Source organism: Streptomyces sp. NPDC058683, assembly GCF_042716195.1.
Classification (GTDB): domain Bacteria; phylum Actinomycetota; class Actinomycetes; order Streptomycetales; family Streptomycetaceae; genus Streptomyces.
This window is the reverse complement of sequence record NZ_JBHXSK010000012.1, coordinates 55,764-171,106: the sequence shown is the minus strand read 5'-3', so window position 1 is coordinate 171,106 and position 115,343 is coordinate 55,764. Positions and strand designations below refer to the sequence as shown.

Genomic DNA, 115,343 nt, shown 5'->3' with positions numbered 1-115,343 from the left:
AGGACCACCATCGCCGAGGCACGGGCCGCGGCGCTCACCGAGGTCGACTCCATGATCTTCGACCATGTGCCGCTGGGCCTGTCCCCCTCGGCGCTGCTGTCCGGCACCGCGGACATCGGGGAACTGCTGCCCGCCGAACCGGAGCCGCAGGAAGCCGTTCGGGACTTCCTGAAGCACGGCCTCTTCGAGAGCCGGAAGAACGACTCCTGACAGGTGACGGAACGTCATATCGCCTTCGTGCGGGCGGGTTCGCTGAGTGGAGAGTGATTCGGTATGGGTGAGCGATTCGGTGCGGACACCGACGAGATGGGCAAACAGCTGCCGTATTTCGACGGATTCACGAACGACCTGGACGAGGTCGCCGGGAATTTCGAGAACCTGTCGACGGATCCCGGGATCTGGGGTCTCGATGCCTTCGGAAACCAGTTCGCGGCACAGTTCCTTCCCGCCCTCCGCGGGATCACCGATGTCGTACGAGGGGCGCACGGCCTGAGTCTGGACCTCAGGGCCGGCACCGACGCCATGCACGTGAATCTCGGGAAGCTGGAGGACACCAACACCGAGGCGGCCGACGCACTGCGGCGTGCCAGCGGTACGACGGAGCACCGCCCGCCGTCGGGATCCGGGCCGCACGTATGAGTCTGATGATTCCGCCCGAGCTGGACTGGGTGGCCAAGCTCGCGGTGGGTCAGGACTTCCCGAAGGGGGACGAGGACCGGCTGCACGCGCTGGGCGACGCGGTGGACGCCGCCACGCAGCATCTGACGCGGCTGGTGGGCGTGGTGGACCCGGCGACGGCGGGCGTGCTCGCCGCGGTCGGCGGCCAACTGCACGACGAGTACGAGCAGTTCACGCAGCAGATGGCGACGGTGCTGCCGAACGTGGCGTCGTCGGCCCAGGGCCTGGGCGAACTGGCCCGTGAATCCGCCGTGCAGATGGAGTACGCGAAGTACTCGCTGCTGCTGCAGATCATCTGGCTGGCGTACGCGCTGACCGAGCTGTTCGCGTGGGGCCTGCCGGAGGCGGCGGCCGCGATCGTGAAGGGCGTGCAGGCGATCTGCCGGCAGATCCTGCTGGCCGCCTTGCGGAACGCGGCGATCGGTACCGCGTTCATGGTGGGCTCGGACGCGGCGGTGCAGGTCGTGCAGTTCCTGAAGGGCGACCGCACGCACTGGGATCTGCGCAGCACGCTCCAGGCGGCGGAGGGCGGGGCGATCGGGGGCGCGTTCGCCGGCGTCTTCAGCGAGGTCGGGCAACTGGTCGCGCCGAAGTTCGCGGCGTCGCTGGCGGGACAGCTGACCGTGGGCGCGGCGACCGGGGTGGCCACGACCCTGACGACGGACGCCATCAACGGGTTCGAGGGCAACGGCCTCGCCGCCGGGCTGGCCGCCCTCTCCGGAGCGGTGGGCGGGCTCTACGGGGGGCGCAAGGGCGAGAACGCGGGCGACCTGAAACTCCCGGGCCACTTCGACCTCCCCGATCTGTCGGGGACGGGCGACCTGGCCGGTCCGGGCGCGTTCGGCGACGGGGCGGGGGACGGCTTCGGGGTGCCGACTCCGGAGCAGGCCACCGACGGTGCCTGGCTGCGCGGGCAGTGGGAGACCGCCGGGACCGCCGAGCCCGTCGCCGCGTCCGGCAGTACCGGCGACACCCCGGGCACCGCCACGGCCGACACGGCCGGCCCGGCTCGCGTGGTCACCGAAACGCCCGCCGGGGCAGCGGCCTTCGCCGCGGGCGCCGGTGCCGGTGTGCCGGTGTCGGCCGGTACCTCCGCACTGAGCCGCGGGGCGGTGACGGAGCGGGTCGTCGCGCAGGCGCGGGAGCCTTTCGACACGCGCTTCACGACCTGGGCCCGTGCTCTCCCCGACGCCGGTGCGCGGGAGCACCTGCTGACCGAGCCGGGAGCCGCCGTACGCGTGCACCGGGCCGCATGGCAGGCATTGACCTCGGACGCGCGTACGGCGCTGGAGGGGGCGCCGCTCACCGTGCGCGAAGGGTCCGCCGGGCATGCCCTCACGCACACCGAGACCGCGTTCGGACTCGGTGATCCGGCGGTCGTGCACGGGCTGCTGGACCGCGCGGCGGCCGCCGACATGCGGCAGATCGCCGCCGTACGTGCCTTCGACGGCGCCGTACCCACCGCCGGACACGGCGCGGGAGCCGAAGGCGTCCTGTCGCCGGCCGGGCGGGAGGCCCTGCGGCAGGAGTGGTCGGCGCAGACGCGGGCCGACCACGACGACGTCTTCGGCCGCCTGAGCGTCGACGACCGCACCGCACCAGCGCCAGCATCGGCCGACGCGCTCCGGCCCACCGCGGACACGGTCCCCACCAGCAGCGGCACGACCGGCGGTACGACCGGCGCGGTCACCCATACGGAGACCGGGACCGCAACGGCCGGGGCGGTCCCGGGCGCCACGGCGGAACACCCGACCTCCGGCGCGCACTCCACCGTCGGTGGGCCGGAGCGCACGACTGCGGCGCCGGACCGGGTCGTGGACGAGGCGCGGCCTGTCACGGCCGTCACGGAAGCGGGGCCGGGCGCCGAGACGGGGACCGGCGCGCTCGAGACCGGCCTGCATGCGGCATCCGACCCGCACACGGCATCCGACCCGCATGTGGCATCGACCCCGAACACGGCATCGACCCAGAACCCGGCATCCACTCCGAATGCCGGATCCGGCCCGGTGGCTACGGAGCGTCGTCCCGAGGCCGTGTGGCAGGAGCGGATCGCGACGCGGGTGGCCGAGCTGCCGGCCCGGGTGGACGGCCAGCTCGGCCGTGAACAGGCCGCACGCGCCGCCGTGGCAGCGGTCCAGAATCCGACCGGGGGATCGTGGCACCAGATCCTGCCCACCCTCGGCTCCCACTTCACCGACACCTTCAGGCTGCGCGAACACCCTCTGGAGATCGGCCCGGTCAAGGAGGCCGCGGCCGCGGTGTCCCTGACCGGCGCCCAGCGGCATGCCGAGCGCCCGGACGCCCTCACCCCGTCACCTCCCGCGGGCGAGGCGAATCCCCGCGGAACGGACCTCCGCGAGGCGCAGTATCACGTGGCCAGGGCGGCCGCCCGCGACGCGGCGGTCGGTGACGCCGTCGCCGAAGCCCGGACCGTCACGAGGGAGACCGGCGGTCTTCCGGCCGACCTCGCCCAGCGCCACATCGACGCCCATCGCACGCGCGTGGCCGCCCTGTTCGACACCGCCGTCCCCGGCCGTTCCCCCGTCACGGACACCGCCGCGTCCCGCACCGCGACGAGCCCGGAACCGGGCAGGGCCGCCCCTACGGCGGGTGTCTCCCCGGGCGCCGGCGCGCTGGACGGAGCCACCGCTTCCTGGCACACCCGGCGCGCCGACCTGACCGCACGCCTCCAGGCGGATCTGCGCACCGCGCACAGCTCCCGCGACGAGACGACGGCCACCACCCCGCCCCCCGACCCGGGAGGCACTCCGCCCGTCCCGGGCAGGCCGATCACGGACGCGGTGGGTCCCGCGAACCGGCCGACCGGCGCCGTATCCGGCGAACTGCCCGGCTTCACCACCAGATTGACGCCCCAGGACCACGACCGGGCCACCGCCCACGCGGCCGCGGACGGGACCCCGGCGGTGCCGGCGGGCGACCCCGCCCGCACTGTGGCACGCGGCGCACAGTGGCGTGGATTCCTGGAGCGGCGTGACCGTGAGCTGAACATCCGGCTCGACCTGGAGGCCGGGTTCGAGCGGGTCTCGGGGGACCTGCCCGGCGAGGTGGGCCGGGCCGTCGAGCGTTTCACCGCCGAGGACCTCTTCGGTGGCCGCCATTTGGAGAGCGCGCGTCCGGAGACGTCCGGTACGGCGCGCACGGTGGTCGAGGAGTCCTACCGGGAGCAGGTGCACGACGCCTATCTGCTGCTCGCGGCGGAGGCGGACGGCGGTGTGGTGCCCGAGGCGCGGTGGCAGGCGGTGCATGACGCGCTGCGTGAGCAACTGCCGCTGCACGTCGAGCGGATCGCGACCCGGCAACGCGCCCTGGATCTGTTCGCGGGGGAGTTCGACGGGGCGCTGGCGGACTTCCGCCGGCTCGACGTGTTCGGCGGACGGTATCTCCCCGAGGGCGGAGAGGATGTGGCCGGTCTGCTGCACCGTCGCCCCGCCTCGCTCGCCGACCGGCTGCGGGACCCGGCACCGGACGACGTGCCCGCCACGCTGGCCGACGTCCGGTTGCGGGCCATGGTCGACCACGTCCGGGCCGTGGACGCCGTGTTCGCCGAACGGATCCGGCACGGGATCACCGAGACGGTGCGCACCGCGCTCGGCAGGACCGCGTCCGACGGGACCGCGTCCGGCAGGAGCGCGTCCGGCGGGACCGCGTCCGGCGGGACCGCGTCCGGCGGGACCGCGTCCGACGGGACCGCGTCCGGCGGGGAGCGGACGGGCCCGCAGACCGGCGGTGAGTCCGCCGCGGCTCGCGGCCGGGCGGCCGATCCGTTCGCCGCGGACAGTGTGCGGGAACTGCGCGCGGATCTGGACCGGCGGTTGCGGGAGCTGAGCGACCGGGAGCGGTCGGTCGGCCATGCCCTCCAGGTCATGGACCGCGAACTGGCCGCGCCGGAGGAGGACCTGCGGGGCGAGCACGCGCCGCAGGAGGCGCGGGACTGGGCCCGCCGGTCTTTCCGGGCGGACCTGCGGTCGGCGTTCGCGCGTCTCCATGCCGGGGCCGACGGGCAGGCGGGGGAGCGTGCAGCGGCCTGGGAGGCGCACGTCGAGCAGGCGACCACGAAGGAGGCCCTCGCGGCCCGGGTGGCGTACGCCGAGTACCGCCACCACCGGATGGCCGAAGCGGAGCGCGCCTTCGCGCAGGCGGACGCCGACTTCCGTCGTACCCATACCCTCACCCCCCTCGGCGAGTCCCAGCGCGAGCGGGTCCACGAGGAGTGGACGAAGGTCGCGGAACAGGCCGTCGAGGACCACTGGTTCGGCCACCTCGCCCACCCCGACTTCCGCAGCCCCGCCCCCGGCGAGGCCGCCCGGACCCCGAACCCCCGCCCCTTCGCCGACGCCCTGCCCAGGCTGCGGGCCACCCTCCCGGACAGGTTCACGCACGAGGCGGACCTGGAGCACGTCCTGTCCGAGGCGGGCCGGGACTTCCACACCCTCGTCGGCCACCCCGACAGCAGGTTCAGCCACCGGCACACGGTCCGGGACACCACCGTCGACGCGCTCGGCAAGAAGTTCCGCGAGAGGACCGTCACCGCGTACGACGAGGCCTGGTCGCCGGTCGCACACGACATCACCGCCTGGCTGGCCCACGAGGCCCGCCACGAGAACCTCTTCGCCGAGACCCTGACCGCCCACGCGACAGCCCCCCTCGCCCCCCGCGAACCGGACGCGCCGCCCACCCCGGCGCCCCGCCCGGCCGACCCCGCCCCGGACCCGGCGACCCCGGCCGACGGCCCCCGTGCCGATCACCCGGCGGACGACTCCGGGACCACCGCAGCCGACCGGGTTCAGGAGCGGCTGCCCGAACCGACCCGGTCCGCGGACTCCCCGGTGCGCGACGAGCAGCGGCACAGCACACCGGAGCGGACCCCCGATCCGGCCGCCGACGGGCAACTCCAGCAGCAGACGCTCGCGGAGCGCCCCGAGCGGACCGAACCCGCCGACGCACCACCCGTACAAGCATCCCCGGCGCTGCGGAGCGAGGTCCGTCCCAGCGAGCCCTTGCACTCCGGCCCCCGGTTCGACGCCAGGCGCGTCGAAGGCCGGGACGGTACCGAGCTGACCCGACTGACCGTCAAGGTCGCCTTCGCCGAGACCACGGCCGACACCGCTGCGGCCGGCGTCCTGGAGCGGACCCGCACGGGCGTGAGCCGCCTGTTCCACGGCCCGGGCCTGTACTCCCACGGGGGACGCCTGCGCATCACCGTGCAGCAGGTGCAGCCGGACCAGAGCCCGCACCTGACGGTCGGCCTGGCCGGCCACGACGACGGGGCCACGGACCTGTCCACGGACCGGGCCACGGACCTGTCTACGGACCTGTCCACGTGGCCGCAGAACGCCGAACCCGAGCACTACGCCCGTCTGATCGGCCTCCACACGGGCCTGCTGCACCCGTTCACGTCCGAGCCGGCGGACGCGTCGTCACTCAGTGGCCCGCCGGTGGTCCCGGTGGGCTGGCAGACGTTCGAGCGGCAGTCGCTCGCGCCGGTCACCGACCACCCCTTCCTGATCGACCACACCGTCACCCACGACGGCACTCCGGCCGTCCACGTGCACCTCAAGGTGGAAGTCCCGGACGTCACCCGGCAGCTCCCCCCGGCCCGCGACGCCCTCCTCGCCCGCGTCCGCGATTCCGTGACCGCCGGTATCGGCCCCCTGGTCGACACCCTGGCGGCAGGACATACGACCGGCCTCTCCGTGGACTTCGTACGCCCCGGCCGCGGCGCCCTGATCAAGCTCGCCGACGATCCGGCCACCGGTGGCCGGCACCTGCACGTGCCCGTGGAGGAACTGACCTCCCGGCTCGCCGCGGCCCTCGACGGCATCGGCGGCGACGGTTCCGACAGGCTCTCCGCGGCGGCCCGTGACGACGGCACGCTCCTCGACGAGGACACGACCGGCGAGACCGGCACCCTCGTCGGCACCGACCCGCACGCGGAGGGCAAGGGCCTGGAGAGGCCCTTCGCAGAAACCCCGAAGCCGGCTGCCGACATCACGGCCTGGCTGAGGGGTGTGACAGGCGCACACCGCGAGGCGACGGCGCTGTTCGACCCTGCCGGCGTCTCGGCCGACAAGTCCCTTGTGAAGATGTCGTCCGAGCCGCCTCAGGTCCGGCGCAGGGAGATGACGGACGAGGATTTCGAGCGGTACTTCGGATCGCGTCGTACGAGTCCTGGCGCGGTTCCCGGCGGAGCCCCAGGATTCCGGCTCTGGAAAAAGAAGAAGTCGTCCGCGACAGGGGCCGAAAACAATACCGGGCAGGCTTTCGCCGCGGCGCCGGGGCCCAGCCGGCTTCCGTACGGTGGCGCGCCCGGCCGGAACAGTTCAGGGCAGGCGAGTGCTGCTGCGCCGCCGGTTCCCGTGCAGGCGGCACCGGTGCATGTGCCGCCCGCCGTCGAGGGGTATGCGGGAGCTCTGGGTTTTGAAGCCGAGCTGCATGACTATCTGGTAAGTATTCCGCCGGGGGACAGCGAGGGAAATTACCCTGTTGCTGTTGAGTCGCCGAATCTGACGATCACCTTCGACTCCGCCAATGGCGTCGTCCTGGAGGTGGTGAGCAAGCCGGCGCGCGTGCTCGACGGGGGATCGTCCGACGGCCGTGCCGACAGGCGGCAGGTCATGGCGGAGTTCGCCGACGTCATGCGGCGGCTGGGCCAGGCGCGTTCCAACCAGCCGCTGGGAAGCATCTTTCCTGAGCGCGCCGGTTACAGCGTCGACCCTCTGGCCGCTGAATTCCCCGTTCGGCGCAGATCTGGGGGAGGGGGAGCGGAGCGTCTCTTCCTGCACTACACGGTCGGGGTGCCCATCGGCGGTCTCGCCGAGTTCATCAGGCACGCCGGCAGCCATGTCCGACAGGACTCCTTCGTCAACCAGGCGGCGCGGCGGCATGCCGACGACGCCCTGGAATTCGGGCGCCAGGGCGCCGAGCGGTTCCGGCAGTGGAGGGCGACGGCGTCGCACTTCGCCCGTTACGGCCACGGTGACGACGTACGGGAGATCGAAGGTTTCCTTGCGCTCACCTATACACAGGTGGCCGCCGTGGCCCAGTACGCTCTGACCCGGCAATCTCTTCTGAAGAACTTCAGTATCGTGTCGTCACGCGAATCACTCGCCGGGATGCGTGCGGAACTCAGCGAGCCGGTTCGGGGGTTCCTACAGGCGGATGCCGGTTATCTGCGTCAGTCCTTCCAGGCGACATTCAGCAGTCACGCTCGTGCCACCACCTCGTTCGAAGGTGGTCGTGTTCTCGACAGTCTCCTGCCCCTGCGCTGGGCCCGTGACACGGAGAGAGTCCATGCCCGGATCGGCGACTACCTCGACAACGCGTTGCTCGCCAACCCCGCGCGCACTCTGCGGCAGCGCGAGGTCATGGGGATCAGAAGCGACTTCACCGAACTCGACCACAACCGTCATGGCGGCGCTCCGCTGATCCAGCCGTCCGTGGCGCGGCTCGAACTGCGGTCCCACGGAGCACGGGACGCGACGACGGCGGACCTCACGGCCAACGTCGACGACCTCGCACGGACCTCGCTCCGCTTGTACAACGACGCTCGTGGACGTCGTGGACTGCCACCGGTCGGCCGCCCTGTCGCGGTCCCACCGGCATACGGAGCACAGACGGGTGCCATGACGCAGTCGGCCGTACCCCGGCCGCCGAGCAGATCAACCCGTCTCCGCGGGCCCTACGGCGGTGTGCTCGGAGCCTGGCCGCCGGCGCACTCAGCCGCCGTCGGTGACCGTCCGGTCGCGGGGCACACGTCCACCGCCGGTCCGTCGCGCGTGGGTCTCGACGGGCCGCGGCCGGGTATCCCGTCCACCCCGCGCGCCGCGCAGGAAGCCCACCTCACCGAAGTCGTAAGTGATCGGGGAGGGACGGGCGCGGACGACCTGACCGCCTATCTGACACCGGCCAGCGGGATCCTCCAACAACACGCGCCCTTCCCCCCGGTGATCGGCAACCTGCCCGGCGAGAAGGCCGCACGTGCGGAACACCGCGCGGCCGCCAAGCGCGTCGCCGAGGCCCTGCGCGACGGCGGACCCGAAGCGGCCGATCGAGTCGCCCGCGGCATTGCCGAGCAGCGCAAGGCAGCCGATCCCGGTGCGAAGACACCTCAGCGGGTGACCGGCGAGGTCCCGGGCGACGACGGCGCCAGGGCCGGTCTGTTCGCGGGTTCGCCCGCCTCACGGCGGAACGACGAGCGGCGGCCCGGGCCGTCCACACCGTACAGTTCCGCGGGCCAGCGATCGGCGACGCGCGGCGGCGCCCCCGGGCCGGTGGCCGGTCCCTCCCAGAGCCATGGCGGGGCGGCCGCGGTCTACCAGAGCGCCGAGGAGCTCACCGCCGATCTGCAACGGGCGCTGGTTCCCGTCACCGTGCCCCAGTTCCTGCCGCCCGGGCCCCTGGGCCCCGACCTGTTCGGTCTGCGGCGAGCGCCCGGCGTTCCGGCCGTGCTGCGCGACCAGGCGGGTGTCCCGTACGACTACTCGGGGCTGTCCGCCGACGCGAAGGTGGAGTTCCTGCGGCGCGTGGACATGGCCGCGCAGAGCTCGAACCAGGTCATGGACCCACGGGGATGGCAAGTACCGCAGCGCCGGTTCAGCCACTCCCGCGCGCTGTTCACCACGCAGTGGCACTCCGGTTCCGCGCGCCGACGCGTCGATCCGCTGCCGTTCACCACGCTGGAGATGCCCCGGCTGGTGCACGCCATCTGGCTGGGCGGTCCGCTCAACACAGCCGACGCCCCGCGGTTCTGGGAGCGGTACGGCAACGACGCGAGGCGTTTCGGCAACGAGGCGACCTTCGTGCTGTGGACCGACGTACCGCGTGCGGAGATCGGAAACGCCCTGGCGGGGCACCGGGGGCCCGCCGGCACCCGGGCCGCCAAGGTCTTCGACCTCGTCCAGTGGGCGGGACGCGCCGGCATTCGTCTCCTCAACGTCGACGAGGTGTTCAACGACAACCGTCCGATGCGGCTCAACGACGCGTTCCGCACCGAGCTGGCGAAGCGGACCGGGCCGGGCTGGGCCGCCGCGAGCGATCTGCTGCGGGTGGCGGTCGTCAAGGAGTTCGGCGGCCTCTACAGCGACGGCGACCATGTGATCGACAGCCTGGCCGACCTGCACGACATCGGCCAGGGGAATCGCCCCGACACCTACGCGGTCTACTCCCAGTTCGTTCCGCAGACCCAGAACTACGACATCGCGAACGGGGTCCTGCTCGCGCCGGCCGGCCATCCGGTCCTGACGATGCTGGAGGACACCCACCTGCGGAACTACGAGAAGACCCAGCGGCAGCTGTACCAGCCCTTCAGCAACGCCATTCAGGCCGGCCGGGTCGACATGAGCACACATCGCTATTCCGTCATGTTCCGGACGGGGCCCAACACCTTCACCGACCTGTTCGTCGATCTCGGCTATGTCAACACCGTCCGGGTTCCCTCCGTCCAGCACATCACGATGAGTTTCGAGGGCAGCTGGCGGGCGGCCGTGCCCCCCGTGAGCGTCGCCGAGAACTGGCCGAAGGACCGCACCCGGGCTCTTGCCAAGAGCCTCGTCCACACCGCGGTCCGGGGCCTGTACAACCGCGACGGCGACCTGCACCTCACCCAACTGGACAAGGCGATCCGGAAATCGGGGCACCCCGACCGGGATCTGCTGTGGCGGAGCGTCTTCCAGTTCCTGCAGTCCCGGAACGACCTGGCGAGCCGGGTCAGAACCGTGACCCCCACGTCCTGGGACGACAACACCAGTCGCTGGGAACCGGTGGTACTGCCCCCGGACATCGCCGCCACGATCCAGTACGCGCAGGCACCGCCGGACGTGTGGCTCGCCGAGTACTCCTACCGGGCGAGGCTGTGGCAGCCCGGCCTGGCCGGCGGTGCACCGGCCACCGGTCGTGGCCCGGACTTCGAGCAGGATCCCGCGTCGGCAGGCCCTTCCCCCCGCGCACAGAAGGCGCGCCAGGAAGAACCGGCGCACCAGGATCCGCCGGCCGAGGCAGGCCCCGAGACCCTCGGCGCCCTCGCGGAGGCCGACACGTCGCCGGACCTCGCGGACCGCTTCGACGCGCTCGTGGAGGCCCTGGTGAGGGAGCGTGGCAGTGCGATACGGGAGGCCGTGGCGGCGAACCGCCACGACCGGCGCGACGCACGGGTCCTGATCGGGAACGGCATCGAGACCGTGCTCGCGCGTCAGCGGCGGGCTCTGCGGCTGCTCACGGCGGCCGAGGAGCGGGAGCCCGGGGAGGCGCGTCACCGGGAGCTCCTCGACCGGCTGAACGCCCTCCACACGGCTTTCGAGACCAGCGTGACGGCACCGGCTGCCACGAGCTCTCGCGAGGACCCCGCCGGTGCGCAGACCACGGACGGCGACGTCATCGAGCAGACCGTCCGGCCCCCCTGGTACACCGCCCACGGCATGCTCGGAGTGCACACCCTCCGGGATGCCGTCGGCTGGTCACGCGACGAGGCGAACGGCCATGCCCGCGAGATCGCGGCGCGGCTCGCCGACCGGGAACTCGCCCGGGCCGTCGAACCGCACATCGCCGAACTGCTCACCGCGGAGGGGCCCGCCGCGTGGCACTCCCTGCTGGCCGGCGGACGGATGGTGCCGCTGGACGGGCGGGTGGTGTGGCTGCGGCCGGTGCTGCACAACTTCAGGGCGTCCGAGGCACCGGCGGCGGCCGACGCGGTCCGCGACTACGAGGTGCGGTACGCCGCCACCTCCGTCCAGAACGCCGAGACCCGCGCGACCACCCGGGCCGCGGACACGCTGCTGTTCGCCGCCCTGAACCTCAAGACGGCGGTGGCCTCGGCGTTCGTGGGGACGCCGGTGATCACCGGCCAGGCGGAACGGATCACGAACACCAAGGTCAAGCAGGACGTCGTCAGCGGGCGCAAGGTGTTCGTGGCGGACGTCAACGCGTTCGACGCGGATCTCCGGGTCGAGATCTTCGCCGACGGGCAGCGGAGCGACCCCGAGCACCCGTACTCCGTACCCCGGGCCATGACCGTGGAGTTCCCGGACGCCTACTCACAGCCCGACGAACCCGTGGTCGCGCCGGGCGGGGAACCCGTCGCGACCACGGCGGACGCGACGGCGACGACGAACGGCCCGCAGGCCGCCCGCGGCCCACGCCCCAGGCCGGCCGGCGAGGTGGTCAACGCCCTCGACACCGCGCCCGTCGTCGCCGCGCTGCAGCAGGCGCTGCGCGCGCAGGAGCTGAACCCCCGGGTCACCGCGGAGGTGGTCCGCGAGGCCACCAAGCTGCTGAACGAGTCCACACTGCTCGACCGCAGCCGGTGGTCGTTCACCAGCGGCGACCCGAGCAACCCCATCGTGAGGGGCCTGGACCTGCCCGGCCTGCACGGCTTCGACGGCCATTTCCGGCTCCGTACCGACATCGTCGGCCTCCAGCTGATCGGGTTCGCCCCGTCCAGGACCCGGCAGGACCTCGGAGTCGGCCTCTCCCGGCTCGACGGGCACGGCGGCAAGAGCGCGATCAGCTACAGCGTGCTCGCCAACGTCAGCGGACTGAACGTGCCGACCCTGTCCGAACGGGTCCGCGCCTTCGCGCCGCTGGCGGGACTCGGCCTCGGCACGGGCCGGAAGTGGAGCCATACGCTCACCTCGCAGCCCCTCTCCCACGCCATCCTCAACACCGACACGATGCAGGCCCGGTACCGGGCCCGGGTGCGGGTCAACGTCGAGTGGACGAGCCGCAGCCACCCGCGGCTGGGCACGGTCGACGCGCTCACCGACGCGGACATCAGCGTGCCCTGGCGCGACGGCGCGGGCGCCCGGGAGTTCGAGGAGCACGTCCTCGGCGGGGTGCACAGCCCCGCCGTACGGGACGCGGGACCCGTCGTGGAGCGCGGCCCGGTCGCCGCGCAGCCGCATGTGCGGGCGCTGCTGCGGGAGGCGGGGATCGCCCCCCGCCGCACCGAGGTCCGCCCCGCACGTCTGGACACCCCGGCCGAGGAACAGGTCCGCCGGGCCAGGGCCCTGCCGGCCGCCGAACCGCCCGCCCTGGCGCGGCGGCACGGCATCGGCTACGCCGTCGCCGCCGCCCTGCCCGGTGCCGCGCTGGTCGAGGAGCACTTCCGGTCGGCGCTGCGGGACCTGGCCGGCCGGGACCGCGGTGTCTCCTGGGCACTGGTCGACCGGCAGCTGTCGTCGTACTTCGGCCAGCCGGCGCTGGAGGGCGAACTGCACAATCTGCTGGCCGGGGTGGCGCACACGATCCACGCCGGCGACCGCCGGCTGAGGCTTTCCGTCCGGGCCCATCTGCTCGATCACCGGGGCACGGTGTCCTATCCGATGACCGTCAACAACCGGGCGGCCGTCGGCGAGACGCTGGCCGCGCACGTCGACACCACCCGCACCGTCTCCGGCGGCCTCGGTGCGGCCGTGCGGTTCAAGGTCAGCTCCGCGGCCCGGCTGCAACTCGGCGGCCTGCGCTTCCGGCTGCGTGCCGACACGGGCCGTGCCGAGGGTTTCACGGACGTCGCCAAGAGCTACCGGCGCATGGAGAACGTCAACGACGTCGACGAGCACCGCTACGACGTCGTCTACGAGTTGTCCCTCGTACCCGAGAACCGGCCGCGGGAGGCGTCGCGCTGGTGGATCGACGAGCCGGGGCTGCTGGCGCAGATCGTGGTGCCGCAGGAACACGCCCCGCGGGAGCATCCCGCCCCCGAGGACCTGCTGGACGCCGGGAAGGTCGCGTTCTCCAGGGGCTGGCCCGGCGAGCGCGAGGCCCGGTTCGACTTCGGCCGGGGATCCGCGGGCCTGTACCCGGCGTTCCCGTACAGCCCCGCCCTCGAAGCCCTGGCCGCCGACCTGTTCTCCCGGGTGCACGGGCTGCCGCGAAGCCGCCCCGGACGGGAAACGCTGCTGCCCGAGGCCCTGTCGGCGGCGACCCGGCCCGGCGACCTGGCGGCGTACTTCGGCCAGCTCGTCGAAGCGACGGGCCGGGTCGTGCGGCTGCCGGACGTGAACGGCTGGCACTCGACCATGAAGCTGCGGCTGCGCGGCTACCGGCCGCGCCGCGCTCCCGAGGCGGCCGGTGCCGGCCCCACCGAGATCGAGCAGTACGCCCAGGCGGTCGCCCGCCGCTCCGAGCGGCGGAACCTGGGAGTGTCGCTGACCTTCCAGGCCGGGCTCGGGCCACAGATCCGATTCGGCTCCGACCTCGGCAACGACGCGGAACTCGCCGACGCACACGGCGAGGAGCACCTCGACGCCCACCGCCCCGGTGGGCGGGTCGTCGCGTCCGCGCACGCGGAGATCGGCTGGCAGCCCTACAGCCGGGCGCGCGAGCGGGACAGGGGCGCGATCGAGGTCACCCGGGCGACCTACGCCGACTCGGTCGCCTTCCGGGCGGACGCCGCCTACGAGGTGACGGTGACCCGGTGGAAGCCGGGCCGGGACCCGCAGTCGGTGACGCGCCATCTGCGGGTCACCGACGGCATGGAGCTGCTGGCCCCGACGCGCAGGGTCGAGGACATCCTGCCCGAGGCAGGCCCCACACCCCTTCCCGAACCGGCTCCCGCACCGCACCCCCCGGCCGCCGGCCCGGCCGTCGCCGGGAGCGGCCCTACCGGCGAGGTCACCCGGGGCTACCTGGGCGGCCGGCTCCTGCCCGCCGCGTCCCATCCGGAGCTGCTCGACGCGGACTCCGTCCTGCCCTACCTAGTCGAGCGCCTCGCCGGCCGGGGCGTCCTGCGGGCCGGCGCGGCCGACAGGGGGACTCCGCTGTGGCGGTCCCTCCAGGCGGCGTTCCGCTCCGAGTCGCTCACCACGCAGTGGGCCGCGCTCACCGACGGCGGCGTACGGCGGTGGTTCCCCGTCGACGCCGCGGAATCCTCCGCGCTCTCGGGCTTCGCCGGCACCAGCCACTACCTGTGGGTGAACGTCGAGGTGACGGACATGGCGGCCGCCCACGCGCACCGCCACCGCGACGGGGTCAGGCTCACCCTGCGCGGCGAGTCCGTCACCGACGAGACGAACGTCCGCGGCCGGGGCACCTCCCACGGCTTCGGCGTGGAGGCCGAGGCGCGCGGGGGCGAGCGGGTCCCGGAGAACGACCGGCAGGCCCACGGCGCGCTGGGCGTCACCGCCGGGCTGGTCGGCCGGGACATCCGCACGGTCACGGTCGTGCACAAGGACGTCGACATCTACCGGGCCGACACCCGGGACTCCTCGGAGGAGTTCACCCACCGGCTCGGCTTCCGGGTGCGGATGGGTGTCACCACGCAGCTGCCGGAGGTCCTGGGCTCCGTCGGCCGGACACTGGCGGGTGCCACCGCACTGATCGCCCGCCCGTTCGGCGCCCGGCACCTGGTGGAGAACGCCTGGTACCGCCACCAGCCGTGGAGCTGGCAGCACAGCAGCGACGGCACCCCGCTCGGCGGCGAGGTACGGCTGCTGGTCCCGTCCCATCTGACGGTCGCCACGGACGTGCCCGCCGCCGGATCTCCGCTCGCCCGGGTGCCGGTCGGAACCCCGCGCTGGAGCGGCCCCGACGGCACGACGGCCCGGCCCGGACCGGAGCCGCGCCGGATCGCGGACCTCCTGGCGGAACTCCACCCGTGGGACGTGCCGGCCGCCCGGGCGGTGCGCGAGTGGGCCAAGGTGGCCGGCACACCGAGCCGGAAACAGCCCGACCTGGAAGCCGCCGGTACCCGTGACGTTCCGGCCGTCGGCCTCCTCACCCGGCACGGACTCCGCTACCACCAGGAGACCGCCCATTCCGCGATCCGCGCCCGGATCTCCCGCCTCCTCGCCCACGACTACCAGGTCGACGTCGCCGGCCGGACGGTCACCGTCGGCTTCGAGCTGACCTCCGCACAGCGGCTGCACCCCGACGGCCAGGACGTGCCCTTCAAGGCCCGGCGCTACCAGCCGGGCGGCAGGACCGAACACGTGGGCGCCGAGCGGGACGCGGGCAGGTATGCGGGCCTCATTCCCGAAGGCGGGGGCAGCGGGGGCGGCGCGGTCGCGCTGATGGGGCGCGAGATCCTCGAAGCCGGCCGGGAGCGGGGCAACGGGATCGCCGGCGGCGTCTCGGAAACGGTGGAGCACAACCGCGCCGGCACCCGGTCGTACGCCTACTACCGCTTCGGTGTCGACGTCGTCATGCGGGGCCCCGGGGGGCGGGAGCTGCGCGTCCACGTACCCGACGGCCTGACCGGGATGCTGCCGGTCACCGACGGCCGGCTCGCGGCCGCACTCGTGGCGGACCTCGGCCACCTCTTCGCTGGGCCGGCGCCGGTCGAGCCTCCCACCCCGGACCCGGACCAGCTGCTCCTCGACGCGACCAACGCCGAGCTGCGGAGGCTGAAGTGGCCCGGCGGAGCCACCGATCTCGACACCGTGCTCACGTACCGCAGCACGTACACGTCCGCCCAACTGCTGCACCAGCCCGTGCGCCACATCGGCGAACGGATCGCCCGCACCATCGCCAACCGCGGCGAGAGCGTCGGACTGGCCGGGAGCTCGCCCGCCTCGCGGCGCAATGACGAGGGCGGGTCGCAGCGCCGGTCCGGGCCGTCCACACCGTACGGTGCCTCGGGCCATCGGTCGGCGAGCCGGGCGGGGACCCCCGGGCCGGTGGCCGGTCCCGCCCGGCGTGACGGCGGTGCGGCGGGGTACCGGAGCGCCGGTGACCTCGTCGCCGATCTGGGCCGGGTGGCGGTCCTTCCCGCGGCGGGCCCGTTCCAGGAGCACGGAGCCCTGGGGCCCGACCTGTTCGGTCTGCGGCAGGCGCCCGCCGTTCCGGCCGTACTGAGGAACCCGCAGGGCATCCCGTACGACTACTCGCGGCTGTCCGCCGACCTGAAGGTGGAGTTCCTGCGGCGGGTGAACATGCTCGCGCGGACGCCCGGCCAGGGCATGGACCCGCTCGGATGGGGCGTGACACAGGGGCAGTTCAGTTACTCCCGCCGGTTGGCCGGCCGGGAGTGGCACTTCGGTCCCTCTGCCCGGCGCCGTGAGCTGCTGGCCTCCGACACACTGGAGATGCCCCGGCTGGTCCACGCCATCTGGCTGGGCGGTGCGCTCAACCCGGCCGACGCCCCACAGTTCTGGGAGCGGTTCTACGGCGACGCACGCCGCTTCGGCAACGAGGCGACCTTCGTGCTGTGGACCGACGTACCGCGTGCGGAGATCCGGGACGTCCTGGCAGGAGTGGGGCAGGGGGCGCCCGCCGGCACGCGGGCCGCCAGGGTCGGGGACCTCGTCAGATGGGCGCAGGACTCCGGTATCCGCCTCGTGAACGTCGACGAGGTGTTCAACAGGAATCGCCCGATGCGGCTCAACGACGCGTTCCGGACCGAGCTCGCGAAGCAGACCGGGCCGGGCTGGGCCGCCGCGAGCGACCTGCTGCGGGTGGCGGTCGTCAAGGAGTTCGGCGGCCTGTACAACGACGGCGACCAGGTGATCGACAGCCTGGCGGACCTGCGCGCCATCGGCCAGGGAATCCGCCAGGAAACCTACGCGATCTACGCCGAACGCAATCCGCGAACCGGTCAGGTCAACATCGCGAACGGAGTCGTCCTCGCGTCGGCCGGCCACCCGATCCTGACGATGATCGAGGACATGTACGAGTACAACTACTCCCGGACCCAGGGGCAGCTGTACGAGCCTTACCTGCCGGCCATCAACGCCCGCGCGATCGACATGAACCTGCACCGCCACTCCGTCATGCTCAGGACGGGGCCCAGCAGTTTCAGCGGCCTGTTCGGTGAACTGGGGTATTCCCACACCCTGCCTCCTTCCGCCGCGCACATCACGGTGCACTCCGAGAACACCTGGCGGACAGCGCCGTCGTCCGAAGGCGTCGTCGAGCAGTGGCCGAGGGACCGCACACTGGCTTTCGCGAAGAATCTCGTGCACTCCGCGGTCCGGAGCCTGTACAACCGGAACGGCAACCTGCACGTCACCGGGTTGAACGAGGCCATCCAGAAGTCGCGGCACCCGGACAAGGATCTGCTGTGGCGGGGTGTTTTCCAGTTCCTGGGCTCCCGGGGCGACCTGAGGACTCAGATCAGGATGATGACGCTCGACTCCTGGGAGGGCGGCAACAGGGGCTGGGTACAGGTGCAACTGCCCCAGGACGTCTGGGCCATGATCTCGTTCACCCCGAACGGGCAGCCGTTCGAGTGGCTCTCGGAAAACTCCCAGTGGGCGACCTTGCTGCCGGCGGCCGCGCCGGCACCTGTACCGGCATGGAGCCGGCAATCGCAACGTACGGCCGGTGGTGCATCTGCCACCGCCCGTGCCGGTGACTCCGAGCAGGATCCCGCGTCGGCCGGGCCCTCCTCGCGCCCGCAGGAGACGCGGCGGGACGAGGCGGAGCCCCACCAGCCGTCGGCCGAGGCCGGTCGGGACGCCCTCGGCGATCGCACGGAAGGCGGCGCGGCGCCGGACCTCGTGGAGCGGTTCGACGCGCTCGCGGAGGCCCTGGTCAAGGAACGCGGCAGGGCGGTGGGGGACGCCACGGCGGCGTACCACCAGGACCAAGGCGCCGCACGGATCCTGATCGGGAACGACACCGAGACCGTGCTGGAGCGTCAGCGGCGCGCCCTCCGCCTGTTCACGGCGGCCGAGGAGAGGGCGCCCGGGCAGGACCGCCACCGGGAGCTGCTCGACCGGCTGCGTGCCGTCCACGCGGCTCTCGAAACCGCCTCGCGGGCACCGGCCGAGCCCGGCGGGCGGGACACGTCGTCCCCGGCGGGTTCCCGCGCGGACCACGCGGTGCCCGACCGGCCGGCGGACGGGGCCGCGCGGGCGGAACAGCCCGCGAGGGCGGCCGCTCACCCGCATCCGGTGGCCGAGGGGAACGGGAGACCCGCGAGCTCCACCGGCACGCCCGAGGCTCTCGGCTCTCTCGACGCGGAGCACGCGCCCGCGCACGTCGACGGGAGCGCCGCGCGCGAGGCCGACGTGCCGGTACTCCTCCGGTACCTGGTCCACGACCGGTTGCGGGACCTGCGGTGGGACACGGATCCGCCGGACGACACGCTGGTGGGCGCGGTCCGCGGCGCGCTGGGCGAGGAGTGGCGGCACCGCCCCGACCACGAGGTGGGCGACGAGGTCGCGCGCCGTATCGCGGCGGTCCTCGCCCCCATCTCCCAGCCGCACGGCGGCATGCCCGACCGGACGGTGCTGCTGGGACACGTACAGCGCATCGCCGGCGACCGGGGACCCGAGATCACCGAGGAACGGCTGCGCGCCGCCCTCGCCGGCCTCCCCCCGGCCGACTGGACCCTTCGTGAGGACGCCTTGGCCGCACGCCTGGCCGCCGGCGTGCTGGGCGGGCGGCGACAGCCGTAGGCGGGCCCGCGGCGCGTCCGTTCGTACCCGCGATGCTGCCCGTAGGGCTCGACTTGGGGCCGGCATGCCAACGGTCCGACGCGGGCTCGTGAACGCAAAACCCCTGGTCCAGGCGGTACTTGAGGCCGGCGCAGGCCGGGTTCGGGTACCGCCCGGGACCGCCGTGAGGAGGCTCCGCTCGATTACCGTTCGAAAGGTGACGGTGACATGGACGACTCCTGTGATCCGGAGGCGGCGATGAGCGGGCGGTCCACCCGGCGGAGCACCGGCCGACGCCGTGCCGACCGGCACGGCGGCGAGGCGGCCCTGGAGATCACCGGTACGGACGGCGTCTTCGCCGTGCACGCGGCGGGCCGGCCGCCCGGCCATCTCGTGGGCGTGGCCGCCGAGTTGCGGCAGGGACGCCCCGCGGACCACGTGACCGTACTGGTGGGCGCCGGCTTCGAGGAGCCCGAGGCGCTCCGGGCACGGCTGGCCCCGGCCCTGGACGAGGCCCACGCGGCCGGTGCGCGCGTCCTGCGGCTGGTGATGTCCGGCGCCGCCGCCGACCGCCCCGACCGGCCCGCCGCGGCACGCGCGTTCAGCGAGTCCGGGCCCTTCGAGGTCCTCGCGCCCCGTGGCCTGGTCGTGGTGGCCCCGGGCGGGACCCTCTTCGCGCCCGATCTGCCCGACATCCCGGGCGGCTGGTGGAACTTCTCCTCCGGGCTGGTGCCCCGCCGGGTCGGCACCCGGCTGCCGCAACCGCAGTGGCAGGCCGCGGTGGAACGCACCGCCCCGGCGGCCGTCGGCGGATGTGTGGTGGAGCAGATCCCGGCGGGCCTGCTGGTCCTGCCCGCCGGAACCCCGCCGGAGGGCGCGTCCGCGCTGCGGTACGCGATGCCGCCGGACGCGGCCGGCCCGCTGCTCGTCGTCGGCTCCTCCCGGACCGCGACCGTGCCCCCCGACGCCCTCGCCGAGGTGATCGCGGCGCTCCCCGCACAGGTCCGCGGCACGGTGCGGCTCGTCCCCGGCGGCGACGCCGACCTGCTCCCCGTCGGCCGGCGGGTCGCCGACCTGCTCGGCGTTCCCGTCCAGGTGCTCAGCGGACGGCCGTTGCTGCTGGACGATCCGGAGCGGGTCGACGACCGGGGCAGGGCCACGACACCGCGCGTGGTGCTCACCGACGAGACCGGCGAGCCCTCCTGGCGGCCCTATGTGGAAACCGTCACCTGTGTGCCCTCGGACGGCGGTGCCGCGCCCGCGCCGCGCCTGGGCGCCTGGCGGCCGCCCATCAGCGGACTGCGCCCGGGACTAGAACCCGGCGCGATGATGCTCGACCGCAAGTGGGAGGTCGTGGTCACCAGGGCAGGACTGTGGATCGGCCCGAACGGCCTTCCGGTACCGGAGGACATCGCCGCCCGCCCGGTCCTGCCCGAACTCATGACGGTGGACGTCGGCGTACCCGGCGAAGCCCTCGACGACTCGGTCTGGGAACCCCTCGACCGCCTCTTCACCGCCCTCCAGGACGACGTACGCGAGCGCACCCTCGTCCGGTTGCAGGGCGACGGCTCGGACGACGACCTGCGTGCCGTGCGCCGGCTGGCCGTCGTCCACGGCCTGGCCGTGGCACCGCGCGACTGGCAGGGCTCGGTGGAGACACTCGCCGCCGCGGAGCCCGCCGTACTGCCGGAGCCGGTGCAGCCGGACTTCGCCCTGCAGGCGGAGCCGGCCGGCGAGAGCGCCGAGAACGTACGGCCCCGGCCGACGGTGTCCCCGGCAGCGCGCCAGCAGCCCGAGCCGGAGCCGGTCCCGGAGCCGGTCCCGGTCCCGGAGCCCGGGACCGGGCAGGTGCCCGGCGGGGCCGCAGGCGGGGCGTTGCGGCTGGTGGCCGAGCCCGTGCCGAGGCCCCCGGCCGTCACCGTCACCTTCACACCGCCGGCCGTACCGCCCGAGCCGCCGCCCGAACGGGGAGAGACGTCCGGCTCGCCGGGGTGACGTCCGGGCGCCGGCCACCACCAGAAGACCACGAGGAGAACGGATGACCCCCATGCACCCGCCGGGAGCCAGGCGCATACGCCGTGCCGCCGCCATGCCCATGAACGACGGCGACCCGGACGGTACGGCCGCCTCGGCCGCGCTGGCCCATGCCCAGGCCGTCACGGCCGGCCTGGCGGCACGGGCGGCGGTCACCGCCGTCACCGAGGAGCCGCCGGCACCCGCCGCGCCGGCGTCCGCGACGACCCGGCCGGACGTGGTCACTCGCCTGCGCCGCACGGGCGCGACAACGCGCGGCTTCCGACCCGACCCCGGTGGGGACCAGCCGGGTCCCGTCACGCACGGCACCCGGCCGAAGTCCGGCCCGTGGCCCCTGGTCGCCGCGGCTGCGGTGGCGGGCGCGGTCCTGGTGTCCGTGCCGTTGGCGCACAAGGGCGACAAGCAGACCACCGACGTGGAAGGGCTCGACCGCGCGGCGCCGGTGGCCACGTCCGGCACCGGGGCACTGTCCAGCGACGGCGGCAGCAACCCGGTCCCGTACGCCACGCAGGAGCAGGGCACGCCGAGCACGGTCCGGGGCGGCACGGCGACGGACGACGACCTCGCCGAGGGCGGCACGCCGTCTCCCTCCGCCGGGGCGAGCCGGACGCCGCACACCTCGCCGAGCGAGCACGCCACCCCGCACGCCTCTCCCCACACGCAGGCCTCACCCCACACTCCGGCCAGCGAGAGCCGGACACCGCGCGTGCCGTGGGCGCAGGCCCTCCGGGAGGAGCTGGACGACCGGCAGACCCCGGAGGCGGACGACCCGGCCGCCAACCCGCCGCGCCACCCGTCCGGAGCGGCCGGGAACCTGCCGAGCGCGGATGCGGACACCTCGCCGACCGCCAAGTCGCGGACGGCCACCGAGCCGACGGCTCGTCCGCACACGACCGCCGAGAAGCAGACGGCCCAGCGGACGGCCCACCCGACAACGACCGCCGAGAAGCGGACCGCCGAGAACCGGACTGTCGAGAAGCAGACCGCTGAGAAGCCGGCCGCACACCCGACGGCGACGGCCGTCGAGAAGCCGAAGGCCGCCGAGAAGCCCAAGGCCAGTGACCGTCCGAGCGCCGCCGCCACCCCGCGTCAGTGGGGTACCCGGGTGGTCGGCGCCACCACCGTGCTGAGCGCGGGGCAGTCCGTGTCCACCGACCATGTGCGGCTCGCCATGACCTCGGGCGGCAATCTGGTCATCACCGACACGAACGGCACCGTCCTGTGGTCCGCCGGCACCTCGGGCGCGGGCAACCGGGCGGTCTTCCAGGCCGACGGCAACCTCGCCGTCTACGGCTCCGCCGACCAGACCCTGTGGACCTCGGGCACCGCCGGGAACAACGGCGCCGAGCTGGTCCTCCAGGCCGACGGCAACGTGGCGATCCTGACCTCGTCCGGCACCGTCGTCTGGGCGTCCGGCACCGTGCACTGAGACCCGCGGGGCACCGACGGTCCCCCCGCCGCACTCCGCGGCGGGGGGACCGTTTCCGGTTACCCGGCCGGAACCGCTTCCGACTCCGCTTCCGACTCCGATTCCGCCTCGGGGGCCGGTGCGGCGACGACACCCGCGCCGTACAGCTCCCGCGCACCGATCTCCAGCCGTTCGCAACGGGCCGCGAGCAGATCGGCAAGCCGGTGCGCGCCGAAGACCGCGCCGCCGGGCGGACGCCGGCCGAACTCCGCGGCCAGTTCCGCGGCGCCGTCCTCGGCGAGCCGGAAGCCGTGGTCAGCCAGCCGCCGCGCCACCAGCGCGACCAGTTCCGCCGGTGTGTACGGCACCATCCGGACGTACTCGGCGAACACCGCCGTCAGCCGGGCCCGGCCACGCAACAGCGGCCCCATGGCGGCCGAACCGCTGAGCACCGGCACCGGACCACCCGGCCGGGCGGCGACCGCCTGCAGGCCGTCCAGCACCGCCGCCCGCTCCGCCGACGGCCGCTGCTCGAAGGCGGGATCCAGCTCCAGCAGCAGCACCCCGCCCGCACTCTCCGCGAAGGCGGCGGTCAGCCGGGCCACCGGCTGCTCCGGCCAGCGAGCCGGCACCTGCGACAACGGCAGCCGCACCACCACACCGGTGGGCAGCAGCCCCGCCTCGGCGAGCCCGCGCGCGTACAGCGCGGTGAGCGCCGCGCGCCCGGAGCCCGGACCGCCCTCCAGCACCAGGCCGGCCGCCCGCGGCAGCTCCTTGTCGCCGCCGGAGGCCGCGGCCAGCCGCCGCAGCCGCGCCAGCAGCGCGTCGCGGGCCGGCTGCTGCCCGCTGAGCGAGGCGAGCCGGCGCAGCGCGGGAGTCTCCCGGCCGCCGTCCCCGCCGCCCGCGTCGTCGCCACGAGCCGGCAGGGTCGGTACGTCGGTGGCCTCCAGGACGCTCAACTCGTTGTCGTCGAGCGGCGCTTCGACGGCGAGCCGGGACGCCTGACGGCTGATCATCTCCTCGAAGATCTGCCGGGCCACCCGCCCGTTGCCGAAGGTGTCGCTCTTGGGCACCGCCTCGAAGTACTGGACCAGCGCCGCCAGCGCGCCGTCCGACAGCTCGTAGTAGTGCTTGCCGCACAGCCCCCGGACGATGGTCACCAGCTCGTCGGGACTGTAGTTGGGGAACTCCACGCCGCGGGCGAACCGGGACGCCATACCCGGGTTGGAGGCGAGGAACTGGTCCATCTGCGCCGAGTACCCGGCCACGATGACCACGATCTCGTCCCGGTGGTCCTCCATCAGTTTCATCAGCGTCTCCACCGCCTCCTGACCGAAGTCGGGGCCGGTGCCGCGGGACTGGTTGGTGAGCGTGTACGCCTCGTCGATGAACAGCACACCGCCCAGGGCCTTGTTGAAGACCTCGGTGGTCTTGATCGCGGTGCCGCCGATGATCTGGGCCACCAGGTCGGCCCTGGCCACCTCCACGATGTGGCCCTCGCTGAGGATGCCCAGCTCCGCGAGCACGGCCCCGTACAGCCGGGCCACCGTGGTCTTGCCGGTGCCGGGCGGACCGGCGAAGACCAGGTGCCGGCTCATCGGGGGCATCGGCAGCCCCATCTCCTGCCGCCGCTGGGCCATCTTGTTGAGGTTGATCAGGCCGGTGACCTCGCGCTTGACGCTCTCCAGACCGACCAGCGCGTCGAGTTCGGCGAGCGGTCCCACCATCCGGGTCCGGTCCGTACGGCCGTCCTCGCGCTCCCCGCCGGACTGCCCGGCCGGCCGGGCGTCGCGTCCGTCGCGGCCTGTCTTTCCGGCCACGGCATCCGGGGCGCCGCTCCGGTCGGCCACCGCCCGGCCGCCGTTGTCACGGATGTCGCAGTCGGTGACCACCACGGGCTCGTCGCTGCGGGAGCGCACGCCGTCGCCGCCGTTGTCCCGCACCGTGCAGCCCGTCAGCTCCGCCCGGCAGCCCGCCGTCACGTGCACGCCGTGGCCGCGGGCGCCGGAGATCCGGCAGCCGGTCGCGACCAGCTCGCCCGCGGAGAGCAGGCGGATGCCGTCCGCGTCGGAGTCGCCGAACTCGCTGTCGTGCGCGGTCAGCCGGGAGCCCGAGGCGATCAGCACCGCGCCGCCGGTCACCGCGGACCCGGTGAGGGTGGCCCGTGCCGCGTCCGCCAGCGACAGCCCCGGTCCGCCGGTGGCCCGCAGCCGTACCGCCGACAGCTCCGCCCGTGCCCCCTCGGTCAGCACCATCCCGGTGTCCACCGCCACGTCGGCGTCCCGCAGCTCCAGCCGGCCGTGGTCGCGGACCTCCACGCCGTGGCCGCGGCCGCCGCTCACCGTCAGCCGCTCGACCCGCGTCTCGCCGGCCACCCGCAACGCGGCCTGCGCCGCGTCATGGACGGCCAGCCCCGCGCACTCCGCACTCGCCTCCGTGTCCACCGCGACGCCCACCCCGGCGCCGCTCACCGCGCACTCCTCCAGCCGCACCCGGGCCCCGGCCACGGCCTGCACACCCACCTCGCCCGGGGACTCCAGCACACAGTTCCGCAACAGCGGGGCGGCGCCCGGGCCCACGTACACCGACTGCTGTCCTGCGCCGGTGAACCGGCACCCCGTCAGCACGGTCTCCCCGGTGCTGGTCAGATACGCGTCCAGCGTGGCGCTGCCCGAGACCTGCACCTCGCGCAGCTCGGCCCGGGCCTGCTGCTCGACGGCGATCGCCGGTTTGCCGCTGCCCGCCACCCGGGTGGTCTCCACGGTCACCGTGCTCCGGCCGTTGGCGCACACGCCGTTGCCCCGCGCCCCCTCCAGCACACAGTCACGGACCGTCAGACGGCCGTCCTCGGCGACCACCACGGCCGACGAACCCACCCCGGTCACCCGGCTGCGCTCCACCACGTTCGACCGGTCGGAGGTCACCACGATGCCCGCGCCCCGCTCGTTGGCCAGCTCGCAGTCGCGCAGCGCCAGTACGCCCTCGTGCCAGGCCAGCACCGCGGCCCAGGCCTGCCCGGAGACCCGGCAGCCGTCCAGGGCCGCCTGACCGTGTCGCACGTCGAGCACCGGCGCCTCCCGGTCCGCCCCGGTCAGCACCAGGTGGGACAACTGCACCGCCTCGGCGTCCAGGACGATCGTGCTGCCCGACGAGGCGTGCACCTGCGGCGGCTGCCCGCTGTCCTGCGCGGCGACCGTGACCGGCTTGGTCACGTGCAGGCTCTCCTCGTAACGGCCGGGCGCCACGGTGATCAGGGCGCCCTCGCGGGCGTCGGCCAGTGCCGCGCCGATCGACCGGTAGGCACCGGGCCGGTCCGGGGCGACCTGCAGCATCTGCCGGGTCACGGGCGTGCTCCCTTGTTCGACGAGGCGGGGCGGGCCGGCAGCAGTCCCGGCGGGACGCCCACGGGACGGGCCGGCGGCTCCGGGCCGCGCTGCGGGCCGCCCCGGAACTCCCGCAGGGTGGCGAGCGACGCGGTGAGACCGTTCAGCGCGATCTCGTCCAACGGGAGCTGCCCGTCCGGCGCCTGCCCGTCCGGCGCCTGTCCGTCCGGCCCGGCCTCGGAGTCGGACAGCTGCCGCAGCAGGACCGCGGGCCGGTCACCGTCGGCGTCGGTACGCAGCACCTTGAAACGGGTGCCGGGTTCGAAGACCACGCGGTCGGTGAAGGCGGGGTCCACCAGCCGGGTGCGGCGCGCGGTCATCGACCACACGAGGAAGTCCACGCTGCCCGGCGGCGCCGGGTAGGGAACCGTGGAGGCGGCGCAGAACGCCCACTCCGTGCTGACCCGGCCCTCGTGGAACCAGGCCAGTTCCGCCGGGCCGGCCGGCGCGTGCAGCAGGGCCGGGCCGCGGTAGGAGGGCAGCCGGCGCAGGCCCGCGGTCACACAGCGGGCCATCGGGACGTGCGGTCCCGTCGTCGCACCGCGCACCGCGGCGTCCACCCGGGCGCTGTCGCCCCCGAGGTACAGGCGCACCGCCACCAGGTCGGTCATCGCGTCCGCCGCGTCCTCGCGGGAGGACGAACGCAGCCCCGGCGACTCCGACAGCACCCGGGCGACCGATCCCGCGAGCGCGCCGAACTGGGCGTGGAACGTCTTGCGCAGCCAGGCCCGTTCCCGTTCCAGCCCGCGCTCCGGCGGCACGGCGGTCACCGCCGCACCGGGGACGGGCTGCACCCGCACCCCACGGACGCCGTCCGTCCGCCCGCCGGCCGCGCCCCGCTCGCCCACCTCGGCCGGCGCCGCACCGGCGGGTTCCCTCCCGGCGCCGGCCGGCGAGGGACCCGAGGGCATCTCGTCCGACTCCAGCCGGATGAGCGGCGCCCCGGCCCGGACCCCCGGCGGCGGCACGGGCGCCGGGCTCGTGAGATCGGCCGAAGCGGCGCTCGCCGGAGGGGGGTTGACGGGGGCGGCGGGGGCTGTGGGGGCAGGGTGGGTGTTGATGGGGTCGGCGGGGGCCGTGGGCGTTGGATGGGCGTTCAGGGGGTCGGCCGAAGTGGCAGGCATCGGGCGGGTGTTGACGGGGTCGGCGGGCGTCCGTTCGGCGTTTCCGCGCTCGGTCGGAACGGCACGTGCCGGGTCGGTGGTGCCTGCGGGGGCCGGCTCTGCGCCCGCCTGGTCGCCGGGGGCGGCGGAGGACGGTGCGGTGCTCGCGGGGTCTGCCGGAACGGTCGGTCCCTGTGCGGAGTTCGCGGGGCCGGTGGGAACCACCGGGGCCGGACCCGCGCCGTCCGGGTCACCGGGATCGGCACGTCTCGGCCGGGTGGGCACGGAAACCGTGCCCACCCGCTCCGCGCCCGCCGGAACGGCTTGGCCCCGTTCGGCGCCGAGGCCACCCTCCGCTGGGGCCTCCGGCGGGGTGGTGGCGGCGAGATACGGGAGCGTCGTGGGCGCGGGCGCGGCGGCCGTGGTCGGGTACGTCGGTGGTGCGGGCGCGGGGGCCGGCTGGATCCGGGCGTACGACGGTGAAGTCGGCGGTGTGGCCTGCGGTGCGGTGGGGTCGGCGGCCGGTGACGCCACGGTGTCCCGCTCGGTGTCCCCGTGGGCGGGGGACCACACCCACCACTCCTGCTCGTGCCAGCCGAGCGAGGGGCCCGGTTCGTCCGCCGGGGTCACCCGGAAGGCCTCCCGCAGGGTGGGGTCCAGCTGACGCAGCATGTCCTCGGCGAGTCCGCGCAGCCGCTCGCCGGACTCGGGGGTGGCACGGTCGTAGAGGAGCAGCGCCCGCCCGGGAGCGGCGGCGACCCGGCGGACCCGGTCGGAGTTGTCCGGCTCGGCCGGCGGGCGCAGCCACAGCCCGCTCTGGACGACCTCCAGCACGGTCTCGGGTCCGTACGCGTACGTCCCGCCCGTGGTGTCGGGGACCCCGGTGAGCGGGGAGCGGACCCCGAACAGGGCGGGCAGCGGGGGCGTACGGCCGTTGCCCGGGAAGTACACCACCTCACTGACGAACGGCCGCCAGGCCGCCGTACCGTCGTGGCTCGGCACCTCGATGTCGGGGGTCTGCCCGCCCAGGTGCTGCCGGGCGGGCAGGCCGGTGTAGAAGACGACCTGCTCGCCGGTGCCGTCGGCGAGCCCCTGGCCGAGGGAGTCCACACCGTCCGGCAGTGCCACCGGGCCCAGTTGCAGGAAACGCAGCCGTCGCCGGGCCGAGGGCAGGACGCTGTGCCAGACCCGTACCGCGTCCGGGAGGTCCACCGGGGGGCCGCCCGGACTGCCCACCACCGCGGTCAGCATCTCGGTGCCGGCGGGGATGCGGTCCACCAGCCAGTGCCGGCCGCCGCCGGGGGCACCGGTGCCGCGCAGCCAGACGCCGCTCGGGGTGGGCTCCACGACCGCATGGGAGGCGGTGTGCCACGCCCGGTCGGTGACGGCGTACTCCCAGGCCGGTTTCGGAAAGCGCCGGGAGTCGTACCCCACGGGGTGGCGCGGCCGGTAGCTCAGCCAGCCCGTGCCGTCCTCGGGTGCGACGAACAGCCCGCCCTCGGGCAGGGTCCGTACCGCGCCGTCCGGGGCCAGCACCACGCCGCCGAGCCGCTCGGCCGCGGCCTGGCCGAACCGGCGTACATCGGGCGGCAGGGCATGGCTGAACACCATCCGGATGCCGTCCGGCATGGCGGTCAGGGCCCGCGGCACCGCCTCCCACTCGCGTGCGGTCGCGTCGAACGGCAGGTCCACCACGACGAGTTGGTGGAGCGGGTCGGGGGCGAGGGTCCCCGCGAAGGCCAGGGCGGCCGGATCGAGCCCGCCCTTGCGGTGGACCAGCAGGGCGTCACCGGCCGGTCGGGTCCGCAGACCCGCGCGGCCGGCCAGTACGGCCGGGGCCTCGATGTGCACCACGTTCACCCCTCCTTCAGGGTGGCGGCGGCCGCGTCGCCGTCCAGGACCGGGCCGCGGGGCAGCAGGGCCAGCACGTCCGCGGGCATGGGCGTGGCCGGCCCGCTCAGCCGCAGTGCGCTCGCGGCCTGCCGGCCCAGCGGGAAGAGGGTGCCCTGGTCGTCCACCAGGTACGGCTGCGGGACGGCGGCCCCGCTTCTGACCTGGTCCTGGTCGACGGCGAGCACGCCGTGCCCGGGAGGTACGCGTACGGTGCGGCCGTCGGCGGCCGTACGGCGCTCCAGCACCACGGTGGAGGTCAGCGTCCGGCCCGCGGGGACCTGACGCAGGCACAGGTCGGCGGTGGCGGTGTCCACCGGCGGCGCGTGCAGCAGATCGGGCAGGCCCGTGGCCGCCAGCCCGGCCCGGGAGAGAGGGGCGGCGGCCAGCGTGGTGGCGTCGAGGGTGAGCACCGGGGCCGCGCCGGGCCGGGCGGCCAGCAGGGCCTGTTCGGTCGGCGTGACCGGCGCGATCCCGTCGGAGAGCATCACGTAGGTGTGGGCGCCGGCCGCCGCGGGGGTACGGAAGAGCTGTCCGGCCCGCACGGCGCGGCCGGCCACGCGGCCGGCCGGGGTGCCGGCGTGCGGCACGGCCGGCGCGGCGAGCGGGGCCCCGGTGCGTACCTGGGCGAGCCAGGCGCGGGGCGCGGCGATCCGCCGTTCGCTGTCCAGGCCGAGCGCGATGAGGGTGGCGTCGGCCGTCGGTACGGGGTACTTCACGTCGTGCCACAGGACGTAGAGCTCGCCCTTCGGCCCGGTCAGCACGGCCTGGGCAGCGCCCGGCGCGGGCAGTGCCCGGGGCGGGCCCAGATCGAGGATCTCGCGTCCGGTCGTCCCGGGCCGCAGACAGCGGGCCCAGCCGCCCGACAGGACGTCGGCGGCCGCCGGCAGCGAGTCGGGGGCGCCGGCGATGCCGACGGGCGAGCCGTGCGGCACCGTGGCGAGCACGTCCCGGGAGACCGTGCGCACCGTCCCGGACGAGCCGGTGAGCAGCAGCGCGGAGGCGTAGTTGAGGACCGGCCGCAGGCGGCCGTCCACCAGCAGGTAGCGGCTGCCGGTCTGCTGCTCCACGATGATCGAACCGGTCTGCCGCCAGGTGTCCTTCTGCACCGGCTTGATCAGGCCGTACACCCCGAAGCCGGCGCACAGCAACACCACCAGGAGCACGCCGAAGAAAGATCCCAGAGAGCCGCGCCGGGTCGGGCTGGTGCCCCGGCCCGGGTCACCGGTGACCAGTGAGGTCGCCAGCCGGCCCACGGCGAACTGGTACGCCTGGACGTGGTCGCGTCGGGTCTGCACCTGTGTCTCCTTCAGCCGGCCAGGGAGCGGAACCGCGCGTAGGCGTGGAGCAGTTGGAAGAGCAGCGGCAGCAGGGCGATCGCGGTGACCCACTCGGTGATGTCGCCGAGCTGTCCCCAGACCGGCAGCAGCCGGCGTCCGGGCAGCCGTTCGGCGGCCAGCAGCAGTCCGCCCACGGTCAGCAGCAGCGCCGCCACCGTCGCCATGCGCGCCCCGGTGCCGTGCGGTGCCACGTCGACCAGCAGCACCACGACCGGCCCGGCCAGACCGGCCACGGTCGTGGACACCCGCTGGGTGATCCCGGTCAGTTCACGTGCCTGGAGCGCCACCGCCGTACCGAAGACCAGCGGCAGCACCCAGCCGACCCAGTCGGTGCGCTGGGCCAGCAGCCACCAGGCGGCCAGGCACAGTACGGCGGTGGTGCAGGCGAGCGTGTCCAGCAGGGCGCCGGCCACCCTGGTCCGGGCGCGGATCCGCTCCTCCGGCTGGGGCTCGATGTCCTGCTGCAACTCGTCCGCGTTGTGCGGCAGTTGGGGCGCCCGCAGCCGGGCCAGGCGCAGCGCCGTACGCGGGCCGATCCGGCCCAGGACGAACAGGGCGGCGGCCACCACGGCGACCGCCTGGGAGGGCGAACAGCCGACGGCCCCCAGCCCGCAGGCCGCCGCGACACCCACCGCGGTGAGCAGGGCCGTGCCCGGCAGCGCGTCCGGCAGCGCCCGCAGCGCGAGCAGCAGGCCGGCGAGCACGGTCACCCAGAGCGCGGCGAGCAGCAGGCCGGGGGAGTCCGGACGGTAGCCGCCGCCCGCGCCGGGGCGGGAGGCGAGGCCCGCGAGGACGCCGAGGGCGAGGGAGCCGGAGCCGGCCAGCACGGCGGTGGCCCGGTGGGTGCCGTACCGGTCCGCGGCGACGCAGCCGGCCGCCAGCAGCAGCGCCGCCGCACCGGCGGCGACCGCGTTCGCCGCGCCGGGGCCGGGCCGCAGCAGATCCGCGAGGAGCACCAGCAGCACGAGCCCGGCCCCGGTCAGGGCGAGGACCCGGGTGGCGGCCGGGGTCCAGCGTCCGCGCTGCCCGCTGACGACATGGGCCACGCCGTCGGCGACGTCGTCGAAGTGCAGCCCGGGCAGGGCCTCTTCCGCCGCCCGCAGCCACAGCACCTCACCGTGGCGCAGCCCCAGGGTCTGCGGAGTGCCGTCGGGGTCGAGCGGCTCGTCGCCCATCCGCTGGAGCACCCAGTTCCGGCTGCCGTCGTCGGGCAGGCCGGCGTGCCGCAGCAGTACGGGCAGCAGCGCGGCGACCGGCATGGTGAGCGGGACCGCCAGATCGGCGCGCCCGGCCGGGCCCTCCACGGTGAGCCGGCAGACATCGGGGGGCGAGGACTGGAGCGGGGGCGTTGACGTCGTCATGGTGTTCCTGTGCGGTGTGGGGGCGGAACCCGGTTCCGGGACCCGGTGCCGGGGGCCGGTCGCGCGGCGGACGGGCGGGGCGGTCGCGTCGGAGGATCACGCCGGGGGGACCAGGCCGGTGTGGACCAGACCGACCGAACGCCGGGTGACCAGCTGGGCCCGGCCGGGCGGCAGGGTGCGGGGCTTGGCCTCGCCGAGGAACTTGCCCTCTTCCTTGGGGTAGGAGAACAGCAGCGCCGGGTTGCCCAGCTCCCACATGCGGCGCAGCAGCGGGTCCATCATGGCCCGGCCGGCCCCCGACGCACTGCGGGCGACCACCAGGTGCAGGCCGATGTGCAGGCCCTGCGCCAGCAGCGGCACCAGCGGTGCCGTCGGCGAGGGGGCACCGGGCATCCCGCCGAACAGGTCGTAGTCGTCCATCACCACGAACAGCCGCGGCCCGTGCCACCAGTCGCGGCGGGCCAGCTGTTCGGGGCTGATGTCCGCCCCCGGCAGTCGCTGACCGACCGACACGGCCGCGGACTTGGCCAGTTCGCCGAGCCCGTCGGAGTCGACGGCGTAGCCGACCCGGTAGGCCTCGGGGATGTCCCGGAGCAGCCCGCGGCCGGGGTCCGCGGTCAGGATGCGGGCCTCGTCGGGGGTGTAGCGGGCGGTGACGGCGCGGATGGCGAGGCGCAGCAGGTTCGTCTTGCCGGTCTCGTTGTCGCCCAGCACCATCAGGTGCGGCGAGGCGCCGAAGTCGTGCCAGGCGGGTTCCAGGCGCAGTTCGTCCACACCGAGGCACATGCGCAGTTCGGCGGCGTCCGTCGGCGGGTTCGGCAGCCGGCCGGCCGGCAGCCGCGTGGGCAGCAGCCGTACCTCCGGGGCCCGGCGGCCGGTCCAGAAGGTGTCGATCTCGGCGACCGCGGACTTGGTCGCCGCCGTCAGGTCGTCGACGCTCGCCATGCCGTCGATCCGGGGCAGCGCCGACAGGAAGTGGTGGCCGGAGGAGACCAGGCCGCGGCCCGGCCGGTGCGGCACCGTGGCGGCGATCCGGCTGCCCACCTCGGACTCCATCGAGTCACCCAGCCGCAGCTCCAGCTTGGTGCCCAGCAGGTCCCGCAGCCGGGGCCGGATCTCCGACCAGCGCACCGCGGAGGCGACCACGTGCACCCCGAAGGACAGGCCGCGCGCGGCCAGGTCGATGACGACCGGCTCCAGGTCCTCGTACTCCGAGCGCAGCGTCGCCCAGCCGTCGACCATCAGGAACACGTCGCCGTACGGGTCCTCGGCCTGACCGGCGGCGCGCCGTGCCCGGTACGCGGCCATCGACTCCACGCCCTGGGCGGCGAACTCCTGCTCACGGCGCTCGAGGAGCTGGGTCAGTTCGGCGACGGTCCGGTGCACCCGGTCGCGGTCGACCCGGCCGGCGATCGAGCCGACGTGCGGCAGACCGCCGGTGGAGACCAGGCCGCCGCCGAAGTCCAGGCAGTAGAACTGCACCTGCTCCGGGGTGTGGGTGAGCGCCAGGGACAGCATCAGGGTGCGCAGCAGCGTCGACTTGCCGGTCTGCGGCGCGCCCACCAGGCCGACGTGGCCGTCGGGCCCGGAGAGGTCCGCCACGAGCAGTTCCCGGGCCTGTTCGTACGGGCGGTCCACCATGCCCAGCGGCACCCGGGTCAGCGGGGGAGCGTCATGGCCGGCGGCGGTCATGCCGCGCACCGGGTCGGGCACGATGCCGGGCAGCAGGTCGTCCAGGCCGGCCGGGTCGGTCAGCGGCGGCAGCCACACCTGCCGGGCCGGCGGCCCGCTGTCCTCCAGCCGGCGCACCAGCAGGTCGAGCAGACTCTCCTCGCTCGCGTCGTGCTCCGCCCGGTCCTCGTCGGCCGACGCCAGGGCCGGCGCCGCGACCGGCTCCGGTGGCCGGACCGGGCCGAGCCGGCCGAGACCGAACAGCGCGACCTCGGCCGCCGGCCCGGCCGCCCGCACCGCCGTCTCGCCCGGGGCGGCGGGGGCCGGCGCGGGACCGGAGACGTAGGCGGCCTTGAACCGGGCCAGATTGGAGATGTCGACCTTCAGATAGCCGTTGCCGGGCGCGGACGGCAGCTCGTACGCCGAGGTCACCCCGATGACGGCGCGGGACTCCATGGCGGAGAAGGTGCGCAGGGCGAGCCGGTACGACAGATGGCCCTCGACCTTGTGGATACGGCTCTCGTCCAGCCGCTGCGAGGCCAGCAGCAGATGCACCCCGAGGCTGCGCCCCAGCCGCCCGATGGACACGAAGAGGTCGACGAACTCGGGCTTGCTGGCCAGGAGTTCGGAGAACTCGTCGACGATGATGACGAGCGACGGCAGCGGGGTGAGCCCGGCGGCGCCGGACAGCCTGGCCTTCTCGTACTCGAAGAGCGAGGAGTGGCCGGCGGCGCGCAGCAGTTCCTGGCGGCGCACCATCTCCCCGTTGATCGAGTCCCGCATCCGGTCGACCAGGTGGACCTCGTCGGCGAGGTTGGTGATCACCGCCGAGGTGTGCGGCAGCCGCTCCATGTTCAGGAAGGTGGCACCGCCCTTGAAGTCCACCAGGACCAGGTTGAGCACCTCCGAGGAGTGGGTGGCGGCCAGGCCCATGACGAGCGTGCGCAGCAGTTCGCTCTTGCCGGAGCCGGTCGCGCCGATCAGCAGCCCGTGCGGGCCCATCCCGCCCTGCGCGGACTCCTTCAGATCGAGCTCGACCACCTCGCCGTCCTCGGTGACACCGAGCGGCACCTTCAGCCGGGCCGCCTGCAACTGGCGCGGCCGCCACAGCCCGGCCACGTCGAAGGTGTGCGGGTCGCGCACGCCCAGCAGGGTGGTCAGTTCGAAGTCCGAGTCCAGCGACCGGTCCACCAGGTCGATGACCCCGCCGGTCCGCAGCGGCGCCAGCCGACGGGCCAGCACCTCGGCGGCCGGCCCGCTCAGCGCGTCGGCCGTCACCCGGGCGGTGTCGTTGCCCGCCGGGTACTCGGCCCGGCCGTCGCGCACGGTCAGCCGCAGCACCTTCGCACCGCCGGGCATGGCGCCGGTCGCGTCCAGCAGGACCACGTTGCGGATACCCGTGGTCAGCAGCCGGGACGCCTCGGGGATACGGATGTCCTGGGCGATGACCACCACGAACGGCTCGGCGGTGCTGGGCGGCGCGTCCGGGTCGTGGTCGGGACGGTCGCGGACCTCGGCGCCGAGCAGGTCCAGCAGCCCGTCGTGGTCGTCGGCGGCCAGCCGCAGCGGGCCGGCCGCGTCCGAGTCCTCCGGGTGGGCGTTGTGCGGCAGCCACTTCAGCCACTCCCACTCCGCGGCGGCCAGCTCTCCGCCCAGCAGGGCGATCCGCAGGTCGTCGGGGGAGTGCAGCACGGCCAGCTGACCCACCATCGCCCGCATCAGGGCCAGTGCCTCGACGCCGGAGCCGGCGAACTCCACGCTGGTGAAGGCACGCAGCCCCACGGGCACCGGCAGGTGCGGAACCCGCTGGTGGGCCCGGGTGAAACGGCGCAGCGACACCGCCGACAGCGGCTCCAGGTCCTCCACCGGCCGGGTCCCCGGCGGCAGGAACTCCAGCGCCGCCCGCCGGGTGCCGGTGCCGATCCGCACCCGGGCGAAGTCGTCGTGGCCCGGGCGGCGTTCCCACAGCCGCTCGCCCGGCGCCCACGTCCACAGCCGGCCGGGCGGCGGGTTGTCCCACAGCAGGGCGGCGCGCTGCTCGGCCGCGGCCTGCCGGGCCTGGGCGCGCTTCTGTCCCAGGTAGCGCAGGTAGTCGCGGCGTTCCGCGCGCATCCTGCGCCGCCGGTCGCTGCCGGCCCGGCCCAGCTGGGTCAGCGTCATGCTGGCCATCGACCCGCCCATCAGCCCTGACATCAGGTACGTGGTGGGGCCCGGCCGGCCCTGCGAGAACATCAGCATCATCGCGCCCGTGCCCAGGCCCATCGGCAGGTACATCAGGGCGGAGCCGAGGTCGGCCTGCGGGGGTTCGCCGAGCGCGGGCGGCTCGGCCAGCTCCACCTGGCCCTCCGGCATCGACGGGCCCTCGGCGCGCGGTCCCCGTCGCACCGAGTCGGTGCTCAACGGCCCGGTCCCGTCGGCGCGTTCGGGCGGCGGCGCGGACCGCGTGCGGCACGGCGGTCACCGGCGAGTCCGGGCGACGGGCGATACCACGCGGTACGACGGCCGACGCCGTGCCCGGGCAGCGAGCGGGGCCGGCGGGGGGCGGTCATATCTGGCCGCTCCGGATCGCGTAGGCCACCGCGTGGGCGCGGTTGCGCAGCCGGTGCCGCTTGATCATTCCGTAGAGCACGTTCTTGATGGTCCGTTCCGAGTAGCCGAGCTTCTCTCCGATGTGCTGTAACTCGTCTCCCTCGGCGACCAGTTGCAGGACCTCCGCCTCGCGCAGGGTGAGCCCGCCGGGGGTGAGGCCGTTGGGTGCGAGCACCTCCTGGTGGGTCCTCGCCATCTGGTCCATCAGCTGGCCCTGCAGGACCGCCGGTAGATCGCCGTGACCGGCCCGCACCTCCTGCAGCGCCTCGCCGAACCGCTCCCAGGTGAACGCCGGGCGGAACAACACCGCGCGCACGCCCGCGTCCAGCGCGACGTACGGGTCGACCGACCACTCGCCGTCGGCGATCACGACGAGTCTGGCGGCGCCCTCGATCTCCTGCCGCAGCTGCGTGAGCGCGCGGGCGTCCGGGTTCTGCAGGGTCGCGACGACGATGTCGGCGGGTGTGCCCCAGCCGGTCAGCGTCAGGCCGGGCTGCCGCCGGACGTAGCTCACCAGCGCGGAACGGGTGATCGGGTCGGCCGCGTGGACCGCCAGCCGGACCGTGTCGGTGCCGTCCGTGGCCCGGGCCGGGGACCGGCCGCGGCGCTGGTCGTCCCCGAGGGCGTCGGGGGCGGGGTGTGGCCGCGCGGAGAGGGGGGTGAGCGCGGTCGGCTCCGCCGTGCGGGGGCCGGCCGGTGCTGCGGGTGCGGCACTGCGCGAGGTGGCGCCTGCCATCGGTCTCTCCTCTCCGGTGTCAAGCGGCGTAAGCCGTTGAATTGCGGAATGTCTTCGACCGCTCGATTCTTCTCGATGACATCCCGGATCTGTCAAGTCTCTCCGGTGTGCGATGTCCTTGCGTGCGCAATAATCTGGCCAATGTGGCCCGGAAGTCGCCGGGTCGCGAGAATTAACCGGTTCATGGTGTGTTCCGGTGGAACCGGGTGGTCGAGGCATGCGTCCCTGATGGGTCGGTCGCTCACGTGAAGGGCCAGGTGGCAGCCATGACTTGACAGGCTGAGCAGATTGACTGAAGATTCATTCACGGTCCACGGTGGAGGGGTATGCCGCTCCGTGGGGACTTCCCTGTAATCGGCGAGGGAAGTCTTCGGAATGCCGTCGAAGGGTCGACAAACTGCCCCGGTGCATGAATGCGCCGCACTCCGGAAATTGCGGGAGTGGAATTCCGTGGCACTTTGTCCGCCGAGTCCTCTCCCGGCCGCCCTGCTCGCATACGGTGTCCAGGATGACGGGTGTCACGGCCGGCGGTCGATGTGCCGGACCACAGACTTGCCCCGCCCAGACAGTGCGTGCCCACTGTGAGCGGAAGGGCATCCGTCCGTAAGCCGCCCCCCCCAGGTCCGCAGCCGCCCCCCAGGTCCGCCCGTCAGGCCTCGCGCAGCCGTGTCGCCGCGGCGGGCCACAGCGCCGCCCCGCATCCGCACCTCACCTGCACCTCACCTGCACCTCACCCGTACCGCTCCCGCTCTCCCACCCGTCCGCGCTCCCGCTCTCCCACCCGTCCGCGCTCCCGCTCCCGCGCTGAGGTGTCACCAGCCGGTGAACAGCAGATGGTTCAGCAGCAGCGCGAGCAGCGCCTGTGCCGTCAGCCAGGCGCGCGGCCGGGGCAGGAACGCGCAGGCCGGGAGCAGCCACATCGCGAACGGCAGCCAGATGCGCTCCGTCTCCGCCTTGCTCATCCCGGACACGTCGGCGACCAGCAGCGCGAGCAGCGCGACCGCCACCAGGAAGGCGAGGCGGGTCGGTGCGGAGCCCGCCGTACGGCGGTGGACGAGCGTGGCGCCCGCCCGCCGCAGCCCCGCCACCGTCGCCAGGCCGGTGATGATCACCGTGCAGGCCAGGTTGGCCCACACCCAGTAGCCGTACGGGCGGGTGCCGCCGACTCCCTGGTAGTAGCGGGTGACCAGCAGCCGGTACCCCTCCCACCAGTCGAACCCGGCGAGCGTGAACACGACCGGGACGACCGCCGCCCCCGCCACCAGCAGGGCGAGGACCACCGGCCGGGCCCGGACCCGGCGCCGGCCGAGCACCAGCACCGCCGCCCCGATCAGCGCGAAGAGCGTCAGGCCGTACGACAGATAGCAGGTCAGGCCGTACAGCAGTCCCGCGCCCGCCGCCCACCCCACGGACCGTCCGGTCACCGCCAGTGCCAGCAGCGCCACCGCCCAGGCGGCCACCGCCGCGAAGTACCCGTCGGCCGACGCGCCCACCCACACCGCGGCCGGGGCCAGCACCAGGAAGGGCGCGGCCCGCCGGGCGAGCCGCTCGCCCGCCAGCGCCCGCACCGCGACCAGCACGGCGACACAGGCCGTGGACCCGACGGTGATGCACCAGACGCCCGCCCAGCCGCCGCCGTGCAGCCCGGCCCGGTCGAGGAGGACGAAGGTGAGGGTGGCCGCCGGCGGATGCCCGGCGATGTGGGCGGGCCAGGGCGCCGGGGTCCCGCTCACGATGTGGTGGGTGAAGTCGCGCAGGGTCGCCGGAATGTCGTGGAAGCGGCCGATGACCGTGAGGTACTCGTTCGGGCTGGTGAGCCGGCCGGCCACGCCCCGCTGCCAGCCGTCGACCAGCGCCAGCGACCAGATCCAGGCCAGACAGGCGCCCCAGGCCGCGGCGAGCAGCCCGCGCCAGGGCAGCCGCACCGCCAGGGCCGGCCCGTACGCCACCACCACGGCCGCGACCAGTACGGCGGCCGGAGTGCCCGGGCCCACGTGCGGGTCCCAGTCGGCGAACAGCGGCGGCCAGTGCACGAACAGGACGCGGTAGGTGTCCTGGAGGTGCCGGCCGACCAGGACGGCGACGAGCACCAGCAGGACGGCGGCGAGGACGGCGTACAGATCGGCGGGGCGATCACGGTGGGGAGCGCGGGTCACACCGGAACGCTAGGTCGGCGACCGGGCGAAAGAGTGGATCAGGCGGCTGACGTCAGACTTTCGTCATGGGTCGCGCACCCGTTCCCGGGGTTTGTCCGGCCTACGGTCGGACCATGCGACACGACGACCCACGGCTTCCCACTTCACCCGGCTTCTGGCGCAGCCCGCTGCGCGGCACGTGGTTCACCTCGGTGCTCGGCCTCGTGCTGCTCGCCGGCATCACCGTGCTGTTCGTGACCGGACTGGTGTCGTACGCCGCCTACAACCCGAACCTGGCCCCGGTGAACGACCAGACCCCGGACAAGGGCATCCTCGGCTTCTACCTGTTCTCGTGGCCGACGGACCCGTCCTGGCTCTACCGGCTCACCCAGGGCCTGCACGTCACCCTCGGCGTCACCCTGATCCCGGTCCTGCTCGCCAAGCTGTGGTCGGTGGTGCCCAAGCTGTTCACGCTGCCCCCGGCCCGCTCGCTCACCCACGCGCTGGAGCGGATCTCGCTGCTGCTGCTGGTCGGCGGCGGCCTCTTCGAGTTCACGACCGGCGTCCTCAACGTCCAGCTCGACTACGTCTTCCCCGGCTCCTTCTACCCCCTGCACTTCTACGGCGCCTGGGTGTTCTTCGCCGCGTTCCTCGCGCATGCCGCGCTGAAGACACCGACGGCGCTCCGGGCCGTTCGCCGACGGCGCCGGGACGAGGCCGAGTTGGCGGCACCGCGGCCGGACACGCCCACCGTCTCCCGGCGCGGAGCGCTGTGGTTCGTCGGCGGGGCGTCCCTGCTGCTGCTCGTCACCACGGCCGGACAGAGCATCGGGGGCGCGCTGCGGCGCACCGCCCTGCTCGCGCCGCACGGCGGAGCCGACCCCGGCAGCGGGCCGAACGGCTTCCAGATCAACAAGACCGCCGCGTACGCCGGGATCGACGCCAAGGAGACCGGCGCGGAGGCCTGGCGGCTGGTCGTCACCGGACGCGACGGCCGGACGGTCCGCCTCAGCCGTACCGAACTCCTCCGACTGCCCCTGCACAGCGCCGCGCTGCCCATCGCCTGCGTCGAGGGGTGGTCGACCGCCGACCAGTGGTGGCGCGGGGTGCGGCTGCGCGACCTCGCGGCACTCGTCGGCTACGACGGCGACCCGCCGGACGTGCTCGTCGAGTCGATCCAGCTGCACGGCGCCTTCCGCCGCGCGGCCCTGCGCGCCAACCAGGTCGCCGACCCGCGCTCCCTGCTCGCCCTCCAGGTGAACGGCGAGGACCTGTCCCCCGACCACGGCTACCCGGCGCGCGTGATCGTGCCCGCCGCGCCCGGTGTGCTCAACACCAAGTGGGTGGCCCGGATGACCTTCGGAGACCTGTGATGCGCTCGCCCCTGCCCGCCGGTGCCCTGCTGCGGCGGCTGCGCCTCCCGCTCGGCAGCCCGCTCCAACTCCTCCTGCTGGCCTGCTCGTTCGCGCTCGCCGCCTATGCCGGCGTACGGCTGCTGTCCGGCGACTGGCTCGGGGTGACGCTCTGGGTGGTGGGGGCGGCCCTGCTGCACGACCTCGTCCTGCTGCCGCTGTACTCGCTGGCCGACCGCGCCGCGGTACGCGGGCTGGGCGCCGCCGGGCGCCGGGTGGGGGTACCGCCCGCGCCCTCGGGGCCGTCGGGGAGGGCGATGTACGTCCGCGTCCCGGCCGCGCTCTCCGCGCTGCTCCTGCTGGTGTGGTTCCCGCTGATCAGCGGGATGGTGGCCGGGCACTACCGGACGGCCACCGGCCTGTCCTCGGACGGCTACCTGGCCCGCTGGCTGCTGATCACCGCCGTGCTCTTCGGCGGCTCGGCGCTGCTGCTGGTGTATCGGCTGCGCAGGGCGACGAAACGCCGCCCGCCGGCCGCCCACTGACCGGCCCGCTCCCAGCCCCACGCGTACTCCAGCAGGGCCGCGGTGCCGAGCCGCGCCCAGAGGAAGGGGGCGCCGACCGCCTCATGGGCGTCGGTGAGGTGGACATGCGCGCGTTCGTCGACGTCCACCGGAGCGGTCTCGGCGATCAGCAGGCCGCCGGGAGCGAGGAGTTCGGCCACCCGGCCCAGCAGGTCGCGCGGGTCGCCGCCGATCCCGACGTTGCCGTCCATCAGCAGGACGGTGCCCCAGCGGCCCTCGCCGGGCAGCGGCTCGAAGACCGAGCGGCGCAGCGCCTGGCCGCCCAGGCGCACGGTGTGGTCGACGGCGGCCGCGCTGACGTCGATCCCGAGGACGGTACGGCCCCGGGCGGCAAGTTCGGCGACGAGCCGCCCGGGGCCGCAGCCGACGTCGAGGACGGCTCCCTCGCAGCGGTCCAGGACCTCCCGGTCGACCGGGTCGGCCCGTGCGCACCAGCGCTCGACGTCCAGCGGCAGCAGCCACCCGTCGGTGCGGCGCAGGAACAGCGGGCCCCGGCCGGTACGCAGCGCGGCGGCGTAGGGGTCGGCGCCGGTCCAGGCGAGGGGCGGTGAGGTGGTCATCGGCGGCCCGTCCCGCTGTGCGCCGTGCACCGGGCCAGGCGGGCGGCGAAGCGGCCGTGCGGGGCGAGGGCGGCGACGGCGGCGGCGTCCGCGGCGGTGTCCACGTCCCGCAGCCGCGGCAGGTCCTCGACCCGCAGCCCGGCGGCGACGAGCCGTCGCCGCTGGACCGCGCCGGTCTCCACGGTGGACATCGGCACCCCGCGCAGCAGTGCGGGGTCCGGGTCGGCCAGCCCCAGCGCCCAGAACCCGCCGTCCTCGGCGGGACCGAAGTACGCGTCGCAGTCCGCGAAGTCCACGGTGAGCAGGGCCGGGGTGACCTGGGGGGTGTCCATGCCGATGAGGAGGGCCGGGCCGGAGCAGCGGGCGAAGGCGTCGGCGAGACGCGCGTCGAGGCCGCCCGCGCACTGCGGTACGACGTCGAAGCCGGGCGGCAGCCAGGGGCCGGGGTTTCCGTCGAGTACCAGGACCCGGCGGGTGGCGGGGGTCCGGGCCACGGCGTGCAGGGTGTCGGCGAGGGAGGCCTCGGCGAGCGCGGCGGCCTGCTCGGGCGAGAACGGCGGGGTGAGCCGCGTCTTGACCCTGCCGGGGAGGGGTTCTTTGGCGATCACGAGGAGGGTGGTCATGTGGGGGTTCCTTGGCTGGTAGGACGCGGCGGGTGAAGCGCCCCGTAAGGGGCGCGGGGAACTGCGCGATCAGCCCCCACCGGCCCGCACCCGAGGCTGCTCCTTCAGCACCCGGCTCATGTCCCGCACCGCCTGCCAAGTGCCCCGCCAGGTTCCGGTGACCTTCGAGACACCGGTGCGCGGCAGGTACGCCACATCGTGTTCGGTGATCCGCCAGCCCGCGTCCGCCGCCCGCACCACCATCTGGAGCGGATAGCCGCTGCGCCGGTCGTCGAGGGACAGCGCGAGCAGCGGTTCACGGCGCGCCGCCCGCAGCGGACCGAGGTCGTGCAGCCGCAGCCCGGTACGGCGCCGCAGCATCCGCGCCAGCGCCAGGTTCCCGGCCCGGGCATGTGCCGGCCACGCCCCCCGGCCCTGCGGCCGCCGCCGGCCGAGCACCAAGTCCGCCTCGCCGTCCTGGACTTCCCGCACGAACGGCACGAGGAGCCCCGGATCGAGCGAGGCGTCGCAGTCGCAGAAGCAGACGATGCCGGCGGTCGCGGCGGTCAGCCCCGCATGGCACGCCGCGCCGAAGCCGCGCCGCGCCTCGTGGACGACGGTCGCGCCGAGCGCCCGGGCGATGTCCGCCGAGCCGTCCGTGGAGCCGTTGTCCACCACGAGGGCCCGCCAGCCCGCCGGGATCCGGCCGAGCACCCAGGGCAGGGCCTCGGCTTCGTTCAGACAGGGGAGGACGACGTCCACGTCCGTCGTCGGGGAGGTTGGTGAGGTGGTCACGGTGTCACCCTACGAACGTGAACCGGACATATCGGGCGTCGGCTCCTTACGAAACGCGGACGTCGGAACCGGCGGCCCACCTCCCCGGTTTCTTACGAAACACGGACGTCGCACCCCGTGCCCGCCCTCGGGCGCGACACCCGCGACGGCCCGGTGCGAGGGTGGGTGCATGCAGCAGCCGTACGAGCTCACCGAGGACCGGGCCGCCCCCGCCGCCGCCCGGGTCCTGGTCGTCGACGACGATCCGACCGTCGCCGAGGTCGTCACCGGGTATCTCGACCGCGCCGGTTACCTGGTCGACCACGCCGGCGACGGCCCCACCGCGCTGACCCGCGCCACCGCCCACTGGCCGGACCTGGTGGTGCTCGACCTGATGCTGCCCGGCATGGACGGCCTGGAGGTCTGCCGGCGACTGCGTGGCCACGCCCCCGTCCCGGTCATCATGCTCACCGCGCGCGGCGACGAGGACGACCGGATCCTGGGCCTGGAGGTCGGCGCCGACGACTACGTCACCAAGCCCTTCAGCCCCCGCGAACTGGTGCTGCGGGTGGAGTCGGTGCTGCGCCGCGCCCGCCCCGCGCCCGCCGCGCACTCCCTCTCCACCGCCGGGGTCACCCTCGATCCGAACGCCCGCCGCGCCACCAAGAACGGCATCGAACTCGCCCTCACCCTGCGCGAGTTCGACCTCCTCGCCTTCTTCCTGCGGCACCCGGGGCGGGCGTTCGGCAGGGAGGACCTGATGCGCGAGGTGTGGGGCTGGGACTTCGGTGACCTGTCCACCGTCACCGTCCATGTCCGCCGGCTGCGCGCCAAGGTCGAGGACGACCCGGCCCGGCCGCGGCTGATCCAGACGGTGTGGGGCGTCGGCTACCGCTTCGACCCCGACGCCGACGAGCAGGAGATGGACTGACATGCGCGACACCCTGCTGATCGCCCTGTACGCCCTGGCAGGCGCCGCCCTCACCGGGCTCGCCGGAGCGGCCGCGCTGCGCCTGCTCCGGCGCCGCTCGCTCACCCTGTCCATCGCCGTGGTCGCCGCCGTCGGCGTGGTCGCGATGCTCGCCGGCACCCTGGCCGTCGCCTGGGCGATGTTCCTCTCCTCGCACGACCTGTCGGTGGTGACGACGGTGGTCGCGATGGCCGCCGCGGTCTCGCTCGCCAGCGCGCTGATACTGGGCCGCTGGGTCGGCGCCCGCAGCCGTGAACTCGCCCTCGCGGCCCGCTCGTTCGGCGAGGAGGGCGACTTCGCCGCGCCCGCGGTCCCGGCCACCGCGGAACTGGCCGAGGTGAGCCGCGAGCTGGCGGCCACCAGCGCGAAGCTCGCCGAATCCCGGGAGCGGGAACGCGCGCTGGAGACCTCGCGCCGGGAGCTGGTCGCCTGGATCTCGCACGACCTGCGCACCCCGCTGGCCGGTCTGCGCGCCATGTCGGAGGCGCTGGAGGACGGCGTCGCCACCGACCCGGACCGCTATCTGAAGCAGATCCGCACCGAGGTCGAACGCCTCAACGACATGGTCGGTGACCTCTTCGAGCTCTCCCGCATCCACGCCGGGACGCTCGCGCTGAGCCCGAGCCGGATGTCGCTGTACGACCTCGTCGGCGACGCCCTCGCGGGCGCCGACCCGCTCGCCCGCGAGCAGGGCGTACGGCTGATCGGCGACCGGGTGGAGCCGGTGCCCGTCGAGGTGGACGGCAAGGAGATGAGCCGGGTGCTGGGCAACCTGCTGGTGAACGCCATCCGCCGCACGCCCCCCGACGGCACGGTCGCGGTCGCCGCCGAGCGCGGTCCCGAGGGTGTCGTCCTGTCCGTCACGGACGGCTGCGGCGGCATCCCCGAGGAGGACCTGCCGCGCGTCTTCGACACCGGCTGGCGCGGCAGCCACGCCCGGACGCCTCCCGCCGGAGCGGGACTCGGCCTCGCCATCGTGCGCGGGATCGTGGAGGCCCACCAGGGGCGGGCCACCGTACACAACATCCCGGGCGGCTGCCGCTTCGAGGTCACGCTGCCGGCGGCGCCGTGACCCACGCCGCGCTCACTGCGCCCGCGCGAACTCCCGCATCCCCTCCGCGAACCCGACCTCGGCCTTCCAGCCCAGCTCGGCCCGCAGCCGCGAGGAGTCGGCGGTGATGTGCCGTACGTCCCCGAGCCGGAACTCCCCGGTGACCACCGGCATCGGCCCGCCGTGGGCCTCGGCCAGGGCGCCGGCCATCTCGCCGACGGTGTGCGGCTCGCCGCTGCCGGTGTTGTACACGGTCAGCGCACCCGGGGCCGGCCGTGCCTCCAGGGCGACCGCGTTGGCGGCGGCCACGTCCCGGACGTGCACGAAGTCCCGGCGCTGCCGCCCGTCCTCGAAGACGCGGGGCGCCTCACCCCGGGCGAGCGCCGAACGGAAGAAGGAGGCCACGCCCGCGTAGGGGGTGTCGCGGGGCATCCGGGGCCCGTACACGTTGTGGTAGCGCAGCGACACCGCCGACCCGCCCGTCGACCGGGCCCAGGCGGCGGCCAGATGCTCCTGGGCCAGCTTGGTGGTGGCGTACACGTTGCGCGGATCGACCGGCGCGTCCTCGGCGACCAGCCCGGGCGCCAGCCGGGCACCGCACTCGGGGCAGTGCGGCTCGAACCGCCCGGCCTCCAGATCGGAGACCGCACGCGGCCCCGGCCGTACGACACCATGGCGCGGACACTCGTACCGGCCCTCCCCGTACACGACCATCGACCCGGCCAGCACGAGGTGCCGTACCCCCGTCTCGGCCATCGCGGCGAGCAGCACGGCCGTACCGAGATCATTGCGGGAGACGTACTCCGCGGCATCCCCGAACCCCACCCCCAGCCCGACCATCGCGGCCTGATGGCAGACCGCGTCCATGCCCGCGAGCGCCCGCCCGACCGCCGCCGGATTGCGCACGTCGGCGCCCGGATCGTCGCGCACGTCGAACACGACCGCCTCGTGCCCGCGCGCCGCCAGCGCCTCGACGACATGGGACCCGATGAACCCGGCACCGCCGGTGACCAGTACACGCATACGGCCACGCTAGGCCCGCGCCGCCACCGGACCACGCGACCGCGCCCGCACGTCACGAGTCCGTAAGAGGTGCCACCGGAGCCCGTCGGGGCAGGACTCCGCAGGTGCCCGTGACGGTCGGCGGACGTTTCACGGCGGGGCCGGCGGCGGCTCCGGGCGAGCGTCCTGCCGGCCGCGGGCCGCTCGTCCCGGCGCCGGGCGTCAGATGATGAAGGTGGGCTGTTCGGCGATGCCCAGCAGGCTGCGGCCGTAGATCTCCCGGCCCAGGTCGGGATTGACCACACCGTGGCGGGAGGCCGTGCCCAGGTCGCGCCAGATCCGCTGGAGCGGATTGGCGAGCGCGAAGGTGCTCGCGCCGGACACGGAGACCAGACGGTCCACCGCCTCGCGGCTGCGGATCGCGGCGACGGCCGTGTCCATCCGGACCCGGGCCCGCTCCTCGACCGTGAGCTGCCTGGCCTCGGCGGCGCCGCGGTCGAGGTCGTCGGCGGCCCGGTGGGCGTGCAGCCGGGCGGTGTCGACGAGGGACGCGGCGTCGGCGACGGCGAGCTGGACGCTCGGCGAGTCGGCGAGGCGCTCGTAGACGGTCAGGGACATCGGCTTGCGGGCCGCGGTCGCGAGGGTCAGGTCCAGGGCCGCCTGCGCCATACCGAGCATGGGCGCGACGACCGTGAGGGCGAGCATCGAGGCGACCGCGACGGCGTTCCGGGGCTCGCCCTCGTGCCGGGTGGCGTACGCGCCGGCCAGGACGGCGCCCATGTTCAGCGTCCGGTGGGCCGGCACCCGCACCCGGTCGGCCACGACGGTGTTGCTGCCGGTGCCCGCCATGCCGGCCACGTGCCAGGTGTCCTCGACCGTGACCTCCCCGACCGGCACCAGGGCGATCGACGGCGGCTGGTCCGCGGCGCCCGGCGCGATCGCCAGAGCCACCCAGCGGGCGTGGCCGATGCCCGAGGCCCAGCCCCAGCGGCCCGATACGACGAGATCGCCGGCCTCGTCTGCGACCGCGGAACCCGACGGGGTCAGTGCCGCGGCGACCGCGGCATCGCGGTCCCGGCCCCAGACCTCGTCACGGGCCCGGTCGTCCGCCATCGAGGCGACGAGACTGCCCCCGGTGTAGACCATCGCGACCCAGCCGGCGGAGGCGTCGCCGCGGGCCAGCTCGGCCGTCACCGCCATGCAGGTGCGCACCCCGGCCCCGAAGCCGCCGAAGGCGCGGGGAGTGCCGAGGCGGAACATCCCGGCCTCGCGCAGGGCGTGCGCCGTGTCGTCCGACAGCCTGCGCAGCCGCTCGCTCTCCTCGGCCTGCCCGGCGAGAATGGGTACGAGCTTTCCGGCCGCCTCCGTCAACTCGGCGCGGACGCCGGCCTCATCGCTGGACGAGGGGGAGAGCAGGGGCTGGTTCACGGCAGGGCTCCACTCGGGTGCGGGAATCGGTGACGGACACGACGGCGTGGGCGACCGGCACCGGCCGGAAGGGGCTCGTCGCGTCGGCAGCAGAATAGGAAGCGCTGGGCGGGCGCCGGAAGGAACACCGGTGCCACGACGGGGGGACATGCGTGACAGGGACACGGGCCACCGACACGGCGGGATGGCTGCACCGGGCGTCCATCGACGTTCCGCTGCACCATCCGCACCGGCAGGACCTGCTGCACGAGCAGTGGCGGCGCCGGTTCGGCCACATAGCCCACGTAGGGCAGCTGCGGCTGCCCGCCGACCGTACCGCCGGCGTCCACCGCACCCGCGTCGAACGCCGCCTGGTCGGCGAGGCCGTCGTCAGCCGGCAGTTCAGCGACCCCATCGAGGGCATATCGGGCAGCGGCGACGGCCGGGCCGACCTCGTCGCCGTCCACATCATCAGAAGCGGAGGCCTGCGCATCGAGGACGGCGGCCGCCGCACCGACCTGGTCCCGGGCACCCTCTGCGTCCGCGACCTGCACACCTTCTGGCAGTTCGCGTACACGGCGCCCACCGACTGCCGGGTGATCATCGTGCCCAGGGCCGAGCTGCTCGGCCATCTGCACAGGGCCCGGCTGCCGGCGATCACCGTCGCCCCCGCCACCGCCCCGGAGTCCCGGCTGCTGCTCGCCCATCTCGACGCCGCCTGGTCCCTCGCGAAGCAGCTCGGCCCCGAGGGCACCCGCGCGGCCGGCGCGGCGCTGGCGATGCTGCTGACCGGGCTCATCCGGACCCACGCGTCCTCCGCGGTGCCGCCGGGGACCCTGCGCGCCGCGGCCACGGCCTACGCCGACCGCCGGCTGCGGGACCCGGACCTGACCCCGGCCGGCATCGCCCGCTCGCTGAACGTCTCCGTCCGCACCCTGCACCGTGCCTTCGCCGACGGCGAGTCCCTCATGGCCTATGTGCGCCGCCGGCGGCTCGAAGGCGCCCGCCGTGAACTCGACCGTCCCGGCAGCCCGTACACCGTCGCCGAGGTCGCGGCCCGCTGGCAGTTCGCCGACCCCAGCCACTTCCGCCGCGTCCACCGCGCCACCTACGGACAGCCCCCGCGGCGACCGGGAGACCGCGGCACCTGACACGGCCCGCGGCCACCGCCCCCAGGACCGCCGCGGGGGAGGGATCCCCCGGTCGGGCCCGGGATTCCCGCGGTTCGGTCAGCGCGCGCCCGTGCCGTGTGTCGACCGCACCCGGAACAGGCGCGGCTGCACGTCGGTCGCGATCGTCGCCGCCTCGTCCATGTGGACGCGGGCCTCCGGGTTGGCGAGCATCGCGCGATAGTGCTCCTCGGACTCCCACTGCGCGTAGTTGACGACGCGTTCGCCGTCCTGGGAGGCGTGGAAGTTGGCGCAGACGAAGCCCGGCTGGTGCTTCATCGTCTCCTCGGTGGCCCGGGCGAGCAGGGTGAGAAGCTCGCTCTGGCGGTCGGGGGAGACCGTGAAGACGTTGATGAGCGTCGCGACCGGGTGCGTGCTGTCGATCTGTGCGGTAACGGCCATGCTCACCCTCCTCCCCTTACCCGGGATCGGTGTGCCGTGCGCGGGCCCACATTCCCCCGATCGGATGCCGCCCCTACGCCTTGGGGGGCTTGACGGCGATGTCGAGGTAGAAGGTGTCGATGCTGCGCACCGCCGTCTCGAACTCCGCGAGGTTGACGGGCTTGGTGACATAGGCGTTGGCGTGGTGGTGGTACGCGCCGGTCACGTCGTCGGGAGCGACGGACGTGGTCAGTACGACGACCGGAATGGTGCGCAGCTCCGCGTCCTCCTTCACCACCGCGAGGAACTCGCGCCCGTTCATCCGGGGCATGTTGAGGTCGAGCACGATGAGGTCGGGGCGCTCGTTGTCCGGGTCGCGCAGGTAGTCGAGGGCCTCGATGCCGTCGGAGACCTGGGTGAGATTGCGCGTACCGCGTTCGGCGAGGGCGTCCTGGATGAGCATCGCGTCGGCGACGTCGTCCTCGACCAGCAGCACGTCGTACGGGCGGATTGCGGCGGCAGCCATGATTCAGGAGCTCCGGGGTGTGGGGCGGCGGTTCGAGTGGTCTGTGCTGTTCGTGATCAGCCCGGGCCAGCGGCGCCGGGCCCCTTGGCGGCTCATGCTCACGGCCCGGCCGATCTCCGGGTAGCCGGCGCCGCTCTCCGCGGCGGCATGGGCGGCCTGGTCCTCCAGGTGCCGGACGGTCTCCTTGACACCGGCGAGCACCCGCAACCGCAGCAGAGCATGCCGGCGGGCCTCGCCCACCGTGTCGACGGGGTCTGCCGGGCGGCGGGCGGTGTCCTGCGTGAGCAGCCGGGTGAGTTCGTCCACCACCTGGGTCATCAGCACGTCCGTATCCCCACTCGCGGGACCGGGAGGAGGAGGGGGAGCGGGCATGGCATCACCCTAGGGCGTTGATCCAGAAAGGGACAACATGCGTTGTCGGGCCCCGAGTACAGTGTGCTTGCCGCGCGCCGAGGTGCGGCCCGGACGGCCGGCCGAGGGAGCAGTCCACCGCGATGACAAGCAAGCCGTCAGGCGCCGTGGGCGCGTTCGCCGGCTGGACGACCCGGCGCTGGCTGCGGGTGGGCGTGGCGGGCACCCTGGTCGTCCTGGCGGTGCTGGGGTCGCTGGGCGGCTGGGCCATGTGGCGGACCTCGGGGATCACGGCCGCGCTGGTGGACCGGCGGTCCCCCGCCCTGATCGAGTCGATGCGGGTCGAGGAGGCGCTGGTCAACCAGGAGACCGGCATCCGCGGCTACGGCCTGTCCGGCCAACGGGACTTCCTGCAGCCCTACGCACAGGGCGTGGCGAGCGAGCAGGCGGCGCTGAAACGGCTGCGGCCGCTGCTCAGCGACGACGGCCAGGCCCGTGCCGACCTGGCCGACGTGGAGAAACTCGCCGGGACCTGGCAGGAGCGCATCGCGCGGCCCGTCTCGGCGGCCTCCCCCGAGGAGGCCGCGCGGATCACCACGGCACGCGCCGACGAGGGCAAGACCGCGTTCGACTCCCTGCGGCGCGCGATGACACGTCAACAGGCCCACCTGGAGCAGGAGCGGGCGTCGGCCACCCGCCAGCTGCGGCAGGCGGTGACCCTGCGGAACTGGATGTTCGCCGTCATCGCGGTCGTCATCGTGCTGGTGGCCGGACTCGTCTTCGAGGGGCTGCGGCGCGGCGTCACCACGCCCCTCAGCAGGCTCGGCTCGGCCGCCCGTGACGTGGCGCAGGGCCGTTTCGACCGGTCCCTCGACGGCACCGGCCCCGCGGACCTGCGACGGCTCGCCGCCGACGTCGAGTCGATGCGCCTGCGCCTGGTGGCGGAGCTGCGGTTCAGCGAGGAGACCCGCGGGCTGCTGGACGAGCAGGCGGAGGACCTGAAGCGGTCGAACACGGAACTGGAGCAGTTCGCCTACGTCGCCTCGCACGACCTCCAGGAACCACTGCGCAAGGTCTCCAGCTTCACCCAGCTCCTGCAACGGCGGTACGGGGGGCAGCTGGACGACAAGGCCGACCAGTACATCGCCTTCGCCGTCGACGGCGCCAACCGCATGCAGAACCTCATCAACGACCTGCTCGCCTTCTCCCGGGTCGGCCGCGTCCACAACGAGCAACGGACCGTGGACCTGGAGGAGGCGCTGAGCACGACTCTGGACGACCTCAGCGTGCGCGTCGAGGAGACCGGCACCGAGATCACCCACGACCCGCTGCCCACCGTGCTCGGGGACGCGACCCAGCTGGGCATGCTGCTGCAGAACCTGCTGTCCAACGCGATCAAGTTCCGCCACCCCGACCGGCCGCCGCGGATCCACATCGGTGCGATACCGGCCGAGGGGAGCTGGGAGTTCGAGGTCCGCGACAACGGCATCGGGATCGCGCCGGAGTACCAGGAGAAGGTCTTCGTCATCTTCCAGCGGCTGCACACCAGGGACGCCTATCCGGGCACCGGCATCGGCCTGGCGATGTGCAAGAAGGTCGTGGAGTTCCACGGCGGCACCATCTCGATCGACCCCGGCAACCGGCCGGGCACCCGCGTCGTCTTCACCCTTCCCGCCCTGCCCGCCCCTACCGCCCCCGCGGCCGCGACGGCCGTCCCGGACAGAGAGAGACAGTCGTGACCGGTCCGTCCGCAGGCCGCGGCGAGCAGCACGCCGGGCGGTACGACGTCCTGCTGGTGGAGGACGACGACGGAGACGCCCTCCTGGTCGAGGAACTGCTCCACGACACCGATCTGCCGCACACCCTGACGCGGTGCCACACCGCCGCCGAAGCCCACCTCGCACTCGCCGCCGGTCCCGTCGACTGCGTCCTGCTCGACCTGCATCTGCCGGACGCCTCCGGGGTGGAGATGATCCAGACCATCCAGGCCGGCACCCACGCCGCGATCATCGTCCTGACCGGCCTGGACGAACCCCGCGCCGGAGTCGAGTCCCTCGCCGCCGGCGCCCAGGACTACCTCGTCAAGGGCAAGGTCGACCCCGACCTGATGCAGCGCGCCGTCCGCTACGCCGTCCAGCGCAAGCAGGCCGAACTCGCCAACGCCGCCCTCCAGCTCGGGCGGCTGCGCGCCGAGGAGAACGCCCGCCTGGAACGCGGGCTGCTGCCCGAACCACTGCTGTCCTCGACCGCCGTCACCGCCTCCAGCCGCTACTACCCCGGACGGGCCCAGGCCCTGCTGGGCGGTGACTTCCTCGACGTCGTCCAGACCGACGACGGCCAGGTCCACGCGATCATCGGAGACGTCAGCGGGCACGGCCCGGACGCCGCCGCGCTCGGGGTCTGCCTGCGCATCGCCTGGCGCGCGCTCACCCTCGGCGGCCACCGCGCCCAGCACCTGCTGCACCTGCTGGAACAGATACACATCGCCGAACGCGCCGGCAGCGACCTGTTCACCACCTGCTCCCTCATCACCCTGGACCCGCGGACCGCCACCCTCACCCTGCACCTGGCCGGCCACCACGAACCCCTGATCGTCACCCCCGACGGCACCCGGCAGGTCACCGCCGCCCACGGAATCGCGCTGGGCATCGCACCCGGAGTGGGCGACTGGCCCGCCACCACGCTGGCGCTGCCCGCCGACGGAGCGCTCATCGCCTACACCGACGGACTCATCGAGGGCTTCGCGGACGGTTCCGGCGCCCGGCTCGGAGTGGACGGCCTGCTCGGCATCATCGACACCCTGCGCACGCCCGATCCCGGCACCCACCTGGACCGGCTCATCGCCCGCACCCGCGCCCTCAACGCGGACCGGCACACCGATGACCTCGCCGTCCTGCGCCTGGACTGGAACACGGGCACGTCGGCAGACCCGGCTCACTCCTCCTGAGCGGTCCTCGCCAGTTCCGCGTTGAACTGGGCGCCGGTCAGCAGCGCCAGGTTGGACAGCCACAGCCAGACCAGGAAGATCACGACGCCTCCCAGCGAACCGTACAGCCGGTGGTAGCTGCCGACATGGGAGGTGTAGACGGTGCAGCCCAGCGAGACGGCCAGCAGGAGGACCACCGCCAGCACACCGCCCGGCGCCATCTTCCGGACGGGACGGGAGGACTCGGGGCCCGAGTGGTACAGGACGAGCACCGTGACGACGGCGACCACGACCACCAGCGGCCACCGGAGCGCGTGCCAGGCGGCCTGCGGCCCGGTACCGAGATCCAGCGCCCGGCCCAGGAAGTCGGCCAGGCTGCCGGTGAGGAACAGCGCCAGGACGGAGATGAGAAGCAGCAGGATCAGGACCAGGGCTGTGGTGATGATGCGGGGCGCGGTCCGCCAGAGCGGCCGGTGCGAGCTGGTCCGGTGCATGGCGTGCAGCGCCCGACGGAAGACGCCCAGATAGCTGGATCCCGACCACAGCGCTGCCGCCCCGCCCAGGAAGATCAGCGTCCAGGCCGCCGACGGCTGTCCGGCCATCTGCCGCAGGGTGCCGCGCAGCAGGGCACGGGAGGCCAGCGGGGCGGCCTGCGTGATGCGGTCGATGACCTCCGGCTTGGCCGTGGGGATGGTCAGCCCCAGGACCGAGAGGATGACCAGCAGCACGGGGAACAGGGCCAGGACCGCGTAGTAGGTCAGCGCGGCGGCCCAGTCCGTGACGTCGTCGTTCCAGACGGCCACCGGGGTCCGACGCAGCGCCGCCCACCACCGAGCCGTACGGCCGCCCGCATCATCCATGGGACGGATGCTCTCACCCCTCGGCGCCCGCGGCGGGCAGCAGCCGGGGTCAGGGTCGGTGGGCGGCCCGGGCGTGGAGATGGTTCAGGGCGTCGACCACCACGGTGTTGTGGTGCCAGAGCAGCCAGCGGCCCACCTCGCCGCCGAGTTGCTCCAGTGCGGCCAGCTGGGCCGGCGCCAGCTCGTGCAGCGGGTGTTCGTGGTGGGTGGAGATCATGCCGACCACGGCTCCTCTCGGGCTGACCAGGGGGACACTGTGGCAGGCGCGGCTGCCGGCCCGCAGGATCACCTGCCGGGAGCGCTCGTCGAAGGTGTCGCAGGAGCCGACGTCCTTCACGGTGACCTGCCGTGCCTCCTCGGCCGCCTGCGCGCACGAGGTGGTTCCGCTGTCGACGAAGGTGAAGTAGTCGGTGAACTGCCGGTTCAGCCCGGTGTGCCGCACCATGCGCAGCAGCCGGTTCTCCACCAGCTGCACATTGCCCATCCGGGTCCCCGTGATGCGCAGGGTGCGCCGCAGCGCGGCATCGAGGACCTCCCCCTGGCCCTTCGGAGTTCCGTTCAGGTCCAGGGCGGGCAGCGGGGGAGGGCCTCCGTGCGGACGGTCCGCGACCCATCGCGGGGCCGTCGTCTCGGGGACCGGAAGCCGGACGACGGCCGCGGCCAGGGTGTGCAGTTTGAGGTTGAACCGCTGGGACGTGTCGCGCAGCAGCTCGAACGACTCCTCGCGCGAGGAGAGCCGGTAGTACGTCAGCAACAGCGCTTCGGCGCGGGCCACACCGGCACGCGCCAGCCGCCTGTTGCGCTCGTCCAGGGCCCGCTGCGCCTCGGCTTCGGCCTCGTCGGCCGGCGGCGCGGCAGGGGGGTGGGGATACTCGGCCACAGGCAGACCTCCTCGTCCGGCAACAGGTTCGCGGCGCCGTCCGGCCGCCTGCGCCGGGACACCGTGCCAGGATGTCCACCGCCCGCAGCGCGCCGATCGGCCCTCACCGTACGCATGCCCCGTACGCGCTCCGACAGACCACCTGCTCCCACCACCCCGTCCACGGTGTGCCGGAGTCTCCCGGCAGCGATGAGTTCCGGCCGGGGCCGGAGTCTGTTCCGGTGACCGTCCCAGGACGTCGGTCACACGTCGTACGACGCTGCCCGGCGCCGGACTCCACGGAGGACACCATGACGCCCACGCCCGACGAACCGATCACCGCGCTGCCCGGCCGCCCGCCCGTGGTCGACCTGGCCGCCTGGCAGGCCGCCCGTGACGAGTTGCTGGTCCGCGAGAAGGCGCACACCCGGGAGGGCGACGCGATCGCCGCGGCCCGCCGCCGGCTGCCGATGGTGGAGTTCGACGGGACGGCCGAGGTCGTCGGACCCGACGGCCCGGTGCCGTTCGTGGACCTGTTCCAGGGCCGCGACGAGCTCGTGGTCTACAAGCACATGTGGCACGACGGCGCGCCGCACCAGGGGCAGTGCGAGGGCTGCACCACCACGGCCTGGCACCTCCAGGACGCCTCCTACCTCAACGCCCGCGGTGTGTCGTACGGCGTCCTGACCACCGGCCGGTGGGACGAGGTGGCCCCCTACGTCGAGTTCATGGGCTACACCCAGCCCTGGTACTCGGTGCGCGACGTGGAGGGACCGGCCGGCGGGCCCATGGGTTACCTCACCAGCTACCTGCGGGACGGCGACCGCGTCTTCCTCACCTACTCCACCACGGGACGTGGCAACGAGCGGGTCAACGGCTCCCTCGGCCTGCTCGACATGACGCCCTACGGCCGCGGCGAGGCATGGGAGGACAACCCCGAGGGCCGGCCCAAAGGGGACAGCGCCTGCTGGTCCTGGCGCTCGGACGCGGACGGGAACGCCACCTGGGGCCCGACCAGCCGCCCCGTGCCGCAGTGGACCCGCCCCGGCGCGACCCCCGTGGAGACCCTCGGCCGGCACGGTCACCACCACTGACACCGGCCGGGGCCACGTCACCGGGCCGGCGCGGTCAGGCGGGCTGCCACAGCTCGATCCGGTTGCCCTCGGGGTCGGTGACCCAGCCGAACCGGCCGATGCCGTCCATGTCCTGCGTCTCCTCGGCCACGTCCGCTCCCGCGGCGCGGAGCTGCGCGAGCATGGCGTCCAGGTCGCGGACCCGGAAGTTGAGCATGGTCTGCTGGGTACGGGAGCCGAAGTAGTCGGTCCCTGACTCGAAGGCCGCGAAGACCGTGGGCCCGGCCTGCTGGTGCCACAGCCCGTGGTCGTCGATGTCCAGACCCAGGCCGTCGCGGTACCACGCGGTCAGGGCCGCCGGGTCCGCGGCCCGCAGGAAGTATCCACCGATTCCAAGCACACGTTCCATGCCGTCATCCTGCCAGCACGGCGAAGGACAGGCATCGGCCAGATCCCGGCGAGCCGCCGCGGCGGGTCACGCGGGGGTTGTGCGGTTCCCGGACGGTTCTCGTTTTGCGGTGGCGGTGTTCACCGGGCCGGCTGGGGCCGGTCCCGGGGCATCACGGGCCGATTCCGTGATCGGTACAGCGGCCCGGTTGGCCGTCGGGCACCTTCGCCGGTGCTCCCGGAAGGAAGCGGATTCCGCTCTCCCGGCGCAAGCCTCTGGATGACGCGACGACATGAGCGTGGAGGGAGCGGTCGGCGGCGGCATTCTGAGCACAGGCCGGTATCCGGGGAAGAAGCACCCTTCCACGTCATCCTCAAGGAGAGTCGCCACGTGCGTTCCATCCTCGCCCTCGCGCTCGGCTGTGTCGTCGGAGCACTGGAGAAGATCCCCGGGCCCGCCGGGGTCGCCCTGCACCGCGCTCCCGGCCCCGGACGCGACCAACTGGCGGACACCGCCTACGAGTTCATCAGCACCGTGCCCTCAGGAGTGCGGCTGGAGATGCTCACGGACGCCACCGGGATCGAGCTGGACGCCCGGATCACCCAGGTCGTGATGACGGGATCCGAGCCGTCCGACGCGGTCTTCGACCTGGTCGTCGACGGCGAGCTGCGGGCACCCGTCACCAGCTCCGATCAGACCCTCATCCACGTCGACCCCGCCACCATGGCCCTGGAGGAGCACCCGGCCCCGCCGGCCACCGTCCGCTTCCGCCTCGGCTCCGAGCCCCGGGAGCGCCGCGTCGAGATCTGGCTGTCCAACTCACGGGCCACCCAGCTCGTCGACGTCCGTGTCCCGCACGAGGCGTCGGTGCGACCGGCTCCGGCGAGCGGCCCGGTGTGGGTGCACCACGGCAGCTCGATCAGCCAGTGCTCGGAGGCGGACCGCCCGACCGGCACCTGGCCGGCGATCGTCGCCCGGCGCGCGGGCCGCTCCCTCGTCAACCTCGGCCTCGGCGGCGAGTGCCACCTCGACCCCTTCATGGCCCGGGCCATCCGCGACCTGCCCGCCGACGCGATCAGCCTCGAACTGGGCATCAACATCGTGGCCGGCGACACCATGCGGGAACGCACCTTCGTCCCGGCGTTCCACGGCTTCCTCGACACCGTCCGCGACGGGCACCCGGACACGCCGATCCTCGTCATCAGCCCCATCGTCTGCCCCGCCGCCGAAACCCGGCCCGGCCCCACGCTGCCGGGCGCCGACGGCCGGGTCCGCACCCTCGACCGCCCCGCCGAACTGGCGGTGGGCGCACTGACGTTGGCCCGCGTCCGCGAGTTGCTGGCCGAGCATGTGGAGCGACGCCGGAAGGCCGGCGACCACCGGCTCCACCTCATCGACGGCACCACGCTCTTCGGCCCCGAGGACACCGCCGACCTCCCCGACGGCCTCCACCCGAACCCGGCCGGCTACGCCCGCATGGCGGAACGCTTCCTGCCCCGGACGTTCGGCGAGGCGGGGCTGTTGAGGTAGGCCGGAAGGGCGGCGCGACGGCAGGACGGAAGGCCTGCGGGACGGTGGGTCGGACGGGTCGGTCCCGTGACAGATGTTCACAGTCCGTCTGGACCCGCAGATTTAACCGCACACCCCTTGTTACGTCATTTCTACGCGCGTAACCTCAGCCGGTCGCATGGATCCCACCGGTCGAATGCATGTCATGTGCCCACTCTCCGGCGGACGTTGAAGGAGTCACCCTCGTGCAGATTCACAGACCCAGCGCATCGCGTGTAGCCGGCGCCGCGTTCGTGGCCGCGGCGGCCACGGCGGCCGTCATCGTGGCGCCGCTGCCCGCCGCGTTCGCCACCCCGTCGGCGAGCGCGGTCATCTCGGAGGCGTACGGCGGCGGAGGCAACTCCGGAGCGACGCTCACCAACGACTTCGTGGAGCTGGCCAACCGCTCCACGGCGGCCTACTCCCTGGACGGCTACAGCGTCCAGTACCTCCCGGCCTCCGCCTCCGCGAGCTCGCTGTGGCAGGTCACCCCGCTCACCGGCTCGCTCCCCGCCGGCGGCGCCTACCTGGTCGGCGAGGGCGCGGGCGCCGGCGGCACGACCGCCCTGCCGACCGCCGACGCGACCGGCAACATCGCGATGTCCGCCACCGCCGGCACCGTGGCCCTGGTCAAGGGCACCACCGCGCTGACCTGCAAGACGGTCGCCGACTGCACCGGCGACGCCAATGTCGTGGACCTCCTCGGCTACGGCAGCGCCGTCGTCCGCGAGGGCACCGCCGCGCCGGCGACGAGCAACACCACCTCCGTGTCCCGGGCCGCCTCGCTCGCCGACACCGACGACAACTCGGCGGACTTCACCGCCGGTACGCCCACCGCGACCAACAGCGCGGGCGACACCGCGAGCGGCGGCACCGGCGGTGGCCCCGGCGGCCCGACCGCGCCCGGCGCCTTCCGCATCCACGACATCCAGGGCACCACCCGCATCTCGCCCCTCAAGGGCCAGAGCGTGGTGGGCGTCCCCGGCATCGTCACCGCCGTCCGCACCACCGGCAGCAAGGGCTACTGGATCCAGGACCCCACCCCGGACGCCGACCCCGCCACCAGCGAGGGCCTGTTCGTCTACACCGGCTCCGCCACGCCCACCGTCTCGGTCGGCGACTCGGTCCTGGTCAGCGGCAAGGTCTCGGAGTACTACCCGGCCTCCGCCGCGCAGTCGGTCACCGAGCTGGGCAGCCCGGTCTCCACCACCCTCTCCACCGGCAACGCCCTCCCGGACGCGGTCACCCTCGACGCCGCCACCATCCCGGACACGTACACGCCGACCAACAACGGCGGCAGCATCGAGGGCCTCCCCCTCCAGCCGGCCGTCTACTCGCAGGACTTCTACGAGTCCATCGAGGGCATGCGCGCCTCGGTCTCCGACGCCCGCGTGGTCGGCGCGACGAACACCTACGGCGAGATGTTCGTGACGGCCAAGCCGGACGAGAACCCCACCAAGCGCGGCGGCACCCTCTACGGCGGCTACGACCAGCAGAACACCGGCCGTATCGAGATCGTGGCGGCCGACGGTACGACCCCCGTCCTGAACGTCGGCGACAAGCTGGCCGGCACCACCACAGGACCGGTCGACTACTCCGACTTCGGCGGCTACCTGCTCGCCCCCTCCGCCGCCACCACCGGCACGGCCGTCGACAACGGTCTCCAACAAGAGGTGACGCGCAAGCAGAAGCACCGCGAACTGGCGCTCGCCACCTACAACGTGGAGAACCTCGACCCGACCGACAGCGACGACAAGTTCTCCCGGCTCGCCAAGGGCGTCGTCAAGAACCTCTCCTCGCCCGACATCGTCACCCTGGAGGAGATCCAGGACGACAACGGCGCCACCAACGACGGCACCGTCTCCGCCGAGGCGACCCTGAAGAAGTTCACCGCCGCGATCGTGGCGGCCGGCGGCCCGAAGTACTCCTGGCGGTACGTCAACCCGGTCAACGACGAGGACGGCGGCGAGCCCGGCGGCAACATCCGCCAGGTCTTCCTCTTCAACACCAAGCGGGTCTCCTTCGTGGACCGCGCGGCCTCCGGCGACGCCTCCACCACCGCCGTGTCCGTGGTCAAGGACCGCAAGGGCCAGGCCCACCTGTCCGCCTCCCCGGGCCGTATCGACCCGGCCAGTGCCGCCTGGACGGACAGCCGCAAGCCCCTCGTCGGCGAGTTCGTGTTCCAGGGCCAGACGGTCTTCGTCATCGCCAACCACTTCATCTCCAAGGGCGGCGACGACCCGGTCCACGGCCGCTACCAGGAGCCGACCCGCTCCTCGGAGACCCAGCGGGGGCTCCAGGCCGAGGAGGAGAACGCCTTCGTCGAGTCGCTGCTCACCGCCGACCCCCGGGCCCAGATCGTGGCCGCCGGTGACCTGAACGACTTCGAGTTCTCCGACGCGGTCAAGACCCTCACCGACGACGGCAACGACCTCACGGACCTCATCGACACCCTTCCGGTGTCCCAGCGGTACAGCTATGTCTACGACGGCAACAGCCAGACCCTGGACCACATCCTGACCAGCCCCTCCATCACCCACTACGACTACGACGTCGTCCACATCAACTCCGAGTTCGCCGACCAGGCGAGCGACCACGACCCCCAGGTCGTCCGGATCGACGTGAAGAAGTGCGGCAAGAAGGCCCACCAGCCGAAGCCGCACAAGGGGTAACGGCAACGGGCGTCACCGGGGCTCGCACCTCGGGCTCATGGCCGCTCGCCCGCCGGGCCGGAGCGTCACCAGCGCGCTCCGGCCGGGCGGGTTCTGTGGTGTCAGGAGGCCGGCAGTTCCTCGCGGACCGTGCGGGCCGCGCTGACCAGGTTCTCCAGGGAGGCGCGGGTCTCGGGCCAGGCGCGGGTCTTCAGGCCGCAGTCGGGGTTGACCCACAGCCGTTCGGCGGGGATCGCCTTCAGTCCGGTGCGGAGCAGGTCCGCGGCCTCAGCAGCGCTCGGTACGCGCGGCGAGTGGATGTCGTAGACACCGGGTCCGGCCTCACGCGGGTAGCCGTGTGCGGCGAGTTCACAGGCGACCTGCATGTGCGAGCGGGCCGCCTCCAGGCTGATGACGTCCGCGTCGAGGTCGTCGATGGCCTGGACGATGTCGCCGAACTCGGCGTAGCACATGTGCGTGTGGATCTGGGTCTCCGGGCGCACCCCCGCGGTGGTCAGCCGGAACGACTCCGTCGCCCAGGCCAGATAGTCCGGGCGGTCGGCGGCGCGCAGCGGCAGGGTCTCGCGCAGGGCCGGCTCGTCCACCTGGATGACGGACGTCCCGGCCGCCTCGAGGTCGTCGACCTCGTCGCGCAGGGCGAGGGCGACCTGGCGGGCGGTGTCGCCGAGCGGCTGGTCGTCGCGGACGAACGACCAGGCGAGCATGGTGACCGGACCGGTCAGCATGCCCTTGACCGGGCGGCCGGTCAGGGACTGGGCGTACGTCGTCCAGCGCACCGTCATCGGCTCGGGGCGGGAGATGTCACCGGCCAGGATCGGCGGCCGGACGTACCGGGTCCCGTACGACTGGACCCAGCCGTGCTGGGTGGCGATATACCCCGTCAGCTGCTCGGCGAAGTACTGGACCATGTCGTTGCGTTCGGGCTCGCCGTGCACGAGGACGTCGATCCCGGCCTTCTCCTGGAAGGAGACGACCTCCTGGATCTCGGCCCTGATCCGCTCCTCGTAGCCGGCCCTGTCGATCCGGCCCGTGCGCAGGTCGGCACGCGCGGTGCGCAGTTCGCCGGTCTGCGGGAAGGAGCCGATGGTCGTGGTCGGCAGCAGCGGCAGCCCGAGGTGGGCCCGCTGGGCGGTGGTCCGCTCGGTGTACGGCTGGGAGCGGCGGCCGTCGGCGTCGGTGATCGCGGCGGTACGGGCGCGGACCGCCGGGTCCCGGGTGATGGGGGAGTTCTCGCGGGAGGCGAGGTCGGCCCGGTTCGCCGAGAGCACGGCGGCGATGGTGTCGGTGCCCTGGGCGAGGCCCTTGGCGAGGGCGACGATCTCGGCGGTCTTCTGCTTCGCGAAGGCCAGCCAGCGCAGGATCTGCGGCTGGATGTCCCGCTCGGCCGCCGCGTCGAGCGGCACGTGGAGGAGGGAGCAGGAGGCGGCGACGTCGACCCGGTCGGCCAGGCCCAGCAGGGTGCCCAGCGTGGACAGGGACTTGGCGAGGTCGTTGACCCAGATGTTGCGGCCGTTGACGACACCGGCGACCAGGCGCTTGCCGGGCAGTCCGCCGACGGCGGCCAGCGCGTCCAGGTTGGCGGCGGCCGATTCGGTGAAGTCCAGCGCCAGCCCCTCCACCGGAGCCTTGGCCAGCACGGGGAGGGCCTCGCCGAGCCGGTCGAAGTAGGAGGCGACCAGCAGCTTCGGGCGGTCGGGCAGGGCCCCCAGGTCGCGGTAGGCCCGTTCGGCGGCGTTCAGCTCGGCCGGGGTGCGGTCCTGGACCAGCGCGGGCTCGTCGAGCTGCACCCACTCGGCGCCGGCGGCGCGCAGGTCGGCGAGCACCTCGGCGTACACCGGGAGCAGCCGGTCGAGGAGGGTGAGGGGTTCGAAGCCGGCGGCCACGCCCGGGGCGGGCTTGGCGAGCAGCAGGTAGGTGACCGGGCCGACGAGTACGGGCCGGGCGGTGAGGCCCAGTGCGAGGGCCTCCTTCAGCTCGGCGACCTGCTTGCCGGAGTCGGCGGCGAAGACGGTGTCAGGGCCCAACTCCGGTACCAGATAGTGGTAGTTCGTATCAAACCACTTGGTCATCTCCAGCGGCGCCAGGTCCTGGGTGCCGCGGGCCATGGCGAAGTAGCCGTCCAGCGCGTCGGCGTCGACGGCGGCCCGGTGGCGGGCGGGGATCGCGCCGACCATCACGGTGGTGTCCAGGACGTGGTCGTAGTACGAGAAGTCACCGGTCGGCACCTCGTGGATGCCGGCGCCGGCGAGTTGCCGCCAGTTGCTCCGGCGCAGGTCGGCGGCGGTGGCGCGGAGGGCGTCGGCGTCGGTCCGGCCCTTCCAGTAGCCCTCGATCGCCTTCTTCAGTTCCCGGTCCGGACCCTGGCGGGGGTAGCCGTACACGGTGGCCCGTGCTGCCGCGGCTGCGGACTTCGATGTCACGGAGATCTCCTTCGCGAGATGAATCCCTGAGATCCCGGAGACGGGACGAGAGCGCGAAGGGGTGCCGAACCGGACGGAAACGACCCTGCACGGCACGGTCATCCGCCTGATAGGTACGCCGACCCGCCCTCGAGGTCACCGGGATGTCCGCGCACGAGTGGTTCGCGCGCGGGCAGTTGGCAGGTCTTCGGACTCGCGGGCACGCCCTCCTGACGGAGGACACCTACCGGCCGTCGCTTCCCAGGTCCGTACGTCGGGCCCAGTGCGTATGACGGCGTTCGTTCCCACTCACCGCTGCGGGGCAGTCCCGGATTCCCACCGGGTTCCCTCTTGCGACGCATCCCGCCTGGCGGACGGGGCGAACCAGCTGCACCGGTCACCCTACGGGGTACCGCCGCGGAGAGCGGCGACACGTCCGTCATCCGGATGATGTGAGCTGGACCACCCGAACCCGGTCCCGGGCGGCGCACACCGTCGTCCACCTCGCGGACGACGGTGTCGAGACCGGGGCGGGATCTCACACCAGCGGGTGCGCCGCCGCGAAGGATCCGTTGTGGTGGACGAGGGCCGGGGCCTCTTCGACCACCGCGCCCGAGTCGATCTCGCCGACGACCAGCAGGTGGTCACCGATGGTCTGACGGAGGGTGATGCGCGCCGACAGCCAGCCGGTGACGTCGTCGAGGATGGGCAGCCCGTCCTGCTGCGCTCGCCAGCGCACCCCGGCGAACCGGTCGACCCCGCTGCGCGCGAACTGCCCCGCCAGGCCGGCGTTGGCCGTGCCGAGGACATGGACGGCGAAACGGTCCGCGAGGCGTGCGGCGGGCGTGCTGGACGCTTCGAGGCCGATGCAGAACGACACCAGGGCCGGCCGCAGGGAGACGGAGGTGAAGGAGGTGGCGGTGAAGCCGACGGGGCCCGGGAAGGTGATCACCGTGACTCCGGCGGCGTGCCGGCGCAGGGTGTCGCGGAGGATGTCCGCGCCGTCGGGGGCGGTGGCCGCCGGCGACGGACTTCGATGGAGCGGGGCGCTCATGCCCTTTCCTTTCGGTACGCAGGGGGAGTGGTGCGGGGCGTGGCCCGCGATGTCGGCCGTCACCAGGCGCTCGACTCCACCGCGATCGCGGGCACCAGCCCGGTACGCAGCGCCTCCAGGAAGCTCACGACCTCGGCCGCGACCGAGCGGTGCTGGAGGTCGTTGAGGACGTCGTGGTGGGCGTCGCGGACCACCGCCAGCCGGGAGCGGGACAGGGTCTTCGCGGTGCCGGTCAGGGCGTCGCGGTCCGCGAGCGGGTCCGCGTCGCCGACGAGGAGCAGGGTGGGGACGGCGAGATCCGCGTGGTAGGCCGCGTCGAGCAGGGCACCGGGCAACGGGGCGTCGAGCGTGCCCCGTTGCGCCTCCGGGTCGTTGCTGAGCACACCTCGGTGGGTCGGGCAGGACGTGCGGACATCGAGTTCGTCGTCCCAGGTGCCCGCCGTGCCGCCGCTCCGGCCCGGCAGCCCCGCCAGGACGACTGCTTCCGGCCGCACGGCGGTCGAAGAGCCGCCGGGACCGAGCAGTGCCGCGACGGCCGCGGCACCGGAGTCGGCGCCGACCAGCACGAGGGGACCGGTCACTCCGTCTTCGGAGGCCGCGGTGCCGTCGACGGCGGCGGAGAGCCGGTCACCGAACCGGGCCAGCGTGCCGGTGAGGTCGTCGGCGTCGATCTCGGGGCCGTCCACGACCCGGACGCGGTAGGCGTCGGCGGCGAGCCGCCTGCCGAAACGGCCGTAGGTGGCACGACTCTCTCCCCGGCCGGGCACCATGACGACGGTGCCGCGGGTGAGGAGGCCCTCGGGGGCGTAGTAGTCGGTGTACTCGGTCATCTCAGGCTCCTGCGAGTTCGGGTTCGGGTTCGGGCCGGGACGGGGGTTCGGGTGCGGTCGCGGGTCGCCAGCCCAGGGCGGGGGCCACCTCGGTGGCGATCAGTTCCAGCGCCCGGATCGCGGCGTCGTGGTCGGGGACGGCGGGGTTGAACTGGGTGATGAGGTCGGTCGCCACGGGCAGGACCTTCTCCCGGCCGAGCGCGGCGACGATGTCGTCGGGATGGCCGTAGAAGGAGTGGAAGCGGCGCAGTGCCTCGTCCACGCCCAGGTCCTCGGGGAAGGCGCCGCTCTTCGCCATGCGATGTGCCGCCCGGCGGACGTCGTCGCCGATCTGCGCGAGCGCCGTCCGCCGGTCCTTGGCCGGGAAGACGAAGCGGGACAGCCCGATGCGGGGGCGGCGCGGCTGCTCCGCGGCGGCGTCCCAGGCGGCGAGGTAGGCGTCCGCCCAGGGCCGCTGGACCTCGTCGGTGGCGGTGTCGTAGCCGTAGGCCGCGCGGTTGAGCAGCAGGTTCGAGCCCGCGCCCGCGGCATGCCGGGCGCCGGGTGCGCTGAAGACGCCCTGCCAGATCCGGTCGGAGAAGTCGCCGGCCGCCGGCTGGATACGGAAGCCCGGCGTACGTACCTCCTCACCCGCCAGCGCCTGGCGCAGTACCGCGAGATGCTCGCTGGTCAACTCCCTTTTGCGGGAGACGTCCTGGCCGAACGCGGCGTACTCCGTCTCGCTCGCGCCGCTGCCCACGCCCAGTTCGACCCGGCCGCCGCTGAGTGTGTCGACCACGGCGATGTCCTCGGCGAGCCGGACCGGGTCCTCCAGCGGCAGGATCGTGATGGCGGTGCCCAGCCGGATCCGGGTGGTCCGCGCGGCGGCGTGGGCCAGGAAGGTCCAGGGTGAGGACAGGCCGCCACCGCCGAGGGAGACATGGTGCTGGGCCACCCAGCCGGTGTCGAAGCCGAGTTCGTCGGCGACGACGAACAGCTCCTGGGCGTTGCGGTAGGTCCGGGCGAGGTCGGTGCCCCGGCCCTGGACATGGGTGAGGAAGCCGAGTCTGAAGCGTGGGGGCTGGGTGGTGGTGGTCATGGGTGACTGCCTTTCGCGATTCCCGGGTCCGTCGTCGAGTCGGTTCGGCCGGTCGGCCGGTCAGACGGCCAGGTCGTTCACGAGCCGGCGCTCGTGGGTGTGGCGGTTGACCGGGATCGGCAGGCCGAGGTTGCCGCGCAGGGTGTCGGCCTCGTACTCGGTGCGGAACAGCCCGCGCTTCTGGAGGATCGGGACGACGCCGTCCACGAAGAGTTCGAGTTCGTCGTTGGTGCGGAAGGCGAGGTTGATGCCGTCGAAGGTGCCGGCGTCGAACCACTGCTCGATGGTGTCGGCGACGGTCCGGGGCGCTCCGACGAACGGCGACTGACGGAACTCGCTGACCAGACCGGCGACCTGACGCAACGTGAGGTTCTCCGTCCGCGCCCGCTCGATGAGCTTGGCCGCTCCGGTGCGGCCGCCCTTCTCGGCGAGGTGCGCGACGTCCGGGAACGGCCCGTCCAGGTCGTGCACGCTGAAGTCGTACGCGCCGAAGGAACGGCCGAGCAGCGCGAGGTTGCGCTCGAAGTCGTTGTCCTCCTCGAAGATCTCCCGCTCCCGGAGCCGGGCCGCCTCGTCGGTGCGGCCGACGACCGGACCGCCGTGGATGAAGATCTTGATGCCCTCGGGATCCCGGCCGTAGGACGCCGTGCGCTTCTTGATGTCGGCGTAGTACTCCTGCGCCTGCTGGAACGAGCCGCCCGGCGCGAAGGTGGCCTCGGCGGCCTGCGCGGCCAGGTCACGGCCCTCCTCGGAGACCCCGGCCTGGAAGATCACCGGCTGGCCCTGCGGCGAGCGGGACAGGTTGAGCGGGCCCGCGATCCTGAAGTGCTCGCCCTCGTGGTTGAGTTCGTGCAGCTTCGCGGTGTCGAGGAAGACGCCCCGCGCCACGTCCGCCGGGAACGCGTCGTCCTCGTAGGAGTCCCACAGGCCGCGGGCGACCTGGACGAACTCCAGCGCCCGGCCGTAACGGGTGGCGTAGTCGAGGTGTTCGTCGAGCCCGTAGTTGCGGGAGGTGCCGGTGTCGAAGCTGGTCACCACGTTCCATCCGGCGCGGCCGCCGCTGATGTGGTCCAGGGAGGCGAACCGGCGGGCGAGGTTGAACGGCGAGTTGTACGTCGAACTCGCCGTGCCCACCAGGCCGATGTGCCGGGTGTGGGTGGCGACCGCCGACAACAGGGTGAGCGGTTCGAGGCGGTTGAGATAGTGCGCCGGGTAGGTGGCGTTGATGAACTGGCTGTCGACGATGAACAGGGCGTCGAACAGGGCGTGTTCGGCGGCCTGGGCCTGCGCTATGTAGTAGTTGATGTCGATGCTGGCGTTCTTCGCGACCCGCGGGTCCTTCCAGAGACCGTGCTGGCCGGGGCCGCCGACGCCGTAGGGGTGCAGGGCGAGGTGGATCTTGCGAGACATCGGAGAATCCGTTCTGTGCGGTGGGAGTCGAGTAGTGCTTCAGGCGTGCAGCAGGGTGCGCAGGGACTCGCGTTCGGCCCGGTCGGCCGAGGCGGTCCGCAGGGTGGGCGCGGAGCTGACGAGCAGCCGGGTGTACACGTGCAGCGGGTCGGTGATCACGTCCCGGGCGGCGCCGGTCTCGACCAGCTCGCCCTGGTAGAGCACCGCGATCCGGTCGGCGATGCCGGCGACCGACCCGAGGTCGTGCGAGATGAAGACCAGGGCCGTGCCGGAGCCACGGAGTTCCTTGAGGATCTGCAGGATCTGGACCCGGTTGGCGGAGTCCAGGGCGCTGACCGGCTCGTCGAGGATGACCAGCTTCGGCTCGGTGACCAGCGCCCGGGCCACCGCGACCCGCTGCCGCTGACCGCCCGACAGCTCCCCGGGCAGCCGGTCGAGCAGTTCCTCGGAGAGCCGGACGCGGGCGAGGAACGTACGGGCCCGGTCCGCCGCCTCCTTGCGCGGCACGCCCTGCACGAGCAGCGGTTCGATCAGCGACTCCTCGATGGTGAGGTCCGGGTCGAGGCTGCGCAGCGGGTCCTGGAAGACGTGCTGGAGCACACCGCGCCGGCGCAGACTCCGCCACTGGCGCCTGCCGTACGAGCCGACGTCCTCGCCGCCGATGACGATCCGGCCCGCCGAGGCGCCCACCAGGCCGAGCACGGCGCGGGCGAGGGTGGACTTGCCCGAACCGGTCTCGCCGATGATCCCGACGGTCTCGCCGGGAGCGACGCTCAGCGATACGTCGTGCAGGGCGCGGCGGCGCTGCCGGCGCGCGCCGTAGTGCACGTCCAGGCCGGTGACTTCGAGGACGGCGGGCGGGGTGGTCACGATGCCTCCTGAGCTGCGCGGAACTTCTCCAGGCCGTACTCCTCGTGCTCGGCGACGAGGAGCCGCGTGTACGCGTGCCGCGGGTGGTGGAGCACCTCTGCGGTCGGGCCGTGCTCCACCACCTCGCCCTCGCGCATCACGAGGACCTCGTCGCAGAGCTGGGCGACGACGGCCAGGTCGTGGGAGACGACCACCAGGGCCAGCCCGGTGCGCTCGCGCAACTCGGCGAGCAGGTCGAGGATCTCGGCCTGGACCGTGACGTCGAGGGCGGTCGTGGCCTCGTCGGCGATGAGGATCCTCGGGTCGGCGGCGATGGCGGCCGCGATCAGGACCCGCTGGAGCATGCCGCCGGACAGCTCGTACGGGTACTGGCCGTAGACCAGCTCCGGGTCGCGCAGCTGTACGGCGTGGAGCAGCTCGATCGCGCGCTGCCGGGCCGCGCGCCGCTTCAGGCCCTTCTTGACCCGGACGACCTCGGCGATCTGTGCGCCGACCCGGATCGACGGATTGAGGTACGACGCGGGGTCCTGGAACACCGCGCTGATCGTCGCGCCCCGCAGCTCCGTCCACTCCCGGGGCGTCAGCGTGGCGATGTCCGTGCCGGTGATCTCGATGGAGCCGGCGGTGACCTCGAAGTGCGGGGGCAGGATGCCCAGCGTGGCCCGGCAGGTGAGGGTCTTGCCGCTGCCGGACTCGCCGACGATGCCGACGGTTTTCCCGGGGGTGAGTTCGAAGCTCACCCCGTGCACGATCTCGCGGTCCCCGACCCGGTCGCCGATGTGCACGTCACGGACGGCGAGGACCGGGGCCGTACCGGTGGGCGCTTCGGTCTTCTCGGGGGCGGGGCTCTGGGACAGGGTGGTCATCACGCACCTCCGGCGGGAACGGCATCGGACGTGCCGCGCTTGCCCTGGCCGCCGTCCGGGCGGTTGGCGCGGGCCGTGCGGTTGTTGACGAAGGCCCGGCCGGCCTCGCCGGAGACGTCGCGGATCGCGTCGGCGAGCTGGTTGCTGGCCCAGACCGTGACCATGATCAGCAGGGCGGGGACGACCGGCGCCCACGGCTGGTAGTCGAGATAGCCGAGGTCGGAGGCGAGCAGGCCGCCCCAGGTGGGCGCGGGCGGCTGTACGCCGATGCCGAGGAACGTCAGGCTCGACACGATGACGAAGCCGGTACCGATGGTCTGGGCGAGCGCGACCGCGATCGGCGGAAGCACCTTGACCCAGACGTGCCGCCGGACGATCCAGCCGGTCGAGGCGCCGGAGACGATCGCCGCCTCCACGTACTGCGAGCGGGCGACGGACAGGGTCGCGGCCCGGCCCACCCGGTAGAAGAGCGGGGAGACCAGCACCCCCGTGACGAGCATCGCCTGGCCGATGCCGTTGCCGAGCAGCGCGATCACGGCGACCGCGAACAGCAGGAACGGCAGCGCGACCAGGGTGTCGGCCAGCCGCAGGGTCAGCCACTCGAAGACCCGCCCGAGATACACCGACAGGATGCCGGGGACCGCACCCACGACCAGGGCCACCAGGGCGACTTCGAGGGCGCCGAGCACGCTGACGCGTGAGCCGTCGAGGAGCCGGCTGAACACGTCACGGCCGAGATAGTCGGTGCCGAGCCAGTGGGCACCCGAGGCCGGGGCGAGCGCGTCGGTGCTGGTGGCCAGGGGATTCTGCGGGGCGAGCAGCGGACCGAGGATCGCCAGGAGGGCGATCAGGGCGAGGATGCCGAGGGCGATCCGGCCGGAGGTGAGGGAGAGGACGCGGCGCACCATGGTCAGACCCCCCGCTGGGATGCGGGCGTCACACGCGCCAGCACCAGGTTGACGATCAGGTTGAAGAGGACGACCAGGACGATCGACACCACCAGCACGCCCTGCACGGCCGGTACGTCACCGGCCTGCGCGGAGTCGTTGGCGAATCTGCCGAAGCCCTGCAGCCCGAAGATCCACTCGGTCACGACGGAGGCACCGACCAGGGCCGGGAACTTCAGGCCGAGGGTGGCGAGCGCGGGCCCGATGCCGTTGCGCAGCACATGGGTGAGGAAGATCCGCCGTGGGCTCAGTCCCCGGACCACCGCGCCGGTCACGTAGTTCTCGCGGTAGGCCGCGACGAGACTGCCGCGGAGCTGGCGGGCGACATCGGCGACGACGTCGAAGCTCAGCGCGATCGCCGGGAGCGTGATGTGCGCGAGCCACGGGCCGAACCCCTGCGCCGCCGGGATGTATCCGGCGGAGGGGAACACATGGAGTCCGACCGCGAAGACCGCCACGAGCACGATCCCGACGACGAACGCCGGCATCACCGAGATCACGGTGACGAACCCGGTGATCGCCCGGTCCACCCAGGTGGTGCGGCGCAGCGCCGCCACCGTGCCGAGGACGAAGCCGAGGAGTACGCCGATGATCAGGGCGAACGTCGCGATGGAGAGGCTCACTCCGAGGCCCAGGCCGATGAGGGTGGAGATGTCGGCGCCGTTGGTCCAGCTGGTGCCGAGCTGTCCGTGCAGCACGCCGGTGAACCAGTCCCAGTACTGCACCAGGAAGGGCCGGTCCAGCCCCCACTGGGACTCGACCCGGTGGACCGCTTCGGGAGTCGCCTCCTCGCCCAGCTGGATCCGCGCCGGGCTGAGTCCGCTCAGCGACCGGAGTGCGAACGTCACGAAGGTCGCGACCATGAAGACGGGCACGATGATCGCGACGGACCGGGCGAGGGTGACCAGGACACGGCCCAGCGTGTGCCGCGCCCTGGCCACGGCGACCCCGCGACGGCGGGCAGGCCCGGCCGGTACCGCGGTCGTCGTCATGGGGTTGCCCCCTCTCTGCTAGTGGAGTGGGTGGACGGGTGTCAGTTGCCGCCGGAGATGGTCACTCCGGTCCAGTCGATGTGGGCCGGGTTCTTCGGCAGGCCGGAGATCGACTTGCTCTTGGCGAAGAGGTTCGGCGGGGAGTAGGTGAAGACCAGCGCCTTGCTCTGCAGCCCGGCTCGGGTGGCCGCCTGGAGGGCCTTGGCGTAGTCCGGCGAGTCCAGCGGGGTCTCCCGCACCTTGGCGACGGCCGCCTCGAAGCCGGCCGGCTCGTACGGCGAGCTGAGGTTCAGCGGGCCGTTGGGGCCGAAGTGGGCGGTGAGGGTCTGCAGGGCGGAGTCCCGGCCGGTGGTCCCGTACAGCGACAACGTCAGGTCCTTGGCGAAGAACGGGGTGGCCCAGTTCTTGTCGATCTTGATGGTGACGGTGATGCCGACCTTGGCCAGCTGCGACTGGACCAGCTCGGCCTGGGGGTCCTCGGCCGGGATGACCAGGTTGAGCTTGATGTCACCGGCCTGGTAACCCGCGTCGGCCAGCAGCTTCTTCGACTTCGCCGGGTCGTAGGGGTAGTCGTTCGCCGACCGCGGATCGTAGGCCACGTACCCCTGCGGGAACGGCTGGTTGGTCACCGAGCCGTAGCCGAAGCCCAGCTTGTCCACGAACTCCTGACGGTTGACCGCATAGCGGACGGCGTCCACGACCTTGTCGTTGTCGAACGGTGCCTTGTTGATGTTGAGGCTGATGTTGTTGGCGTTGAAGCCCGGCTGGGAGAAGACGTCCAGACCGGTCTTCTTGGCGGCGGCCGCCTGGCTCGGGCGGAGGTCGGCGAAGTTGTAGACGCCGGTGCGCAGCCCGGAGACGACCGTGGAGGCGTCGGGGGCCGAGGTCAGCTCGACGTTGTCGATGTGGATGTTCTTGGCGTCCCAGTAGTCCGGGTTCTTCTTCAGGACCGCCTTGGTGCCCGGCACCAGCTGGGTGACGACGAACGGTCCCGCGCCGACCGGGTTCTGGTCCAGATTCGTGGGGTTCGCGGCCGCCTTGGGACTGGCGATCTGCAGGACCCGCTCACCCAGCAACTGAGGTATCTGGTAGTCGGCCTGGGTGAGGTGGAGCACCGCGTCCAGCCCCTTGGCGTCCACGGACTTGATGGAGGTCAGATCACCGAAGAGCGCCGAGTTCTTCTGCTTCTGCGCCCGCTCGATGGCCGCCTTGACCGCGGCGCCGTTCACCGGCTCGCCGTCGCTGAACTTCAGGCCGGGCCGCAGATGGAAGGTGATCTCGTCACCCTTCTTGTTGTACTCCCAGCTCTTGGCGAGGTCCGGCACGGCCTTGCCGGTCTCGTCCGTGCGGGTCAACGATGCGTAGGCCAGGGCGAGTTCACGGAACTGGGCGCCACTGCCCCCGACCACCGGGTCCCAGTGGGCCGGGAAGTAGGAGGAGGTCCACTTCAGGGTGGAGCCGCCGCCCGCGGAGGCGGTGCCGGAGCCGCAGGCGGTGAGCGCGGGGGCCAGCAGGGCGACGAGGGCGCCGGCGACGGCTGCGGTGCGCAGGCCGCCGGACCCCCGGCGTGAGACGGGTTCGAGTCCGGGACGGCAGGCGGTGTGGTGTGCGGGCATCTCGTTCTTCCTGTGGTCGGCCCGGTCTGGGTCGGGGCGGAGGGAGCAGGGCGGAAGGCCGGCTGGACATCCGCGCGGACCGTCGACCGGGACCGAACGGGCATGCCGGGGCGAGCGCCGGCACACACTCGGGGCGTGCGGCGCTCAGGGCAAGGGGAGTTGACGGCCTCGCGAGGGCAGGCCCGGAGGCTGTGCAGGAGGCGACGGGGAACGCGGGCGCGGAGGACGGCGGGACGCGGCCGGGCCGGACGGCGGGCAACCGGGGCCGCACCGCAAAGGTGCGGAGGTCAGGCGGCTGCGGGCCGGAGGCGGCGGACGGCTGAGGGCCGGGTACGGCGGAAGGTCAGCGACAGAGTGCGCTGCAGGTGCGCCGCAGGTCCACGTAGCGGCACACCACACCGGGGTGCGTCGTGAGCATGCTGCACATCCTGGGGGCTGCCGCGACCGGCTGTCAATGGACACCAATTGGTGTCTCATTCGGCGGGACGGCCTCTGTCCGCAGATCAGAGGTCCGCCGGAGGGAAGAAGGGGCTCAGCCGGTGGCGGCCCGGCGTGCTGACGCTTCGTCAGGATGCAGCCACAGCGGGCCGTTTCCGGTCTCCACCCGGACCGCGTGCGGCGGCGGCCACGCGCCCTCCGCCGGCGGCGGCCGCTCCGGATCCGTCATGCTCCCGTAACGCTCCAGCGCCTCCGCCGGGGAGAGGGGCGCGGGGACCGTGAGCAGCCCCGGACAGAGTTCCTCGACGACGGCGGCGTACTCCTCGAAGGGCCGCCAGCCGGGCACCGCACGGTAGCCGCCGGGCGCACGCACCAGCAGGGTCGGCAGCGCGTACCGGTACCCGCCGTCGGCGGTCTCCTTGGCCGTACCCGGATGCGGTGAACCGCTCGACACGGAACGCACGTCGGGGACGGGCCGGCGCGCCTCGGCACGGTCGGCGCGCACCCGCTCCAGGACCGCGTCGGACGCGGCGTCGGCGGCCAGCCGCTCCATGTCCAGGCCCGGTACGCCCCGGACCGCGGCCAGCGCCAGCGCGGCGGTGTCCGCCGGTTCGCCGAGCACGAAGACCGTCTCCCGCAGCCGCCGCAGCGCTCGCTCGGCGACGGCGTCGCCCTGGAGGCGGCTCTGGAGGTCGCCCTCGCGGCCGCCCTGGAGTTCGGCGGCCTTGGCGACCAGCGAGGCGGGCCAGGAACTGGCCGGCATCCGGCTCAGCCGTACCGCCCGGGGAGCCCCGCTGTGCGCGCTGATCTCCTCGACATAGCGTGCGTACCAGGCGGTCTCCGCCGCCGGATCCGGCGGCGGGTCGTCGTCGTCATCGAAGAGGATCGCGTACGCCCGCCGCCAGCGGACCCGGCCGGCCAGCGCCGCCCGCAGCCTGCGGAAGACCGGCTCCGAACCCCACGCCCACGGACACAGCGGGTCGGTGTACTCCACCACCTCGACCGGCGGCGGCAGCTCGGCGGCGCCCGTCACGCGGCGCCCGTCCGGGCCAGCCTCTCGGCCGGTGCGGCGGCCAGCAGCGACATCAGGGTCACCCCGCCCAGGACCGCCGCCGCACCCGCCTCGACCTCACGCCACACCCCGGGCAGCCCCGCGGCGGGACCGGGGTAGTCGAGCCCGGCCAGCGACTCGCCGCGCAGCGTGATCAACTCACCGTCAATGGCCCGCGTGACATCCAGCAGAGTGATCTCCCCGGCGGGCCTGCCGAGCCAGTAACCGCCCTCGCAGCCACGCTGGCTGCGCACCAGGCCCGCTCTGCGCAGCTCACCCACCACCGACTTCAGAAACCTGAACGGGATCTCCTGCGAGGACGCGATCGCCTCACAGGTCAGCGGACGAGCCGGCTCACGGGCGAGCTCCAGCAGCGCCCGGATGCCGTAGTCCGCCTTCGCGGAAATATGCATGCGCACATCATGCCCGAGGAGTCGGCGTGGCGAGCCGCTTCCGGCAGCCCGCTCGCTCTGTTGCGGGAACATTGCCGCAGGTGAAAGGCAATGGACACCTCTTGACATCCTTTTTGGAGGCGTCCTAGCGTCCACGCCATGAGCGAGCCGCTGACGACCCCCGGTGAAGGCTTCCATCCGCACCTCCACGACACTCCGGACCGCCCGGCGGCGCCGCTGAGCACCCGCCTGCACCACATCCGCGCCGACGCCCTGGACGGCGACACCGCCCAGACCGGCGGTATGCGCAGGTTCGCGGCCGTCAGCGGGAAGACGGTCGGTTCCGAGAAGCTGTGGATGGGCCAGACCCATGTGGCGCCCGCCACCTCCTCCTCCGACCACCACCACGGCGAGTCCGAGACCGCCATCTACGTGGTGAGCGGACACCCCGAGTTCGTCTTCCTGGACGACTCCGGCCCGGAACCGGAGGAGGTGCGGCTGCGCACCTCGCCCGGCGACTACATCTTCGTCCCGCCCTTCGTCCCGCACCGCGAGGAGAACCCGGATCCCGACGGCGAGGCGGTCGTCGTCATCGCGCGCAGCACTCAGGAGGCGATCGTGGTCAACCTGCCCGGTCTGTACGCGCTTCCGGCCGACGGGGGATGACGGGCCGGCTCGCGGCGACGGTGTGACGCCGGTACCCGGACGTGTGTCAGAGGACCTCGTTCAGCTTCCCGGTCGCCACGTCGAAGACGAAGCCCCGGATCCGGTCCTTGTGCACGATGAAGGGGTCCGCCTTGATCCGTGCGATCGACTGGCGGACGTCCGTGTCCAGATCGCCGAAGGCCTCGGCGGCCCAGGGCGGACGGATTCCGGTGTCCTTCTGGACCGCGTCCTTGAACCCGTCGTCGGTGAAGGTCAGCATGCCGCAGTCGGTGTGGTGGATGAGGATGATCTCCTCGGTGCCCAGGAGGCGCTGGCTGATGGCGAGCGAGCGGATCTCGTCCTGGGTGACCACGCCTCCGGCGTTGCGGACGACATGCGCCTCCCCGTCGCCGAGGCCGAGGATCGCGTAGACGTTGAGCCGGGCGTCCATGCAGGCCACCACGGCCAGCCGCTTGGACGGGGGCAGCGGGAGGGGGCCGGTGAAGGTCTCGGCGTAGCGGGCGTTGTTGGCGAGGAGTTCATCGGTCACGGACATGACGGACCTCGGTTCTGGTGCGGTGGGGATCGTGCCGGGGGAGGGGGCCGCGGTCCGGGGCGTCCGGGCCGCGGGTGCGCTCACGCGACCCGGCGACAGAACCCGTCGAAGAGATGCGACCGACGCGAGGGCCAGAAACCCGTCAGCGTGGTGACGAAGGTCTGCATCACACCAGTGAACCCCTTTGACATGCGGATCGCACGGGCGGCGGGTGTTGCAGGTTCGTGAAATGAGGCCCGCGGGCGGGGGACCGGCATTTTCCGCTGCATACAGTTGCATGCACTACGCCGCTTCCGCGCCCTGGAGACACCGCACCATGGAAGAACTCACCTGGCACAGCCCCGCCATCGCCGACGGCATAGCCGCGATCCGCTCCGGCTCGCCGTTCGTCTACGGCCTGACCAACTACGTCGCCGCCAACCTCAGCGCCAACGTGCTGCTGGCCGTCGGAGCGGGCCCCGCCATCGGTGCCGCCGCCGACTTCCCCACCGTCTTCCCGGCCGGCGCCGGCGGGGTCTGGATCAACACGGCGGCGCTCATCAGCAACCCGGCGGAACCCGTCGCCGACGCCGCCCGCACCGCGCACGAGGCCGGTACGCCCTGGGTCCTGGACCCGGTGGCGGTGGGCGCCGGTGCCACCGAGTACGACGCGTTCGTGAAGGGGCTCCTCGACCACCGGCCCACCGTGATCCGCGGCAACGCCAGCGAACTGATCGCCCTCTCCGGCGGTGACAGCACCGGGAAGGGCGTCGAGACCACCGCCTCCTCCACGGACGCGATCGGCGCCGTCGAGGATCTCGCCCGGCAGACCGGTGCGGTCGTCGCGGTCAGCGGCCCCGTCGACTACCTGACCGACGGCACCCGCACCGTCGCCGTCCCCGGCGGAGACGTCCGGCTGACCCAGGTCACCGGCGCCGGATGCAGCCTCGGCGCGCTGATCGCGGGCGCCCTCGCCGTCGTACCCGACACCCTGACGGCCACCGCCGTCGCCCATGTCGCCTTCGCCACGGCGGCCGAGCGGGCCGGTGCCCGCACCACCGGCACCGGATCCTTCGCGGTCGCCCTGCTCGACGAACTCTCGCTGCTCGGCACGTGAGGGCACCGGACCGCAGGACCGTACGACCCCTGGAGCACCCCTTGACCACCGACGAGCCGAACCCCGTCGCCCCGCGCATGCACCTGGCCGCGTTCCTCAACGCCGGACCCCAGGGCACCGTCGGCTGGCGGCACCCCGACGCGGGCGACGGTTTCCTCACGGCCGCGCACTACACGCACATCGCCCGGGTCCTGGAGGACGCCGGTTTCGACCTGGCCTTCGTACCGGACTCCCTCGCCGTGCCCCGGAGCCTCGGCGACTCCTACGCCCCGGCCGTGACCTGGGGAACCGGCACCCCGCGCCTGGACCCGGTGCCCGTCATCACCCTCATGGCGGCGGCCACCCGGCATCTCGGCGTCGCCGCCACCGTCTCCACCGGCTACCAGGAGCCCTTCCACGTCGCCCGCGGCATGGCCACCCTCGACCACCTCATCGGCGGGCGCGCCGGCTGGAACGTGGTCACCAGCTTCCAGGACGCCGAAGCCCAGAACTTCGGCCAGGACAAGCTGCCCGGGCGACAGGCACGCTACGACCGGGCGGAGGAGTTCCTGGAGGTCACCGCGCAGCTCTGGGACAGCTGGGCCGACGACGCGATCGTCGCCGACAAGGCGAGCGGGATCTTCGGCCGGCCCGAGGCCGTGGCGGCCGTGGAGCACCGGGGCGAACGCTTCGCGGTGCGGGGCCCGTTGAGCGTGCCGCGGCCGCCGCAGGGCTACCCGGTGATCATCCAGGCGGGCGCCTCCCCGGCCGGCCGGGACTTCGCGGCCCGCTGGGCGGACGTGATCTTCTGCAGCCACGAGTCGCTGGAGTCGGCGGTCGCCTTCTACGCCGACGTCAAGGCCCGTGCCGCCGCCCACGGCCGCGACCCGGACCAGCTCAAGGTGCTCCCGGCCGCGACGACCGTGGTGGGCACCGACCTGCGCGACGCCCTCGCCAAGCACGAGGCGTTCACCGAACTGGTCCACCCCGAGGCGGGGCTGTCCCGGCTCGCCTACCACGTCAACGTCGACCTCACCCGCTACGACCTCGACGGCCCGCTGCCCTCCCTGGCGGAGGTCGGCGTCGAGGGCCACTACCGCGAGGTCGTCGAGTTCGCCGAGCGGGAGAAGCTCAGCGTGCGCGAGATCGGCCGCTGGTACGGCGCCCGCACCGAGGGCAACATGATCGGCTCGCCCTCGGACATCGCCGACACCATGGAGCTGTGGCTGGAGAGCGGCGCGGCCGACGGCTTCATGATCCAGGCGACCCATGTGCCCACCGCCTTCGAGGAGTTCGCCGACCTCGTCGTCCCCGAACTGCGCCGCCGTGGCCTCGTACGCACCGACTACGCGGGCGCCACCCTGCGGGAGAACCTGGGCCTCGCCCGCCCCGAGCGCGGCGAATGGCGCAACCGAGCCGCGAAGGAACGCTCATGACCCACCCCACCGTCCTCGTCGACGTCGACTGGCTGCGCCACCGGCTCGACGAGGTGATCGTCCTCGACGCCACCGTGGACCGCCGCACCGGCCCCGACGGCGGCAAGGTCTGGGTCGGCGGACTCGGCCTGCACACCGAACGCCGCATCCCCGGCGCCCACTTCGCCGACCTGATGACCGGCTTCTCGGATCCCTCGGCGCCCTTCTCCTTCACCCGTCCGTCCACCTCCGCGATCGAGGCCCACGCCCGGGAACTCGGCATCCGCGAGGGCTCCACCGTCGTCGTCTACGACCGGCTGACGGGGGCCTGGGCCGCCCGGGTGTGGTGGGTGCTGCGCACCGCCGGCATCACCGGCGTCCATGTCCTCAACGGCGGCCTGACCGCCTGGGAGGCCGCCGGACTGCCCGTCACGGACGGCCGTGAACCGGCTCCGGCCCGCGGGGACGTCGTCGCGCGTCCCGCCCGCGAGGGGTTCGTGGACCTCGCACGCATGAAGCGCATAGCCGACGGCAGCGACCCCACCCCGGCGGTGTGCGCCCTGCGCCGCCCCGAGTACCTCGGCGACCCCGCCCTGCCCCGCTCAGGACACATCCCCCGTACGTCGAACCTCCCCTACGCCGACCTCCTCGGCCCGGACAACACCCTCTCCGCGGAGCGCACCGAGCGGCTCGCGCGGTCCCACGGGGTGCGCGCCGGCGACGGCACCGTCCTCTACTGCGGCGGGGCGATCAACGCGGCCGGTCTCGCCCTGGCCCTGCACGAGACCGGCATCGACGACGTCCTGCTCTACGACGGCTCGCTCGGCGAGTGGCGGGCCGACCCGGCGCTGCCGCTGGTCACCGGTCCGGAGGACGAGGAGACCGGCCGTCCCGCCCGATGACCCGGGGCAGCCGCCGTCCCCGGCATACGGCATGATCCGGGCGGCGGGCCCGCGAGGCGTCTCGCAGGCCGACCGCGCGATGAGGAAACGGATGAAGAGCACACGGGACACGATCTACGACGAGCTACGGCGCCGTCTCACCCACGGCCACTACCCGCAGGACGCCTCCCTCGTCCCGCTCGCGCTGAGCGAGGAGTTCGCGGTGTCACGTACCCCGGTCCGCGAGGCGCTGGCCCTGCTGGAACAGGACGGCCTCCTGGTGGGCACCCGGCGCGGCTTCGCCCTGCGGCAGCGGTCGGACGAGGAGATGCTCGAACTCTTCGAGCTGCGGGCCGTGCTGGACGCCATGACCGCCTCGGCCGCCGCCCGGCGGCGCAGCCCGGTGGACCTGGCCCGGCTGGACGCCCTGGTGGAACAGGCGGGTTCGCTGGACGACCCGGCCGAGATCCGCCGCAGCCTCAACGAGTGGCACGACACGGTGCGTTCGGCCGCCCACAACAACACCGTGACCTCGCTGCTGCACACCGTGGACGCCCAGGTGAAGACGAGCGCGCCGTGGCGGACGGTGACGGTCGACGACACCTTCGACGCGACCCTCGCCGAACACCGCGCGATCACCGAGGCGATACGCGACCAGGACGCGGAGGCGGCCCGGCTGCGGATGCTCGCCCACCACGAACACGACCGGGACACCCGTATCCGGCAGCGGGTACGGCGGGACGACCGGTGAGCCCTGGCATGAGCCGGCCGCCCGCTGCCGGCGGAGCGGCCCCGCGCCCTCGGGTGCGGCTCAGGTGCGGGGACCGGTCTCCAGGAAGTGGTGGAGGGAGGCGGCCATCCGGGTGACGAAGGCGTCGCGGGTGTGCTCGGCGACGAGGTCGAGGGACAGATAGGGGTTGAGGTCCTCCAGCTCGACCAGGAGAAGGGCGCCCTCCCGGGTCCGGCAGGCGTCCACGCGCTGGATGCCGTGGTCGAGCGTGTTCCAGTCGATGAAACGCCGGGCGAAGACAAGATCGTCCGCGGAGGGCTCGTACGGTTCGAGGACCCAGCGGCGGCCGGGGTCGGGGGCGTGCAGCGCGTACTGGAAGGTGTCGTCGACGTAGTAGAAGGACACCTCGTAGCGGAAGTCGATGCGTGGCTGGACCAGGATGTCGCCGTAGGCGAGGTCGGCCAGCCGGTCCCGGGCCACGAAGGTCAGGCCTATGGAGTCCGCTCCCGCCTTGGGCTTGACCGCGTACTGGTCGCTCTCGGGCAGGCGGTCCAGATGCCGGGGCCGGTCGATGGTGGGGATGACCGGGTATCCGGCCGTGGTCAGGTCCAGGAGATACCCCTTGCCGGCCATGTCGGCCCGGCCGGTCAGCGGGTTGTAGACCCGGATGCCGTCCGCCCTGGCCCGGTCGCGGAAGGCGTCGTACTCCTGCTGGTAGTGGAGTACCGGACCGCTGTTGCGGACCACGACCGCGTCGAAGCGGTCCATCAGGGCCGTGGCGTCGAGCGGATGGCACAGGGCGATGTCGAAGTCCGCGCGGAGCCGGGCGGTCAGGAAGACGTCCTCGTCGCCGTACCGGCGCCCGCGGGCCGGGTAGGCGAGGTCGGTCACGTACAGCAGGCTCGGGCGGGCGGACATGGTGCTTCTCCTCGGCCGGTGGTCACGCGTGCGGTCAGCCGATGGTGGCACGCTCCCGGCGGCGAGCCGTGCCGCCCCCTCGCTTCGGTCGCCGTCCGGATCCGCGCCTCGCGGGGGAGCGGCCTACGACCGGAGGCGGGCGCCCGGACCCAGCCGGGCGGTGACCTCCCCCGGGGCGAGGGCGGCGTGGTCCGCGGAGCACTGGACGACGACGCGGACCGGAGCGTCGCAGCCGGTGTGGCGAACGTCCAGCGGCGGGCTCTCCCCGGGGCCGAGGGCGTACGTCTCGCCCCACTGGGTCAGCGCCATGAGGACGGGCCACAGGTCCCAGCCCTTGCGGGTCAGCCGGTACTCGTTGCGGGCGCGGCTGCCGGGCTCCTGGTAGGGGACGGTCTTCAGGATGCCGGCCGAGATCAGCTTCCGCAGGCGGTCGCTGAGGACCGCCTCCGACAGGCCGATGTGCCGGTGGAAGTCGTCGAAACGGCGGACCCCGTTGACGGCGTCACGCAGGATCAGCAGCGTCCATTTCTCTCCGACCACGTCGAGCGTGCGCTGGACGGGGCAGTTCTCCGTGCTCGCCTCAAGCCACTCCATGACGCCATCGTAGGGGTCTGGCTTCGTCATTGACAGCCAGGTGAACGAGAAGCTAGCTTCATTTGAAAAAGTCAGAGGAAAGGGCTCAGTGCTGTGGGACGGACACGTACGTATCAGTGGGACGATCCCGCGGTCCTGGCGGAGGCCGCCGGACGCATGGCCGGCATCGACTTCCTGCGCGAGCTGCAGGCAGGAAGGCTGCCCACCTCGCCGATCAACCACACCGTCGACTTCGCCCTGGACGAGGTGGAGCCGGGGCGGGCGGTCTTCTCCCTGACGCCGGGCGAGGAGCACTACAACCCGATCGGCAGCGTGCACGGCGGCATCTTCGCCGTCCTGCTGGACTCGGCCGCGGGCTGCGCCGTGCAGTCCACTCTCCCGCAGGGCATGGCGTACACCTCCCTCGACCTGACCGTGAAGTTCCTGCGCCGCATCACCGTGGAGACCGGCACGGTGCGCGCCATCGGCACGGTGGTCAGCAAGGGCCGTCAGACCGCCCTCGCGCAGGCGCAGTTGGTCGACGGCACGGACCGGCTGCTCGCCCACGCCACCAGCAGCTGCATGCTCTTCCCGGTGCCGCCCCCGCGCTGAGCCGCGAGCCGGAAGCCCCCCCCCCGGCGCGCCGGGGGGCCGAGCGCGCCCCGGGGTGACCCCAGGGCGCGCGCCATCGTTCCTGCGTCTTCTTCGCCGGCCGGCCTCAGTGGCCGGGCGCTCCCTCGGGTGCGCTGTACGCCGGCTGCTGTTCGGCTGTTCCGGTGTCCGTACCGGTCCGGCGGCGGCTCGGTGTCCACAGGAGGGCGCCGGAGGCCAGGCCGAGGGCGGCGAGGAGCCACCAGGCCCGGTGGAAGGAGTCGACGGCGGTGGCCGCGGTGGGCGTGCCGAGGACGGCGACGAAGAGGCTGATGCCGAGGACCGCGCCGAGCTGGCGGAGGCTCGCGTTGATCGCCGAGCCGAGCGCGAACCGCCCCGGCGGCAGCGCCTGGACGGCGGCCCCGGACTGGACGGGCAGGGTGAGCCCGACACCGAATCCGGTGAGCAGCGCGGCGGGCAGCCAGTGGGTGGTCCAGTGCGGGGTGGCGCCGGCGAAGACCGCGATGAGGGCGAGGCCGGCCGTCCAGAAGAGGGCGCCGAAGGTGAGCACCCGGCGTGCCCCGTAGGTGTGGGAGAGACGGCTGGCGGTGCGGGCCACGGCGGTGACCACCAGCGGGGTCGGCGCGGTGGCGAGGGCGGCGCGCAGCACCGAGTAGTGCCACACCGTCTGCAGGAAGATGATGTTGCTGAGCAGCATGCCGTAGAAGGCGGCGGCGAACACCAGGGTCGCCGCGTTGACCAGCCGGAACTGCCGGACCCGGAAGAGCGCGAAGTCCATCACGGGCCGTGCGGTGGCACGGTCGCGCAGGACGAAGGCCGGGAGCAGCAGCGCGGCGAGTACGAAGGCGCCGATCACCCGCGGGTCGGACCAGCCCCAGTTCGGGCCCTCGATGATGCCGAGGCTCAGCGCGGCGGGCATCGCGGCGATCAGCAGGACGCCGAGCGGGTCGGGCAGGCCGTGGGCGTGCGGGTCGCGGGCCTCGCGCAGCAGACGCAGGCCGAAGAAGGCGATCACCGCGCAGATCGGCACGTTGACCAGGAAGATCCAGCGCCAGGAGGCGTACTGGGTCAGCAGGGCGCCCAGGGTGGGGCCGAGTGCGGCGGCCGCCGCGCCCATGGAGCCCCAGGTGCCTATCGCGACCGGCCGCTTGGCCGCCGGGAACTCCGGGAGGATCAGGGACAGCGACGTCGGGGTGACCAGGGCGGCGAACGCCGCCTGCAGGGCCCGTCCCGCGATGAGCATGCCGGCGTTCGGCGCCAGCCCGCACAGGGCGCTCATCGCCGCGAAGCCGGTGATGCCGATGAGGAAGACCCGCTTGCGCCCGTAGCGGTCGGCGAGCCGGCCGGCCGGGATGAGGACGGCCGCGAAGACCAGGCTGTAGGCGTTGAGCACCCACGCCAGATGGCCGGCCGTGGCGTGGAAGCTACGGCCGATGGTCTCGAAGGCGACATTGACGATCGTGGTGTCGAGGAACACCACGAACGCCCCGAGACTGCTCAGCGCCAGCACCCGCAACGCGTGCCGGCGGGCGGCCGCGTCCTGGACCGGCTCCTGCGTCGTCGCTGACCCGGCAGGCGCGGCCGTGGAGGCCCCCTCGGGTACGGCCATGATGTCCTCACATGTGAGTTTGATTTTCCTACCGACGGGTCGGGACGCTACCCCGAGTGGGTCGTGAAACACAACCAACTGGGGGTAACGTGGGCTCATGGACGTACAGCCGCAACAGGCCGGGGAGTCGCAGACGGGCAGCACCGGAGCCGTCACCGAGCCGCTGACCTCAGTGATGGCGGGCATGCCGGTGGGCGTGCGCCCCTGCTCGATCGCCGCCGCACTGGGGATCGTCGGCGAGCGGTGGTCGCTGCTCGCGCTACGGGAGATGTCCTACGGCGTGCACCGCTTCGCGAAGATCGCCGGGTACACGGGCGCACCGCGCGACATCCTCGCCGACCGGCTGCGCAAGCTCGAAGCGGCCGGCGTGATCGAGCGGCGGCAGTACAGCGAGCACCCTCCCCGCCACGAGTACCACCTGACGCAGGCGGGGCAGGAGCTCTTCCCCGTCATGATCGGCCTGCTGCAGTGGGGCGACAGGTGGGCGGTGGACACCCCTGCCGTCGCCTTCCGGCACGAGTGCGGTCACCCCCTGCGGATGGAGTCCGGGTGCCGGCACTGCGAGGGGGAGATCACCCCGGAGTCCCTCTTCCCGCACCTGCCCGACGCGCACGCCTGACCTCGGCACCCCGGCTCCTCGCTCGGACACGGCGACGGCCCGTCCGGGTGGCCCACCGGTCGGCGTCCTCGCCCACCGGTACTCGCGGGCACGCCCGCACCTGTCACCGCCGGGTCAGCGGCGCAGCCCGAGGGCCTCTCGCCCCGCGTAGCGGGCCTGGGCGCCCAGTTCCTCCTCGATGCGGAAGAGCTGGTTGTACTTGGCGGTGCGGTCCGAGCGGGACAGCGAGCCGGTCTTGATCTGGCCGCAGCCCGTGGCGACGGCGAGGTCGGCGATCGTCGTGTCCTCGGTCTCGCCCGAGCGATGGGACATGACGACGGTGTACCCGGCGCGGTGGGCGGTGGCGACCGTGGCCAGCGTCTCGGTGAGGGTGCCGATCTGATTGACCTTCACCAGGACGGAGTTGGCGATGCCGTCGCGGATACCGGCGCGCAGCAGCGTCTCGTTGGTGCAGAAGACGTCGTCGCCGGTGAGCTGGCAGCGGTCGCCGAGCCGGGCGGTCAGGTCCTGCCAGCCGGCGTGGTCGTCCTCGGCCATCGGGTCCTCGACGGAGGCCACGGGGTAGCGGTCGACGAGGGCGGCGAGGTAGTCGGCGTGTTCGGCGGAGGTGCGGCGGACGCCCTCGCCCGTGTAGTCGTAGCCGCCGTCGCGGTAGAACTCCGAGCTGGCCGGGTCCATGACGAGCGTGATGTCGGTGCCGGGCTTGTAGCCGGTCTGCTCGATGGCGCGGACGACGAAGTCCAGGGCCTCGTCGGCGGTGCGCAGGTCGGGAGCGAAGCCGCCCTCGTCGCCCACGTTGACGCTGTGACCGGCGGCCAGCAGGTTGCCGCGCAGGGTGTGGAAGACCTCCGAGCCCATGCGGACCGCCTCGGCGAAGGTGGCCGCACCGATGGGGGCGATCATGAACTCCTGGAAGTCGAGCGGATTGTCGGCGTGGGCGCCGCCGTTGACGATGTTCATCATCGGCACCGGCAGCAGACGGGCGTCGACTCCGCCGACGTAGCGGTACAGCGGCTGCCGGTGGGCGGCCGCGGCGGCCTTGGCGGTGGCCAGGGAGACCCCGAGCAGGGCGTTGGCGCCGAGCCGCGACTTGGTCTCCGTGCCGTCCAGCTCGGTCATCGTGCGGTCGACGGTCGCCTGGTCCTCGGCGTCCAGTCCGGTCACGGCGTCCGCGATGCTCTCGTTCACGGCGTCGACGGCACGGCGAACTCCCTTGCCGTGGAAGCGGGCCGGGTCGCCGTCGCGCAGTTCGACCGCTTCGCGGGCGCCGGTGGAGGCGCCGGAGGGGACGGCGGCGCGGCCCAGTGAGCCGTCCTTGAGTTCGACGTCGACCTCGACCGTGGGGTTGCCCCGGCTGTCGATGATCTCGCGTGCGACGACCCGGCTGATGGCGGTCACGATGCACTCCTCACGCTGGGCCCGTGCGCTGACGGGCGGTAAGTTCCATTGAGAAACAAAGTGAGTCCCGAAAGGGAACTTACTATGGGTGCATGAGGATGCACAACGCTGACGCGACCTGCGGGATCGCCCAGGCCGCCATGGTCCTGGGGGACTGGTGGAATGTCCTGGTGCTGCGCGAGGTCGCCCGCGGCCACGTCCGCTTCGACGCGCTGGCCGCCGAGATCGGCCTGTCCCGCAAGGTGCTCACCGAGCGTCTCGGCAGGCTCGTCGCCCACGGTGTCCTGCACCGCAGCCTCTACCAGCGGCGTCCGGTGCGTTACGAGTACCTCCTCACCGACGCCGGTGCCGGGCTGCTGCCGCTGCTCGTCGCGATGCAGGACTGGGGCGACCGCTGGGTACTGGGCGACGGCGGCCTCACCGCGACGGCGGCGGCGGACGGCGCCGAACACGCCCGCGTCCACGCCCTGGTCGGCACCCGCCTGCCCGACGGCCTCGAACTGCCCGCCGCGCAGGGCCCCGAGGTGCCCCTGGTCTCCCCGGACGCCCCGGCGACCGTGCTGTTCACCTACCCCGGCACCGGAGTCGAATGGGGTGAGCCGCCGATCCCCGGCGCCCCTGGCTGCACGCTGGAGAACCGGCTCTTCCGGGACGCCTGGCCCGACTTCCGGAAGGCGGGCGTGGCGGTACGCGGGATCAGCACCCAACTCGCCCACGAGCAGGCGGAGTTCGCCCGCGCCGAAGAGGTCCCGTACCCCCTGCTCTCCGATGCCGCCCACCAACTTGCGGCGGCCCTGCGGCTGCCGGCCTTCCGCGGTGCGGGTCGGCTGCGCCACAAGCGCCTGATCCTGGTCGTCGACGCCGAACGGACCGTACGGCACATGCTGTTCCCGGTCGACGACATCCCGCACGCGGTCGCGGAGAGTCTGCGACTGGCGGCGAACCCTGCCGACGCAGGCGGGAGCCGACCCGGCGCGGACGGGCGGGGCCAAGGAGCCGCGGGAGCCGACCCGTCTGCCTCCGCTTCCCGGTAGGAGCAGGCGGGCCCTCACCGGAATTCCGCCACGGCGCCCCTGCCCGCCAGCGGTTTCCCCGGTGCCGACGCCCGGAACGAGGAGGGCGGCGATCAGGCGCGAGCCGGCGGGCCTGGTGATGCGGTGGCCGGCGCAGGGTCGTACGGGTGTGCTCGCCCGGCCCGTCGCCGGGCAGGGCTTCGGCCCCCGGCAGGCGCCACCGGGTCAGCGCCCGACCGGGTACGACCGGCGTCACACGGTCGCGAGGGACACCTCGGTCGACTTGATGAGCGCCACGACCGGCGAACCGGCCTTCAGTCCGAGGTCGGCGACCGCGTCCTTGGTGATCGCCGAGGTGAGCTCGCCCCCGTCGACGGTGACCTTGACCGTGGCCATCGCCCCGCCCACGGCGACATCGCTGACCGTGCCCGGCAGCCGGTTGCGGATGGACAGCCCCGTCACGGGACCGGTGGCGAGGGCGACCTCGGTGGCCTTCACCATGGCCCGGACGGCCGACCCCTCGGCGAGCCCCAGGTCCTTGACCGCGTCCAGGGTGATCGCGGCGGTGAGGTCCTGGCCGCCGTCCAGGCGTACCTTCACGGTCGCCATCACCTCGCCGGCGCTGACGGCGGTGACGGTGCCGGGGATCTGGTTGCGGATGCTCAGGCTCATGACGAAGCGCCTCACAGAAAGGTGGACTGGGATGAATTGCTACGCTTTGCATGGATCGTGAATCCATAAACTAGCCGCTCTGGCGGTGCCCGTCGTGCCTCCCGTCGCATCCGCCACCCATGTACTCGCTCGACCCTGGAAAATCCGAGAAAGCGGTGGAACGGCATCCTCGGCCACCGGAATGCCGTCGTCCCGCCGGAGCGACAGAACGGTCGACACGGCAGGTACAGTTCAATTTGATTGACTCGTGAGTGCAGTCAAACCTACCTTCCCTGCTATGGCTCATGACGAACCCACACGGGCGGCCCGACTGCTGGACGCCCAGGCCAAGGCCGAGCGGCTCTTCGCCGAGATGGAGAAGCGGGGGCTGGTGGCGCCGGGCGAAGGAGAGCGGGCGGTCAGCGACCGCGTCCGTGACCTGGCGAACGAACTCTTCGGTACGACCCGGCACTGGCACAAGCGGATCGTGCGCTCGGGCCCGAACACCCTCAAGCCGTACCGGGAGAACCCGCCGGACCGCCTGATCGGCGCGGACGACATCGTGTTCGCCGACTTCGGGCCGATCTTCGAGGAGTACGAGGCCGACTTCGGGCGGACCTTCGTCCTCGGCGACGACCCGGTCAAACGACGGCTCCGCGACGACCTCGCGAAGGTCTTCGCCGCCGGCAAGCGGTTCTTCGAGGCCGATCCGCACATCACCGGGAAGCAGCTGTACGCCGAGGTGGAGCGGCTGGCCGCCGAGGCCGGCTGGGAACTGGGCGGCTGGCACGCCGGCCACCTGGTCGGCGAGTTCCCCCACGAGAAGATCGACGGCGCGGACACCGAGTCGTACATCGCACCCGCCAACGACACGCCCCTGCGCCGCACCGACAAGGCGGACCGTACCTGCCACTGGATCCTGGAGATCCACCTCGTCGACCGGCAGCGGGAGTTCGGCGGTTTCTACGAGGAGCTCCTCACCCTCTGATCCGTCCCGGGCGGCGTCCGGGCCGGGCGCGCCGCGTCAGCGGTCCCGAAGGCGGAGTGCGGTCCCGCTCGCCGGCCCCGCCCGTCACCCGGTTCCGGTCAGCCCGCTCAGTGCGTCCCGTACCCGGCGGCGTTCGGCGGCGCCGGCGGGCTCGTAGATGTCGAGGGCAAGGCGCAGCCGCCGTTCCCCGGCGGGTGTGTCGCCGGCTTGCAGCGCACACATGCCGAGGCTTTCGAGTGCACGGGCCTCCTCGAGTGGGATCCGGCCGGTGCGGGCGAGTTCCAGGGCTCGTCGGTGGCTGGCCGCGGACTCCCGGCCGTCGCCGGTGCTCAGCTGGGGTGCGCCCAGTTTGTTCAGCGCGGACGCCTCGCCGAGGGGGTCGTCGAGGGAGCGGTCGATGGTCAGGGCCTGCTCCAGGGTGTCGTGAAACGTGGGCCTGGCCCGCCCGTCCACCACCGGCGGTCGCGGAGTGGGGCCGCGGTCACTGTTGCAGCGGAGCCGGTCGGCCGTCGGACAGTGCGCGGTCCAGGAGGGCCTCGGATTCCGTCAGGAAGCGCAGTGCGTAGTCCTTGTCGAAGCCCCGCGAGGGCCGGATGGGGTCGCCGTTGCGCCCGAACAGGTCGCCGCTGCGGCCTTCGAGATCCGGAGCGAACATGAGGGGGACCATGCGCCGGGCGTAGCTCTGCGCGGACTGGGCGAGGAGGCCGATGAGCGTTTCGGTCACCCGGTGGACCCCGGTGCCGTCGCCGAGGAGGTTGGCCCGGATGTCGGTCTTGATGACAGCGGGGGCCAGGCCGAAGAAGGACGGCCCGGGGAAGCGGCTGTCACCCGCAAGGGCCAGCGCCTCGTTCCCGGCGAGCGTGTTGCCGTGGGCCTTCATGGCCTTGTAGTCGCCTTCGGTGTTCAGGTCGGTGATCGTGCCGAGTTCGCCCCAGCCGGGCGAGCCCATGACGAACACCCGTGGCCGGAAGGACTTCTCGGTCCTCGCCGACCCGAGCCGGCCGGCGAGTTCCCGCAGGACGGCGAGCCGGCTGAGGAAGCTGACGGCCATGTCCCGCTCCAGGCCCTCGGCGGTCTCCTCGCGGACCTTGCCGGCGAAGGTGCCGGTGGTCAGCAGGAGGAGGTCGCAGTCCTCGACCGGCAGTTCCCGCCCCAGCCCGACGGCCTCCCGCATGGAGGACAGGTCGGCGGGTACGAACGACAGCCGTACCGAAGGAGCCTCCCGGAACGTGCGGCCGACCACCGTCACCCGGGCGCCACGCGAGACGGCCGTCGAGGCGATGGCGCGTCCCAGTCCGTCCGTCCCGCCGACCACCACCAGCTTCCTGCCGGTCAGGTCGAGTTGCTCGACGGGGGCCAGGTGCAGACGCAGTCCGCGGTCGCGCCTCGGCGGCCTCATCCGGCCCGGCGCGATCTCCGTCTGCGACTGTGCTTTGGCTGTGGCCACGATGACTCCTTCGGGATGGGTCCCGCTGAAAGTGCTTGACGAAGCAATCGCATGCTAGCAATTCGGGGCATACCGTTTTCGCCTCGGCGTCATGCGCAGATGTCGATCAGATGCCGAACCCGGATGATCGCGACCACTTCGCGGGGCGGGCCGTCGCCGCACACGCCCCGGGACCGTCGTACCGCGGAAGGAGACCGCCCCGACACGATGATGCCGGGAGTGGACCGGGCGGCACGCCGGTTCCCTGGAGGACGGCCCGCTCGTCCTCACGTTCGGATCCTTCCCCGTCCGCGTCGGCGACCAGAACATCCTTGTGGATCTGCCGTGCGCGACCGTGTGCTGAAGCGGTCGGATACGGTGATCGCCGCCGGGCACTTCCCGCACGGGATGTTCGGTCGGGTCACGCCGACGGGTGACACCTGCACCTGGACCGCCGTTGACGGCTCGCCGTCTCCCGGTAGCCGGGCCGGACAGGCCGTCCCGGCTACCGTGGCACGTCGCCGCTGCGGCCTAGGGCGATGGCTCGGTGGACCGGCCGGGCCGCCGGGTGAAACGTCGCAGGCCCCGTCGTGTGGGCCTGAGCGGCTGGTCCTCGGGGGCGATCGGGTTCTGGCCCGCGGCCAGGGCCGGCGCCGTGGCCGGGGCCGGTACGGACCGGCCGCGCCGTTCGAGCCGGCCCCGGACGGCCTGGGCCATGGCCTGGTGGGACGGTTCCAGCAGCAGGCCCTCCGCCGACAGGTGCTCCCACATGTGCAGCAACTCCTGTCCCCGGGTGGCCACCTGGCCCTCGTCGATCAGCCGCTGCCACGCCGCGGTGGCGCGGGCCACCTCGGGCGCCGCCCGGTTCAGATCGGTGCGGCAGCGGATGCGTGCCACGGTCAGCGCGAGGACGGTGGAGAGCATGTAGTCGCCGCGCTGATACGCGAGGTACGCCTCGATCGCCCGCGCCTCCAGCGAGAGTTCGTCCTCCGCGCCCCTGCGCAGCGTGAGGTGCTCCCGCAGCGCGCTGGCGAGGACGAACGCGGCGTGCAGCTCCTCGCGCTGCGCGTGCTGGATGATGCGCTCGACGCGGGCGAGCGGAGGAAACGACTCCTCCTCCGCGGCCGTACGCTCGCGCCCGGGCGGCAGGTCCTCCTCGTCGGCGATGGTCCGGCTGGAGCCGTCGGGGTACACCCGCAGGCGGGCCACCTGCTGTACGGTCCGGTCGATGACGGTGGCCGCCACCGGTGCCCGCAGGGTGCGGGCGAACATGGCGATGGCGTCGAGTATCGCCTCGTTGGGGGGCCGCGTGCCGCCCATCTCCAGGAGATGGCCGTTGACCACCGTCGACCCGTCCTCGGCCACATAGGCGTCGAGCCGGATCAGCGGCGGTGCGCTGAGCGCGGGCAGGTTTCCCTCGTTACGGGGGGTCAGCGAGTAGGTCATCCGTTCAGACTCCGGGTCGGACGACACCGACGATGGGCATGGAGGCGGCCGGGGCGATCGTGACCGTGCGTCCGGGCCGCGGGGCGTGGACGATCTGCCCGCCCCCTATGTACATGCCCACGTGCGTGGCGTCGTAGTAGATGATCAGGTCTCCGGGCCGCACGGAGGCCAGGCCGACCCGGGTCAGCCCCTGCCACTGCGCCTGCGAGGTACGGGGTATGGGGTGCCCGGCAGCCGCCCACGCCGTGGAGGTGAGTCCCGAGCAGTCGTACGACGAGGGCCCCACGGCGCCCCACACATACGGTTTGCCTATCTGCGCCATCGCGAAGTCGACGGCCTTCGCGGCCGCTCCGCTGGCCTTCGTCCCGCCGCCGCCCGAGCCGGAACCGGTCGAGGTGCCGCCTGAATCGGGCCCCGTCCACTGGGACTTGGCCTGCTGCGCCTCCTCCTTCTCCAACTGGGCCAGTTTGCGGGTCTGTTCCTTCTTGAGTCCCGCCTCGATCCGCTCGGCCTCGGCGATCTTCTTCTCGATCTTCCCTTTCGCCTCGGCCTTGTTCGCGCGGCTGCTCTTCAGCTCCCGCAGCTTCTCCGCGGCGGCATCGGTCTGCCGGTCCAGCTCCGCGCGGGCGCTCTTCTGGCTCTCGGACACATTGACCAGACTCCGCAGGGCCTGACGGGCCTGGGAGGCGTCGTTCAGAGCCTGGTCGGGGTGGTCGCCGAGCAGCAACTGGATGCCCGTGGAGTCGAGATTGCCCCCGCGGTACTGCGTCCGGGCGGCCGCACCCACGAGGTCGTGCAGATCGTCCAGCCGGCCCTCGGTGCGGGCCAGGTCCTTGCGGAGCGACGTCAGCCGCTTCTCCTGCTCGGTCGCCTTCACGTCCGCGGTGTTGTACGCCTCGGTGGCCACCTCCGCCTCGCGGTAGAGGCCGTTCAGCTCGTTGTGGATGTCCTCGATCGACTGGTCGTCCCGTGGATCGCCCGGGGCCGCGTAACTCGGGCCGGGTAACAGGGTGATCGCACAGACGAAGACTGCTATGACGGCGGGGCTGCGCAGCCGTCTGCCGCCGGTCGACACGTTCATCGGCTCCATCTTCAGAGGTCGCGTGCAGGCGGCTCAGACGGGTGACTTGCCCATCGCGGTTGCCACCGCGGTTCTCACGGAGCACCGTTCGAGCCTCGAACACACTACCTCCCCCTGAACGGCTGCCCCTTGTATCCCGACACGTGTCGCAAACAGCACACGTCGCTCGAGCGGGTGCCGGCCTCTCCGGAGCCGGTCCCGGAGCCCCGGGAACTCAACGACCCGAAGCGCAACTGGTTGCCGGGACGGAGTCGGGCGGGGTGCCGTCGGTCGAAACAGCCCGCAAGGCCGGGCCGGTTCACGAGACAATGATCACTGTCCGCCTGTGCGTATTGCTTGGGGAGGTCTTGTGAGTCCGAGTCCGAGTGAGGTGTTTCTCCGCCTTGTCCACGGGGTCGCCGACGGCAACTTCGGCGAGTTGCCCGACCTGTATGGCGAGGTCACCGATGTCCGGCATCCGATGGCGACGCCGGAGTCCGAGCCGTTGACGAGTCGCCGTGCGCTCCAGGAACACTTCACCGTGCCGGCGGAGGATCGGGGGTCCTTGCCGAAGCGGCGGGTTGTCGATGTCGTCGTGCACGAGATGGCCGATCCCGAAGTGATCGTCGCCGAGTTCGCCTACGAGTTCACGGCGCCGGACGACTCCACCGCCAAGGTGCCCTGCGTCTTCGTCATGCGTGTGCGGGACGGACGGATCATCGAGTCACGGGACTACATCGACCCGATCCGGACGTACACGGCACGCGGGGACCTCGACCTCCTCATCACGTCATTGCGGAAGGACGTTTCCTGAGACTCGTGGGGCCGCGGCAGCCGTGCCTGCCGACGCCCGCCCCTCCCGGGCGGTCGGCCGGCGCTCTCCCGGGTTCAAGCGGGTTGCGGGGTTGACCTCCCTGCTCCCCGCCGTCGGCTGCGGCGGCCGCCCACCAGGCGGCAGACGACGTAGACGGTGAACGAGATGGTCGTGACGTAGGGGCTGATGGGGATGCTGCTGCCCAGGGCGAGCAGGATCCCGCCCTCGATCGAGACCACGGCGAAGGCCACGCTGAGCAGCGGGAGCAGAACCGGCGAGGCGGTGACGCGGGCGGCGGCGGCCGCCGGCGTCACCACGAGGGTGAGGACCAGCAGGGCACCCACGACCTGCACGGACAGGGCGACCGTCAGACCGAGCACGAGCATGAAGGCGAAGGACAGTCCCCGCACCGGCACCCCGCGGGCCTCGGCGACGTCCGGGTCGGCGCTGGCGAAGGCCAGCGGGCGCCAGATGACCGCGAGGACGACGAGGACGAGGGCCGAGGTGCCGAGCAGCCACTTCGTCTGCGGGGTGTCGACGGCGACGATCTGCCCGGTGAGGAGGCCGAACTTGTTGGCGGCCCGGCCCTTGTAGAGGGCGAGGAAGAGCACGCCGAGGCCGAGGCCGAAGGGCATGAGGATGCCGATGGCCGAGTTGCGGTCCCGGGCGCGCGCTCCGAGGATGCCGATCGCGCCCGCCGCGACGAGTGAGCCGGCGATCGAGCCCGCCACGATGTCGACCCCCAGCAGCAGCGCCGCCGACGCACCCGCGAAGGACAGCTCGCTGATGCCGTGCACCGCGAAGGGCAGGTCGCGCATGATGACGAAGACCCCGGCCAGGCCGCCGACCAGGCCGAGCGCGGCACCGGCGATCAGGGAGTTGCGGACCAGCGCCAGCAGTTCGCCGTAGTTCTCGAAGCTGAAGATCTGCTGCCAGATCCCGTCGGCGAGCGTCATGAGCGGACTCCGTCGGTCCGGTGGGTCTCCCGGGCGGGGTGGTGAGGCGGTGCGGCGACCTCGTCGGGTGCTCCGACGACCACGACCCGGCCGTGCACGCGGACGACGTCGACCCGGGTGCCGTACAGCTGGGACAGCGATGCGGACGTCAGGACCTCCTCGGGTGTCCCGATCCGGTGGCCGCCCCGCGCCAGGTACAGCACCCGGTCCACCAGCCCGAGGACCGGGTTGATCTCGTGGGTGACGAAGACGACCGCCGTGCCGTGGGAACGGCGCCGGGCGTCCACCAGTTCGGTGACGGCCCGCTGGTGGTTCAGGTCGAGGGAGAGCAGCGGCTCGTCACACAGCAGGATCCGCGGGTCGGTCGCCAGGGCCTGCCCGATGCGCACACGCTGGCGCTCGCCTCCGGACAGCAGGCCGAGCGGGACATCGGCGTACGCCGACGCCCCGACCGCCTCCAGGATCCCGTCCACCCGGCGGCGGACGGCACCCGTGCGCAGCCTCGGCCCGAAACGGTGCCCGTCGATCCCGAACCGCACGAGGTCGCGGGCACGCAGCATCGCCTGCGCGGACAGGGCCGCCTGCTGCGGGACGTACCCGATGTGCCGGCCGCCCTTGTGCGCGGGCCGGCCGAGGACCGTCAGCGTCCCGGCGGACAGCGGCTGCCTGCCCAGCAGGGCACGGACGAGGCTGGTCTTGCCCGACCCGTTCGGCCCGAGCACGGCCAGGAACTCCCGTGGCCGTACGTCGAGATCGAGGCCCTGCCAGACCACCCGCTCGCCGTAGGACACGGCGGCTCCGCGGAGGCTGAGCACCGGTGCGGGGCCGCTGCCGCCGGCCTCGGTGTCGCCCTGGCGGGACTGGGGTACGGGGGTCACGGCCGCGCGCCTCACTCGGCCAGCGCGCTCGCGAGCGCGTCGACGTTCGACGTCATCCAGCCGAGGTAGTCCTGCCCCTTGGGCAGCGTCTCGGTCACGGGCACGACGGCGATGCCGGCCGCCTTGGCCGCGTTCTCGACCTTCTCCGTCTGCGGACCGGAGGTCTGCGCGTTGTAGACCAGCGCCTTGACCCGCTTGTCGCTGTACAGGGCCAGGGTGTCCCGGAGGGTCTTCGGGGAGACGTCGCTGCCTTCCTCGACGGCCTCGCTGAACTCCGCGGGCGTCCGGTTGACCAGACCGCTCGCCTCGGTCATGTACAGCGGCACCGGCTCGGTGATGCCGATGCCCGCACCGCCGTGTTCCTTCTTGATCTGCGCTTCCTTCGACTCCAGCGGGGTGAGCTTCGCCTTGAAGGTCTCGGCGTTCCTGGTGAAGGCCGCGGCGTCGGTGGCATCGGCCTTGCCCAGGGCGGTGGCGATGCTGTCGGCGATCTTGGCGACGGTGGGGAAGTCGTACCAGACGTGCTCGTTGAGCTCGCCGCCCTTCGGGGCGGTCCTGCCGGAGACCTTGACGGCGTTGATCACCTCGGCGGCGGAGTCGCTGCTCTTCAGCATGCGGTCGACGAAGTCGTCGTAGCCCCCGCCGTTCTCGACGACGACCTTCGCCTTGGACAGGGCCAACTGGTTCTGGGTGTCGGCCTCGTAGGAGTGCGGGTCCTGGTCGGGGTCGCTGATGATCGAGGTGACGTCGACATGGTCGCCGCCTATCTGCTCGACGATGTCGCCGTAGACGTTCGTCGAGGCGACCACCGGGATCCTGGACGAGGAGGCCGGGCCCGACGCGGAACTCCCGTCGCTTCCGGAGTCCGACGAGCTGCCGCAGCCGGCCAGGAGGGCCAGGGAGGCGCCGGCCATGAGCGCCAGGCTGCGGGACGGGGACGGGGGCATGGGTCCTCCACGACGGGTCGGAGCGGGATTCTTCGCAAGGGTGGGAACAGCCGGTCGAAGCCGGCGTCCACCACGCTAGATGGAAATGAATGTCAGGACCATGGCTGGATCAGATAGATATGAAAATCGTTGCCAAGGCTTGACGTGGCGGCTGTGGTTGCCGTGTGCGGCATGTGCGGGTGGCAATACCTGTCGTTTTACGTCTTGCGTGTGTGGTTCGAGGGTGTCGCGTGGGCTGTCATGAGGTGTCCGATCCTGAGCGCTTAATGACGGTTGTAGGCGGAAATGATTACGCCCGAACGGTCGTCGGAGCCGCTCGGCCGATGCGGGCCGAAAGGGAAGGTGCCTGTCGTGGGAGTGCCCCTGTATCTGCGACCCCGACTGGAACCTCCGCTCAGCTCGCTGCTGGAAGCCGGACCGTTCCTGCACTCGCTCGTCGACGCGCTCGGTTCGCCGCTCAACGTGCTGCTCCCGGACCGGATCGCCGAGAACGCTGAGCGGTTCCGGGCCGTCTGCCGCGCGCACCACCTCGCCGGGCGGGTGTACTTCGCGCACAAGGCGAACCGGTCCAGCGCGCTGGTGCGGCGGTTGGCGGCGGCGGACCCGGCCTGGGTCGGCATCGACGTCGCCTCCCTGGGGGAGCTGCAACACGCCCTGGGCGGCGGCTTCACCCCGGACCGGATCATGGCCACCGGCCCCAAGGCGCCGGAGTTCCTGTGGCTGGCCGCCCGCACCGGGGTGACGGTGAACCTCGACTCGCCCCACGAACTCGACCAACTGGCCGACTTGGTGCGGAAGTACGACCTGCCGCGCGTCGATGTCCTGCTGAGGCTCTCGGAGTTCGAGTCGGAGCGGGATCTCCAGGGCGTGCGCGTGCTCGCGCGGCGCAGCCGTTTCGGCTCCCCGGCCGGGGACGTCGGCGAACTGCTCTCCGCCGTCGAACGGCACCGTGACGCCGTCGAGTTGACGGGCATCGCCTACCACCTGGACACCACCGCCCAGGCGGAGAAGGCCCGCGCCCTGGAGCGCTGCGTGAAGGTCATGGACGAGTGCCGGGCCCGGGGCCTCGCACCGCGCGCCCTCGACATCGGCGGCGGCTTCGGAGCCGGTTACGTCGCCGACGCCGGCGAGTGGGAGCGCTACACCACCGCGCTGACCGAGGCGGTGCTCGGCGCCCGCCCGCCGCTGACCTGGCGCGGCCACGGCTACGGGCTGCGCAACGAGGGCGGCACGGTACGGGGGGCGGCGGCCCTCTATCCGGCGCACCGCCCCAACGCCGGCCCCGGCTACCTCGACGAACTCCTCTCCCTGCCCGCGCCCGCCCTGGGCCGCCCGTCGGCCACCCTGCTCCTGGAGCACCTGTACGACCTGTACACCGAACCCGGCCGGGCCCTGGTCGACCAGTGCGGGCTCTCCCTGGCACGCGTCCTGGACGTACGGCGCACGGAGGGGACTTCGGGTCCGGGTGCGTATCTGGTGCGTCTGGGCATGAACGCCGGGGACGTGAGTCTGGAGGAGCACGGTGTGCTCGTCGATCCCGTACTCCTGCCTCGCCCGGGTGCGGAACCGGATGACGGCGAGGACCCGGTGGGCGTGCATCTCGTCGGCAATCTCTGCCTGGAGGCCGATCTGATCACGCGCCGCACGGTCTTCCTGCCCCGGCTGCCGCGCGCCGGGGACCTGCTCGCCTTCGCCAACACCGCGGGGTACGCGATGGACTTCCACGCCCATCACGCACAACGGCAGCCGGTCGCCAGGACCGTGGCCGTCGTACGAGAGGGGGACTCCTGGCGCTGGTGCCTGGACGAGGAGTACTGGCCGATCACACATCCCGGGGGAGCCTGGTCATGAGGTACGACAGCATCACGGAGGCCATCGGCAACACACCGCTGGTACGCATCGACCCGGCCGTACACGGCCTGCGCCGCATCGACCTGTACGCGAAACTGGAGATGCTCAACCCCTTCGGCTCGGTCAAGGACCGGCCCGCCTGGAACATGGCCCGCCCGCTGCTCGAAGCCGCCGCCGGGAACGGCGAGACGGTCGTGGAACTCTCCAGCGGCAACACCGCGAAGGCGCTCGCCCTCCTCGCCGGGATGCACGGCCTGCGCTTCAGGAGCGTCACCAACCGGATGCGGGTGCCGGAGATCAGGGAACTGCTCCTGCTGCTCGGCGCCGAGATCGAGGAACTGCCCGGACAGAGCGAGTGTCTCGACCCGACCGACACGGACGATCCGCTGACCCGCTTCCACCAGGCGCTCTCCGAGCCGGGAAGCAGGTATCTGCACACCGATCAGTACTTCAACCCGCTCAACACCGAGGCGCACGCGGCGGGCACCGGCCCGGAGATCATCAAGGACCTGGACGGACGCGCCCCCGACTGGTTCATCGCCTGCGTCGGTACGGCCGGTTCGTCGACCGGCGTGGCCAGGGTGCTGCGCGAGCACGACCCCGACGTACGGGTCCTCGGCCTGGTCGCCGACAAGTCGGACTTCATCCCCGGTATCCGCACCATCGACGAGGTGCACCAGGTGGGTCTGTTCGACCCGGCGACGTACGACACCATCGAGTCGGTGACCTCCGCGGAGGCCATCGAGGGCATGCTCACCCTCATCCGCCGCTGCGGACTGCTGTCCGGACCGACCGGCGGCGCCGCCTATCTGGGCGCGGTACGCCATCTGCGTTCCCTGGACGTGGAGTTGACGGATGCCGCACCCCGTCACACGGCGGTCTTCATCGTCTGCGACCGGGCCGAGAGCTACCTGAGCTATGTACGGCAGCGCCGCCCCGAACTGCTGGGCGGGCCGCGCCGGGGACACTCCGTCACCGCCCTCACCGACGCCGAGGTCCTGGCCGGGGCACGGACCGTGGACACCGACGGCGCGCGGCGCTGGATCACCGCAGGCGAGCCGCGCCCGCTCGTCGTCGATCTGCGCGGCCCGCATGCGTACGCCGCGCTGCACATCGAGGGGTCCGTCAACATCGTCGACGAGCTCTTCGACGAACTCGTCCGCGCCGGACTGCCCTTCAGCAAGGCGCAACCGGTGCTGCTGGCCTGCCCGGTGGGTGAGAAGTCCGCCCGGTACGCGGCGCTGCTGACCCGGCTGGGGCACCCGGACGTCCGCAGCCTCGCCGGCGGGATCGTCGCGTGGCGGGACGCGGGTGCCCCGCTGGTGCGGGAATGAGCGTCGAGTCGACCCGCCAGACCGAATCGGTGCTCTGGCAGCGGGAGTTGAGGGAGCAGTTCCCCATCATCACCGCCCACCCCGAACTGGCCTACCTCGACAGCGCGGCCACCTCGCAGAAGCCCCGGGCCGTGCTGGACGCCGTACACGCCTACCTCACGACGGCCAACGCCAACGCGGGCCGCGGCACCTACCCGTGGGCCAACCGGACCACGGAACTGGTGGAGCGGACCCGGGAGCGCGTCAAGGAGTTCCTCGCCGACCCGGAACCGCGGCGGTCCGCCGTCCACTTCACCAGCGGGACCACCGAGGGGCTGCGAACCGTCGCCCGGGACTGGCTCACCCGGTACCTCACCGACGGCGACGAGATATTCGTCCCCTTCGCGGATCACCGGGCGAACCTCGACCCCTGGCTGGAGACGCAACGGCTGCTGGCCGACCGGGGGATCGCCATCGGCGTGCGGGCACTGCCGTACCAGACGCGGTCGGGCGACTACGACCACCGGGCGCTGGACGACGTCGTCGGCCCGCGCACCCGGTTCGTCGCCGCCACGCACGTCCACCACGTGTACGGCGGCGACATGAACGTGCACCGCATCCGCGCGGCCGTCGGCCCGGACGTGCCGATCTGCCTGGACGCGGCGCAGAGCGTCGGCCATCTCCCGGTCTCCGTGGCCGAGTCCGCGCTCGACGTCGACTTCGTCGTCTTCTCGGGACACAAGGCGCTGGCCCTGCCCGGCACCGGGGCGGTGTGGGCGCGGAACGCGCGCGGCCCGGTGTTCGAACCCGGCGGCTGGCAGGGCACGCCCAACACCGTGGGCATCGCCTCCCTGGAGGCCGCGCTGGACTGGCTGGGCGCGGTGGGCACGGACCGTATCGCCCGCTGGACCGGCGCCCTCACGGCCCGGCTGACCGAGGGACTGCGGCACCTCGGCTCGTACGAGATCCTGGGCTGCCAGTCCAGTCTCGGTGCCGACTCCGCCCTCTCCGCCGCCCAGCGGCGCCACGGCATCGTCACCTTCCGGCACCACGGCATCCCCTCCGACGACCTCGGCTTCATCCTTTTCAGCTACGGCTTCATGGTGCGGGCGGACAGCCTGTGCCAGGCCGGGGCGACCGCGAAGGACGGTTCGGTACGGGTGAGCCTGCATGTGTACAACACGGAGGCGGAGATCGACCGTCTGCTGCAGGTGCTCGCGTCACTGGAGTGAACACGGACTGGACCGGATGCAGGACGAAGGAACGAATGAAAACCGTTTCCACCTGTAGATTCGGCGGTATCGACGACGGGTGAGCGACGGAAGAGGTGGCGCGGCCAGATGGGCGTGAGCATGGCGACGGCCAGGCACTGGGTGGAGCGCTGGGAGCGGCAGCAACAGCGTTACGCCGTCGACCGCGAGGAGCGGTTCACCGTGATCGCCGATGTCGTCGAGCATGTCTCGGCCGGCCGGGCCAGGCCGCTGCTGCTGGACCTGGGCTGCGGGCCGGGCTCGCTGGCGGCGCGGCTCGCCCGGCGGTTGCCGGAGGCGGAGATCGTCGCCGTCGACATGGACCCGCTGCTCCTGGAACTCGCCCGGACCCACCACGCCGGCGCCGCCCGCTACGTCGACACCGTGATCGGCGACGACGGCTGGACCGACGCCCTCGACCTGCACCGCCCGCTGGACGCGGCCGTCTCGACCACCGCCCTGCACTACCTCCCCGAGCCGACGCTGCTGCGCACCTACCGCCGCCTCGCCGCACTCCTGCGCCCCGGCGGGGTCCTCGTCAACGGCGACCATTTCCCGGCGGCCGGCCCACCCTGCGCCGAACTCGCGGCACTCGTGGGCCGCCGGCGGGCCGAGCGCTCGCGCTCTCACGCGTACGAGGACTGGCGGTCGTGGTGGCGCGCGGCGGCCGCGGAGCCCGAACTGGCCGATCTGCTGAGCGAGCGCGAGCAGCGCATGGCCGCGTACGGCGGGGCCGGCGGCGACCACGACCTGACAGCGGCCCGCCACACCGAACTGCTCCGGCAGGCGGGCTTTCGTCACGTCGCCCCCGTCTGGCAGTTCGGCGACAGTCACGTCCTCGTCGCCGTCAAGGACTGACCCCCGCGGACAGGTCAGAGGCCGAGGCTCATCAGGATCTCGTCGCGGTCGTCGCCGGGGGCCACGCGCAGTGCCCCCGGCCACCGCCCGACCTCCGTCCAGCCCAGCTTCCGGTAGAAGACATCGAGCCCCGTACCGCCCCGCGCGGTGAGACCCAGCCGCTCCAGGCCCATCTCGTCGCGGGCGATGCCGGGCACGCGGCGCATCAGCGCCGCACCGATGCCCAGGCCACGGAAACGGGGGTGCGTCTGGACATGGTTGACCACCCCGCAGTGCGCGACGAGCGGATGCTGATCCCGGCGCAGGAGCAGCCAGCCCGCGAGCACGCCGCCCACGGTGGCGAGGAGCAGCCGGCCGCGCGGCGGGCCGAGTCCGCGGACGATCCGGTCGACTTCGGGCTCCACGTCCCGCGTGCTCACCGGCGGCAGCGGAAAACCGGCGGCGATGACCGCCCCGCCCGCGTTGGTCACCGCCGTCCAGCAGTCGACCAGCTCCCGTCTGAGGTCAGCGGTGGCCTCCTGGGGCCGGGTGACCTGTGCGAACGCGGGTGGCCTCCCCGTCACGTGCGCTGTCATGGCGATCACCCTGCCAGACGGGCCGCCGTGCGACGGCCCGTCCGGCGCCGCGGCGGCGACGCACGGAGGCGATCGGCGTGGGTTCCGTCGGTCAGGGCGTGCCGTGTCCTACGCCCAGCAGCCGTTGACCGTGGCGGCGAGACCGTCCAGGGCGTCCTTGGTGGCGGCCGGATCGGCGGTGGAGTTGTTCTCGATGAAGGAGAAGATCTTCCAGCGTCCGTCTCCGGCCTTCGTCAGTCCGCTCAGTGCGATCGCGCCGGTGAGCGTGCCCGTCTTGGCGCTGACCTTCCCGACGGCGCACTGGGAGTCCGCGGTGTCGAACCGGCCCCACTCGGGGCCCAGCGTCGAGCCCGCCTCACCCGCGACGGGCAGACCGTCCACGATGTACTTCAGGGTCTGGCTGTTGGCGGGGTCGTCGGCCAGGTCGAGGAGGTCGGCGATGGTCTGTGCCGGGATGCGGTTGGCGCGGGACAGCCCGCTGCCGTCGTGGATCACGAAGTTGTCCAGGGACACGCCGTACTGGCCGAGGATCTGGCGTACGACCGCCGTGCCGTCCTCGAAGGTGGCCGGGCGGCCGGCGGCGAGCGCGGTCGTCCGCAGCAGGGTCTCGGCGATGTCGTTGTCGCTCACCTTGAGCATGTGCTCCACGATGGCCGACAGCGCGCCGGACTGGTGCTGTGCCACGGGGACGGTTCCGGTGCCGGCGACGCCGTGGGTGACGCTCCCGGTGACGGTGACACCCTGCTTGGCGAGGAGCTTGGCGAAGGTCTGACCGGCGTCCAGGGACGTGTCCGTGACGTGGTGGCCGTCGACCACCAACGCCCGTACCGGGGCTACGGAGTCGGGGTAGTAACCGTCGTTCCAGCCGGTGGCGAGCGTGGGCTCGGGGAAGAGGCTGTCGTCGACCTGCACCGTGACCGAGGTCAGGCCCGCGCTCTTCAGGCCCGCGACGACGGTCTTGGCCATCGCGTCGAGGTCGGCGGACGTGAGGGTGCGGTCCCCGCCTCCGACCAGGGTGAGGGTGCCGGCGCCGTAGACGACCTTCGTGGTGAAGCGGTGGTCGGGACCGAGGACCGTCAGCGCGGCGGTCGACGTGGCCAGCTTGGTGTTGGACGCGGGCATCAACGCGGTGGTCGCGTCGTGACCCCATACGACCTTGTTGGACTCGGCGTCGATGACAACTCCGCTGAGCGTGCTGCCCAGACGGGTGTCCTGGATGCGGGTGCCGAGGTTGTCCGCGATCTTCTGCTCGGCGGGGTCGAGCGTGGCGGCGGCGGTCTTGGAGACGGTCTTCTCGGCGGCGAAGGCGGACGTGCCGAACAGGATCGTCCCGGCCACGGGGGCGGTCACCGCGATGACGGCGGCACGGCGGAGCGCCGGATTGATCGTCTTGTTCCTGCGGTGGCGTCCACCCGCGCGGTCGGCGGAGGGCGAGTTCAGCATGGGGGCCTCGGTACGGGGTGCGGAGTGGGGGAGGTACAGAAGATCCAGGGATCTTGGAAGGGAAAGTAACAGCTGTAACTGGCGTTACCCGTGGGTACGTTGTGAAGCGGAGGAGCCTGGCTGGATTGCGACGGTGCCGGACTTCTGCGGCGGCTCCTTCGGCCGACAGGAACGAGGATTCGCCGAGGTCCCTGTTCCTGCCGCCGCCGGAGGCGTTCGAGGTGCTTCGGTCGGCCGAGGTCGCGAGGCGCTCATCGTCCCCAACGGGTGGCTCCTGCGCTCGGACTCGGTGACAGCTCGGCGATTGACGCGCGGAGGGGTGAAGATTAGACTTCCATGGAAGTTAACTTCCGGAGAAGTCCGATGCTCGCGGAGCTCGGGCAAGGAGCGTGGTTCTCGTGGCGTTGCGGGCGGACAGGCATTCCCGGGCCGGGACGTCGGAGCTGGGCGAGGCCGCCGCTGCCTGGGCAGGCGAACTGCCGGGTCTGGATCTCGCACCCTTCCTGGTGTCCGCCGGGATCCTGCGCCTCGCGCAGCAGGTCGAGCATGCCTTCGCGGTTCTTGCGCGCAGCAGCGGCATCGGGCCCGGTGATCTACGCGTGCTTCTGGCGCTTCGCAGGTCCGCGCCGGAGTACGCGATGAGCCCGACGTCGCTGTTCAAGCGGCTGATGATCACTTCGGGAGCGGTCAGCAAGCAGGTCGACCGCCTCGCCGAGCTGGGGCTGGTCGAACGCGTACCGGATCCCGAGGTCCTGCGCGGGGTGCTGATCAGCCTGCGGCCGGCCGGGCACACGATCGCGGAGGACACGATGCGTCGGATCGCGACGTCCTTCTGCGGCCTGGAGCACCTGAGCGCCGCCGAAGCGAGCCAGGCGCTCGACGTGCTCAGCAGCTTGCAGCGGACGATGGACGCGGCCGCAACCACAGAGCAGACCTGACGGGTGTGAGACGGAGGCCATGATGCCACTCGCCGTTCCCTATGCTGTCAACGCGACCTCGATGCCGCACTCGACCGTCTGGGACGACATCGAGAACGTGGCCGCGACCGGCACGCGCGGCCTGGGACTGTGGGAGCGCAAGCTCGCCGGCGTTCCGGACACGGAGGTCGCGCAGCGGATGCGCGCGGCCGGGATCTCCGCGACCTTCTGCGTGCCGGCCGTCAACTGCGTTCTTCCCTCCCAGATCGACCCTCCCGGCGCGCCCCAGGACATCCTCGCCAGACGCGACCTCATCTGCGCGAGCATCGAGCGGCTCGCGGCGTTCACGCCGGAGGTGGTCACCATCGCCCCCGGGGCGTCCGGAGACCCCGACGAACCGGCGGGTCCGCTGGACGCCGTCCTTGAGGTCCTGCCCGCCATCGCGGACACCGCCGCGGCCTGCGGCGTCCGCGTCGGACTGGAACTGCTGGCCCGGCGGCGCGGCTCGGCGGTGCCGTCGATGCGGGAGTTGGTCGACGTCGTCGACACCGTGGGCCGGGACAACGTGGGGATCATGTTCAGCGTCTTCCACAGCTGGTCCGATCCCGGGCTGCATGAGGATCTGCGCCGGTACGCCTCGCGGATCAACAGTGTCCAGGTGTGCGACATCCGCGACCCGGAGCGCTGTGCCTTCGATCGCGAGCTCCCGGGAAAGGGGCGAGGAGTCGCACCGGAGATCATGGCCACTCTCATCGAAGCCGGTTATCGCGGATGGTGGGAGCTGGAGATCTTCTCCGACGACGGAACCTACGGCACGGTACTCCCGGACTCCTACTGGGCCATGCCACCGAAGCGCTTTCTGCTCGAGGCGCGCGAGGCCTTCGACCGGACGCACGCGGCGGCGCTCGACATCCTGGCGAACCGGGAAGGCCGAAGGACGCGACGGCCATGACCGGGGGCATCCCCGAACGCTCGCTGCCCCAACGCATCTTCGGTCTCCTCGACATCGTCGCAACGGCCCCGCACCCCCTGACGCTGAGTGAGATCGCACGCCGCGCCGGCCTCCCGGTCTCCACGGCGCACCGCTTGCTGGGCGAGCTGCTCCAGGGCGCCGTGCTGGTCCGCACGGCATCCGGCCGCTACCAGCTCGGGGAGCACATCTGGCGCCTCGGCGCCGCCGCGCCCTGGGAGCGGGAGCTGCGCAGAGCCTCGGCGGTGCACCTGCACGCCTTGGCGCGCCGCACCGGCGCAGGGGTGGCACTGGCGACACTCAGCGGCGATCACCTGCTGTGCCTCGACACCATCGCCGCGCCCGGTGTCGGCCTGGTACTCGCTGCCTCCGGCGACGAACTCCCCCTGACGGCCACGAGCGCGGGAAAGGCACTCCTGGCGACCACGGCACGGGACCGGCTGGCCACCGTCCTGAGCAAACCGCTGCCACGCCTGACCCCCTTCACCCTCGTGGCACCGCACCTGCTGGTGGCACAAGTGGAACGCGCCCGCCGGAACGGCTACGCGACCGCACACAACGAAGCCGCCGCCGGCCAGGCCTCCATCTCGGTCGAGGTGCCTACCGGGCCGGACCGCGTGCCCATGGCACTGACCGTCCTGACGCCCGCGCCTCACCACGCCCTCACTCGGCTGCTGCCCCCGCTGCGCGCGGCCGCCGCCGCCATCGCGGCTGCCGTGACGGCCCCGCACCCCCCGCTCTGACACGGACGCACTGCCCACCCAGGTCCGCCGGCGGTGTCCGCCCGCCGTGGCCCGAGCACCTCGATCGCCCGCTCACGCAGGCTCGTCCCGCGGATCCTCCCGCCGCGCGATTGCGGTCTTCGTCTCACAGGAACCGCTGCAGGTGGGCGTCGCCGGGGAGCCAGGGGCGCCACGGGCGTTCGGCGGTCGCCGGGGTACCGGTGTGGAGGAAACGGGACCACGCCCGCTGCAACGCGGCCGACAGGTCCGGTGCCCGGATGTCGCGTTCGTAGAGCACGGCGAATTGGGAAGCGGCGAACGTGCCGAACAGCAAAGGGATCTCGATGGTGTGTGTCGCCGCGAGCCGACTGCCCCAGGCCGGGCTGGGATGGGCGTACTGGGCGCGGAACACCCGCGAACCGGTCGCCGCCGCACGGCCGGCCCACTGGTCGGCCGGCAGCGTGTACAACTGCTCGGTGATGAGCGCCGCCGCTGCGGTGCTCGGCGTCTCAGCGGGCTGAACCGCCGCTGCGTACCGTTGCGCGACAGCCGGCCCCAGCATGGCGGTGAGCACGGAGACCGCCTTGTCACGGCTGACGTCCTGGGGCCATTCGTCGTCGACGAAGAAGAAGGTTCCCTCGTCTGCCGTGGTCGTGATCAGAGTCGGGCGCACCGGTGCGGCAGACTGCAGATCGGCGAGCGGAGCTGCCAGCCACCCGGTGGCGGTCGGCCAGAAGCGGTGTTCCGCGCCGATGTCCCGGGTCGCGGAGAGGACGCGCGCACCGGGCACGGATCCCAGTTCGGACACCCGGACGCCGAGCCGGGACGCCAACGCCTCGACCGCTCGCTTTGAAGCCGCCGGTGACTGCAGAGCCGGGACGCCGCTGTGCAGCACCACCTGGGCGAAGAGGTGGCGGTACGCGGGCGACAGGGACAGCAGGGCGGCGCACATCGCTCCCGCGGATTCACCGCCCAGCGTGACGCGCCCCGGGTCACCGCCGAACGCGGCGACGTTCTCGTGTACCCATTCGAGTGCCGCCACGAGATCGTGCAGGCCGAGGTTGGCCGTGTCCGCCCCCAGCGCATCGTGACAGGCGAAGCCCAGGGCCCCCAACCGGTAGTTGACCGTGACGACCACGGCCGACGCCGCTTCCGCGAGCAGCGCGCCGCGCAACGCGGGCACGGACCCCGCCCCGTTCGTGAAGGCGCCGCCGTGCACCCAGACCAGTACCGGAAGGCCGGACGGCGCGTTTGCCGGTGTCCACACATTGAGGCTCAGGCAATCCTCGTCGGTGGGTCCGGGATCCCCCTGCAACAAGCGGGCGCGGGCACTCCCGGGTTGCAGGGGTGCCGCACCGAACCGGGTGGCATCGCGCACGCCGCCCCAGCCGGGGGCGGGCCCCGGCGGCAGAAACCTCCGCGGCCCGACGGGCGCCGCCGCATACGGGATTCCGAGGAACTCGTCGACGGTTCCCGCGCGACGGCCTCGCAGACGACCGGCGCGCACGTCGACCTCGACCGAATCCCTGGGCGTGACTCTCATGTCCCGGCCCCCAGCCGGTGACGAGCGGCGTCGGCCACGGCAACGGCAGGGAAAGGACCGCGGGCCCCTTCCCGTATTGCGTCCGGCGGGCTGCGCCTCTCGGGCGCGGGCTCGACATCCTGACCGGCCACCGCTCCTCCTTCACCAGACCGTCCGAGGCTTGGCCTGTCAGCCAATGCCCCCGTCCCAGGGCTTGGCAAGCAAGGTTTTCCGCCTCGCGGGAAACAGGACCGGGTTCGCCACGGCCGTTGACATCGGTCGAATCGCGGCTTAGCTTCCGAGGAAGCTCACTTCCATGGAAGTAGATGAAGGAGCGGAAGCAGCCGCTTCAGCGGCCAGGACGGGGACCATCAACGACGAAAGGACCCCACCATGCTCACCACCGAAGAAAACGAGATCCTCACCCGCGTGGGACCCGACACCCCCATGGGCCGCATGATGCGCCGGTTCTGGTTCCCCATCTGCACCTCCGCCCAACTCCCCGCGCCCGACAGCGACCCCCTGCGCACCAGCCTGCTCGGCGAGAACCTGGTCGTCTTCCGCGACTCCGACGGCCAGGTCGGCGTACTGGAAGAGCTGTGCATGCACCGCGGCGTCTCCCTGGCCCTCGGCCGAGTAGAAAAGGGCGGCATCCGCTGCCTTTACCACGGCTGGAAATTCGCCGCCGACGGCACCATTCTCGACACTCCCAACCACTGCAACGCCCGCTTCCGCCAGCGCATGAAGGCCCCGGCCTTCCCCGTCCACGAGGCCGGCGGACTGGTGTGGACCTACATCGGGCCCAAGGACCAGCAGCCGCCCTTCCCCCATTACGCGTTCATGGACGGCCCCGCCGAGCACCGCGCCGTGATCCGGCTCAACACGCCGGCCAACTATCTCCAGCTCTTCGAAGGCGGTGTCGACAGCTCACATGTCGGCATTCTGCACAGCAACCAGGCCAACCCGACGTGGATGGACGACCAGTTCACCGCCCGCGACGACGAGGACTTCAACCCCGGCGCCCTGGCCAGCGGCGACAACGCACCCACCCTGGACGTCGAGGACACCTCATTCGGCTTCCACTACGTGGCCAGGCGGCAAGGCCCACCGGCAGCGGACGGCTCTCCCACCCACAGCATCCGCGTCACCCCGGCCATCCTGCCCGTCACCCGCATCATCCCCGCCCCCGCCTTCCAGTTCTTCGTCTTCGAAGTCCCGCAGCACGACACGGTCACCAGCACCTACATCGTCGCCCACGGTCCCAAGCCCATCGACCGCGCCGAGATCATCCGCATCATGGGCCTCAAGGAACCGTTCTGGAACGACGAGGACTGCGACTTCCGCGCCACCTGGGCCAACGGACTCGGTCAGGACCGCTCCCGGATGACCACCAACTGGACCGGCTTCGACGGCATCGAACAAGAAGACGCCGTTCTCGCCATCAGCATGGGCCCCATACTCGACCGCAGCAAAGAACACATGGTCGCCGCCGACCGCGCCGTCATCCACCTCCGCGCCCGCCTCCTCGAATCCGTCCGCCACCACGAAGAAGGCCACGACCCGATCGCCCACGGCATCGACCTCACCGACGTACGGTCGCTGCCGGACACCGTGATCGCAGCGGACGACCACTGGCAGGAACTGGTGCCGGGCAACGTCAACGCCGGCACCACCACCACGGCGGAGACCGCGCAATCATGATCAACGCCGTGGTACGCAGCACACGCCGGGCCGCCGACTCCGTGCGGCTCCTCGAACTCGCATCGGCCGACGGCGGCCCGCTCCCCGCATTCGCCGCCGGCGACCACATCGACGTCACGCCGACGCCCGGACTGACCCGCAGCTACTCCCTGCTCGGCGCCCCCGGACCGAACCCGTCGTCGTACCAGATCGCGGTGGCACTCGACCCGGCGAGCAGGGGAGGCTCACGCGCTGTCCATGAGTCCGTCCACGCAGGCTCCCGCCTGGTGATCAGCGAACCGGTCAGCGATTTCCCCCTCACCGAAACCGCCCCGCACAGCGTCCTGATCGCCGGCGGCATCGGCATCACCCCCATCCTGAGCATGGCCCGCCGGCTCACCCGGCTCAACGCGTCGTGGGAGGTGCACTACGCGGCACGCTCACGCCACTCCGCCGCGTTCCTCCCCGAGTTGGCCGCTCTCGCCGACTCCGGCGCCGGCCGCCTGCGGACCTACCTCGCCGGCGAGGACGGGCCACGCACCCTCAAGATCACCTCTCTGGTGGCCGACAGCCCGGGCACAGCCCACCTCTACTGCTGCGGACCGGCCCCGATGCTGGCCGACTTCGAGGAGGCCACCCAGGGGCTCGAACCGGAACGCGTGCACCTGGAACGGTTCCGCGGAGCCCCGCCGACCGCCTCGGGCGGAGGCTTCACCGTCGAACTCGCGCGATCCGCCAAGACCCTCCACATCGCCCCCGAAGAGACCATCCTCGACGCGGTGCTCGACGCGGGTGTCGACGTCGACTTCTCCTGCATGGAAGGCATCTGCGGTTCCTGCCGCACCCCCGTGCTCGCCGGGGAACCCGAGCACCACGACACCGTCCTGACACCACAGGAACGCGCCGCCGCCGACACCATGATGATCTGCTGCTCCGGCGCCAAAGGCACACGCCTTGTCCTCGACCTCTGACCACACCACCCCAGACCGTCACCACCCCAGACCGTCACCACCGCAAGGGGAGCAGATGAACACCGACGGATGGATCTGCTCGGTACTCGACCAGGCCAGCGCCCAACTGCTCGCCCTCGAGGACGTCGGCCTCCACCCCACCGAACTGCGGGTCAGCAGCCCCGTCTACCGCAGCTTCCTGCGCCTGCGCCACCGTGAACTGGCCGACGGCAGCCCCCTCCTGGTCCTCGGCACCCCGGTCGCCGAGGACCCCCAGCTCACCGCCGACGCCTTTCTTCTCCGACCATGAACGCCCTGTCTGTCGCAGACATCTCCCCGGGAATTCCGCTCAGCACGTCGGTGAATTCGGTGACCTGACGGAGCACTTGCCGTTTTCCATCAGGCGGGAAGAATCATTCGGTCATTTCCCGGGCCCCTGACACGCTGGCAGTCATCCGACCGAATCACCAAAGGACCCGGACCACCATGACATTCAGCTTCGGAATCTTCGACTCCTTCGATCTGGGTGACTCCACTCCCGGTCAGGTCATCGCGGACCGCCTCGACTTCGCCGTCGCCGCCGAGAACGCCGGTATCGAGCACTACCACGTGACCGAACACCACGGCACCACGCTGTCGGTATGCCCGTCGCCCAACCTGTTCCTGGCGGCACTCAGCCAGCGCACCTCCACGATGCGGTTCGGTGCCCTCGTGCACGTGCTGCCCTCCTACGACCCGCTGCGCCTCACCGAAGAGATCGCCACCCTCGACCAGATGAGTCACGGGCGACTCGACGTCGGCGTCGGCAGCGGGGTCAGCCCCTACGAGCTGGCGTACTTCGGCGTCGCTCCCGACCAGGCGCGCGCCCTCTACGCGGAGACACTGGAGATCCTCACGCAGGGGCTGAGCACCGGTCGCATCGACCACCGCGGGCGTCTGCTGCGGGACTACAGCGTCGAGCTGTCCATAAGCCCCGTCCAGCGTCCCCACCCCCCGCTGTGGTACGCGTCGAGCAACACCAACACGGCGGAGTGGGCGGGCGCCAACAACGTGAACTTCGTCGGCCGATGGAACGGCGGTGAGTTCCCCGCGGCCGTCGAGACCTACTGGCGCACCTGGCGCAACCGCCAGGAGACCAGGCCGGACAGCACACCGCCGCGCGTGGGCGTCGCCGCCGCCGTCTACATCGCTGACAGCGACCACGAGGCCCTGGCGCGCTACACCAAGGCGAACGACGTCTTCGCCCGTCAGGTGACCAAGCTGTGGCACCAGCACGGCGACCACCGTCTCGACGGCTTCGCGGACGCCGAGCGCGCCATTCACCAGGGCACGGCGCTGATCGGAACAGCCGCGACGGTCCGCGATCTGCTCGTGGAGCAGGTTCGGCAAGCTCCGGTCAACTACTTCGAGGCGACACTGGCGTTCGGCGACCTGACTCCCGAAGAGGCCAAAGCCAACCTGGACGCGTTCGCGACGACCGTCATGCCCGCCGTGCGCGAAGCGGCCACCCGATGAGCGCACCGACTCGGACACGGGCCGTCGGCCCCGCTGCTCTCCGTTCCGTCCTCGGTACCTTCTGCACCGGAGTAACGGTCATCACGGCGCTGGGACCCGATGGACCGCTGGGCTTCTCCTGCCAGTCCTTCGCTTCACTCTCCCTCGACCCACCCCTCATCCTGATCAGCCCCTCCAGGAACTCGACGACCTGGCCGAAGATCCGGGAGATCGGGCACTTCTGCGTCAACATCCTCGCGGAGGAGCACGAGCAGCTCAGCGGGCAGATGGCCCGCTCCGGCACCGACAAGTTCGCAGACGTCGAATGGGACACCACACCCTTGGGCGCACCCCGTCTCAGCGGAACGCTCGCCTGGCTCGACTGCGCCGTCACGGCGGAGTACGACGGGGGTGATCACACCATCGTCGTGGCCGAGGTCCATGACCTCGCCGCCTCGCCGCACGCCAACCCGTTGCTCTACTACCGGAGCAAGTACGCCGCTCTCGACCAGAACGGCGAGCGCGCCTGAGCGTTTTCGGGGGCGCCCCAGTCTTCACGGCGGAGCGGCGACAGCCCGGCCCGTCCTCGCGGCGCATGCAGCCGACGCCGGCGGGCCATGCCGACGGGCTGCCTCGCGTCGGACCGCTTCCATCAGCAGCCCTGTGACCTGGCGCGGTGGGCAAAATCGCGGATTCCCCCGCACCGCGATGGTCCTGGTGCCCGCGGTCACCAGGTCGACATACCAGCGGCAGAGGTTGAATTCGCGGACGGCGGCGGTGCTGTCGTGCACGAGGCGGGAACGCTCCCGGGCACTGGTCGTCCGGGCGGGCGCGGCGGCTGGTAGCGGGCGGCGCCGGTGACGTCTCCCGGCCGGCCGGTGCGGGTGCTCGGACCGCCGGGGACAGCGGGCGGCCCGGCGGTGGCATTCGTGGCCTGCCCGCGGAGTCGTGCTCCTGAAAGGTCAGCCTCGTGGGGTGAGCGCGGTGGACAGGACCTTCAGAGCCACGGCGGGATGGAACAGCACCGCGGGGGAGGCCACCATGTTCACCACCCGCACGAACCGCGACCAGACGGCCGCGTCCTTGACCGCGACCTGGAAGAGCCTCGTGTTGTACCAGTGCGCGAACCGCGCCCCCAGGGGCCGACGGTCCGGGTTCCACATCAGGTCCGAGTTCGTGGAGAGTGTCCACGGGCCGAGCAGCAGCCGGCCCACCCGCTTCTGGTAACCGCCTGCCATCCCGTCCAGCCGCTTCCCGGACGCGCTACGACGGGCCAGCGTCCGGTGCAGCAGCTCCGCCTCCATCGCGGCCACGGTCAGCCCTTGGCCGTAGACGGGGTTGAAGACGCAGACCGCGTCCCCCACGGCGATGAGCCCGTCCGGCCAGTTCTTGACGGCGTGATAGGGCCGCCACTGGTTCTCGGCGTTGGTGTAGCGATGGGTGGGCTCCTGGACCGTGCGGCGTCCGATCTGCTGGGCCAGGTGCGGGTTGTCCAGGCTCTCCGCGAACCGCAGGTAGCCCATGTCGTCGGCCGGCGGCGGGTCCTGGAAGCCCAACAGGGAGCACGTCCACCGGTTCCGCTCCACGGCCAGCAGGACCCCGGCCCGGGGCACGTGAGGAGCGAACAGCATCTGGTAGGCGATGTAGAAGTCCGGGTGGCTCGGGTGGTCCTCCTCGGGCCGGTCGAAGTTCATCGACGTGTAGGTGACCTTCGCCTTCACGATCCGCTTCGGGGGGACCGTGACACCGACCTCGCCCAGCCAGTTCTCCAGTGAGCCGGACCGCCCGGAGGCGTCGACGACCAGATCGGCGGCCAAGTCGATCGGCTCCGCGTCCTGCTGCCGGCACGTCACACCGGTCACCCGCCCCGAGGCGTCCCGGGTCAGACCCGAGCATTGCGTGGCGGCCATCAGCGTGACCTCGGAGAGTGCGAGCACCTTGCGTCGCAGACGGCGCTCCAGCTCGTCGCGGGTGAACGTCTGGATCTGCACCCCCGTCCGTGCGCGGGGTGCCAGTCCGGTCGGCAGCAGGAAGTCGATTCCCTGCCCGTAGTCGAACACCGGCGCACCGGCTTCCCGCAACTCCTCCCGCAGCCCCGGAAACAGCCGCTCCAGGATCTCGCCGCCCTTGGCCAGCATCGCGTGCGCGTGATAGCCCTGCGGCGCACCCTGATGAGCACCGGTGTCCTCGTCCACGGCATCCCGCTCGACGAGGACGACTTCCGCGAAGAAGTCGGCCAGCACCCGCGCGGTCACCAGCCCCGCGTAACTCCCGCCGATGACAACGGCCTTGCCCCAGGGGCGGTTCGTCTGCATGTCGTCTCCCACGCTTGCCGGAGCAGGGCGAATCACGCGGATCAACGACGGCACTGATCACTGCGACACGGCCGGTCAACTTGTCGCCGGCGGGTGGCCGCAGGCCAGGGCCAGGAACCAGCCGGGGGCGATACCACCGGAGTTGGTGAAGGAGAGCCGCACGACAGCGCCGATGACCATGCTGGGCGGGGTGGCGGCCACCCCATTGACCAAAGCGCGATTCGATCATCGCTCAGCCGGTGTCGGTGGGGCAGTTCTTCAACAGCTCGGTGGTGCCCGGGTCGACGAGCCGGTAACGCACGACCCGGGCCTTTCTTCTCGCCTGCCACGACTCCGGCGGCGCGCAGCAGGCGCAGGGCCGGGCCCGCAGGAGGGAGAGGCGTCCGGGGTCTGCCACTCGACTTCTCGTTGCCCGAACTCGGCAAGAAGGCGCACACGGGGTACGTCGACCCGTACGCCGGCAAGGTGAGGGGACAACTGACCACCTGGTACGCGCAGACCCCGCTGACGACATGGCTGGACGCGCTCCACCGCAACCTGAACCTGGACGTGACCGGCCGTACTACTCGGAGTTCGCCGCCGGCCGGCCGTGGGTTCTGGTCCTGGGCGGGGTCGTCCTGTGGTGGCGCAGGCAGCGCGGGACCCGGACCGCCCGCCGTCTGGTCCTGCCCGACCGGGCGGCGGAGAAGGGCGTACGACGCACCCGGAGCCGGCACGCGGTCACGGGCCTGTGGCTCGCGGCCGGTCTGCTCGTGCTGTCCGCGACCGGCATGACCTGGTCGCGTTACGCGGGCGCCCACGTCGGCGAGGCCCTCGACGCCCTCAGCTCCCATACGCCATCCGTGTCCACCTCCTTGAGCAACGCCTCCGGTGCCCAGACGGCCGGCGTGAGCGGTGGCTCGACAAGCTCAGGCGCGGGCAAGACCGTCGACCCGAACGCGATCGACGGCGTCCTGAAGGCCGCCCGCCCCGGCGGACTCACCGGTCCGCTGGAGATCGCGGTCCCGGCCCACGGCACCACGGCCCGGACGGTCTTCCAGACCCGCAACCTGTGGCCGGTCGGCCGCGACAGCGTCGCCGTCGACGCCACCGCCGACACCGTGGTGGACCGGGTCGACTTCGCCGACTGGCCGTTGCCGGCCATGCTGTGCCCTCGGCCGCCGCGTCAACCGTCGCCCTGCTCGATGTCCAGATGGATCGGACCCCGGAGAACGGGGCTGCGCCGGTACGGCGGTGGGTCGGCGACCAGCCTGGGGCGGTCGAGCCGGCGTACCAGCTCGGTCAGCGCGATCTGGGTTTCCCGCCGGGCCAGCGGGCCGCCGAAGCACAGGTGGATGCCGCTGCCGAACCCCAGGTGCTGGTTGTCACGCCGATCGGGGTCGAAGCGGTCCGGATCGTGGAAGCGCTTCGGATCGCGGCTGCCCGAGGCCAGCATGAGCATGATCTGCGAGCCCTGGGGGATGACGGTGTCGGCGACGGTGATGTCGCTGTACGCCGCCCGCCAGGGAATGATCTGCACGGGCGGCTCGTAGCGCAGCAGTTCCTCGACCAGCGGCACGACGAGGTCCGGTTCGTCGCGCAGTCGCCGCAGCACCTGCGGGTGGCGCAGCAGGGTCAGCATGCCGTTGGTGATGAGGTTGACGACGGTCTCATTGCCGGCGATGAGGAGCAGTTTGGCGGTGGCGACGATTTCGGCGTCGGCCATCCGGCCGTCGGGCCCGTCGTCGTTGGCCAGCCGTGACAGCAGGTCGTCTCCCGGCCGGCCGTGGCGCTGTTCCACCAGCTCGCCGAGGCACTGGAGCAAGTCCTTGCGGGCCTGTACGCCCCTGTCCAGTTTCTCCTTCGGGTCGGTCTCGGGGTCGTAGTCGACCGAGTTCATGATGTCGTTCACCCAGAGGTGGAACCTCGGCTCGTCCTCGCCTGGCACGCCGAGCAAGTGGCAGATCACGGTTACGGGGAGCGGGAAGGCGAAGTCGTCGACTACGTCGATCCGCTCCCTGCCCGCCAGACCGTCGATCAGGCTGCCGACGCTGCCGGTCAGGAAGCCTTCAAGTCCGGTCACCAGCCCAGGGGTGTGCGGGGGGCCGAATTGACGCATCGCCATACGCCGCAGGCGCTCGTGCTCGGGCGAGTCCATGTGGATGAACGACGACGGGGCCCCTCCCTCGCCCGAGGGCATCGGACACGACAGATTGCGCACGTCGGAACTCAGATGCGGGTCATTCAGTACGTCCGTGATCTCGCGATGGCCGCTGATGACGTAGCTGCCGTCCTCCTGACGGGCCACCGGCGTCCTGCGCAACTCGGCATACAGCGGGTAGGGGTCGGCCCGGGCGGAGTAGTCGAAGATTCGTTGCAACGTGCCGGGCGTCCCGGTCGTGGTCGTCCGGCCTTCCTCCTGCCGATGCCGATGCCGATGCCGGTGCCCGGCCGGGACGCGGGGCTCGCCCGGGTCATGGCCGTTGACGACCACCGTGGCGCCCTGCGCGAGCAGGTCGGGGCCGGGGAAGTCGACGGGCACCGGTTTCATGTCGGCCGGCTGGTCCGGCGTAGGGCAGGGGGGCGGGAAAGGCGCGGCCGTCTCGATCAACCGACGGTAGTGGTCCAGCCACCTG

Annotated in this window: 87 protein-coding genes, 2 pseudogenes and 1 riboswitch (2 of these 90 cut by a window edge); of the genes and pseudogenes, 38 read left to right on the top strand and 51 right to left on the bottom strand. The window is 72.6% G+C overall.

Translation table 11 applies throughout. The features are described 5' to 3' along the window. From ACFWXC_RS15525 to ACFWXC_RS15505, 5 genes are all read left to right on the top strand, one after another. Positions 1-210, top strand: the end of a protein-coding gene (locus tag ACFWXC_RS15525; RefSeq protein WP_384478842.1) for a YbaB/EbfC family nucleoid-associated protein. It extends 225 nt beyond the left edge of the window; 210 of the gene's 435 nt are visible here — the last part of the coding sequence; the start codon falls outside the window, past its left edge; the stop codon is at positions 208-210. A 63-nt stretch (positions 211-273) separates the two neighbouring features. Continuing rightward, positions 274-639 (top strand): hypothetical protein, encoded by a 366-nt coding sequence (locus ACFWXC_RS15520; protein WP_384478840.1) that lies wholly within the window; start codon positions 274-276, stop codon positions 637-639. Then, entirely contained in the window at positions 636-19,031 is an 18,396-nt protein-coding gene (locus ACFWXC_RS15515; protein ID WP_384478839.1) for a hypothetical protein, read from the top strand. The genes ACFWXC_RS15520 and ACFWXC_RS15515 overlap by 4 nt, the downstream gene beginning before the upstream one ends. A 207-nt stretch (positions 19,032-19,238) precedes the next feature. Then, a complete protein-coding gene (locus ACFWXC_RS15510) occupies positions 19,239-21,005 on the top strand; it encodes a hypothetical protein (protein WP_384478837.1) in 1,767 nt (588 codons plus the stop codon). 43 nt (positions 21,006-21,048) lie between these two features. Then, entirely contained in the window at positions 21,049-22,473 is a 1,425-nt protein-coding gene (locus ACFWXC_RS15505) for a hypothetical protein (protein WP_384478835.1), read from the top strand. Between the two features lie 59 nt (positions 22,474-22,532). Here ACFWXC_RS15505 and ACFWXC_RS15500 read toward each other — a convergent pair whose 3' ends face one another. From ACFWXC_RS15500 to ACFWXC_RS15470, 7 genes are all read right to left on the bottom strand, one after another. After that, positions 22,533-25,796 (bottom strand): right-handed parallel beta-helix repeat-containing protein, encoded by a 3,264-nt coding sequence (locus ACFWXC_RS15500; RefSeq protein WP_384478833.1) that lies wholly within the window; start codon positions 25,794-25,796, stop codon positions 22,533-22,535. Further along, the gene (locus ACFWXC_RS15495; protein WP_384478831.1) at positions 25,793-28,792 is read right to left on the bottom strand and encodes a hypothetical protein; all 3,000 of its coding nucleotides are present in this window, start codon (positions 28,790-28,792) and stop codon (positions 25,793-25,795) included. Before ACFWXC_RS15495 ends, ACFWXC_RS15500 begins: the two co-directional genes overlap by 4 nt. A 2-nt stretch (positions 28,793-28,794) precedes the next feature. Beyond that, the gene (gene eccB / locus ACFWXC_RS15490; protein WP_384478830.1) at positions 28,795-30,126 is read right to left on the bottom strand and encodes a type VII secretion protein EccB; all 1,332 of its coding nucleotides are present in this window, start codon (positions 30,124-30,126) and stop codon (positions 28,795-28,797) included. A gap of 11 nt (positions 30,127-30,137) precedes the next feature. Further along, a complete protein-coding gene (gene eccD / locus ACFWXC_RS15485; protein WP_384478828.1) occupies positions 30,138-31,529 on the bottom strand; it encodes a type VII secretion integral membrane protein EccD in 1,392 nt (463 codons plus the stop codon). A 96-nt stretch (positions 31,530-31,625) separates the two neighbouring features. Next, positions 31,626-35,600 carry a type VII secretion protein EccCa gene (gene eccCa, locus ACFWXC_RS15480; protein WP_384478826.1) on the bottom strand — a complete coding sequence of 1,325 codons (3,975 nt, stop codon included), beginning with the start codon at positions 35,598-35,600 and terminating at the stop codon, positions 31,626-31,628. Positions 35,601-35,745: 145 nt separating this feature from the next. Beyond that, a complete protein-coding gene (locus ACFWXC_RS15475) occupies positions 35,746-36,525 on the bottom strand; it encodes a response regulator transcription factor (protein WP_384478824.1) in 780 nt (259 codons plus the stop codon). 812 nt (positions 36,526-37,337) lie between these two features. Beyond that, complete coding sequence (locus ACFWXC_RS15470; RefSeq protein ID WP_384478823.1) at positions 37,338-38,681, bottom strand: hypothetical protein; 1,344 nt, start codon at positions 38,679-38,681, stop codon at positions 37,338-37,340. Between the two features lie 113 nt (positions 38,682-38,794). On the opposite strand from ACFWXC_RS15470, the gene ACFWXC_RS15465 reads away from it, so the two are divergent. Beyond that, positions 38,795-40,033 carry a molybdopterin-dependent oxidoreductase gene (locus ACFWXC_RS15465; RefSeq protein ID WP_384478821.1) on the top strand — a complete coding sequence of 413 codons (1,239 nt, stop codon included), beginning with the start codon at positions 38,795-38,797 and terminating at the stop codon, positions 40,031-40,033. Then, on the top strand, positions 40,033-40,557 hold the full coding sequence (locus ACFWXC_RS15460) for a hypothetical protein (protein ID WP_384478820.1): 525 nt from the start codon (positions 40,033-40,035) through the stop codon (positions 40,555-40,557). Before ACFWXC_RS15465 ends, ACFWXC_RS15460 begins: the two co-directional genes overlap by 1 nt. On the opposite strand, the gene ACFWXC_RS15455 is transcribed toward ACFWXC_RS15460, so the two are convergent. From ACFWXC_RS15455 to ACFWXC_RS15445, 3 genes are all read right to left on the bottom strand, one after another. Beyond that, positions 40,446-41,156 carry a class I SAM-dependent methyltransferase gene (locus ACFWXC_RS15455; RefSeq protein WP_384478818.1) on the bottom strand — a complete coding sequence of 237 codons (711 nt, stop codon included), beginning with the start codon at positions 41,154-41,156 and terminating at the stop codon, positions 40,446-40,448. The genes ACFWXC_RS15460 and ACFWXC_RS15455 overlap by 112 nt on opposite strands. Next, positions 41,153-41,779 (bottom strand): DUF2064 domain-containing protein, encoded by a 627-nt coding sequence (locus ACFWXC_RS15450; protein ID WP_384478816.1) that lies wholly within the window; start codon positions 41,777-41,779, stop codon positions 41,153-41,155. Before ACFWXC_RS15450 ends, ACFWXC_RS15455 begins: the two co-directional genes overlap by 4 nt. A 69-nt stretch (positions 41,780-41,848) precedes the next feature. Continuing rightward, complete coding sequence (locus ACFWXC_RS15445) at positions 41,849-42,553, bottom strand: glycosyltransferase family 2 protein (RefSeq protein ID WP_384478814.1); 705 nt, start codon at positions 42,551-42,553, stop codon at positions 41,849-41,851. Between the two features lie 169 nt (positions 42,554-42,722). On the opposite strand from ACFWXC_RS15445, the gene ACFWXC_RS15440 reads away from it, so the two are divergent. Both ACFWXC_RS15440 and ACFWXC_RS15435 read left to right on the top strand, forming a co-directional pair. Beyond that, positions 42,723-43,463: a response regulator transcription factor gene (locus ACFWXC_RS15440; protein WP_384478813.1), complete on the top strand. Its 741-nt coding sequence runs from the start codon at positions 42,723-42,725 to the stop codon at positions 43,461-43,463. A gap of 1 nt (position 43,464) precedes the next feature. Next, on the top strand, positions 43,465-44,574 hold the full coding sequence (locus ACFWXC_RS15435; protein ID WP_384478811.1) for a sensor histidine kinase: 1,110 nt from the start codon (positions 43,465-43,467) through the stop codon (positions 44,572-44,574). A gap of 12 nt (positions 44,575-44,586) precedes the next feature. Here the strand turns inward: ACFWXC_RS15435 and ACFWXC_RS15430 are convergent, their stop codons facing one another. Continuing rightward, a complete protein-coding gene (locus tag ACFWXC_RS15430) occupies positions 44,587-45,576 on the bottom strand; it encodes an NAD-dependent epimerase/dehydratase family protein (protein ID WP_384478810.1) in 990 nt (329 codons plus the stop codon). Positions 45,577-45,777: 201 nt separating this feature from the next. After that, complete coding sequence (locus tag ACFWXC_RS15425) at positions 45,778-46,983, bottom strand: acyl-CoA dehydrogenase family protein (protein ID WP_384478808.1); 1,206 nt, start codon at positions 46,981-46,983, stop codon at positions 45,778-45,780. Positions 46,984-47,135: 152 nt separating this feature from the next. Here ACFWXC_RS15425 and ACFWXC_RS15420 point away from each other — a divergent pair, with 152 nt between their 5' ends. Next, positions 47,136-48,113 carry a helix-turn-helix domain-containing protein gene (locus tag ACFWXC_RS15420; RefSeq protein ID WP_384478806.1) on the top strand — a complete coding sequence of 326 codons (978 nt, stop codon included), beginning with the start codon at positions 47,136-47,138 and terminating at the stop codon, positions 48,111-48,113. 78 nt (positions 48,114-48,191) lie between these two features. Here ACFWXC_RS15420 and ACFWXC_RS15415 read toward each other — a convergent pair whose 3' ends face one another. From ACFWXC_RS15415 to ACFWXC_RS15405, 3 genes are all read right to left on the bottom strand, one after another. Then, entirely contained in the window at positions 48,192-48,533 is a 342-nt protein-coding gene (locus tag ACFWXC_RS15415) for an antibiotic biosynthesis monooxygenase family protein (RefSeq protein WP_384478804.1), read from the bottom strand. 73 nt (positions 48,534-48,606) lie between these two features. After that, on the bottom strand, positions 48,607-49,038 hold the full coding sequence (locus tag ACFWXC_RS15410) for a response regulator (RefSeq protein ID WP_384478802.1): 432 nt from the start codon (positions 49,036-49,038) through the stop codon (positions 48,607-48,609). 3 nt (positions 49,039-49,041) lie between these two features. Beyond that, positions 49,042-49,356, bottom strand: a complete 315-nt coding sequence (locus ACFWXC_RS15405; protein WP_384478800.1) for a hypothetical protein — start codon at positions 49,354-49,356, stop codon at positions 49,042-49,044. 176 nt (positions 49,357-49,532) lie between these two features. Between ACFWXC_RS15405 and ACFWXC_RS15400 the strand changes: the two genes are divergently transcribed. Both ACFWXC_RS15400 and ACFWXC_RS15395 read left to right on the top strand, forming a co-directional pair. Further along, entirely contained in the window at positions 49,533-51,128 is a 1,596-nt protein-coding gene (locus ACFWXC_RS15400; protein WP_384478798.1) for an ATP-binding protein, read from the top strand. Continuing rightward, a complete protein-coding gene (locus ACFWXC_RS15395) occupies positions 51,125-52,336 on the top strand; it encodes a PP2C family protein-serine/threonine phosphatase (protein WP_384478796.1) in 1,212 nt (403 codons plus the stop codon). The genes ACFWXC_RS15400 and ACFWXC_RS15395 overlap by 4 nt, the downstream gene beginning before the upstream one ends. Here ACFWXC_RS15395 and ACFWXC_RS15390 read toward each other — a convergent pair. Then, complete coding sequence (locus tag ACFWXC_RS15390; protein WP_384478794.1) at positions 52,324-53,175, bottom strand: YihY/virulence factor BrkB family protein; 852 nt, start codon at positions 53,173-53,175, stop codon at positions 52,324-52,326. The two genes, ACFWXC_RS15395 and ACFWXC_RS15390, sit on opposite strands and share 13 nt — an antisense overlap. A 49-nt stretch (positions 53,176-53,224) precedes the next feature. Continuing rightward, positions 53,225-54,055, bottom strand: a complete 831-nt coding sequence (locus tag ACFWXC_RS15385; protein ID WP_384478792.1) for an ANTAR domain-containing protein — start codon at positions 54,053-54,055, stop codon at positions 53,225-53,227. A gap of 290 nt (positions 54,056-54,345) precedes the next feature. Here ACFWXC_RS15385 and ACFWXC_RS15380 point away from each other — a divergent pair, with 290 nt between their 5' ends. Continuing rightward, positions 54,346-55,128 carry a DUF899 family protein gene (locus ACFWXC_RS15380; RefSeq protein WP_384478790.1) on the top strand — a complete coding sequence of 261 codons (783 nt, stop codon included), beginning with the start codon at positions 54,346-54,348 and terminating at the stop codon, positions 55,126-55,128. Positions 55,129-55,162: 34 nt separating this feature from the next. On the opposite strand, the gene ACFWXC_RS15375 is transcribed toward ACFWXC_RS15380, so the two are convergent. Further along, positions 55,163-55,516: a VOC family protein gene (locus tag ACFWXC_RS15375; RefSeq protein ID WP_384478788.1), complete on the bottom strand. Its 354-nt coding sequence runs from the start codon at positions 55,514-55,516 to the stop codon at positions 55,163-55,165. Positions 55,517-55,885: 369 nt separating this feature from the next. On the opposite strand from ACFWXC_RS15375, the gene ACFWXC_RS15370 reads away from it, so the two are divergent. After that, the gene (locus tag ACFWXC_RS15370; protein WP_384478786.1) at positions 55,886-57,025 is read left to right on the top strand and encodes an SGNH/GDSL hydrolase family protein; all 1,140 of its coding nucleotides are present in this window, start codon (positions 55,886-55,888) and stop codon (positions 57,023-57,025) included. Positions 57,026-57,249: 224 nt separating this feature from the next. After that, the gene (locus ACFWXC_RS15365) at positions 57,250-59,715 is read left to right on the top strand and encodes a lamin tail domain-containing protein (protein ID WP_384478784.1); all 2,466 of its coding nucleotides are present in this window, start codon (positions 57,250-57,252) and stop codon (positions 59,713-59,715) included. A 101-nt stretch (positions 59,716-59,816) separates the two neighbouring features. Here ACFWXC_RS15365 and metE read toward each other — a convergent pair whose 3' ends face one another. The 12 genes from metE to ACFWXC_RS15305 all read right to left on the bottom strand — a co-directional run bounded on the left by metE (position 59,817) and on the right by ACFWXC_RS15305 (position 73,679). Next, positions 59,817-62,135 carry a 5-methyltetrahydropteroyltriglutamate--homocysteine S-methyltransferase gene (gene metE, locus ACFWXC_RS15360; RefSeq protein WP_384478782.1) on the bottom strand — a complete coding sequence of 773 codons (2,319 nt, stop codon included), beginning with the start codon at positions 62,133-62,135 and terminating at the stop codon, positions 59,817-59,819. Positions 62,136-62,295: 160 nt separating this feature from the next. Beyond that, a riboswitch (cobalamin riboswitch) is annotated at positions 62,296-62,518 on the bottom strand. A 134-nt stretch (positions 62,519-62,652) separates the two neighbouring features. Next, entirely contained in the window at positions 62,653-63,168 is a 516-nt protein-coding gene (locus ACFWXC_RS15355) for a flavin reductase family protein (protein WP_384478780.1), read from the bottom strand. A 59-nt stretch (positions 63,169-63,227) separates the two neighbouring features. Beyond that, on the bottom strand, positions 63,228-63,998 hold the full coding sequence (locus ACFWXC_RS15350; protein ID WP_384478778.1) for an alpha/beta hydrolase: 771 nt from the start codon (positions 63,996-63,998) through the stop codon (positions 63,228-63,230). 1 nt (position 63,999) lies between these two features. Then, positions 64,000-65,076, bottom strand: a complete 1,077-nt coding sequence (locus ACFWXC_RS15345) for an LLM class flavin-dependent oxidoreductase (protein ID WP_384478776.1) — start codon at positions 65,074-65,076, stop codon at positions 64,000-64,002. Positions 65,077-65,136: 60 nt separating this feature from the next. Then, on the bottom strand, positions 65,137-66,486 hold the full coding sequence (locus tag ACFWXC_RS15340; protein WP_384478775.1) for an NtaA/DmoA family FMN-dependent monooxygenase: 1,350 nt from the start codon (positions 66,484-66,486) through the stop codon (positions 65,137-65,139). Positions 66,487-66,525: 39 nt separating this feature from the next. Continuing rightward, positions 66,526-67,356 carry an ABC transporter ATP-binding protein gene (locus ACFWXC_RS15335; RefSeq protein WP_384478773.1) on the bottom strand — a complete coding sequence of 277 codons (831 nt, stop codon included), beginning with the start codon at positions 67,354-67,356 and terminating at the stop codon, positions 66,526-66,528. Next, positions 67,353-68,222 (bottom strand): ABC transporter ATP-binding protein, encoded by an 870-nt coding sequence (locus tag ACFWXC_RS15330; protein WP_384478771.1) that lies wholly within the window; start codon positions 68,220-68,222, stop codon positions 67,353-67,355. The genes ACFWXC_RS15335 and ACFWXC_RS15330 overlap by 4 nt, the downstream gene beginning before the upstream one ends. Beyond that, entirely contained in the window at positions 68,222-69,130 is a 909-nt protein-coding gene (locus tag ACFWXC_RS15325; protein ID WP_384478769.1) for an ABC transporter permease, read from the bottom strand. Before ACFWXC_RS15325 ends, ACFWXC_RS15330 begins: the two co-directional genes overlap by 1 nt. 2 nt (positions 69,131-69,132) lie before the next feature. Then, positions 69,133-70,161: an ABC transporter permease gene (locus ACFWXC_RS15320; protein ID WP_384478767.1), complete on the bottom strand. Its 1,029-nt coding sequence runs from the start codon at positions 70,159-70,161 to the stop codon at positions 69,133-69,135. Between the two features lie 41 nt (positions 70,162-70,202). Then, entirely contained in the window at positions 70,203-71,777 is a 1,575-nt protein-coding gene (locus ACFWXC_RS15315; RefSeq protein ID WP_384478766.1) for an ABC transporter substrate-binding protein, read from the bottom strand. A 532-nt stretch (positions 71,778-72,309) separates the two neighbouring features. Next, positions 72,310-73,248 carry a DsbA family protein gene (locus ACFWXC_RS15310; RefSeq protein ID WP_384478764.1) on the bottom strand — a complete coding sequence of 313 codons (939 nt, stop codon included), beginning with the start codon at positions 73,246-73,248 and terminating at the stop codon, positions 72,310-72,312. Beyond that, complete coding sequence (locus tag ACFWXC_RS15305) at positions 73,245-73,679, bottom strand: RrF2 family transcriptional regulator (protein WP_384478762.1); 435 nt, start codon at positions 73,677-73,679, stop codon at positions 73,245-73,247. Before ACFWXC_RS15305 ends, ACFWXC_RS15310 begins: the two co-directional genes overlap by 4 nt. 138 nt (positions 73,680-73,817) lie before the next feature. Between ACFWXC_RS15305 and ACFWXC_RS15300 the strand changes: the two genes are divergently transcribed. Further along, positions 73,818-74,324 (top strand): cupin domain-containing protein, encoded by a 507-nt coding sequence (locus ACFWXC_RS15300; protein ID WP_384478760.1) that lies wholly within the window; start codon positions 73,818-73,820, stop codon positions 74,322-74,324. A 46-nt stretch (positions 74,325-74,370) separates the two neighbouring features. On the opposite strand, the gene ACFWXC_RS15295 is transcribed toward ACFWXC_RS15300, so the two are convergent. Next, positions 74,371-74,859: a beta-class carbonic anhydrase gene (locus ACFWXC_RS15295; protein ID WP_384478758.1), complete on the bottom strand. Its 489-nt coding sequence runs from the start codon at positions 74,857-74,859 to the stop codon at positions 74,371-74,373. Between the two features lie 316 nt (positions 74,860-75,175). Between ACFWXC_RS15295 and ACFWXC_RS15290 the strand changes: the two genes are divergently transcribed. From ACFWXC_RS15290 to ACFWXC_RS15275, 4 genes are all read left to right on the top strand, one after another. Continuing rightward, on the top strand, positions 75,176-75,955 hold the full coding sequence (locus tag ACFWXC_RS15290; RefSeq protein ID WP_362578358.1) for a hydroxyethylthiazole kinase: 780 nt from the start codon (positions 75,176-75,178) through the stop codon (positions 75,953-75,955). A 41-nt stretch (positions 75,956-75,996) separates the two neighbouring features. Continuing rightward, positions 75,997-77,370 (top strand): LLM class flavin-dependent oxidoreductase, encoded by a 1,374-nt coding sequence (locus tag ACFWXC_RS15285; protein ID WP_384478756.1) that lies wholly within the window; start codon positions 75,997-75,999, stop codon positions 77,368-77,370. Beyond that, complete coding sequence (locus ACFWXC_RS15280; RefSeq protein WP_384478754.1) at positions 77,367-78,251, top strand: sulfurtransferase; 885 nt, start codon at positions 77,367-77,369, stop codon at positions 78,249-78,251. Before ACFWXC_RS15285 ends, ACFWXC_RS15280 begins: the two co-directional genes overlap by 4 nt. A gap of 91 nt (positions 78,252-78,342) precedes the next feature. Next, a complete protein-coding gene (locus ACFWXC_RS15275) occupies positions 78,343-78,981 on the top strand; it encodes a GntR family transcriptional regulator (protein ID WP_384478752.1) in 639 nt (212 codons plus the stop codon). 60 nt (positions 78,982-79,041) lie between these two features. Here ACFWXC_RS15275 and ACFWXC_RS15270 read toward each other — a convergent pair whose 3' ends face one another. Further along, on the bottom strand, positions 79,042-79,878 hold the full coding sequence (locus ACFWXC_RS15270) for a hypothetical protein (RefSeq protein ID WP_384478750.1): 837 nt from the start codon (positions 79,876-79,878) through the stop codon (positions 79,042-79,044). A gap of 123 nt (positions 79,879-80,001) precedes the next feature. Beyond that, positions 80,002-80,472, bottom strand: a complete 471-nt coding sequence (locus ACFWXC_RS15265) for a winged helix-turn-helix transcriptional regulator (RefSeq protein WP_384478749.1) — start codon at positions 80,470-80,472, stop codon at positions 80,002-80,004. Positions 80,473-80,565: 93 nt separating this feature from the next. On the opposite strand from ACFWXC_RS15265, the gene ACFWXC_RS15260 reads away from it, so the two are divergent. Beyond that, positions 80,566-81,063, top strand: coding sequence for a PaaI family thioesterase (locus ACFWXC_RS15260; protein WP_384478747.1), 498 nt, complete (start codon positions 80,566-80,568; stop codon positions 81,061-81,063). A 106-nt stretch (positions 81,064-81,169) separates the two neighbouring features. Here ACFWXC_RS15260 and ACFWXC_RS15255 read toward each other — a convergent pair whose 3' ends face one another. Continuing rightward, a complete protein-coding gene (locus ACFWXC_RS15255; RefSeq protein ID WP_384478745.1) occupies positions 81,170-82,672 on the bottom strand; it encodes an MFS transporter in 1,503 nt (500 codons plus the stop codon). A gap of 97 nt (positions 82,673-82,769) precedes the next feature. On the opposite strand from ACFWXC_RS15255, the gene ACFWXC_RS15250 reads away from it, so the two are divergent. Continuing rightward, positions 82,770-83,291: a winged helix-turn-helix transcriptional regulator gene (locus ACFWXC_RS15250; RefSeq protein WP_384478743.1), complete on the top strand. Its 522-nt coding sequence runs from the start codon at positions 82,770-82,772 to the stop codon at positions 83,289-83,291. Positions 83,292-83,405: 114 nt separating this feature from the next. Here the strand turns inward: ACFWXC_RS15250 and eno are convergent, their stop codons facing one another. Then, the gene (gene eno, locus ACFWXC_RS15245; protein ID WP_384478741.1) at positions 83,406-84,689 is read right to left on the bottom strand and encodes a phosphopyruvate hydratase; all 1,284 of its coding nucleotides are present in this window, start codon (positions 84,687-84,689) and stop codon (positions 83,406-83,408) included. A 92-nt stretch (positions 84,690-84,781) separates the two neighbouring features. Between eno and ACFWXC_RS15240 the strand changes: the two genes are divergently transcribed. Then, entirely contained in the window at positions 84,782-85,723 is a 942-nt protein-coding gene (locus ACFWXC_RS15240; RefSeq protein WP_384478739.1) for a winged helix-turn-helix transcriptional regulator, read from the top strand. 231 nt (positions 85,724-85,954) lie between these two features. Here ACFWXC_RS15240 and ACFWXC_RS15235 read toward each other — a convergent pair whose 3' ends face one another. After that, complete coding sequence (locus tag ACFWXC_RS15235; RefSeq protein WP_384478737.1) at positions 85,955-86,374, bottom strand: molybdopterin-binding protein; 420 nt, start codon at positions 86,372-86,374, stop codon at positions 85,955-85,957. A gap of 277 nt (positions 86,375-86,651) precedes the next feature. Here ACFWXC_RS15235 and ACFWXC_RS15230 point away from each other — a divergent pair, with 277 nt between their 5' ends. Beyond that, complete coding sequence (locus ACFWXC_RS15230) at positions 86,652-87,341, top strand: M24 family metallopeptidase (RefSeq protein ID WP_384478735.1); 690 nt, start codon at positions 86,652-86,654, stop codon at positions 87,339-87,341. An 84-nt stretch (positions 87,342-87,425) separates the two neighbouring features. Here the strand turns inward: ACFWXC_RS15230 and ACFWXC_RS15225 are convergent, their stop codons facing one another. From ACFWXC_RS15225 to ACFWXC_RS15210, 4 genes are all read right to left on the bottom strand, one after another. Then, complete coding sequence (locus ACFWXC_RS15225) at positions 87,426-87,797, bottom strand: tetratricopeptide repeat protein (RefSeq protein ID WP_384478733.1); 372 nt, start codon at positions 87,795-87,797, stop codon at positions 87,426-87,428. Between the two features lie 25 nt (positions 87,798-87,822). Continuing rightward, positions 87,823-88,788, bottom strand: coding sequence for an SDR family NAD(P)-dependent oxidoreductase (locus ACFWXC_RS15220; RefSeq protein WP_384478731.1), 966 nt, complete (start codon positions 88,786-88,788; stop codon positions 87,823-87,825). 510 nt (positions 88,789-89,298) lie between these two features. Next, positions 89,299-90,213 carry a hypothetical protein gene (locus ACFWXC_RS15215; RefSeq protein WP_384478729.1) on the bottom strand — a complete coding sequence of 305 codons (915 nt, stop codon included), beginning with the start codon at positions 90,211-90,213 and terminating at the stop codon, positions 89,299-89,301. A gap of 4 nt (positions 90,214-90,217) precedes the next feature. Then, on the bottom strand, positions 90,218-91,294 hold the full coding sequence (locus tag ACFWXC_RS15210) for an NlpC/P60 family protein (protein ID WP_384478727.1): 1,077 nt from the start codon (positions 91,292-91,294) through the stop codon (positions 90,218-90,220). Between the two features lie 349 nt (positions 91,295-91,643). Here ACFWXC_RS15210 and ACFWXC_RS15205 point away from each other — a divergent pair, with 349 nt between their 5' ends. Further along, positions 91,644-92,087, top strand: coding sequence for a nuclear transport factor 2 family protein (locus ACFWXC_RS15205; RefSeq protein WP_384478725.1), 444 nt, complete (start codon positions 91,644-91,646; stop codon positions 92,085-92,087). 74 nt (positions 92,088-92,161) lie between these two features. Here the strand turns inward: ACFWXC_RS15205 and ACFWXC_RS15200 are convergent, their stop codons facing one another. From ACFWXC_RS15200 to ACFWXC_RS15190, 3 genes are all read right to left on the bottom strand, one after another. Further along, positions 92,162-93,043: a metal ABC transporter permease gene (locus ACFWXC_RS15200; protein ID WP_384478723.1), complete on the bottom strand. Its 882-nt coding sequence runs from the start codon at positions 93,041-93,043 to the stop codon at positions 92,162-92,164. Next, the gene (locus tag ACFWXC_RS15195; protein WP_384478947.1) at positions 93,040-93,858 is read right to left on the bottom strand and encodes a metal ABC transporter ATP-binding protein; all 819 of its coding nucleotides are present in this window, start codon (positions 93,856-93,858) and stop codon (positions 93,040-93,042) included. Before ACFWXC_RS15195 ends, ACFWXC_RS15200 begins: the two co-directional genes overlap by 4 nt. A gap of 74 nt (positions 93,859-93,932) precedes the next feature. Further along, the gene (locus tag ACFWXC_RS15190; protein WP_384478721.1) at positions 93,933-94,868 is read right to left on the bottom strand and encodes a metal ABC transporter solute-binding protein, Zn/Mn family; all 936 of its coding nucleotides are present in this window, start codon (positions 94,866-94,868) and stop codon (positions 93,933-93,935) included. A 381-nt stretch (positions 94,869-95,249) separates the two neighbouring features. On the opposite strand from ACFWXC_RS15190, the gene ACFWXC_RS15185 reads away from it, so the two are divergent. The 4 genes from ACFWXC_RS15185 to ACFWXC_RS15170 all read left to right on the top strand — a co-directional run bounded on the left by ACFWXC_RS15185 (position 95,250) and on the right by ACFWXC_RS15170 (position 100,140). Next, positions 95,250-96,719, top strand: a complete 1,470-nt coding sequence (locus ACFWXC_RS15185) for a Y4yA family PLP-dependent enzyme (protein WP_384478945.1) — start codon at positions 95,250-95,252, stop codon at positions 96,717-96,719. Next, positions 96,716-98,053, top strand: a complete 1,338-nt coding sequence (locus tag ACFWXC_RS15180; protein WP_384478719.1) for a pyridoxal-phosphate dependent enzyme — start codon at positions 96,716-96,718, stop codon at positions 98,051-98,053. The genes ACFWXC_RS15185 and ACFWXC_RS15180 overlap by 4 nt, the downstream gene beginning before the upstream one ends. Continuing rightward, entirely contained in the window at positions 98,050-99,264 is a 1,215-nt protein-coding gene (locus ACFWXC_RS15175; RefSeq protein ID WP_384478717.1) for an aminotransferase class V-fold PLP-dependent enzyme, read from the top strand. Before ACFWXC_RS15180 ends, ACFWXC_RS15175 begins: the two co-directional genes overlap by 4 nt. A 108-nt stretch (positions 99,265-99,372) precedes the next feature. Continuing rightward, entirely contained in the window at positions 99,373-100,140 is a 768-nt protein-coding gene (locus tag ACFWXC_RS15170; protein ID WP_384478715.1) for a class I SAM-dependent methyltransferase, read from the top strand. A 14-nt stretch (positions 100,141-100,154) separates the two neighbouring features. Here the strand turns inward: ACFWXC_RS15170 and ACFWXC_RS15165 are convergent, their stop codons facing one another. Both ACFWXC_RS15165 and dacB read right to left on the bottom strand, forming a co-directional pair. After that, the gene (locus tag ACFWXC_RS15165; RefSeq protein ID WP_384478713.1) at positions 100,155-100,715 is read right to left on the bottom strand and encodes a GNAT family N-acetyltransferase; all 561 of its coding nucleotides are present in this window, start codon (positions 100,713-100,715) and stop codon (positions 100,155-100,157) included. A 108-nt stretch (positions 100,716-100,823) separates the two neighbouring features. After that, entirely contained in the window at positions 100,824-102,158 is a 1,335-nt protein-coding gene (gene dacB / locus ACFWXC_RS15160; RefSeq protein ID WP_384478711.1) for a D-alanyl-D-alanine carboxypeptidase/D-alanyl-D-alanine-endopeptidase, read from the bottom strand. A 398-nt stretch (positions 102,159-102,556) separates the two neighbouring features. On the opposite strand from dacB, the gene ACFWXC_RS15155 reads away from it, so the two are divergent. From ACFWXC_RS15155 to ACFWXC_RS15145, 3 genes are all read left to right on the top strand, one after another. After that, a complete protein-coding gene (locus tag ACFWXC_RS15155) occupies positions 102,557-103,096 on the top strand; it encodes a MarR family winged helix-turn-helix transcriptional regulator (protein ID WP_384478709.1) in 540 nt (179 codons plus the stop codon). Between the two features lie 61 nt (positions 103,097-103,157). Next, positions 103,158-104,027: a sugar phosphate isomerase/epimerase family protein gene (locus tag ACFWXC_RS15150; RefSeq protein ID WP_384478706.1), complete on the top strand. Its 870-nt coding sequence runs from the start codon at positions 103,158-103,160 to the stop codon at positions 104,025-104,027. Beyond that, on the top strand, positions 104,024-104,788 hold the full coding sequence (locus ACFWXC_RS15145; protein WP_384478703.1) for an IclR family transcriptional regulator: 765 nt from the start codon (positions 104,024-104,026) through the stop codon (positions 104,786-104,788). Before ACFWXC_RS15150 ends, ACFWXC_RS15145 begins: the two co-directional genes overlap by 4 nt. A 124-nt stretch (positions 104,789-104,912) precedes the next feature. Here the strand turns inward: ACFWXC_RS15145 and ACFWXC_RS15140 are convergent, their stop codons facing one another. Beyond that, the gene (locus ACFWXC_RS15140; RefSeq protein ID WP_384478700.1) at positions 104,913-106,310 is read right to left on the bottom strand and encodes a carboxylesterase/lipase family protein; all 1,398 of its coding nucleotides are present in this window, start codon (positions 106,308-106,310) and stop codon (positions 104,913-104,915) included. A gap of 372 nt (positions 106,311-106,682) precedes the next feature. On the opposite strand from ACFWXC_RS15140, the gene ACFWXC_RS15135 reads away from it, so the two are divergent. The 5 genes from ACFWXC_RS15135 (at position 106,683) to ACFWXC_RS15115 (ending at position 110,943) form a co-directional block, all read left to right on the top strand. After that, positions 106,683-107,990 (top strand): Rieske 2Fe-2S domain-containing protein, encoded by a 1,308-nt coding sequence (locus ACFWXC_RS15135; protein ID WP_384478697.1) that lies wholly within the window; start codon positions 106,683-106,685, stop codon positions 107,988-107,990. Further along, positions 107,987-108,940: a PDR/VanB family oxidoreductase gene (locus ACFWXC_RS15130; protein WP_384478694.1), complete on the top strand. Its 954-nt coding sequence runs from the start codon at positions 107,987-107,989 to the stop codon at positions 108,938-108,940. The genes ACFWXC_RS15135 and ACFWXC_RS15130 overlap by 4 nt, the downstream gene beginning before the upstream one ends. A 55-nt stretch (positions 108,941-108,995) precedes the next feature. Next, positions 108,996-109,229: a hypothetical protein gene (locus tag ACFWXC_RS15125; protein ID WP_384478691.1), complete on the top strand. Its 234-nt coding sequence runs from the start codon at positions 108,996-108,998 to the stop codon at positions 109,227-109,229. 176 nt (positions 109,230-109,405) lie between these two features. Next, entirely contained in the window at positions 109,406-110,434 is a 1,029-nt protein-coding gene (locus ACFWXC_RS15120) for an LLM class flavin-dependent oxidoreductase (protein ID WP_384478689.1), read from the top strand. Then, positions 110,431-110,943, top strand: a complete 513-nt coding sequence (locus ACFWXC_RS15115; RefSeq protein WP_384478686.1) for a flavin reductase family protein — start codon at positions 110,431-110,433, stop codon at positions 110,941-110,943. The genes ACFWXC_RS15120 and ACFWXC_RS15115 overlap by 4 nt, the downstream gene beginning before the upstream one ends. Before the next feature lie 432 nt (positions 110,944-111,375). On the opposite strand, the gene ACFWXC_RS15110 is transcribed toward ACFWXC_RS15115, so the two are convergent. The 3 genes from ACFWXC_RS15110 to ACFWXC_RS15100 form a co-directional block, all read right to left on the bottom strand. Continuing rightward, a complete protein-coding gene (locus ACFWXC_RS15110; RefSeq protein WP_384478684.1) occupies positions 111,376-112,728 on the bottom strand; it encodes an NAD(P)/FAD-dependent oxidoreductase in 1,353 nt (450 codons plus the stop codon). A gap of 75 nt (positions 112,729-112,803) precedes the next feature. Further along, a complete protein-coding gene (locus ACFWXC_RS15105) occupies positions 112,804-112,929 on the bottom strand; it encodes a hypothetical protein (RefSeq protein WP_384478681.1) in 126 nt (41 codons plus the stop codon). A 31-nt stretch (positions 112,930-112,960) separates the two neighbouring features. Beyond that, positions 112,961-113,125, bottom strand: a complete 165-nt coding sequence (locus tag ACFWXC_RS15100; RefSeq protein WP_384478678.1) for a hypothetical protein — start codon at positions 113,123-113,125, stop codon at positions 112,961-112,963. Positions 113,126-113,240: 115 nt separating this feature from the next. Here ACFWXC_RS15100 and ACFWXC_RS15095 point away from each other — a divergent pair. Further along, positions 113,241-113,735, top strand: a pseudogene (locus ACFWXC_RS15095) (PepSY-associated TM helix domain-containing protein); the annotation flags it as partial. 158 nt (positions 113,736-113,893) lie between these two features. On the opposite strand, the gene ACFWXC_RS15090 reads toward ACFWXC_RS15095, so the two are convergent. Further along, positions 113,894-115,015: a cytochrome P450 gene (locus ACFWXC_RS15090; protein ID WP_384478944.1), complete on the bottom strand. Its 1,122-nt coding sequence runs from the start codon at positions 115,013-115,015 to the stop codon at positions 113,894-113,896. 147 nt (positions 115,016-115,162) lie between these two features. Beyond that, a pseudogene (locus ACFWXC_RS15085) lies at positions 115,163-115,343 on the bottom strand (NAD(P)/FAD-dependent oxidoreductase); its annotated part runs 1,187 nt beyond the window's last position; the annotation flags it as partial.

Bases quoted from the DNA above. Each gene is read 5' to 3' on its own strand.
- ACFWXC_RS15520 (WP_384478840.1), top strand. From the start codon at position 274: ATGGGTGAGCGATTCGGTGCGGACACCGACGAGATGGGCAAACAGCTG.
- ACFWXC_RS15515 (WP_384478839.1), top strand. From the start codon at position 636: ATGAGTCTGATGATTCCGCCCGAGCTGGACTGGGTGGCCAAGCTCGCG.
- ACFWXC_RS15510 (WP_384478837.1), top strand. From the start codon at position 19,239: ATGGACGACTCCTGTGATCCGGAGGCGGCGATGAGCGGGCGGTCCACC.
- ACFWXC_RS15505 (WP_384478835.1), top strand. From the start codon at position 21,049: ATGACCCCCATGCACCCGCCGGGAGCCAGGCGCATACGCCGTGCCGCC.
- eccD (WP_384478828.1), bottom strand. From the start codon at position 31,529: ATGACGACGTCAACGCCCCCGCTCCAGTCCTCGCCCCCCGATGTCTGC.
- ACFWXC_RS15475 (WP_384478824.1), bottom strand. From the start codon at position 36,525: ATGGCAGGCGCCACCTCGCGCAGTGCCGCACCCGCAGCACCGGCCGGC.
- ACFWXC_RS15465 (WP_384478821.1), top strand. From the start codon at position 38,795: ATGCGACACGACGACCCACGGCTTCCCACTTCACCCGGCTTCTGGCGC.
- ACFWXC_RS15460 (WP_384478820.1), top strand. From the start codon at position 40,033: ATGCGCTCGCCCCTGCCCGCCGGTGCCCTGCTGCGGCGGCTGCGCCTC.
- ACFWXC_RS15455 (WP_384478818.1), bottom strand. From the start codon at position 41,156: ATGACCACCTCACCGCCCCTCGCCTGGACCGGCGCCGACCCCTACGCC.
- ACFWXC_RS15450 (WP_384478816.1), bottom strand. From the start codon at position 41,779: ATGACCACCCTCCTCGTGATCGCCAAAGAACCCCTCCCCGGCAGGGTC.
- ACFWXC_RS15440 (WP_384478813.1), top strand. From the start codon at position 42,723: ATGCAGCAGCCGTACGAGCTCACCGAGGACCGGGCCGCCCCCGCCGCC.
- ACFWXC_RS15435 (WP_384478811.1), top strand. From the start codon at position 43,465: ATGCGCGACACCCTGCTGATCGCCCTGTACGCCCTGGCAGGCGCCGCC.
- ACFWXC_RS15430 (WP_384478810.1), bottom strand. From the start codon at position 45,576: ATGCGTGTACTGGTCACCGGCGGTGCCGGGTTCATCGGGTCCCATGTC.
- ACFWXC_RS15415 (WP_384478804.1), bottom strand. From the start codon at position 48,533: ATGGCCGTTACCGCACAGATCGACAGCACGCACCCGGTCGCGACGCTC.
- ACFWXC_RS15410 (WP_384478802.1), bottom strand. From the start codon at position 49,038: ATGGCTGCCGCCGCAATCCGCCCGTACGACGTGCTGCTGGTCGAGGAC.
- ACFWXC_RS15405 (WP_384478800.1), bottom strand. From the start codon at position 49,356: ATGACCCAGGTGGTGGACGAACTCACCCGGCTGCTCACGCAGGACACC.
- ACFWXC_RS15400 (WP_384478798.1), top strand. From the start codon at position 49,533: ATGACAAGCAAGCCGTCAGGCGCCGTGGGCGCGTTCGCCGGCTGGACG.
- ACFWXC_RS15390 (WP_384478794.1), bottom strand. From the start codon at position 53,175: ATGGATGATGCGGGCGGCCGTACGGCTCGGTGGTGGGCGGCGCTGCGT.
- ACFWXC_RS15380 (WP_384478790.1), top strand. From the start codon at position 54,346: ATGACGCCCACGCCCGACGAACCGATCACCGCGCTGCCCGGCCGCCCG.
- ACFWXC_RS15375 (WP_384478788.1), bottom strand. From the start codon at position 55,516: ATGGAACGTGTGCTTGGAATCGGTGGATACTTCCTGCGGGCCGCGGAC.
- ACFWXC_RS15355 (WP_384478780.1), bottom strand. From the start codon at position 63,168: ATGAGCGCCCCGCTCCATCGAAGTCCGTCGCCGGCGGCCACCGCCCCC.
- ACFWXC_RS15350 (WP_384478778.1), bottom strand. From the start codon at position 63,998: ATGACCGAGTACACCGACTACTACGCCCCCGAGGGCCTCCTCACCCGC.
- ACFWXC_RS15345 (WP_384478776.1), bottom strand. From the start codon at position 65,076: ATGACCACCACCACCCAGCCCCCACGCTTCAGACTCGGCTTCCTCACC.
- ACFWXC_RS15340 (WP_384478775.1), bottom strand. From the start codon at position 66,486: ATGTCTCGCAAGATCCACCTCGCCCTGCACCCCTACGGCGTCGGCGGC.
- ACFWXC_RS15330 (WP_384478771.1), bottom strand. From the start codon at position 68,222: ATGACCACCCTGTCCCAGAGCCCCGCCCCCGAGAAGACCGAAGCGCCC.
- ACFWXC_RS15325 (WP_384478769.1), bottom strand. From the start codon at position 69,130: ATGGTGCGCCGCGTCCTCTCCCTCACCTCCGGCCGGATCGCCCTCGGC.
- ACFWXC_RS15320 (WP_384478767.1), bottom strand. From the start codon at position 70,161: ATGACGACGACCGCGGTACCGGCCGGGCCTGCCCGCCGTCGCGGGGTC.
- ACFWXC_RS15315 (WP_384478766.1), bottom strand. From the start codon at position 71,777: ATGCCCGCACACCACACCGCCTGCCGTCCCGGACTCGAACCCGTCTCA.
- ACFWXC_RS15305 (WP_384478762.1), bottom strand. From the start codon at position 73,679: ATGCATATTTCCGCGAAGGCGGACTACGGCATCCGGGCGCTGCTGGAG.
- ACFWXC_RS15300 (WP_384478760.1), top strand. From the start codon at position 73,818: ATGAGCGAGCCGCTGACGACCCCCGGTGAAGGCTTCCATCCGCACCTC.
- ACFWXC_RS15295 (WP_384478758.1), bottom strand. From the start codon at position 74,859: ATGTCCGTGACCGATGAACTCCTCGCCAACAACGCCCGCTACGCCGAG.
- ACFWXC_RS15290 (WP_362578358.1), top strand. From the start codon at position 75,176: ATGGAAGAACTCACCTGGCACAGCCCCGCCATCGCCGACGGCATAGCC.
- ACFWXC_RS15280 (WP_384478754.1), top strand. From the start codon at position 77,367: ATGACCCACCCCACCGTCCTCGTCGACGTCGACTGGCTGCGCCACCGG.
- ACFWXC_RS15275 (WP_384478752.1), top strand. From the start codon at position 78,343: ATGAAGAGCACACGGGACACGATCTACGACGAGCTACGGCGCCGTCTC.
- ACFWXC_RS15270 (WP_384478750.1), bottom strand. From the start codon at position 79,878: ATGTCCGCCCGCCCGAGCCTGCTGTACGTGACCGACCTCGCCTACCCG.
- ACFWXC_RS15265 (WP_384478749.1), bottom strand. From the start codon at position 80,472: ATGGAGTGGCTTGAGGCGAGCACGGAGAACTGCCCCGTCCAGCGCACG.
- ACFWXC_RS15255 (WP_384478745.1), bottom strand. From the start codon at position 82,672: ATGGCCGTACCCGAGGGGGCCTCCACGGCCGCGCCTGCCGGGTCAGCG.
- ACFWXC_RS15250 (WP_384478743.1), top strand. From the start codon at position 82,770: ATGGACGTACAGCCGCAACAGGCCGGGGAGTCGCAGACGGGCAGCACC.
- ACFWXC_RS15240 (WP_384478739.1), top strand. From the start codon at position 84,782: ATGAGGATGCACAACGCTGACGCGACCTGCGGGATCGCCCAGGCCGCC.
- ACFWXC_RS15235 (WP_384478737.1), bottom strand. From the start codon at position 86,374: ATGAGCCTGAGCATCCGCAACCAGATCCCCGGCACCGTCACCGCCGTC.
- ACFWXC_RS15230 (WP_384478735.1), top strand. From the start codon at position 86,652: ATGGCTCATGACGAACCCACACGGGCGGCCCGACTGCTGGACGCCCAG.
- ACFWXC_RS15215 (WP_384478729.1), bottom strand. From the start codon at position 90,213: ATGACCTACTCGCTGACCCCCCGTAACGAGGGAAACCTGCCCGCGCTC.
- ACFWXC_RS15210 (WP_384478727.1), bottom strand. From the start codon at position 91,294: ATGAACGTGTCGACCGGCGGCAGACGGCTGCGCAGCCCCGCCGTCATA.
- ACFWXC_RS15200 (WP_384478723.1), bottom strand. From the start codon at position 93,043: ATGACGCTCGCCGACGGGATCTGGCAGCAGATCTTCAGCTTCGAGAAC.
- ACFWXC_RS15190 (WP_384478721.1), bottom strand. From the start codon at position 94,868: ATGCCCCCGTCCCCGTCCCGCAGCCTGGCGCTCATGGCCGGCGCCTCC.
- ACFWXC_RS15180 (WP_384478719.1), top strand. From the start codon at position 96,716: ATGAGGTACGACAGCATCACGGAGGCCATCGGCAACACACCGCTGGTA.
- ACFWXC_RS15175 (WP_384478717.1), top strand. From the start codon at position 98,050: ATGAGCGTCGAGTCGACCCGCCAGACCGAATCGGTGCTCTGGCAGCGG.
- ACFWXC_RS15170 (WP_384478715.1), top strand. From the start codon at position 99,373: ATGGGCGTGAGCATGGCGACGGCCAGGCACTGGGTGGAGCGCTGGGAG.
- ACFWXC_RS15165 (WP_384478713.1), bottom strand. From the start codon at position 100,715: ATGACAGCGCACGTGACGGGGAGGCCACCCGCGTTCGCACAGGTCACC.
- dacB (WP_384478711.1), bottom strand. From the start codon at position 102,158: ATGCTGAACTCGCCCTCCGCCGACCGCGCGGGTGGACGCCACCGCAGG.
- ACFWXC_RS15150 (WP_384478706.1), top strand. From the start codon at position 103,158: ATGCCGCACTCGACCGTCTGGGACGACATCGAGAACGTGGCCGCGACC.
- ACFWXC_RS15145 (WP_384478703.1), top strand. From the start codon at position 104,024: ATGACCGGGGGCATCCCCGAACGCTCGCTGCCCCAACGCATCTTCGGT.
- ACFWXC_RS15140 (WP_384478700.1), bottom strand. From the start codon at position 106,310: ATGAGAGTCACGCCCAGGGATTCGGTCGAGGTCGACGTGCGCGCCGGT.
- ACFWXC_RS15135 (WP_384478697.1), top strand. From the start codon at position 106,683: ATGCTCACCACCGAAGAAAACGAGATCCTCACCCGCGTGGGACCCGAC.
- ACFWXC_RS15130 (WP_384478694.1), top strand. From the start codon at position 107,987: ATGATCAACGCCGTGGTACGCAGCACACGCCGGGCCGCCGACTCCGTG.
- ACFWXC_RS15125 (WP_384478691.1), top strand. From the start codon at position 108,996: ATGAACACCGACGGATGGATCTGCTCGGTACTCGACCAGGCCAGCGCC.
- ACFWXC_RS15120 (WP_384478689.1), top strand. From the start codon at position 109,406: ATGACATTCAGCTTCGGAATCTTCGACTCCTTCGATCTGGGTGACTCC.
- ACFWXC_RS15115 (WP_384478686.1), top strand. From the start codon at position 110,431: ATGAGCGCACCGACTCGGACACGGGCCGTCGGCCCCGCTGCTCTCCGT.
- ACFWXC_RS15110 (WP_384478684.1), bottom strand. From the start codon at position 112,728: ATGCAGACGAACCGCCCCTGGGGCAAGGCCGTTGTCATCGGCGGGAGT.